95 protein-coding genes, 7 tRNA genes, 1 rRNA gene and 1 other RNA gene (1 of these 104 running past the window's edge) are annotated in these 115,343 nt (G+C 68.4%); 74 read left to right on the top strand and 30 right to left on the bottom strand.

All coding sequences use genetic code 11. The annotated features are described in order from the left end of the window. Positions 1–172: 172 nt before the first annotated feature. Together rrf and G448_RS0103065 are read left to right on the top strand one after the other, a co-directional pair. Positions 173–289 (top strand): 5S ribosomal RNA (gene rrf, locus G448_RS0103060). Between the two features lie 180 nt (positions 290–469). Continuing rightward, a complete protein-coding gene (locus tag G448_RS0103065; protein ID WP_211227953.1) occupies positions 470–1,777 on the top strand; it encodes a threonine/serine exporter family protein in 1,308 nt (435 codons plus the stop codon). Positions 1,778–1,856: 79 nt separating this feature from the next. Here the strand turns inward: G448_RS0103065 and G448_RS0103070 are convergent, their stop codons facing one another. Both G448_RS0103070 and G448_RS0103075 read right to left on the bottom strand, forming a co-directional pair. Continuing rightward, a complete protein-coding gene (locus G448_RS0103070; RefSeq protein WP_026406793.1) occupies positions 1,857–2,489 on the bottom strand; it encodes a macro domain-containing protein in 633 nt (210 codons plus the stop codon). Between the two features lie 4 nt (positions 2,490–2,493). Further along, a complete protein-coding gene (locus G448_RS0103075) occupies positions 2,494–4,107 on the bottom strand; it encodes an aspartate:alanine exchanger family transporter (protein ID WP_026406794.1) in 1,614 nt (537 codons plus the stop codon). Between the two features lie 275 nt (positions 4,108–4,382). Here G448_RS0103075 and G448_RS0103080 point away from each other — a divergent pair, with 275 nt between their 5' ends. From G448_RS0103080 to G448_RS14895, 11 genes are all read left to right on the top strand, one after another. Continuing rightward, the gene (locus G448_RS0103080) at positions 4,383–6,176 is read left to right on the top strand and encodes an acetolactate synthase large subunit (protein ID WP_026406795.1); all 1,794 of its coding nucleotides are present in this window, start codon (positions 4,383–4,385) and stop codon (positions 6,174–6,176) included. Between the two features lie 5 nt (positions 6,177–6,181). Then, entirely contained in the window at positions 6,182–6,694 is a 513-nt protein-coding gene (ilvN, locus tag G448_RS0103085; protein WP_026406796.1) for an acetolactate synthase small subunit, read from the top strand. Positions 6,695–6,703: 9 nt separating this feature from the next. Continuing rightward, positions 6,704–7,735, top strand: a complete 1,032-nt coding sequence (ilvC, locus tag G448_RS0103090) for a ketol-acid reductoisomerase (RefSeq protein ID WP_026406797.1) — start codon at positions 6,704–6,706, stop codon at positions 7,733–7,735. 159 nt (positions 7,736–7,894) lie between these two features. Beyond that, positions 7,895–8,209 (top strand): AAA family ATPase, encoded by a 315-nt coding sequence (locus G448_RS19150; RefSeq protein ID WP_156910903.1) that lies wholly within the window; start codon positions 7,895–7,897, stop codon positions 8,207–8,209. Positions 8,210–8,423: 214 nt separating this feature from the next. Further along, on the top strand, positions 8,424–8,651 hold the full coding sequence (locus G448_RS0103100; protein ID WP_026406799.1) for a hypothetical protein: 228 nt from the start codon (positions 8,424–8,426) through the stop codon (positions 8,649–8,651). 124 nt (positions 8,652–8,775) lie between these two features. Continuing rightward, complete coding sequence (locus G448_RS0103105; protein WP_026406800.1) at positions 8,776–9,852, top strand: 3-isopropylmalate dehydrogenase; 1,077 nt, start codon at positions 8,776–8,778, stop codon at positions 9,850–9,852. Between the two features lie 161 nt (positions 9,853–10,013). Continuing rightward, the gene (locus G448_RS0103110) at positions 10,014–11,183 is read left to right on the top strand and encodes a branched-chain amino acid aminotransferase (protein WP_026406801.1); all 1,170 of its coding nucleotides are present in this window, start codon (positions 10,014–10,016) and stop codon (positions 11,181–11,183) included. Between the two features lie 133 nt (positions 11,184–11,316). After that, a complete protein-coding gene (locus G448_RS0103115) occupies positions 11,317–12,438 on the top strand; it encodes an LCP family protein (RefSeq protein ID WP_026406802.1) in 1,122 nt (373 codons plus the stop codon). A gap of 299 nt (positions 12,439–12,737) precedes the next feature. Continuing rightward, positions 12,738–13,829, top strand: coding sequence for a polysaccharide pyruvyl transferase family protein (locus G448_RS0103120; protein WP_026406803.1), 1,092 nt, complete (start codon positions 12,738–12,740; stop codon positions 13,827–13,829). Positions 13,830–14,288: 459 nt separating this feature from the next. Beyond that, positions 14,289–15,260 carry a nitroreductase family protein gene (locus G448_RS16950; RefSeq protein ID WP_051268581.1) on the top strand — a complete coding sequence of 324 codons (972 nt, stop codon included), beginning with the start codon at positions 14,289–14,291 and terminating at the stop codon, positions 15,258–15,260. 3 nt (positions 15,261–15,263) lie between these two features. Continuing rightward, positions 15,264–16,520 (top strand): lipopolysaccharide biosynthesis protein, encoded by a 1,257-nt coding sequence (locus G448_RS14895; protein ID WP_156910905.1) that lies wholly within the window; start codon positions 15,264–15,266, stop codon positions 16,518–16,520. Between the two features lie 14 nt (positions 16,521–16,534). Here the strand turns inward: G448_RS14895 and G448_RS0103135 are convergent, their stop codons facing one another. The 3 genes from G448_RS0103135 to G448_RS14900 form a co-directional block, all read right to left on the bottom strand. Further along, positions 16,535–18,004, bottom strand: coding sequence for a sugar transferase (locus G448_RS0103135; RefSeq protein ID WP_026406805.1), 1,470 nt, complete (start codon positions 18,002–18,004; stop codon positions 16,535–16,537). A 99-nt stretch (positions 18,005–18,103) separates the two neighbouring features. After that, the gene (locus G448_RS19155) at positions 18,104–18,706 is read right to left on the bottom strand and encodes an arsenate reductase/protein-tyrosine-phosphatase family protein (RefSeq protein ID WP_084436284.1); all 603 of its coding nucleotides are present in this window, start codon (positions 18,704–18,706) and stop codon (positions 18,104–18,106) included. Positions 18,707–18,770: 64 nt separating this feature from the next. Further along, complete coding sequence (locus G448_RS14900; protein WP_051268585.1) at positions 18,771–20,414, bottom strand: tyrosine-protein kinase domain-containing protein; 1,644 nt, start codon at positions 20,412–20,414, stop codon at positions 18,771–18,773. A gap of 538 nt (positions 20,415–20,952) precedes the next feature. Between G448_RS14900 and G448_RS16955 the strand changes: the two genes are divergently transcribed. Continuing rightward, positions 20,953–24,021, top strand: a complete 3,069-nt coding sequence (locus G448_RS16955; RefSeq protein WP_156910906.1) for a CDP-glycerol glycerophosphotransferase family protein — start codon at positions 20,953–20,955, stop codon at positions 24,019–24,021. A gap of 37 nt (positions 24,022–24,058) precedes the next feature. Here G448_RS16955 and G448_RS0103155 read toward each other — a convergent pair whose 3' ends face one another. The 7 genes from G448_RS0103155 to G448_RS0103185 form a co-directional block, all read right to left on the bottom strand. Then, on the bottom strand, positions 24,059–25,876 hold the full coding sequence (locus tag G448_RS0103155) for a polysaccharide biosynthesis protein (RefSeq protein ID WP_245572164.1): 1,818 nt from the start codon (positions 25,874–25,876) through the stop codon (positions 24,059–24,061). Positions 25,877–26,359: 483 nt separating this feature from the next. Beyond that, positions 26,360–26,653 carry an antibiotic biosynthesis monooxygenase family protein gene (locus G448_RS0103160; protein ID WP_026406807.1) on the bottom strand — a complete coding sequence of 98 codons (294 nt, stop codon included), beginning with the start codon at positions 26,651–26,653 and terminating at the stop codon, positions 26,360–26,362. Between the two features lie 147 nt (positions 26,654–26,800). Beyond that, positions 26,801–27,655, bottom strand: a complete 855-nt coding sequence (locus G448_RS0103165) for a polysaccharide deacetylase family protein (protein WP_026406808.1) — start codon at positions 27,653–27,655, stop codon at positions 26,801–26,803. A 306-nt stretch (positions 27,656–27,961) separates the two neighbouring features. After that, positions 27,962–28,726, bottom strand: coding sequence for a hypothetical protein (locus G448_RS14910; protein ID WP_034494268.1), 765 nt, complete (start codon positions 28,724–28,726; stop codon positions 27,962–27,964). Positions 28,727–29,134: 408 nt separating this feature from the next. Then, positions 29,135–29,207, bottom strand: a tRNA-His gene (locus tag G448_RS0103175). A gap of 111 nt (positions 29,208–29,318) precedes the next feature. Then, positions 29,319–29,948, bottom strand: coding sequence for an oligoribonuclease (gene orn / locus G448_RS0103180; RefSeq protein WP_026406809.1), 630 nt, complete (start codon positions 29,946–29,948; stop codon positions 29,319–29,321). Positions 29,949–30,083: 135 nt separating this feature from the next. Further along, a tRNA-Arg gene (locus G448_RS0103185) sits at positions 30,084–30,156 on the bottom strand. 189 nt (positions 30,157–30,345) lie between these two features. Between G448_RS0103185 and G448_RS0103190 the strand changes: the two genes are divergently transcribed. The 4 genes from G448_RS0103190 (at position 30,346) to G448_RS0103205 (ending at position 37,151) form a co-directional block, all read left to right on the top strand. Beyond that, positions 30,346–33,093 carry an ATP-binding cassette domain-containing protein gene (locus G448_RS0103190; protein ID WP_026406810.1) on the top strand — a complete coding sequence of 916 codons (2,748 nt, stop codon included), beginning with the start codon at positions 30,346–30,348 and terminating at the stop codon, positions 33,091–33,093. A 135-nt stretch (positions 33,094–33,228) separates the two neighbouring features. After that, positions 33,229–34,842: a GTPase domain-containing protein gene (locus G448_RS0103195; RefSeq protein ID WP_026406811.1), complete on the top strand. Its 1,614-nt coding sequence runs from the start codon at positions 33,229–33,231 to the stop codon at positions 34,840–34,842. Continuing rightward, on the top strand, positions 34,839–36,332 hold the full coding sequence (locus G448_RS0103200; RefSeq protein WP_026406812.1) for a GTPase: 1,494 nt from the start codon (positions 34,839–34,841) through the stop codon (positions 36,330–36,332). The genes G448_RS0103195 and G448_RS0103200 overlap by 4 nt, the downstream gene beginning before the upstream one ends. A 231-nt stretch (positions 36,333–36,563) precedes the next feature. After that, positions 36,564–37,151 carry a single-stranded DNA-binding protein gene (locus G448_RS0103205; protein ID WP_026406813.1) on the top strand — a complete coding sequence of 196 codons (588 nt, stop codon included), beginning with the start codon at positions 36,564–36,566 and terminating at the stop codon, positions 37,149–37,151. Positions 37,152–37,237: 86 nt separating this feature from the next. On the opposite strand, the gene G448_RS0103210 is transcribed toward G448_RS0103205, so the two are convergent. Next, on the bottom strand, positions 37,238–37,750 hold the full coding sequence (locus G448_RS0103210) for a hypothetical protein (RefSeq protein ID WP_026406814.1): 513 nt from the start codon (positions 37,748–37,750) through the stop codon (positions 37,238–37,240). Positions 37,751–37,880: 130 nt separating this feature from the next. On the opposite strand from G448_RS0103210, the gene ftsE reads away from it, so the two are divergent. The 4 genes from ftsE to smpB all read left to right on the top strand — a co-directional run bounded on the left by ftsE (position 37,881) and on the right by smpB (position 41,547). Further along, positions 37,881–38,570, top strand: coding sequence for a cell division ATP-binding protein FtsE (gene ftsE, locus G448_RS0103215; RefSeq protein ID WP_026406815.1), 690 nt, complete (start codon positions 37,881–37,883; stop codon positions 38,568–38,570). Positions 38,571–38,581: 11 nt separating this feature from the next. Continuing rightward, on the top strand, positions 38,582–39,499 hold the full coding sequence (ftsX, locus tag G448_RS0103220; RefSeq protein ID WP_026406816.1) for a permease-like cell division protein FtsX: 918 nt from the start codon (positions 38,582–38,584) through the stop codon (positions 39,497–39,499). Positions 39,500–39,660: 161 nt separating this feature from the next. Further along, positions 39,661–40,887 carry a peptidoglycan DD-metalloendopeptidase family protein gene (locus G448_RS0103225; protein ID WP_315559091.1) on the top strand — a complete coding sequence of 409 codons (1,227 nt, stop codon included), beginning with the start codon at positions 39,661–39,663 and terminating at the stop codon, positions 40,885–40,887. A gap of 114 nt (positions 40,888–41,001) precedes the next feature. Continuing rightward, positions 41,002–41,547 carry an SsrA-binding protein SmpB gene (gene smpB, locus G448_RS0103230; RefSeq protein ID WP_026406818.1) on the top strand — a complete coding sequence of 182 codons (546 nt, stop codon included), beginning with the start codon at positions 41,002–41,004 and terminating at the stop codon, positions 41,545–41,547. Between the two features lie 141 nt (positions 41,548–41,688). Here smpB and G448_RS0103235 read toward each other — a convergent pair whose 3' ends face one another. Beyond that, positions 41,689–42,666 carry an aldo/keto reductase gene (locus G448_RS0103235; protein WP_026406819.1) on the bottom strand — a complete coding sequence of 326 codons (978 nt, stop codon included), beginning with the start codon at positions 42,664–42,666 and terminating at the stop codon, positions 41,689–41,691. 329 nt (positions 42,667–42,995) lie between these two features. Between G448_RS0103235 and ssrA the strand changes: the two genes are divergently transcribed. The 7 genes from ssrA (at position 42,996) to G448_RS0103270 (ending at position 50,569) form a co-directional block, all read left to right on the top strand. After that, positions 42,996–43,366: a transfer-messenger RNA gene (gene ssrA, locus G448_RS17325) on the top strand. Between the two features lie 1,017 nt (positions 43,367–44,383). Further along, positions 44,384–44,665 carry an HU family DNA-binding protein gene (locus G448_RS0103245; protein WP_008732858.1) on the top strand — a complete coding sequence of 94 codons (282 nt, stop codon included), beginning with the start codon at positions 44,384–44,386 and terminating at the stop codon, positions 44,663–44,665. Between the two features lie 171 nt (positions 44,666–44,836). Beyond that, positions 44,837–45,634 (top strand): ABC transporter ATP-binding protein, encoded by a 798-nt coding sequence (locus tag G448_RS0103250; RefSeq protein ID WP_051268589.1) that lies wholly within the window; start codon positions 44,837–44,839, stop codon positions 45,632–45,634. A 23-nt stretch (positions 45,635–45,657) separates the two neighbouring features. Continuing rightward, a complete protein-coding gene (locus G448_RS0103255) occupies positions 45,658–47,376 on the top strand; it encodes a transporter (RefSeq protein WP_245572165.1) in 1,719 nt (572 codons plus the stop codon). 180 nt (positions 47,377–47,556) lie between these two features. Beyond that, a complete protein-coding gene (gene nagB, locus G448_RS0103260; RefSeq protein WP_026406822.1) occupies positions 47,557–48,303 on the top strand; it encodes a glucosamine-6-phosphate deaminase in 747 nt (248 codons plus the stop codon). A gap of 110 nt (positions 48,304–48,413) precedes the next feature. Continuing rightward, complete coding sequence (locus G448_RS0103265) at positions 48,414–48,761, top strand: DUF3039 domain-containing protein (protein WP_026406823.1); 348 nt, start codon at positions 48,414–48,416, stop codon at positions 48,759–48,761. Beyond that, positions 48,758–50,569 (top strand): DEAD/DEAH box helicase, encoded by a 1,812-nt coding sequence (locus G448_RS0103270; protein ID WP_026406824.1) that lies wholly within the window; start codon positions 48,758–48,760, stop codon positions 50,567–50,569. Before G448_RS0103265 ends, G448_RS0103270 begins: the two co-directional genes overlap by 4 nt. A gap of 51 nt (positions 50,570–50,620) precedes the next feature. Here the strand turns inward: G448_RS0103270 and G448_RS0103275 are convergent, their stop codons facing one another. Then, positions 50,621–52,015 carry a nicotinate phosphoribosyltransferase gene (locus G448_RS0103275; protein ID WP_026406825.1) on the bottom strand — a complete coding sequence of 465 codons (1,395 nt, stop codon included), beginning with the start codon at positions 52,013–52,015 and terminating at the stop codon, positions 50,621–50,623. 83 nt (positions 52,016–52,098) lie between these two features. Between G448_RS0103275 and clpS the strand changes: the two genes are divergently transcribed. From clpS to G448_RS14920, 5 genes are read left to right on the top strand one after another with little or no spacing between them, the layout of a single operon-like run. Further along, positions 52,099–52,419, top strand: a complete 321-nt coding sequence (gene clpS / locus G448_RS0103280; protein ID WP_034494213.1) for an ATP-dependent Clp protease adapter ClpS — start codon at positions 52,099–52,101, stop codon at positions 52,417–52,419. Then, positions 52,419–53,105, top strand: a complete 687-nt coding sequence (locus tag G448_RS0103285) for a DUF2017 family protein (RefSeq protein WP_026406827.1) — start codon at positions 52,419–52,421, stop codon at positions 53,103–53,105. Before clpS ends, G448_RS0103285 begins: the two co-directional genes overlap by 1 nt. Positions 53,106–53,148: 43 nt before the next feature. Beyond that, a complete protein-coding gene (gene murI, locus G448_RS14915) occupies positions 53,149–54,051 on the top strand; it encodes a glutamate racemase (RefSeq protein ID WP_034494215.1) in 903 nt (300 codons plus the stop codon). Then, the gene (locus G448_RS0103295; protein WP_026406828.1) at positions 54,048–54,863 is read left to right on the top strand and encodes an MBL fold metallo-hydrolase; all 816 of its coding nucleotides are present in this window, start codon (positions 54,048–54,050) and stop codon (positions 54,861–54,863) included. The genes murI and G448_RS0103295 overlap by 4 nt, the downstream gene beginning before the upstream one ends. Before the next feature lie 55 nt (positions 54,864–54,918). Then, positions 54,919–55,437: a DUF3054 family protein gene (locus G448_RS14920; RefSeq protein ID WP_034494217.1), complete on the top strand. Its 519-nt coding sequence runs from the start codon at positions 54,919–54,921 to the stop codon at positions 55,435–55,437. Between the two features lie 509 nt (positions 55,438–55,946). On the opposite strand, the gene rdgB is transcribed toward G448_RS14920, so the two are convergent. Beyond that, positions 55,947–56,645, bottom strand: a complete 699-nt coding sequence (gene rdgB / locus G448_RS14925; RefSeq protein ID WP_051268591.1) for an RdgB/HAM1 family non-canonical purine NTP pyrophosphatase — start codon at positions 56,643–56,645, stop codon at positions 55,947–55,949. A 23-nt stretch (positions 56,646–56,668) separates the two neighbouring features. Further along, positions 56,669–57,475, bottom strand: coding sequence for a ribonuclease PH (gene rph / locus G448_RS0103310; protein WP_026406829.1), 807 nt, complete (start codon positions 57,473–57,475; stop codon positions 56,669–56,671). Between the two features lie 248 nt (positions 57,476–57,723). On the opposite strand from rph, the gene G448_RS18665 reads away from it, so the two are divergent. Further along, positions 57,724–58,458 (top strand): excalibur calcium-binding domain-containing protein, encoded by a 735-nt coding sequence (locus G448_RS18665; RefSeq protein ID WP_051268593.1) that lies wholly within the window; start codon positions 57,724–57,726, stop codon positions 58,456–58,458. A gap of 58 nt (positions 58,459–58,516) precedes the next feature. Here the strand turns inward: G448_RS18665 and G448_RS0103320 are convergent. Further along, positions 58,517–58,598 (bottom strand) — tRNA-Leu (locus G448_RS0103320). Between the two features lie 34 nt (positions 58,599–58,632). On the opposite strand from G448_RS0103320, the gene G448_RS18965 reads away from it, so the two are divergent. Next, positions 58,633–58,755: a hypothetical protein gene (locus tag G448_RS18965; protein ID WP_276780704.1), complete on the top strand. Its 123-nt coding sequence runs from the start codon at positions 58,633–58,635 to the stop codon at positions 58,753–58,755. Positions 58,756–58,839: 84 nt separating this feature from the next. Here the strand turns inward: G448_RS18965 and G448_RS18345 are convergent, their stop codons facing one another. The 3 genes from G448_RS18345 to pip all read right to left on the bottom strand — a co-directional run bounded on the left by G448_RS18345 (position 58,840) and on the right by pip (position 60,720). Then, the gene (locus tag G448_RS18345; RefSeq protein ID WP_169720816.1) at positions 58,840–59,013 is read right to left on the bottom strand and encodes a hypothetical protein; all 174 of its coding nucleotides are present in this window, start codon (positions 59,011–59,013) and stop codon (positions 58,840–58,842) included. A 466-nt stretch (positions 59,014–59,479) separates the two neighbouring features. Beyond that, positions 59,480–59,553, bottom strand: a tRNA-Lys gene (locus tag G448_RS0103340). Between the two features lie 129 nt (positions 59,554–59,682). After that, on the bottom strand, positions 59,683–60,720 hold the full coding sequence (gene pip, locus G448_RS0103345) for a prolyl aminopeptidase (protein WP_084436289.1): 1,038 nt from the start codon (positions 60,718–60,720) through the stop codon (positions 59,683–59,685). A gap of 159 nt (positions 60,721–60,879) precedes the next feature. Here pip and G448_RS0103350 point away from each other — a divergent pair, with 159 nt between their 5' ends. From G448_RS0103350 to G448_RS0103370, 5 genes are all read left to right on the top strand, one after another. Then, complete coding sequence (locus G448_RS0103350; RefSeq protein ID WP_026406832.1) at positions 60,880–61,800, top strand: ATP-grasp domain-containing protein; 921 nt, start codon at positions 60,880–60,882, stop codon at positions 61,798–61,800. A 143-nt stretch (positions 61,801–61,943) separates the two neighbouring features. After that, positions 61,944–62,327, top strand: coding sequence for a YccF domain-containing protein (locus G448_RS0103355; RefSeq protein ID WP_026406833.1), 384 nt, complete (start codon positions 61,944–61,946; stop codon positions 62,325–62,327). 504 nt (positions 62,328–62,831) lie between these two features. Next, positions 62,832–63,809, top strand: coding sequence for a homocysteine S-methyltransferase (mmuM, locus tag G448_RS0103360; protein ID WP_034494219.1), 978 nt, complete (start codon positions 62,832–62,834; stop codon positions 63,807–63,809). Between the two features lie 62 nt (positions 63,810–63,871). Continuing rightward, positions 63,872–64,444 (top strand): PadR family transcriptional regulator, encoded by a 573-nt coding sequence (locus G448_RS14930; RefSeq protein ID WP_084436291.1) that lies wholly within the window; start codon positions 63,872–63,874, stop codon positions 64,442–64,444. Positions 64,445–64,452: 8 nt separating this feature from the next. Further along, entirely contained in the window at positions 64,453–65,070 is a 618-nt protein-coding gene (locus tag G448_RS0103370) for a GyrI-like domain-containing protein (RefSeq protein WP_026406835.1), read from the top strand. A gap of 117 nt (positions 65,071–65,187) precedes the next feature. Here G448_RS0103370 and G448_RS0103375 read toward each other — a convergent pair whose 3' ends face one another. Further along, complete coding sequence (locus tag G448_RS0103375; RefSeq protein WP_026406836.1) at positions 65,188–67,929, bottom strand: DEAD/DEAH box helicase; 2,742 nt, start codon at positions 67,927–67,929, stop codon at positions 65,188–65,190. Between the two features lie 294 nt (positions 67,930–68,223). Between G448_RS0103375 and G448_RS0103380 the strand changes: the two genes are divergently transcribed. The 6 genes from G448_RS0103380 to G448_RS0103405 all read left to right on the top strand — a co-directional run bounded on the left by G448_RS0103380 (position 68,224) and on the right by G448_RS0103405 (position 77,301). Further along, on the top strand, positions 68,224–70,011 hold the full coding sequence (locus tag G448_RS0103380; RefSeq protein ID WP_026406837.1) for an oleate hydratase: 1,788 nt from the start codon (positions 68,224–68,226) through the stop codon (positions 70,009–70,011). Between the two features lie 132 nt (positions 70,012–70,143). Next, entirely contained in the window at positions 70,144–71,676 is a 1,533-nt protein-coding gene (locus G448_RS14935; RefSeq protein ID WP_084436293.1) for an alanine/glycine:cation symporter family protein, read from the top strand. A 102-nt stretch (positions 71,677–71,778) separates the two neighbouring features. Further along, positions 71,779–73,305, top strand: coding sequence for an alanine/glycine:cation symporter family protein (locus G448_RS0103390; protein WP_026406838.1), 1,527 nt, complete (start codon positions 71,779–71,781; stop codon positions 73,303–73,305). Between the two features lie 3 nt (positions 73,306–73,308). Next, a complete protein-coding gene (locus G448_RS0103395; protein ID WP_026406839.1) occupies positions 73,309–74,775 on the top strand; it encodes an alanine/glycine:cation symporter family protein in 1,467 nt (488 codons plus the stop codon). 124 nt (positions 74,776–74,899) lie between these two features. Beyond that, complete coding sequence (locus tag G448_RS14940) at positions 74,900–76,459, top strand: alanine/glycine:cation symporter family protein (protein WP_051268594.1); 1,560 nt, start codon at positions 74,900–74,902, stop codon at positions 76,457–76,459. A 35-nt stretch (positions 76,460–76,494) separates the two neighbouring features. Next, on the top strand, positions 76,495–77,301 hold the full coding sequence (locus G448_RS0103405) for a fumarylacetoacetate hydrolase family protein (RefSeq protein WP_026406840.1): 807 nt from the start codon (positions 76,495–76,497) through the stop codon (positions 77,299–77,301). 18 nt (positions 77,302–77,319) lie between these two features. Here the strand turns inward: G448_RS0103405 and G448_RS0103410 are convergent, their stop codons facing one another. Beyond that, positions 77,320–78,555 carry a MalY/PatB family protein gene (locus tag G448_RS0103410; protein WP_026406841.1) on the bottom strand — a complete coding sequence of 412 codons (1,236 nt, stop codon included), beginning with the start codon at positions 78,553–78,555 and terminating at the stop codon, positions 77,320–77,322. 103 nt (positions 78,556–78,658) lie between these two features. Here G448_RS0103410 and gltX point away from each other — a divergent pair, with 103 nt between their 5' ends. Continuing rightward, positions 78,659–80,263, top strand: coding sequence for a glutamate--tRNA ligase (gene gltX, locus G448_RS0103415; RefSeq protein WP_034494221.1), 1,605 nt, complete (start codon positions 78,659–78,661; stop codon positions 80,261–80,263). A 108-nt stretch (positions 80,264–80,371) separates the two neighbouring features. Here the strand turns inward: gltX and G448_RS0103420 are convergent, their stop codons facing one another. Continuing rightward, positions 80,372–81,148 (bottom strand): hypothetical protein, encoded by a 777-nt coding sequence (locus G448_RS0103420; protein WP_026406843.1) that lies wholly within the window; start codon positions 81,146–81,148, stop codon positions 80,372–80,374. Positions 81,149–81,403: 255 nt separating this feature from the next. Here G448_RS0103420 and G448_RS0103425 point away from each other — a divergent pair. From G448_RS0103425 to G448_RS0103450, 6 genes are all read left to right on the top strand, one after another. Continuing rightward, positions 81,404–81,475: transfer RNA gene (locus G448_RS0103425), tRNA-Gln, on the top strand. Between the two features lie 88 nt (positions 81,476–81,563). Continuing rightward, positions 81,564–81,636, top strand: a tRNA-Glu gene (locus G448_RS0103430). 33 nt (positions 81,637–81,669) lie between these two features. Further along, positions 81,670–81,742 (top strand) — tRNA-Glu (locus tag G448_RS0103435). A 182-nt stretch (positions 81,743–81,924) separates the two neighbouring features. Further along, positions 81,925–83,559, top strand: a complete 1,635-nt coding sequence (locus G448_RS0103440; protein ID WP_084436295.1) for a ribonuclease J — start codon at positions 81,925–81,927, stop codon at positions 83,557–83,559. Positions 83,560–83,593: 34 nt separating this feature from the next. Then, a complete protein-coding gene (locus G448_RS0103445) occupies positions 83,594–84,523 on the top strand; it encodes a PfkB family carbohydrate kinase (protein ID WP_026406845.1) in 930 nt (309 codons plus the stop codon). An 87-nt stretch (positions 84,524–84,610) separates the two neighbouring features. Continuing rightward, positions 84,611–87,409 carry an FtsK/SpoIIIE family DNA translocase gene (locus tag G448_RS0103450; RefSeq protein ID WP_051268608.1) on the top strand — a complete coding sequence of 933 codons (2,799 nt, stop codon included), beginning with the start codon at positions 84,611–84,613 and terminating at the stop codon, positions 87,407–87,409. A 31-nt stretch (positions 87,410–87,440) separates the two neighbouring features. Here the strand turns inward: G448_RS0103450 and G448_RS0103455 are convergent, their stop codons facing one another. Further along, positions 87,441–88,820 (bottom strand): CapA family protein, encoded by a 1,380-nt coding sequence (locus G448_RS0103455; protein ID WP_245572166.1) that lies wholly within the window; start codon positions 88,818–88,820, stop codon positions 87,441–87,443. Positions 88,821–89,012: 192 nt separating this feature from the next. On the opposite strand from G448_RS0103455, the gene pgsA reads away from it, so the two are divergent. From pgsA to G448_RS0103485, 6 genes are all read left to right on the top strand, one after another. Next, on the top strand, positions 89,013–89,696 hold the full coding sequence (gene pgsA / locus G448_RS0103460) for a CDP-diacylglycerol--glycerol-3-phosphate 3-phosphatidyltransferase (RefSeq protein ID WP_026406848.1): 684 nt from the start codon (positions 89,013–89,015) through the stop codon (positions 89,694–89,696). Further along, the gene (locus tag G448_RS0103465; protein WP_026406849.1) at positions 89,693–90,214 is read left to right on the top strand and encodes a CinA family protein; all 522 of its coding nucleotides are present in this window, start codon (positions 89,693–89,695) and stop codon (positions 90,212–90,214) included. Before pgsA ends, G448_RS0103465 begins: the two co-directional genes overlap by 4 nt. A 144-nt stretch (positions 90,215–90,358) precedes the next feature. After that, positions 90,359–90,781, top strand: a complete 423-nt coding sequence (locus G448_RS0103470; protein WP_026406850.1) for a helix-turn-helix domain-containing protein — start codon at positions 90,359–90,361, stop codon at positions 90,779–90,781. A 182-nt stretch (positions 90,782–90,963) separates the two neighbouring features. Continuing rightward, complete coding sequence (locus G448_RS0103475) at positions 90,964–91,197, top strand: DUF3046 domain-containing protein (protein WP_026406851.1); 234 nt, start codon at positions 90,964–90,966, stop codon at positions 91,195–91,197. A 221-nt stretch (positions 91,198–91,418) separates the two neighbouring features. Beyond that, entirely contained in the window at positions 91,419–92,621 is a 1,203-nt protein-coding gene (recA, locus tag G448_RS0103480) for a recombinase RecA (protein WP_026406852.1), read from the top strand. Then, complete coding sequence (locus G448_RS0103485) at positions 92,621–93,118, top strand: regulatory protein RecX (RefSeq protein ID WP_026406853.1); 498 nt, start codon at positions 92,621–92,623, stop codon at positions 93,116–93,118. Before recA ends, G448_RS0103485 begins: the two co-directional genes overlap by 1 nt. Before the next feature lie 53 nt (positions 93,119–93,171). Here the strand turns inward: G448_RS0103485 and G448_RS0103490 are convergent, their stop codons facing one another. Next, complete coding sequence (locus G448_RS0103490) at positions 93,172–95,046, bottom strand: phosphoenolpyruvate carboxykinase (GTP) (protein ID WP_026406854.1); 1,875 nt, start codon at positions 95,044–95,046, stop codon at positions 93,172–93,174. A gap of 344 nt (positions 95,047–95,390) precedes the next feature. On the opposite strand from G448_RS0103490, the gene G448_RS0103495 reads away from it, so the two are divergent. After that, positions 95,391–97,145, top strand: coding sequence for a formate--tetrahydrofolate ligase (locus G448_RS0103495; protein ID WP_026406855.1), 1,755 nt, complete (start codon positions 95,391–95,393; stop codon positions 97,143–97,145). A gap of 67 nt (positions 97,146–97,212) precedes the next feature. Here the strand turns inward: G448_RS0103495 and G448_RS14945 are convergent, their stop codons facing one another. Beyond that, entirely contained in the window at positions 97,213–98,115 is a 903-nt protein-coding gene (locus tag G448_RS14945) for an aminomethyltransferase family protein (protein WP_084436297.1), read from the bottom strand. Positions 98,116–98,441: 326 nt separating this feature from the next. On the opposite strand from G448_RS14945, the gene miaB reads away from it, so the two are divergent. Continuing rightward, positions 98,442–100,109, top strand: a complete 1,668-nt coding sequence (gene miaB / locus G448_RS0103505) for a tRNA (N6-isopentenyl adenosine(37)-C2)-methylthiotransferase MiaB (protein ID WP_026406856.1) — start codon at positions 98,442–98,444, stop codon at positions 100,107–100,109. Positions 100,110–100,181: 72 nt separating this feature from the next. On the opposite strand, the gene G448_RS0103510 is transcribed toward miaB, so the two are convergent. Both G448_RS0103510 and G448_RS16960 read right to left on the bottom strand, forming a co-directional pair. Continuing rightward, positions 100,182–100,592 carry a GntR family transcriptional regulator gene (locus tag G448_RS0103510; protein ID WP_026406857.1) on the bottom strand — a complete coding sequence of 137 codons (411 nt, stop codon included), beginning with the start codon at positions 100,590–100,592 and terminating at the stop codon, positions 100,182–100,184. Next, the gene (locus tag G448_RS16960) at positions 100,589–101,566 is read right to left on the bottom strand and encodes a hypothetical protein (RefSeq protein ID WP_026406858.1); all 978 of its coding nucleotides are present in this window, start codon (positions 101,564–101,566) and stop codon (positions 100,589–100,591) included. The genes G448_RS0103510 and G448_RS16960 overlap by 4 nt, the downstream gene beginning before the upstream one ends. 248 nt (positions 101,567–101,814) lie before the next feature. On the opposite strand from G448_RS16960, the gene G448_RS14955 reads away from it, so the two are divergent. Both G448_RS14955 and gap read left to right on the top strand, forming a co-directional pair. Then, entirely contained in the window at positions 101,815–102,516 is a 702-nt protein-coding gene (locus tag G448_RS14955; RefSeq protein ID WP_034494285.1) for a TetR/AcrR family transcriptional regulator, read from the top strand. Then, positions 102,513–103,517, top strand: coding sequence for a type I glyceraldehyde-3-phosphate dehydrogenase (gap, locus tag G448_RS0103525; RefSeq protein WP_026406859.1), 1,005 nt, complete (start codon positions 102,513–102,515; stop codon positions 103,515–103,517). Before G448_RS14955 ends, gap begins: the two co-directional genes overlap by 4 nt. A 236-nt stretch (positions 103,518–103,753) precedes the next feature. On the opposite strand, the gene G448_RS0103530 is transcribed toward gap, so the two are convergent. After that, a complete protein-coding gene (locus tag G448_RS0103530; protein ID WP_026406860.1) occupies positions 103,754–104,728 on the bottom strand; it encodes an FAD:protein FMN transferase in 975 nt (324 codons plus the stop codon). A 102-nt stretch (positions 104,729–104,830) separates the two neighbouring features. Between G448_RS0103530 and G448_RS0103535 the strand changes: the two genes are divergently transcribed. The 10 genes from G448_RS0103535 to G448_RS0103580 all read left to right on the top strand — a co-directional run. Further along, entirely contained in the window at positions 104,831–106,819 is a 1,989-nt protein-coding gene (locus G448_RS0103535) for an FTR1 family iron permease (RefSeq protein ID WP_245572167.1), read from the top strand. Positions 106,820–106,945: 126 nt separating this feature from the next. Further along, entirely contained in the window at positions 106,946–107,563 is a 618-nt protein-coding gene (locus tag G448_RS0103540; protein WP_026406862.1) for an iron transporter, read from the top strand. A 244-nt stretch (positions 107,564–107,807) separates the two neighbouring features. After that, positions 107,808–109,076 (top strand): DUF2318 domain-containing protein, encoded by a 1,269-nt coding sequence (locus G448_RS0103545; protein WP_026406863.1) that lies wholly within the window; start codon positions 107,808–107,810, stop codon positions 109,074–109,076. 34 nt (positions 109,077–109,110) lie between these two features. Beyond that, positions 109,111–110,400 (top strand): ABC transporter permease, encoded by a 1,290-nt coding sequence (locus tag G448_RS0103550; RefSeq protein ID WP_026406864.1) that lies wholly within the window; start codon positions 109,111–109,113, stop codon positions 110,398–110,400. Positions 110,401–110,405: 5 nt separating this feature from the next. Further along, positions 110,406–111,773, top strand: coding sequence for an ABC transporter permease (locus tag G448_RS0103555; RefSeq protein WP_245572168.1), 1,368 nt, complete (start codon positions 110,406–110,408; stop codon positions 111,771–111,773). A 1-nt stretch (position 111,774) separates the two neighbouring features. Beyond that, complete coding sequence (locus G448_RS14960; RefSeq protein ID WP_034494226.1) at positions 111,775–112,605, top strand: ABC transporter ATP-binding protein; 831 nt, start codon at positions 111,775–111,777, stop codon at positions 112,603–112,605. Beyond that, on the top strand, positions 112,602–113,150 hold the full coding sequence (locus tag G448_RS0103565; protein ID WP_026406866.1) for a hypothetical protein: 549 nt from the start codon (positions 112,602–112,604) through the stop codon (positions 113,148–113,150). The genes G448_RS14960 and G448_RS0103565 overlap by 4 nt, the downstream gene beginning before the upstream one ends. Before the next feature lie 73 nt (positions 113,151–113,223). Then, positions 113,224–114,285 carry a CobW family GTP-binding protein gene (locus G448_RS0103570; RefSeq protein WP_026406867.1) on the top strand — a complete coding sequence of 354 codons (1,062 nt, stop codon included), beginning with the start codon at positions 113,224–113,226 and terminating at the stop codon, positions 114,283–114,285. 135 nt (positions 114,286–114,420) lie between these two features. Then, positions 114,421–114,900, top strand: a complete 480-nt coding sequence (locus G448_RS0103575; protein WP_026406868.1) for a YbjN domain-containing protein — start codon at positions 114,421–114,423, stop codon at positions 114,898–114,900. Continuing rightward, on the top strand, positions 114,897–115,343 hold the 5' portion of the coding sequence (locus G448_RS0103580) for a type III secretion system chaperone family protein (protein ID WP_026406869.1). Its footprint extends 240 nt past the window's final position; the window shows 447 of its 687 coding nt (coding positions 1–447); its start codon is at positions 114,897–114,899; its stop codon lies beyond the right edge, outside the window. Before G448_RS0103575 ends, G448_RS0103580 begins: the two co-directional genes overlap by 4 nt.

Below are 115,343 nucleotides of genomic sequence, written 5' to 3' on the forward strand. Positions count from 1 at the left end.
CACACCCCCCCCACACCGGGGGGACCCGCACCGAGCACGAACCCGCGTCCACTATGCAGACCACCACCAACCCACCCCCACCCCCGAACAAACGGCGGCGGCGGGGGCCGGAGGACCACAACCACCCACAACACCACAGAGCAGCACGCGCACCACACACCCCACCACACGTCTCGGTGGTCATAGCGGGGAGGCAACGCCCGGACCCATCCCGAACCCGGAAGCTAAGACCCCCAGCGCCAATGGTACTGCGCCCGCCAGGACGCGGAAGAGCAGGACACCACCGAGCACACACCACCCCCCCCACCACCCACAAAAACGGCGGCAAACGGGGGAAACAAACAACAACCAGACGTGCTCCCTAGGTCTTCCGACCGTGCCTACGTCCGTTTGCATGGGCCACCATTATTACGTGAATATCCCATACGACCCCAATCATCCAGAGCCGGAGCTCGAAGCCGATCGGCTCATGCTGCAATCGGCAGTCGTGCTTCGCCTCGGTAGGCTCATGCTGGCCTCGGGAGCTGGCTCCTATCGTGTGAAGTCGTCAATGGCGAGGGCGGCCTCGGCAGTCGGGTTGGATCGTCATGAGGCCACCGTGACCATGACGGAACTCGTGACCTCGTCTTTTGTTGGCGAACGTTTCCGTACGGAGACCTGCGAAGTGCGCCGCGTTGGTGTCAATGTGGACCGCCTCGAGGCTCTACGGCGAATCGTGCACGACCTACGTGCCCATGAGACGGTCGAGCACCTTAACCGGAAGCTCGACGAGATCGAGGGGATGCATGCCCTGTACGGCGGCTTCGCCAACGCTGCGGCGTCCGGCGTGGCATGCGCGGGGTTCTGCTTCCTCAACCAAGGAGGGTGGGTCGAGTGCCTGTCCGTTCTCGCTGCGGCTTTCATCGGTCAGTTCGTGCGGCGACAGATGCTCGGGCGCCAGTATCAGCACTTCTTCACCTGGATGGTGTGCGGCGTCGTCGCCTCCGGGGTCTATATGAGCATCGTGAGCCTGCTCCACGTCACGGGTGCCGTCACCGGTGATCATCAAGGTGGAATCATCTCCGCGATCCTGTTCCTCATCCCCGGGTTTCCCATGGTGACCTCCATGCTCGACCTGGCGCGTCAGGATTTCTCCAGCGCCTTGTCCCGTGCCGCTTACGTACTCGTCGTTATGGCGTCGGCGGGCGTAGCCGTGTGGACGGTGACCTTCCTCTTCCACTGGGAGGTGGGGGCGACCGATGTCGCCGTCCCCAGTGGTTTCCTGTTGCATGCACTGCGGTGCTTCTGCTCCTTCATCGCGGCTTACGGTTTCGCCATGCTCTTCAATGCGGGGGCCAAGGCCTCGTTGCTGGCGGCCGTCGTCGGCGCGTTGGCGAATACGGGACGCCTTGTACTGATTGACGAGTTTCATGTGCCGTGGCAGTTGGCCGTGGGCCTCGCCGCCGTGACCATCGGTCTGCTCGCGCAGCTCTTCGTCTCGCGCGCCTCCCTGTCGCGTGTCGCCCTCTCCGTGCCTGCGGTCGTCATCATGATCCCGGGTGTGCCCTTCTACCGGGCGATCTCCGCGCTCAATAATCAGACCGTTGAGGCGAACGTCGCCGTTGGGCAGGCCGCGGGCAACCTGGCCGAGGTTTTCTTCGTCATCACTGCGATCGGAGTCGGTCTGGCTGTCGCACGAATCCTTACCGACCACAACTGGCGTCATGACGTCGCCACGTCCGAGCATGTCATCCTGCCCGAATCACACGGAAGTGCTATGGAACGGGGCCGCGGCTGAGAAGGGGACTGCGGGCCATGAACCTCGGCGTCGGAGCGGGACGTGAGCGCTGGGCGTGTTACGGCGTTGCGTGCAGAAGTTATTCTGACCGACGGAAATCGATTTCCGTCTCGAAGACATCCAGAAGACGTTGATTGAACAGGACGAAGCGGATGAGGTCCACGGTCGTGCCGGCGGACGGCTCGACCGTCGCTCCGTCTTCCTCGTCCGATGGCGATGGCGCGTCCGTCGGCTCGCAGGTCCTGTCGCTTGTCCTGAGATCGGTCTCGTCCTTGGAGATGGTGAAGGCGTGTGCAGCGGCAATACCGATTCGGGCGACGTCGCGCGCCTCCCAGCCGTAGACCCCGGCTGAGACCGCGGGGAGGGAGACGCTCGTGCAGCCGAGCTCGTTCGCGAGCCTCAGCGAGTTCACGAAGGCGGCGCGCAGGAGTGCGGGATCAGTCTGCCCCGCGTGGCGGTTCGGCCCGACCGTGTGAATGACCCACCGACAGGGCAGGTTGAAGGCGCGCGTGGCCACAGCCTCGCCAACGGGGAGCCCCTTCGGCAACGCGGTCCGCCGCAGTTCTTGACAGGCGCGGAGCAGGCGCGGGCCCGCGGCCCGGTGGATGGCGCCGTCGACGCCTCCTCCGCCGAGCAGGCTGGAGTTGGCCGCGTTGACGATCGCGTCGGTGCTCTCGCGCGTGATGTCACCGAGGACTGCTTCAATGGTCATAGCGTCACAGGCCGCCGAGTACTTGGGCGATGAAGATCTTCACGATCATGGCTACCGGGTAGACCATGGCGTACCCCAGGGCCACACGCGGGTCGGCGCCGGTACGCTCATTGGCGAAGGCGAGGACGGCGGGCTGGGTCTGCGCCCCGCCCAGGAGGCCGGACAGACGCGTGCCGCCCATCTTCACGACCCATCTCATCGAGATGTACAGGCCCAGACCCACGATCGTGGTGATGATGAAGCCAGTGAGGAGGATCTTCTGCCAGTCACCGCCAGTGAAGGCATTGGTGATCTGGCCGCCGGCCTTCGTGCCGGCCTGGGCCAGAAAGATGAGCAGCCCGAACTCGCTGAGCACCGCTGTGGCGGTGAAGGGCATAGCGGTCACGAAGTTCCTGATGCGGCCGATCTTGCCGAAGATCAGCCCGACGATGAGCGTGCCCGCTGCCGATCCAATGGAGAACGTCGCCCCGGTAGGGGTCAGGAACTTCCACTCGCCGATGATGATGCCCACGGCCATGCCCAGGCCCAACGCGACCGGGTTGATCGACGACAGGCCGCGGGAGGAGTCGCCGAAGAAGTTCGAGATCTCCGCCATGCGTCCTGTGGGTGCGACCACGCGGACCCGGTCGCCTTGCTGGAGCACCAGGTCGGGGGTGCCCACCATATCGGTGTCACCGCGGCGAACACGGGAGACGGTGGCTCCGAACTTGTGGTCGATGTCCAGCTCGGCGACCGTGTGGCCGGCGAGCTTGGGGTCCGAGACCGTGATGCGCCGGAAATCGAGGTACCTGCGGTCCTCGATCAAGGAGTGGGAGGAGCCGTGCCCGAGAGCCGTGATCACCTGGTTGGTGGCGTCCTGGGATCCGACGACGGTGACCAGGTCATCCTTGAAGAGCTTGTCCTCCCGGGCCGGACGCGTGATCGGGCCCTGCTCGCCGCGGCGCAGACGGGAGAACTTCAGCTCCCCGGAGATCGTCTCGGCGATGTCGCCGATCATGGGGCCGTCGGAGCGTTCCACTCGGATGGTGCGGTTGACCAGAGGGGACGGTGTGTCCTTGTCGCTGCGGCGGTAGCGCAGGGCCAGCAGGCAGAAGAAGAGCATGCCGACGACGCCGTAGAGGTAGGCGACCGCGTAGCCCACGGTGGCGATTGCGGTGCCATTCGGGTTGCCCGCGAGGACGGCCGCATTACCCGCCGCGGCCAGGGCGGGGGTATTGGTGATCGCACCGGCGTAGGTGCCCGCGATCATGGGGGCGCTCATACCCAGGGCGCGTCCAATGCCGAGGCCCGCGATCGCCGCGATGATGAAGGCCGCGAGCATGAGCGCCAGCGGTCCGAGGGCGGTGCGGATGACGTGGAAGAAGTTGGGGCCGGACTGGACGCCGATGGCGAAGGTGAAGACCGCCAGGCCCAGCGTGCCCAGGGGCGCGGGGATCTCGACGGCGACGCCCTCGGAGACGCCCAGCGCCGCCAGGGCGATGCCTGCGAACAGCACTGCGGCAGCACCCAGACTCACGCTCTTGACCTTGATATGTCCGACGAGCATACCCAGCCCGACAAGCAGGAACAGGACGAGAACGGAGTTCTCGGACAGGTGGTGAAGCAGACCGATGACCACGGGTGAAGGAGCCTTCCGACGCCGCTGCTCGTCGGTGCGCAGCGGGAGTTGACGTACGAAGGACCAGTCTAACTCCCGTGCTCATAGGTCTGCGCCGCCTCGGATAGCCGGGCATCGGCGATCCTGTGGGCAGGTGCGCACCATATTCGTGATTCCACGATGCGAGATCGCCCCTCCGGCCGTTCGACTCGCATCATGAGACCTTCTACGGTTGGGGGCGGTCGGCCGTGAGGCCGGTCCCGATCGCGTGGATCGCACAGAGAGGAGGGCGGAGGATGGCACGCGGCAACGCTCCCTCGGCCCAGCAACCGCAGGACCACCAGTTGATGACGGGCGCCCAGGCGCTCGTGCGCGTGCTGGAGAGGGTCGGCGTCACCGACATCTTCGGCATGCCCGGTGGAGCCATCCTGCCCTTCTACGACCCGTTGCTCGCCAGCGATACGATCCGTCACGTGCTCGTGCGTCATGAGCAGGGCGCGGGGCACGCCGCCCAGGGATACGCCATGGTCACCGGTAAGCCGGGTGTCTGCGTGGTCACCTCCGGGCCGGGCGCCACCAATCTGGTCACCGCCATCGCCGATGCCCATATGGACTCCGTGCCGCTGGTGGTGATCACCGGTCAGGTCGGCACCAGGGCGATCGGCACCGATGCCTTCCAGGAGGCCGATATCGTCGGTGCGACGATGCCTTTCGTCAAGCATTCCTTCCTCGTGACCACGCCCGAGGAGATCCCCGCGCGCGTCACCGAGGCCTTCCACATCGCCTCCACCGGTCGCCCGGGGCCCGTCCTCATCGACGTCACCAAGAACGCTCAGGAGGGCATGACCGAGTTCCAGTGGCCGACCGGGCTCGACCTGCGCGGATACGCGCTTCCGGGCAGACCGAACCAGCGCCGCCTGGCTCAGGCCGCCGAGGTCATCGGTGCTGCTGAGCGACCCGTGCTCTACCTCGGCGGTGGTCTGAACCGGGCGGGTGTGGCGGTCGAGCAGCTCACGGAGTTGATCGAACTCATCGGAGCCCCCTTCACAACGACGCTCACGGCGCTCGACGTCATGCCCACGGATCACCCTCTCAACCTGGGAATGCCCGGGATGCACGGGACCGTGGCCGCCGTCGGAGCCCTTCAGCGAGCCGATGTCGTTGTCAGCCTCGGCGCCCGCTTCGATGATCGTGTCACGGGCAGGCCCGACACCTTCGCACGTCGTGCGGCGATCATCCACATCGACGTCGACCCCGCCGAGATCTCCAAGATCCGCACCGCGGACGTGCCGATCGTCGGCGACCTGGTCGACGTCGTCCCGGCTCTCATCGCGGCTTGTCGTGCGCAGTTCGCCGAGGAGCCGCGCGCCGAGATCGACCAGTGGCTCACCGAGGTCGCACACATTCGTGTCACCTATCCCACTGATTGGACCGATACTGACGACGGTCTTCTCCAGCCCCAGGAGGTCATCACTCACCTGGACAGGGCCGCCGGTGAGGACACCATCTGGGTCACCGGGGTCGGTCAGCACCAGATGTGGGCGGCCCACTACCTGCACTTCTCCCGACCGCGTTCCTGGCTGACCAGCGCTGGGGCCGGCACGATGGGCTACGGGGTGCCTGCGGCCATGGGCGCCAAGAAGGCTGCCCCGGATCGCCCGGTCTGGCTCATCGATGGTGATGGCTGCTTCCAGATGACCAATCAGGAGCTGGCCACCTGCACGCTCAATGATATTCCGATCAAGGTGGCTATCATCAACAACTCGTCGCTCGGCATGGTGCGCCAGTGGCAGACGTTGTTCTACGGGCAGCGATACTCCAACACCGATCTGCACACCGGGGCCGGTACCAGGCGCATTCCCGACTTCGTCAAGATGGCCGACGCCTACGGAGCCGTCGCCATGCGCTGTGAACGGCTCGAGGACCTCGATGACGTCATCGCCCGGGCCAATGTCATCAATGATCGGCCCGTCGTCATCGACTTCATCGTCTCCGCGGACGCTCAGGTGTGGCCGATGGTGGCCGCCGGGGTGTCCAACGACGAGATCCAGCACGCCCGCGGCATGAGCCCGGTGTGGGAAGAGGAGTGAGCGCCGTGAGCGAGAAGCACACATTGTCCGTTCTGGTGGAGAACAAACCCGGCGTACTCACACGCGTCTCGGCACTGTTCACACGACGCGGCTTCAACATCCACTCCTTGGCCGTGGGCCCCACCGAGCACGAGGACGTCTCGCGCATCACGGTGATCGCCGATGCCGAGGGGCCGGCCATGGAACAGGTCACCAAACAGCTCAACAAGCTGGTCAATGTCCTCAAGATCGTCGAGCTCGACCCTGCCGTCTCCGTTGGTCGCGAGCTCTTCCTCATCAAGGTGCGCGCCGATGACTCCAATCGCACTGCGGTGCTGCAGATCGTCGATCTCTTCCGAGCTCACGTCGTCGACGTGTCCCCGACCTCGGTGGTCATCGAGACGGTCGGCTCGGAATCGAAGGTCAGGGCACTGCTGGAGTCCTTGAGCCCCTACGGGGTCAAGGAGATCGTCCAGTCCGGTGCCGTCGCCATTACGCGCGGGCCGCGATCCATCACAGATCAACTCAAGGAGAAATGAGAATCCATCATGGCAGCTGAGAAGTTCTACGACGACGATGCCGACCTGTCCGTCATCCAGTCCAGGAAGGTCGCCGTCATCGGCTACGGTTCCCAGGGGCACGCTCACGCTCTGAACCTGCGCGACTCCGGCGTGGAGGTCGTCGTCGGCCTGCGCGATGGCTCGTCCTCGGTGGCCAAGGCCGAGGAGGCGGGTCTGCCCGTCAAGTCCATCGCCGAGGCGGTCGCATGGGCCGACGTCGTCACCGTGCTGGCTCCCGATCAGGTTCAGGCCGAGCTCTACAGGACTGAGATCGAGCCGAACCTCAAGGATGGCGCCGCGTTGCTCTTCGCCCATGGCTTCAATGTTCACTTCGGCTACATCGAGCCGTCGAAGGACATCGACGTCATCATGGTCGCGCCCAAGGGGCCCGGGCACACCGTACGCCGTGAGTTCGAGGCCGGTCGGGGTGTGCCCGTGCTCGTGTGCGTGGAGCAGGACGCCTCCGGGAGCGCCTGGCCGCTTGTCCTCTCCTACGCCAAGGCCATCGGCGGCACCCGCGCCGGTGCTATCAGGACCACCTTCCGCGAGGAGACCGAGACCGACCTCTTCGGCGAGCAGGACGTTCTGTGCGGTGGCTTGTCCAAGCTCATCCAGTACGGCTACGAGGTGCTGGTTGAGGCCGGCTATCAGCCCGAGATGGCCTATTTCGAGGTCTGCCATGAGATGAAACTCATCGTCGACCTCATCAACGAGGGCGGCATCTCCAAGCAGCGCTGGTCCTGCTCCGACACCGCCGAGTACGGCGACTACGTCTCCGGCCCGCGCGTCATTACCCCCGATGTCAAGGAGCACATGAAGGAGGTCCTGGCCGACATCCAGAACGGATCCTTCGCGAAGCGCTTCATGGACGACCAGGCGGCCGGCGCGCCGGAGTTCAAGAAGCTCCGGGCCGAGGGCGAGGCCCACCCGATCGAGAAGACCGGCCGAGAGGTCCGTGCCATGTTCGCCTGGCGCTCCGATATCGACGAGGACTACACCGAGGGCTCCGTCGCCCGCTGAGTCGTGCGACGGCGATCACGGGAAGGACGACAGACGTCGACGGGCGGGTTCGCGGTCTGCTTCGGCGGGCCGCGAACCCGCCCGGAAGTCACTCGACTCTGCGTGCGGTCGACCGGATGGGCTGGAGGCGCCGGTGCGCGAGAAATGAGGGGGATGCGTATGCTCACGCGCTTCGAGGTCTCGGGCTTCAAGAGCCTGAGGGACGTCGCCGTCGATTTCGGACCCTTCACCTGTATCGCCGGGCCGAACGGCGTGGGGAAATCGAACCTCTTCGACGCGACCCGTCTGCTCTCCGCCTTTTCTCGCGCGTCGTTCTCAGAGGCTTTCAGTGAGATCCGTGCGGGTGACGGTCAGCGCGGGACTGTCCGCTCCATGCTTCCCTCGAGGTGCTGTCCGGCAAGGGTGATCTGCGGTTGGCGGCGGAGCTCATCGTTCCTACGACGACGAGAATCGCGGGCCGCGATATTCGCCTGAATAATGCGTTCCTGCGCTATGAGATCGAAATCTCCGCCAACGATGCGGATGGAGTCGCTCCGCACCTCGGTGTTGTCCGCGAGTCCCTTGCGCCTCTGAGAATCGAGTCCCTGCTCGACCCCATGCGGCCGCTCTGCGCCGGCTACGTGGTTGAGGTGCGTCGGAGATGGCCTCGTGGTGATTCTTGTCCTTCGAGCCAAGCGCCATACGGGCCATGGACGGCGTCGACGAGGTCGGTTCGATCTCCACCACCGGTGCGCGCATGCCCGCTTGTCTCCATCAGCGGCAGCAGCGCGACGGGGAGGCGGCCTATGACGAGGTCCACCGGGCCGCGGTCGTCCTCGTCCCGGGCGATGTCCGTTCTGTCCGACTTCCAGGCGAAGCGGCTGTGAACCGCACCGATCTCGGTGATCTCGGTGCGGAACTGGACCGATCTCGATGAGAAGGAGTCGCTCGCAGCGTTTGCGCTACGGCTCCGCAACCAGGGGCGATGATCCGCTCCGCCCAACGGCCCGCCATTCGGAACCCTCGTCTCGGATGAGGGGTGCACGGCATAGGGTCGGCTCATGATCCAGGTGCAGAAGCAGACCGTCAGGCTGGCAGTGATCCCCGGGGACGGCATTGGAAGAGAGGTCGTTCCCGAGGGACTCAAAGTTCTGGCTGCCGTCCTGGATGGTACCGGTGTCGAGCTCGCCGCCACCGACTTCGACCTTGGAGCCGAACGCTGGCGCCGCACCGGCGAGACGCTCACAGACGCGGATCTCGATGCCATCAAGGATCATGACGTCATCCTCCTCGGCGCCGTCGGCGATCCCTCTGTCCCCTCCGGCGTCCTCGAACGCGGGCTGCTGCTGCGCCTGCGCTTCGCCCTGGACCATTACGTGAATCTGCGCCCCTCCACGTACTACCCGGGTGTGCCCACTCCGCTGGCGAACCCCGGCGATATTGACTTCGTAGTCGTCCGCGAGGGCACCGAGGGGCTGTACTGCGGCAACGGGGGAGCGGTCCGTGTGGGAACTGCTCACGAGATCGCCACGGAGGTGAGCGTCAACACCGCCTACGGGGTGGAGCGAGTCGTGCGCTATGCCTTCCAGCAGGCGCAGGCGCGTCCGGCCAAGCACCTGACCCTGGTCCACAAGCACAACGTGCTGGTCAATGCGGGTCACCTGTGGCTCCGCACCGTCGAGGATGTCGGTACCGAGTACCCTCAGGTGGCGGTCGATTACTGCCATGTGGATGCCGCCACCATCCACCTGGTCGCCGACCCCGGCCGCTTCGACGTCATTGTCACCGACAACCTCTTCGGCGACATTCTCACCGACGAGGCAGGCGCCGTCACCGGCGGTATCGGTCTGTCCGCCTCGGGGAATATCAACCCCGACCGAGCCTTCCCGTCCATGTTCGAACCCGTCCACGGATCCGCCCCCGACATCGCGGGACGGGGCGAGGCCGATCCGACCGCCACGATCAGCGCCGTCGCCATGCTGCTCGAGCACATCGGGCAGCCCGGACCCGCGGCGCGCGTGCGCATCGCAGTTGACGCCGATATGGCCGCGCGGGCGGTTGCCAACGCCGCCGGCAGGCCCCTCGTCCGCTCCACGAGCGAGATCGGCGATGCGATTGTCGCGGAGCTCCGGGCATGATCCGGCCCTGAGGCGGGACTGGCCGCCGGCGGGCTCTCAGGAGGTTGCTGTGCTGGCGTGCTGGGCTCGACCGTCGGTTCTCGATGAGACGACGATTCGGAACCGGTCAGCATGCGAGAAGAACCGATTGGGGTGGTGAGTGCGGCGGTACGCTGACCGGCATGTCTGAGAACTCGGCCGATGCTCCCACGCCCAGCTCCCTCGAGACGCCCCTGGCGCGCTCCGCCGCCGTTGCCGTTCCCGGAGCCGATGCCCTCGCCGGTCGCTTCCCTCTGACTCCCGGAGCCGATGCCGTTGACGAGGCCGAGCGTGCGCGGATCCTGGCCGATCTCCATTTCGGCAGCGTTTTCACCGATCACATGGCGCACGCCCGCTGGACGCGGGGCGTGGGGTGGACCAACCACGAGGTCATGGCATACGGGGAGATCGCCCTGTCTCCGGCCGCTGCTGTTCTGCACTACGGTCAGGAGGTCTTCGAGGGGATCAAGGCCTACCGTCACGCCGACGGCAGCATATGGACGTTCCGGCCGCGTTATAACGCGGCTCGGTTCAACGTCTCCGCCCGTCGTCTGGCGCTGCCCGAGCTGCCTGAGGAGGATTTCGTCGCCTCGCTGGTGGACCTCGTGCGCGCCGACGCCCAGTGGGTCCCCTCGGGTGACGGCGAGTCCCTCTATCTGCGTCCCTTCGCCTTCGCCTCGGAGGCCTTCCTGGGCGTGCACGCCGCCAACGTCGTGGATTACTACGTCATCGCCTCCCCCTCGGGCGCCTACTTCACCGGTGGTCTGAAGCCCATCAGCATCTGGGTCACTCAGAACTACCACCGTGCGGGGCGCGGAGGCACTGGGTTCGCCAAGACAGGCGGCAACTACGCGTCCTCGCTCCTGCCCCAGGAGGAGGCGGATGCCAAGGGCTGTGATCAGGTCTGCTTCCTCGACGACGTCACCGAGCGCAACCTCGAGGAGCTCGGCGGCATGAACATCATGATCGTCGATGACGACGGAACGGTGCGCACTCCTCATCTGACGGGCACGATCCTGGAGGGCAGCACCCGTTCAGCGATCATCCGTCTGCTCACCGACGCCGGTCGGCGGGTCGTGGAGGATACCGTCAGTCTTGAGGGACTGTTGAGCGACATCCGCTCCGGGAAGGTGCGTGAAGTCTTCGCCTGCGGGACAGCAGCCGTCGTTGTGCCATTGGGGCGTCTCAAGGGCGAGGGGTTCGACGTGACGATCGACGGCAGCGAGGTCACCAGTCAGGTCCACGACCGCCTCACCGGCATCCAGTACGGCACCTATGAGGATCCGCACAATTGGATGTACCGACTCGCGTGACTTCTACGAGTCGGACGGGAGCTCCTCCGACGGAGAGCTACGGGGCGGCAGTGACCAACACGTAACCTGATTGATGCGATTCGGCGTGCGAGGCTGGTTCCTGGGCGCCGCGAACAGGTGATTGCATAGGGCCATGACTGACACCACCCCGCGTCATCCCTCCCCATCGGCCGCCACGCCTCTGGAGCCCGCCGATCCTCCCGTACCGGTCACCGACGGTGCCACCGTCCCCCGTCGGTTCGGTCGCGGCTGGAGACTCGTTCTGTTCTCCGTACTGGGAGTGGTCCTGGTTCTCGTCGTGGGGACCGCCGCCGCCGGCCTTTGGGTCAGGCATGCACTGGGCAACAACGTGGAGACCTTCGCCGATCCCTTCGCGGGGCTAGCCACACGTGCGCCGCAGCAGGCGGTTCAGAAGGGGCAGAAGCCTGCTACGAACTTCCTCGTGCTCGGATCGGACTCGCGTATCAGCGCGGGCGACCCCTCTCAGTGGGAAATCGGCGCCCAGCGCACCGATGCGATCATGATCGTGCAGGTCAGCGGAGACCGGAAGAGGGTGTCGGTGATGTCCATTCCGCGTGACTCCTGGGTGGATGTCCCCGGCCATGGGCAGGCCAAGATCAATGCTGCCTACGCTTATGGCGGGCCTTCTTTGACGATTCAGACCGTTGAGCAGCTCACCGGTATCCACATTGATCACTTCGTCATCGCGGATTTCGAATCATTCAAGAATCTGACCGATGAGATCGGCGGTGTGACGATCAATCTGAAGACTCCGCAGACTCTCGCGGGAACTGAGTTCAATGCCGGGGCCCAGTTGCTCGACGGTGAGCAGGCTCTTGCTTATACGCGGGAGCGCAAGACGCTGCCGAACGGGGACTTCGACAGGGTCAATCGGCAGCAGGCGTGGATGCGGGCCATCGTGGCGCAGGCTCTGAGCAACAGCACCCTGTCGAGTCCGTCGAAGCTGTACTCCTTCCTGCACGCGGTCACAGGCACCATGGCGGTGGATGAGGGATTCACGATTGATGACATGCAGAGCCTGGCCCTGGAGATGCGGAGCCTGCGTTCCAAGGACATCAGCTTTATGACCGCGCCGACTGCGGGGACCGGCATGTCCAATGATGGGCAATCAATTGTCAACCTCGATCCGGATGCGGATGCGGCGCTCTTCGAGGCTTTCGCCGGCGACACCGTCGAGGAGTATCTGGGTGCTAATCCTGAGGCCGTCAAGCTGCTTCCGGCCACAGTGAACTGAACGAGATCGATGACCATTTTCCTTGCGGCGCCGAGGCTCCGATCATCGGTTGCCGGGTGTCTATTTTTTGTATAAGCGTCCAGGAGTATTCGACGGCGCGGTCAATTGTTATACCCCTGCAACGCCCCGGGCCCCGCCTCCGATCGCCGCTCCCATGTCCGACCTATACTCTGGATATCATCAAGAATCAGGCGTGCGACTGTGCCCATCCCATGACTACAAGACTCTGCGAGGGACGAGAAATGGCTGAAAGCGACCGGAGGCGCGCGGTTGGGACGAGAAAAAGTCCGAACGTGGCTATGCTCACCCTGCACAACGTCAGGAACTATGGGTCGGTACTGCAGGCATTCGCCACCCAGAGGCTGATCGAGAATGCCGGTGCGCAGTGCACGGTGATCGATTTTCGACGCCAGGGGATAGGGGATGACGCTGCGAGCTACCTTTCGGGAAGCCGATATTCTCGCATTCCGTTGGCTCCGCGGATATACGCCGCGGTGCGGGGGCGTGATGCCCGGAGACGATCACTGGTGTTTCGCGACTTTATTGCGAGAAGGGTGCACTTGACCTCCGAGCACTATGGTTGCTTCGAGGATCTCGATCGAATTCCGTTTCAGGAATACGAGGCCTATTGTGTGGGTTCCGATCAAGTGTGGAATATCGATTACAATCGTGATAACCGCCCGTTCTACTTGTCCTTCCTTCCCGACGGCGCCCGTCGTTTCTCCTTCTCCTCGTCCATCGGGATGGTTGCATTCCCGAAAAGCGAGGAGGGGCGTGCGAAGGAAGCCCTCTCGCTCTTCAGCGGATTGTCGGTGAGGGAGGCGCGGGCGTATGAATATCTTACGTCGCTCGGTCTCCAGGCCGAACAGCACGTGGATCCGACCCTGGCTCTTCCCGATGATTACTGGAATAGGATCGCATCCGCACCCATCGTGGACAGGCCATACATCGCGGTCTATCAACTCAATCGTAATCCTCTGCTCGTGGACGCAGCAACTCGCATGGCAAGAAGAACCGGATTGCCCATGGTGAGGATCGATTACTGGCCGACTATGCGCATGCCCAGCGTCAGGAGTTATGTGACGCCTCCTGTGGAAGACTTCCTCAGCCTGCTCAAGAACGCCGAGTTCGTGATGACGGACTCTTTCCACGGCATTGCTTTCTCCCACATATTCGAGACGCAGTTCGCCGCCGTGCCTCCTTCCCGGTACGGTGGTCGTATCCTATCGCTTCTTAACCTTCTGGGAACCGATGGGAATCTTATAAAATCGGTCGGTCAGATTGATGATATCGCTCTTCAATGGGGAAGTCTCTCTTTTGATCGTCAGCGCCTCGATCACGAGCGCCAGCGTGCCTCGGAATATCTGCACTCACAGGTCTCGCGCCAGTGAGCGAAACGTCCTATCGGCCCGCTTCGCCTTCTCCGCATGCGCCGTCGGCGGAGACGGGCCCCGTCCTCGGGGCGCTGGGGCACCGCGTGGGGCGGCACGACTCGGTCATCAACCCGTGCCGATCCTGAAGCGGACATGGGGATGAGCCTGTGAACCTGAGGGTGCACGGCAGGCGCGGTGCGGGCGACGGCCTCCTTCGGGCCGTTGCCGAGCGTGACGCGGGTGAGCCGGATGGTGGATCCGGGAACGCCAGGAGTGGCACGATAGGGCAGTGGGCGGCGCCCGCCGGCTGATGCATCGGATTCCGCAATGAACTCCTTCCTGCTGGCCGGCCCTTCGTGTGTCATCCGCTGATACATCCTCGGATCCCGCCTCCTCCGACGATCACTCGTCACCGGACAGCACAGGCCCGGTGAAAGAGTCTAGAAGTTCCCTGCATGCATGAATGGAGTGATAGGAATGGTGGTGCTGAAATCGTGGGTGAAGGCTCACAGCCCGGCGCTCGCGGCGCGACTGTACAGGAGGTTCGCCACTGTACGGGAGTATCTGCGGGACTTTCGCGACTACGCCCGGTCCACGGACTGGGAGGCTGGAAGCACGGGACGTCGACGCCGCCCTGAGATCGATCAGGTGGAGTGCGCCTCATCGAGGCTGATCATCGCTTCTCACGGATTGGAGAAGGGGGCGGCGCTGCCGCGGGTGCGCCGCCCCTTCGGCATTGCGCGGCGGCAGGAGATCGAGGGCGTCCTCGGGTCGCCTGCGCAGATCAAGCTGCTGCCGACTTGGTTGGTCGAGGCTTCCCGATCCGCGCTCCGGCAGCATGCCGAGTTCAACGCCACGGGTGCGGTCGGCGACGACCTGACTCCGGTGGGACCGACGCGTACGATTGCGTATTCCGCGGAGCAGGTCGAGGAGTTCGTGTCGGCCAGGCATTCGGTGCGGAACTTCGACACCGCTCGCCCTGTTGCCCGCGATCTGCTTGTCGAGGCGGTGCGCATCGCTGGGCGCACCCCGTCGGTATGCAATCGTCGATCGTATCGTGCCCACCTCGTCGATGAGCGCGGGGCCATTGACCGGGCGCTTGAGCTTCAGAACGGCAATGCGGGTTTCCGGGGCAGTATTCCCGCCCTCTTCATCGTCACCGAACGGCGCTCGGCGTTCGTGGGAGCCGGTGAGCGGAATCAGCGCTGGATCGACGGCGGGCTGTTCGCGATGACCCTGGTATGGGTTCTCCACGGGCTGGGGCTGGAGACTTGCTTCCTCAATTGGTCTCAGCGCAATGCCGTTTCCGACGAGTTGCGCAGACGTATGGGAATCAGCGCCTGTGAGGACATCATCGTCATGATCGCGGTGGGCCATGCTGCATCGGGATATCGTGTCGCGCGTTCATTGACCCGTCCTCTGGACGACATACTCGAGATTCACGGCTGACCGGTGGTTGTGGTGCGCGCGGCGTTCAAAGGAGAGCGGATCGGACGAGCACTGGTCATGCTCGGAACCTTCATGGGCCCGCTGTCGCAGTGGTTCGTGTTCTGGCTGCTCGCCAGATCGGGGGGGCCGCGAGCACCGGGGGAGTTCGCCACCATCATGGCCTATGCCACGCCGGTCTTCGTCGCATCCGGATGGGGGCTGCGAAGCACGTGCATCACCCTCCGGGAAGAACATCCGTTCCCGGCGTTCCTGAAGTTGCGGATTCTGGGGCTCGGGGTCGGCCTCGGGCTGATCGTCGGCATTGGTGTCCTCTTGGGACTGCATCCCATTCTCGTCGGGGCGGTTGCGGTCATGAAGATCGCCGATGGGGTTCTCGACCTGCTGTACGCACCACTGCAGAAGAATGAGGATCTCCTGTCCTTCGGGATGCTCATGGTGCTCAATGGAATCGTCACCGCGTTCGGGGCCCTGGTGCTCGCCATGTGCAGCAGCTCGCCAGGAGTCATCGTGCTGGGCTCATCACTGGGATCCGTCGTCACCATGGTCGTGTCGATACCGGTTGTCCGCGCTCGTACTGGACGGGGCGGCGGAAAGACGCCGGAGGGGCGCAGCGGAGAGCTCGCGCATCTGATCGCAGTATCGTCTCCTGTGGCTGTTTGGCAGGTGCTGGCGGTACTCGGGGCGAATCTGCCGACGTGGATCGTGTCGTTGATGGGGACGTCGGCGGATGTCGGAAGGTTCTCCGGAGCCGCCTACATCCTGACAGTCGGGTCGTTGCTGGGAGCCTCGCTCAACTCGATGTATATCGGGAAGTACCGGACCGTGGTAGCGCGTTCGGGGTCCGCGGAGCTTGTTCCCATCGCCGCCGATGCTGTGAAAAGAATTGTTCTCGGTGGAGTCGCCGCATCAGTCGTCGTGTTCGTCGCGGGAGTCGATGCGTTATCGATGGTGTACGGAAGCGGTTTCGAGTTCTCCCGGTCGTTCCTGGTCTGTCTCACTGCATCGGCGGTGCTGACCGCGGGGGCGCAGATCACGAATGCCGCGCTCCTGGCCTTGAATATGTATGGAGATCAGATGCTGGTCGCCATCTGCTCATTGGTGCTGAGTCTGGTTGTTATTCTTCCATTCTGGATCAGCGGGACCGGAGGCGGTATGTGGGCCGGTGCAGCCTGCGCGGCGGTGGGGAGCGTGACTAAGATCGGCTTGTCGTGGTGGTACGTCCGAAATTCTAGGAGGCTTTTCTCGCGCAGGATCGTGTAAAAACGAGGACCTGCTCAGGCGGAGCCTTCCCGGGCGATCACCACTCGTAGTGTTCTGAACAGTACTCGAATATCCATGGACAACGTCCAGTTCTCCACGTAGAACAAGTCGAACCGAAGCGCCTCCTCCCAGGTGAGGGACGAGCGGCCGTTGACCTGCCACAGGCCGGTCATGCCCGGCTTGGTCAGAAGACGGCGGGAGGCGGTGTCGTCGTATAGTTCTACCTCCGCGGGCACTTGGGGCCTGGGGCCGACCAGGCTCATCGTCCCTTCGAGAACGTTGAGAAGCTGCGGAATCTCGTCCAAGGATGTGCGCCTCAGGAGCTGGCCCACCCGCGTGATCCTCGGATCGTCGGCGACCTTGAATAGGGGCTTGTCAGATTTCCCCTGCTGAGCGAGGAGCGCGGCGAGCTCGGCGTCGGCGTTCACATGCATTGTTCGGAATTTCCATATACGGAATTCACGACCGTTCAGACCCACTCGTGTCTGACGGAAGAATACCGGTCCGCGGTCCTCCACCCAGACGAGCGCTGGGATTATCAGCCACATCGGCGCGAGTGCGACGATGAGTGCGGCGGATAGCAGGACGTCGAATAGTCGTTTCAGGAAGAGCCTGGCGCCGTCGAAGCGCGGAACCTGAATCTCGATCAGGGCGATTCCATCGACCGGGCGCAGATGAATGCGAGGACCAGCGACATCGAGCATGGACGGGACCATGACGAGTCGGCTCGTTGTGCCCAGCACCCAGCTGAGTCTGCGTATCTCCGACGGATTCAAGCCGGAGCCCCGTGCGATGACGACTGTGATCCCGTCGGCTCCTTCGACGGTCTCGAGTAGATAAGAGGCGTCACCGATCACGGGCGCTGCGAACTGCTCGTCGTCGGAGGGTGTCGTATTGACGTCGGATAAGAAGATACCTGAAATTGTCAGTCCCAGCTCGGGACGACGAGCGACCTCCCTGATCACGGCCGGCACCGACTCCGAGGAGCCGACGACGAACGTGGGATGGGTGAATGCCCCTTTTTTGCGTGCGTTCACAAAACCCCGGCGCGCCAGCCAGCGCCAGACGAGAAGGGAGGCCAGTCCGGTCGGCAGGGCGACTAGGAAGTAGCCGCGAGACAGCTCGACTCCGGCGAGATAGGAAACCAGGGCAAGGCCGCCGAATTCGGTGATCGTTGCCTGGAGGACACGATGGTACTCGTCGGGACCGTAGCCGAGGAGATGTTCTCTGTACGACTTCATGGCCGCCAGGAGAAACCACCAGGTGAGGGCGATTCCGGCCCCGAGCGGCATGTAGCTGGACAGTACGCCGTGGTGGATCGTGACGATGGAGGCGTCACCCGGACCGAAACGCGCGAGGTGGCTGCCGAGAATGTCAAGTGAGATGATGACGAGGTCACCGATTCTCAGAGCGCTTTGAAAGAACCTGGTCGTGGTGACGATCGTGCTTTCACGTGCCCGACGGTCGGGAGGCGACTGGTTCATGATTCGTTGATCAGCGCTATCGGTACGGGGGTCTGGAAGACTGGAGGATGAGGGACGTGGAAGCCGATGAGTCGCGGTGATGGGGGTACGGGTGTGCATCTATCTGTTCCTCCAGGAAACCCTGCTGGTGAGAAGGTCAAGGTTCTCCGTGATGACTCGCGCGGTTCTACGGGCTGCTTGTCGGCCACGTCCGTACGGGTCGCTTATCCAGTCGCTCGGCTGTGCGAGCGGGCGACGCTCCATGACGGTCTCCGTCAATGTCCACCATGGGATGATGAGATGATTCGGAAAGTAGGATAGGACCGCCCCCGTCTGCCCGAGCGCGAGTACCCGGTCAGCCGACTCGGGATAGTTCGCGAAGATCCAGTCGTGATGTTCCGGGGCGAAGACGATGAGAATGTCGGCCTTTTTTAGGATTCTCCCGTTGAGCTGTCGGGCTCGGTGACCACGAGCATCGAGTCCTAGATCCGCAGCGAGCCCTGAGAAGGAAGCATCAATCGCGTGTCCGACCACGGCCATGGTGCCCGCTGATACGACATCGACTTCCCTCGTCGCGGGACTGGCGCCGAAGTAGCACGCGGCGAACGCCGATCGGCAGATGTTGCCCGTGCAGACGAATACAACGTGAGGCCGGTGGGGCGGATTTCCGCGAGGCGCCTGGTTATGGGTACCGATCTTGAGCCAGGGAGGTGGTTGCGTCACTGTGCTCTACAGTCCTTCGCGGAGGGGCCCGGAAAAATTGTAGAAGGTCTTCCCCGGAACATCGTCACCGTGCCCTGGTCTTGAGTGCCGTGGACGTCGTTCTGCGGTTGTCGGTGCGAGCCCGCCATGTCTGGGCGTCCGCAGACGCCCACCTGCTGGCGGTCGAACGTCGCTCCCTCAGCATGGCGACGAACTCCTCCATGGACGCCGCCTCCGCGGTGCCGCCGACTTGCTCGGCATCGGCGTGCCTGACACCAGGATGGGATTGGGACGGGACGGCGGACGGAGTCGTCGCGTTTTCGGAACTCGTTCTGGAAGAAGTCGCGGGATGTGAGGATGGAATGCGGTCGGCGGCGGCGTACCCGTATACCGTTTCACCATAACGCAGCCGGTCGAAGGCGGACGATGGAACCTGGTTCAGGGCTATGCCGAGGACGGTTCCCCCTCCCTGACGGATGCTGGCGGCCGCCTGTCGCAATTGGTCCTCAGTGGTACTACCGGAACGGATCACGAGGAGGACCCCGTCGGTGTGCTCGGCGAGCGCGACTGCATCGGTGACCGGTAGCACAGGAGGCGCATCGACGATGACGACATGATCGCTGGCGAGATACGACAAGAGGTCGGACATGCGCGTGGAGCTCAGGAGCTCCGACGGATTGGGCGGAATATCGCCGGCTGGAATGATCTGCAGCCCGGGCACGGGCGAGGTGACGAGCACACTCTCGAGCGAGGCCGCTCCGACAAGAAGATGAGAGAGCCCGGGATGGTGCGGATCGATATGGAACGTGCTGTTCATGGTCGGTCGCCTCAGGTCGCCCTCCACGAGGATGACGTCCAGTCCCGACAGCGCCATGACTCGTGCGAGGTTCGCTGATACCGTTGACTTTCCGTCCCCCTGCATGGCGGACGATACGATAAAACTGCGAAGCCCCTTGTCGATATTCGTGTATCGAAGATTGGTGCGCAATTTGCGGAGTGCTTCCTCGACCTTATGATCCGGGGTCTCGGTGTAGCGGCTCCTTGAGATCTCTGCGGAGCGCGGGATGATGGCCAGAACCGGTTCGTCGACGACGGAGCCGACATCCGACTGGGACCTCACGCGTTTATCGAGGGCGTTGAGGATGAAGGCCGCGGAGTAGCCGATAAGGACACCTGCCGCGACGCCCGCCCCGATGTACTTGGGAGGGGACGGGGAACGGGTGGCTCCGGACAGCCTCGACGGAGACATGAGCGCGACGCCGACGGGTGAGTCCTCGCCGTCGAGACGCTTGATCTGCGCATCCGCCTGGCGGATCGTCTCATCGGCTATCGCCTGGGCGTCCTCGGCGGAGGCGGCGCTCGCCGAGACATCGATCGTCAGGGCGTTCTTCTCGTTCTTGGCTGATATGGAGTGAGACAGTCTCACCGGAGTCGTTCGCAGGTCCAGTGCGTCTATGACTCCCTGTGCCACGGACTCGGAGGTGAAGACCGGGACGAACGCCTTGACCTTCTGGGAGGCGAGTTGCGACGCGGCGTAGTAGGAGTCGGTCTGCCTCTGATCCCCTCCGTCAGAGGGGACCGAGACGCGCACATAGGCCACGGCCGATGCGGTGTAGGTGACGGGGGTCAGCCATAGGACGATGAATGAGAGGACGATACCGAGGAGAAGACCGGCGAGAATGGTGCTGAGTCGCCGCCGCGTGATCGTGAGAAGGTCTTCGAATGTCATACGATTATCACCGACCGGGATGTAAGCGCATGTGGGTCTTCTCACCTGTGGGAGGGGACGAGGAGGGGCGGGGAGTGCGGATCACATTTGGAGCGTACAACGATGTCCTCCGCCTCACCGCCATGCAACGGGATTTTGTGGCTGACTCGTTATCCTCGATGTTCGAAAGTCTCAGTTCCGCATAGATCCGGTCGCCGGGGCCATTTGCGGGGATACGGGTAATTCTTTCGGCGCTAAAGTGCGATCGCACGGGCGCCTTTGCGCCAGGACCCTCCACCGTGCTGATCGGCGTCGGCGCCCGTGCCGCCCCCGAAGGGCATGAAGGAGGCTTGAAGGGCCGCGAGGGACCTCGAGGAACGAGGGCACCGGAGGGCCAAGAAGGATGTGAGGACTCTGGAGGCCGAGGTATGCCGACACTCATCAATGCGCGTGCCCTGGTCCACGCCGGTCTGCTCGTGACTGCCGTACTGGATCAGGCTCCGGGATCGTTCCAGAGGGCGTCGGGCGAGCCGGGGCGCAAGGCGCTGCGGGCACGTCCATGAGTCGTCCGGGAAGGGCCCTGGGGCGTCTGCACCGTCCTGTGCTCACCGTCGTCATCCCGCTCGACGGCGATGTGCCGGACACGGGCAGTGGCCTCGAGGGCATTGCGGATGCCGTATCCCTCACCGCCTCCGCTCCTCGTGAGGCCGGGGTCGCCGCGCCCGCCCCTACCTCGGATGGCGTCGAACCGACGATCCGGTCGGTTCTCGGCCAATCACTGGGGGATCTCGAAGTGCTCGCGGTCGCCGGAGCGCCCGGGGCGGGGGGAAGGGTTTCGCCCGCCGTGTCCGCAGCACGGCACCTGGCCGAGCAGGACCGCCGTGTACGAGTCATGCCCGAGGCGGGGATCGCCGCTGCCATGCGCAGCGCGCGAGCGTCCGTGCTCACCGTCCTGAGCCCTCACGAGATCGTCGCTGACGGGTCCTATGAAGCCATGATCTCGCAGCTGGCCGCCTCCGGGTCCCAGGCCGTCATCGGCGCGGTGCGGCCTCCGGGCAGCGCTGACGCGCCCGGCGGCCTGCCGACTCGGAGCCGCGCTCAGCTGGTCGACGTGCTCGACGCCGTTGAGGAGCCTCTACCGGGCCGTATCCTGGCGCGTACGAGGCTGTGGCGCCTGGTCTCTCCGGATGACCTCTCTGTCGAGGCGACGACGGTCAGAGTGCTGATATCGGCCCCTGCGATCGACGTTCTCGACCGTTGCGTCCTGGTGCGCCCCGTGCCCCGGGGCGTCGACGACCTGAGGTGGGATCGCAGCGTGGCGCGTGCCAGGGCCCTTGCGGAGGCGACGGAGGGCGCCCCTGCTCTCCGCAGTCGTCTGCTGGGGGCGTGGATGCGCGATGAGGTGGTCGATATGGCGGTGCGCGCAGTCGGCCGTTCCTCCGAGTACCTACAGCGTTTGCGCACCGACGCGGGCAGTGTGCTGCCGGGCGCTTCCGATGCCGCCTGGGAGCTGCTGCCCCTGCTCGACCGCGCACTGGTATGGGTGCTGGCTCATGGCACGCGCGCGGACCTGGAGGAACTGGTGGGTTCGCGCATCGAGGACACCACCTCCTGCCCGATCCAGCTGACCGGAGATCCGCACTCGCCGTTGCACGCGATTCCGCCTGTGCTGGATCGCATCGCCGCCCTGCCCGTCGACTTGCTCGTCGTCCGGTCATCGGACATGCGGTTGATCGTCGCGGCGTCCTCGTGGTGGAGGACGCCGTACTGCCTGGAGATCAACGGCCTGGCGTATGTGCGCGGCCTGTCCGCCGAGGATGCGGGGAGCCTGTTCATCGAGGCGTTCGATGATGACGGCGTCCTCATCGCCAAGGGACGCGCCATGCGGAGGCGCGCTCCGGAGGCCGACATCGATGCCGATGATCCGTGGCACAGCCACGTGGAGGAGGGCTTCACCGCTGCTCTTTGGCTGGCGGAGGAGAGGTGCGATGGAAAGCGGGTGCGACTGCGAGCGGCACTGACGGTGGCGGGCCAGGTCACCGCCTCCTGGCTGCCCGATGCACCGAGAGCGGGCGGAGAGTCCTCCGGCCAGCCGCACGCAGCCGGTACCGCCGCAATGTCGAGAACCGACTCCACGCGGTCGGAGGACCTCACCGTCGACTCCGCCTGCATCGAGGACGGCCTTCTCACCCTTGAGGGGCGTGCGCCCCGGACGCCGGGACGCATCTTCATCGCGGCGCATTCCCGGCAGGGGGACTATGAGCTGGTCAACGGCCGTTGCCGGCCCGGGACCTGGCGGGCCACCGTGGATCTGTACGACGCGTCCCTGGCATCCGGCGATCATGCGTTGATCTGGAGTGCGGGCCCGGGGCGCTCCGGCGCGTGCCTCGCGGGAGCCTTCCTCAGCGCCACCCCTGTGGAGCTGACCGGGCAGGCGCGCTCCGTCCGCCTTCGCGCCGGCGCCGACCGCCATCTGGTCCTGACCGTCATGGCTCCCCTGACGACTTTCGAACGGTCGCGCTACGGACGCGCTCAACTCGTCTCCCGCGACCCGGGACCGTTGAGGAAGGGCATCGTCTTCGAGTCCTTCGGCGGGCGCTCCGTCGGCGACAATCCGGCCGCCATTCTGGCGGACCTGCGCGTTCACGGCCCGAAGGTGCCGATGTGGTGGACTGTCATGGATGGTGCGATGAGCGCGCCCCCGGGGTCCACGCCGGTGGTCCGCGGCTCACGGGCATGGTTCCAAGCGCTTCGCACCGCTCGGGTCATCGTCACCAACGACCACTTGCCCGACTGGTTCTACAAGAGACCCGGTCAGCGCATTGTCCAGACATGGCACGGCACGCCGATCAGAAGGATCCTCTTGGACGCCCCGCCGCAGACGGTCAGCCTGCCCTACCGGCGGCTCATGGCGCGCCAGGCGCCCCAGTGGGACCTCCTGCTGGCCCAAAGTGATGCCGCTGCTCACGACCTGCGCTCCTCCACGGCGTACACCGGCCGGATCCTGGTCGGGGAGCAGCCTCGCAATGTCGCCCTGCTCGCCGACGAGGAGGAACGTCACCGGATCGGCGACGAGCTCGGGATCAGCCCCGGCAGCCGGGTCGTGCTGTACGCCCCGGCCTGGGACGGGCCGCTGCTCGACGGCGGCGCGGTCCCACAGCAGGCAAGCCCGTTGGACCCGACGGTGCTCGCCGCGCACACGGATGCGACCGTCCTTGTGCGCGACCATTGCGCGAAGCGTGGGAGCTGGGCGGGGACGCGTCGCGCGACCGTCATCGATGTCGACGATTATCCGAGTGCGGAGAGCCTCATGCTGATCTCGGATGTACTGGTGTCGGACTACTCGAGCATCATCTTCGACTATGCCCTGACTGGCCGCCCGACCGTCCTGTACACGCCTGATCTGGATCGTGATCGCGGCGTCGAGCGGGGGGTGTACCGGGGCTGGCCCGAGAACTCCGGTTTGCCGGTCGCGCTCACGCAGGCCGATCTCATCGAGCGAGTGCGCGAGGCGCTGTGCGACGTGCGGGACGGGGAGCCGGACCGCCTGATCGACCCCGCGCCGATTCTGCGGACGCTGGAACGGGTGCGCACCTGGATCTTCGAGGCCCTGGCCGACGAGATCTGAGCGCACCGGCCCGACGGCGCCCCGCTCCGGGCTCGCCTCAGGCGGCCGAGGGCATGCCGCGCGGCGTCAGTGCGGGCGCCGTCTCGGCGACGCCCGATCTGGCAGTGGACTCCATCCAGCGGCTCGTCATGGCGCCGTGCAGGTCCTGGTGCGCGCTCTCGCACAGGACGTCGATCGCGCCCAGGGCCGACATGGGAACGGGAGGGACTGCGACTCGCGAGATCAACGGATGCCGGGTCCGCGCGCGGATCTCCTCAGCGTCGAGGAGCCGCTCGGTCATCCTCTCTCCCGGCCTGATCCTGGTGCAGACCACATGCGCATCGGGGCAGCCGTGGACAAGGGCGAAGCGCCGCGCAATCTCCTCGAGATCGTGCGGTTCCCCCATGTCGAGGACCAGTGCATCACCGCTGCGGCCCATCACGGCCGCTTGCATGACCAGCCGGCACGCCTGGTCAGTGCTGATGGCGAAGTGTCGCACTCGTGGATCCGCGATCGTCATCGGCAGTCCCTGGTTCAACTGGGAGGCGAGCGCCTGCAGCATCGGGCCGTCCGGGTCCAACACGTCGCCGAAGCGTACCGAGACGAAGCGGTGACGCTCGTCCAGGCGTCGTCCGAGTGCTGAGGTCAGGCGCTCCGCCACACGCTTGGAGCAGCCCAGCACGCTCATGGGATCAGCGGCCTCATCGGTGGACATATTGATGAAACAGCGAATCTTGTACGCCGAGGCCGCCAGCAGCAGATCCCGCGTGGCCACGACGTTGGTCAGGAACGCCTCATCGGGAAAGCGCTCGGCGAGAGCGGGACGACTCAGGCCCGCCGCATGGAAGACGATCGTCGGGCGGATCTCTTCGAAGAGGGCGTCGATGAAGCCGGGACTGCGCAGATCCCCCAGAATCAGGTCGGGGGAGTCGAGCATCGGCTCTCCGTCCAGGGACAGCTGCACATGGTGGAGAGCCGTCTCGTCGCGGTCCACCATGACGAGTCGCTCGGGCTCGTAGCGAGCTATCTCATGGCACAGCCGGGAGCCGATGGCACCGCCGGCACCGGTGACCAGGACCCTTTCACCTGTCAGGTGGGCGGCGATCGCATCGACATCGACGTCGATCGTGCGCTGCTCCAGCAGGTCGGTCAGCTCCAGCGGGCGGAATACTCTGGTACTGCGGGCGATCGAGGCTCCGGGGCGTCGTGAGGGCATCCTGCTCGTGACTTCGGTGGGCGAAGGCATGACTCGAACCTCCATTCCCAGCGCGTCCGCCCGCCGTACTGCATGGTCGATGCTCCTCGGGGAGGCCGGCCAGGTCAGAAGCACCGCGTCCGCCCTGGTCCTCCGGGCGGTTCGGTTCAAGGCGCTCCATGGGCCCATGACCTTCACGCCGCGAATGCTCCGGTCGTGCGTGGCGGGGTCGTCATCGAGGACGGCGACCGGTTGGAAGACGGAGCCGTTCTCCTCGAGCATGAGGCCGATCGCCTGGATGCCGCCGTATCCAGCGCCCAGGACGATGACTCGGCGCGGGCGTCGTGCACCGGGGCGGGGGCGCGATCCGATCATTCGCAGGAGGGCCCACCGCGTCATCAGATGAAGCATGAGCGCCAGCGCGCTCGCTGCCGCAACGGTCCTCACGGGCATGAGGCGATCGCCGAGGAGGAGCGGAGCGGTCATGAGAACGGCGGAGATCAGCGCATCGGCGAGCAGCAGCCGAGGGATCGCGTCGATCGCGATGAGACGGGAACGATCCGCCGGTAAGATGACGCGGGCGACCCTGTGCAGGCCGACCGCCAGGACCAGGGTCGATCCCGCGGCGAGCCCTCCGCCTCCACGCCCGTCGTCGACGTCGAGACACGCGACTGCAGCCACGCTGATCGCCCACACGGCTGCGTCCATAGCCGGTGCGGCACCGCGCGGGAGCCGCGCGCGGGAGCCCTCAGTGATCGGTGATGTCCGGCTCGAATGCGAGGCCGCACTCATTGAGACTCCGTTCCTCGCGTTGAAGAGGCGCGGGCGAACTCGTTCCTCCAACGGCCGTTCATGGGTCGCCGCAATGCTCCCGAGCATCGAGTCTCCTGCAACACGAAAGCGGGAGGCGATGCAGAGCACCGCCGATAAGGACCGGAATACGGTAGCGCGGCCCCGCGTCCCGATCGCCGTCGTCCCCGTTTCGTTGCTCAGTCGTAACTACGCGGTGGATCGGCGGAGGGCGCCGTCGGGAGACCGTCGCAGGAGGGCGGTCGATCCGCCGTGGACAGGCGCGGAGCCGCGGTCGTCCGTCGGCAGACCGACCGCTTCCCGTGGGGGGCGGGTCCGTCAGGGGCAACCCCGGCGGCCATGGGCCCTCGGCGGTCAGCCGTCGTGCTGGACGACGTCGAAGCCCATCAGCTCGACGCTCATGCCACGGCGCTCATCATCGGCATGCTTACCGGTCGGACGGGCGGCCGCCCACGCCTCGTAGTGCTCGCGGGAGTCCCAGCGAGTCATGACGAAGTACCGATCCTCGCCGCTCACGGGACGCAGGAGCTCGAACTCCAGGAAACCCTCGGCCGTGTCCACCATTCTCGCCCGGGCCGCGAAACGGCGTTCGATCTCGGGACCGGCGTCCTTCGGGAAGGTCAGCGCGGTGATATTGACGTAGGTCATCGAGGACTCCTCACGTGATGAACCGGCAGGGGCAGGACCCCTCCGAGACTAGCCGCCAACGGACCGGTGGCAACCGTCGTCGCCCATTGGCGAAGAGCGTCAGCCGCCGACCGCTCCCGCGGGGTTGATTCTTCCAGGAGGGCGCCGTCACACATGCCGGTTGTGACCGGGGCCGAAGTAGACGTCGTCGAGTGTGGCCGTCAGCAGGTTGCGCTCCCTCAGGATGTCGATGATCTGTCCGTACAGGTGTGTGACTGTGGGGAAGTTGGCGTGCCCGATGACGATGTGCTGGGCCAGCAGCCACTTCTGTGCCTCGCCGAGCAGGACGTCCTCGGTCAGCAGCCCGGAGTCGCCGAAGGAGCCGTACCACATGGTCGAGGTCGTGTATCCCAGCTTGGCGCACACCGAGTCCGTCAATCCGTCGCGGTAGCCGTAGGGCGGCCGGATGAAGGGCGTGCCGGTGACGCCGTAGGTGCTGTTCAGGAACTCCTCGCACTGGGAGACCTCCGAGATGATCCCCGACTCGTCCAGCGATGTCAGTCCCGCGTGCGTCACCGTGTGGTTACCCAACTGCACCTGCCCGGACTCCACCAGTGGCGTCATCTTGTCCTTGCAGTCCGTCCAGCCGGGGTAGGAGGAGGTGACGAAGAAGGTCAGTCGGACGCCCGAGTCCCTGGCGAAGTCGAGATAGGCGTCCACCACCGAGGAATCTGCTCCGTCGTCAACAGTGATCGCCACCGTGTCACCCGCATTCTCGGGCAGAGCCGTGATGATGGAGTCGAGCTCGGTCGGCTCCGGCAGCGGAGGCGGGCCGTCCTGAAGCCATAGGGGACTGCGCGACGGGGTGGGGGAGGGCGTCGGGCTCGGCTCGGGCGACGGCGAATCCTCCGGAGTGGTCGTCGCCGGTGAGGGGGAGCCTGCCCTGTCGTGCGCAGTCGAGCAGGAGGCGAGGGCCGCGGCCGTGCCGGCGGCGAGCATGAGCATGAAATCGCGTCGCTGCACGATGGATATCACCTTTCGTTGACGTAGGCAGGGGACCCAGGCACGCGAAGCATGACACGTACGAGCGCAATCCTCGTCCTCCTCGCGGAGGAGTCGAGCACGAGACGTTGCGCGAGAACGGAAATGGCGGAGCAGCCGCTGCGCTCCGCCGGGCCGGCGGCCTTGGTGGGGCGATCGCCGCAGCGGGAGCGCTCAGGGCCGGATCCCCGCGGCCCGCTGGTGACTTGGGCGCGATACCGCTTGGGCGGCCGCCTCCGTGCCGGTGCGCTGGGTGCGCTACCGGGCCCGAGGCCGCCCGATGGTCGTCTAGTCGGCGAGGCGATGTCCGGGCTTCGTGAGCTCCAGACTCGCCAGGTGTTTTTGCAGCCTTTTCGACATTGGAAGGAAGGTGCTGAGAGTCAGCCCGCCGGACAAGAGCGCCCCGATTACCGGAATTGCCTTCGCGGCTCCGTTTGCAAATGCTTTTTTTGTCAGGCTTGCGCCGAGGTATCCTGCTACCTTCTTCACCGTCGGATAGAGGATTCCTTTGGTGAGTGCCTTCTGTGGGAGCTTCTTCGCAACATTTGCGGCGATCATCGTGGCGACCTTGGTGATGCCCTCTTGAGCGATCACGACGCCGAACATGACGCCGATGAAGAGTGTGAGAACGCCCTCGGCCGCTTCATCGAGTTCTTCGTCCTTGCTGTCAAATAGGTCGGGCCAGCCGTAGATGTATGCCAGTTTCTGGGCTATGCGCAGCATGTGGCCCATATATTGAGCGACGTCGGCGGGGATCGTGCCAATCATTGCCAATCCACCGGGGATGCCCGCCGCGGTGGATATCATGGTGACATTCCTTGTCTCATGAGTCACGGAGGTGTTGGCCGCGTCGGTAATGACCGTCAGTGGAATGCCCGCAGCGGCGGGGTTCTCGGCGACGGCGCGGTCGATCTGCTCCTCCGTGCAGTGCCGCTTCAATGCAGTACGCAGGTAGGACTCTCGATCGATGCGGACGCCGGGCAGCTTTGCGGCGACATTCAGAATATCGGAGACCCGTGATTCCGGTTTCACAATTTTTTTGCTTCGCGTCATGCGCCCCATGCTAGGAGTGATCTCCGACGACTCGTTAGGACGTTTGTCGCACCTTCCCGGTGCTCAGATCCGATCTTTGGTCCTTTGGGAAGTTGTTGCCGTGCCCGCGTTCATTGATCCAGGTGTTGATGATAATGATGCATCTGAGGTATTACGGGAGTCGCTGCACGCGACTCCGGGCTTGATGAGGCCCTATTATTCACTACAATCCATGCGAACAAGGACAATGACGTTCCTGTCGGCTACCGCGGCCCACTTGATGACTGTCCGATCCGAACCTCCACGCCGGCTCCCTCGCCCGGGCGCCTCGGGCCAAGGCTCAGGGGGCCGGGGGCAGTACTAAGGACGGACCCCAGCGCCTTCATGGGCAACTCCCCCTTGGCGGCGGCCCGAACCCGACCCGCCCGGGGTGGCTGACGGGGTTTGAACCCGCGACCTCCTGGACCACAACCAGGCGCTCTGCCTACTGAGCTACAGCCACCATTTGCGAGCGAGTCGCAACGAGTCGGTACTTTATCGGCTCACCCGCACCCGTACCAACCCGCTTCCCGTGCACTGCATCACGTGCGCGGGATGAGTGGTCGGTCGGGCGTCACGGTCGTCGCAGCAACGCCGACGTCGGGTGCGCCGAGACATCCTCCGCGACGGCCCTGCACTCCTCGCTCGTGGGACCCTCTCCCGCGGGGAAGAGGACCTTGCGGTAATAGCGCAGCTCGTCGATCGACTCCAGGATGTCCGCCAGGGCGCGGTGCCCGCCGCGCTTCTCGGGGGAGTGGAAGAAGGTGCGCGGGTACCAGCGCTTGGCGAGTTCCTTGATCGAGGACACGTCCACGACCCGGTAGTGCAGGTAGTCGATGAGCTGGGGCATGTCGCGCGTGAGGAAGGCCTTGTCAGTGCCCACGGAGTTGCCCGCCAGCTGAGCCGTGCGGGGCTGAGGCACCAGCGATCTCACGTACTCCAGCACTGTGCGTCGGGCCTCGGCCGTGGTCAGCCCCTCCTCGAGCTCGTCGAGCAGGCCGGATGAGGTGTGCATCTCGCGTACGAAGTCGCCCATCTGCTCCAGCGCGGCCGCGGGTGGCCTGATGAGCACGTCGATCCCCTTCTCAAGAGGCTTGAGGTCGTAGTCGGTGACGATGACCGCCACCTCGATGAGCGCGTCGACGCCCAGGTCGAGGCCGGTCATCTCGCAGTCGATCCACACCAACGGGTCAGCAGTCGTCATCTGTCGGCTCACGCCGGCCGAGTCTAGTCCCGGGTCGCGTCCCCGGCCGCCGTCGATGCGGTCGCCCGGCCGGATTCCGGGTGGCGAAACCCAACTGCCCCGGGATCGTTTCCAGTGCGATCCCGGGGAGATCCGTGCCCCCGACAGGACTCGAACCTGCAACCATCGGATTAGAAGGCCGGTGCTCTATCCATTGAGCTACGGAGGCGAACGGCCCCAGCGTACGGCATGCAGGGCACTCGTCCCCATCAACGGCGCGGCGCTGAAGTCCCACCGGAGTCCTCGACGCCGGTATCGTGGTAGATGCTCGGACGCCTTCGCGTCCGCTTCTCACATGTCCGCATGCTGTCCGCATGTCGTGTCCAAGCCTCCCCAACATCGTCCTGAAAGGACTCCCGTGCCCCCCACCGCGTTAGCCGTGCGACTGTCCGCAGCGCCCGCCTACGTCCAGCCGCAGATCTTCACCACGCCTTTCGTCGTGGGGCGTCTGCCCGAGTGCGACGTCGTCATCGCCAACTCCTCGATCGTCTCGCGTCGCCACCTGCGCGTCTCGCCGACACCTCAGGGGTGGCTCGTCGAGTGCCTGTCCGAGAACGGGATGGTGGTCGGCGGGCGGAAGATCCCGCAGGTGCTCGTCACCTCTGCGATCCGCATTCACCTCGCCGACGGGTCGGGTCCCGGCCTGGATCTTGTCCCGACCCAGGCCCCGGCCGGAGGAGTCCCGTCCTCCGCGCCGATGACGTCCGCCTCGACCTCCGGCGCGCATGCCGCTCCGGCCTCCGGAGCGGCACCGGGAGGCCCCGCGAACGCGGTGACCGCCGTTCCGCCCGCCTCGCCCGCGGGCGGTGCCGCTCCCGGGGGTCCCCGTGTCCAGCAGCCAACGGGCTACGGGGCTCAGGCGCATGGAGCGCCCGGTTACGGAGTCGGACCCGCCGCGCCCTCGACGGCGGGGCGCGGCCCGGGCGTCGGCTACGGATCGGCGCCGTCGGCCTCCTCCGGTGCGGCGGAGCAGACCCTGGCGGTCGGTCACGGCTCCGGCGGCCCGGTCGGCGGATCCGTGCCGCCGGGCCTGGCCGTCGGCCAGCCTCCCCGGGCCGCACGCGTCACGATCAGCGGATCGGGGACGATCGGCCGTCGGCCCGACAACACCTTCACCATCAACGACCCCACCATGTCCGGGCGTCACGCGCGCGTCGACGTGACCCCGCAGGGCGCTGTCGTCACGGATCTCGGCTCGCGCAACGGCATTCTGCTGGGGCATCAGCGCGTCCAGAGCTACACCGTCACCAAGCCGACGACCTTCGGCATGGGCTCGTCCTTCGTCGAGATCAGTCCCGACGGCACGTGCTCGCTGAAGGTCGGCGGCGGCGGCGAGCTGGTCGGCAAGGATCTGACGTTCAGCGTCAATGACGGCAAGCTGCGCCTGCTGGACGGGATCTCGTTCAAACTGCCGGGCAATGAGCTGCTGGCGGTGGTGGGGCCCTCGGGGGCGGGCAAGTCGACGCTGCTCAAGGCGCTGACCGGTGAGCAGAAAGCGCAGGCCGGGCAGGTGCTGTTCGATGGCCTGGATGTGTACGAGCACTATCCGGTGATGCGCAACAAGATCGGTGTGGTGCCGCAGAACGACGTGATCCATTCTGCCCTGACGGTTCGACAGACCCTGGAGTACGCCGCTGAGCTGCGATTCGCCAAGGACGTGACGAAGGCCGAGCGGCGCCGGCGCATCGACGAGGTGCTGGAGGACCTGGACCTGACCGAGCACGTGGGCAAGCGGGTCAAGAAGCTCTCCGGCGGTCAGCGCAAGCGGGTGTCCACTGCGATCGAGCTGCTGACACGGCCCTCGCTGCTGTTCCTGGATGAGCCGACCTCGGGTCTGGATCCTCAGCTGGATCGCGACGTGATGGAACTGCTGGCCACTCTGGCGCATGGAACGCGCCCGGGGGACACGGGGCGCACCGTGATGGTGGTGACTCACAATGAGAACCACATCGATCGGGCGGACAAGGTCCTGATCCTGGCGGCCGGCGGCAAGCCGGTGTACTTCGGGTCGCCGCGTCAGGTCATTCCCTACTTCCGGGAGCGTTTGGCCGAGCTGCGCTCCCAGGGGCAACTGGTGGTCTCCGCGCCCCGGGGAGGCTTCCCCGACCCGGGCGAGATCGAGGGGTTCGCGGATGTGTACGCCCTCATCCGCAATCACACCCCGGTGCTGCGCGCTCACCTGGAGGCGGTCGAGCCCTCGACTCGACGCGGAGACGGACGGCGGATCCCCACTGCGATGTCGGCGTCCCAGTCCAAGGCGCCCCAGCAGTCGGGCGTACGGCAGGTCTCGACCCTGGTGCGCCGGCACATGCGCATCGTCGCGGCCGATCCGTCCTACCTGGCCTTCATGCTCGCCCTGCCCATCATCATGGGCCTGCTCACCAAGGTCATCTCGGGGGAGAACGGCTTCGCGGTGCCGGTCCTACCCGCCCCCACCCCGGAGAACCCCTGCGTCGTGTACTCCACGCAGGCCCTCGAACTCCTTGTGATCCTCATCACGGGTGCGGCGTTCGCCGGCATGGCGGCGACGATTCGCGAGCTGGTGGGGGAGCGGGACGTGTTCCTTCGGGAGAAGGCGGTGGGACTGCGCGCGAGTGCCTATATGGTGTCCAAGGCGATCGCGCTGGCACTGATCGTCACGGTGCAGACGGCGATCATGATGGGGATCGCCCTGGCGCTGAATGAGCATCCGTCCGAGGCGGTGCTGCTGGGCAACCCGGGGTTGGAACTGGCGGTGTGCTGCTGGGCGGTGGCATTCGCCTCGGGACTGCTGGGACTTGCGATCTCGGCATTCGTCTCCTCCTCCGAGCAGGTCATGCCGGTGCTTGTGGTCTCGATCATGGGGCAGCTGGTCCTGGCCGGGGGCGTGGTACCGGTCGCCGGACGTGCCGTGTTCGAGCAGCTGGCCTGGTTCATGCCCGCGCGCTGGGGATACGCCATGGCCGCCTCCACCATCGACATGAACACGATCGTGCCCCATCGTGAGGATGAGCTGTGGGCGCACACCACCGACCAGTGGCTGACCGACTACGGCATCCTGTCGGTCATCGGACTGACCTGTTTGATTGTCTGCTACATCGGCCTGGCGCGTCGAGGACGTCGCTGACCTCCGCCCGTCGCTGCCGGTACGACGCTGCCGGGGCGGACCCGGGCCGTGGGTCCGGCCCGGGTCTGGCGGCCACTCGGGCCGGTCTCACAACAATGTCGCACGACGCCCTCCTACGGCCCTAAGGTTGGTCCTATGGCCGCACCCACGCCCCTACTCCCCTCCGGGCAGGATGTTCCTGTCTCGGCGCTCAGTCGCGCCCAGCTTATCGATGTCCTGACTGACACCGTGGGGGACCTGGAGCGGCTCGAGCTCACGCTGGACGCGCGCGGTGTCGTCGAGGCCCGCAGGCTGCGGACCAGTCTCGTCGGCCAGGTCCGTGATCACGTGCTGCCTCGCCTGGCCGATGCCGACCTGCCCGCCGTCGTCGTCGTGGGCGGGTCCACTGGTGCGGGCAAGTCGACGCTGGTCAACTCCGTCCTGGGCGCCGAGGTCTCCGAGGCCGGGGTCCTGCGCCCTACGACGCGCACTCCTGTACTGGTTATGAACCCCGAGGATAGCAAGGCCTTCGCCGATCACCCCCTGGCCCAGGTCTGCCGCAGCGTCTTCTCCGAGACCGTACCCGCGGGGCTGGCCCTCGTGGACGCCTCCGATCTCGACTCCGTGCACGAGGCCAATCGGGCTCTGGCGCTGCGTCTCCTGGAGGCCGCGGATCTGTGGCTGTTCATCACGACCGCCGCTCGCTACGGCGACCACACTCCCTGGTCGTCCCTGGAGGATGCCGCGGGGCGGCGCACTCCCATCGGTGTTGTGCTCAACCGGGTCCCGGCCCGGATCCTCCCGGAGGTGCGCCGTGACCTGGTCACGCGGCTCGAGGGCCTGGGCCTGGCCGAGTCCCCCTTCTTCGTCGTTCCCGACGCCGGCCCCCACGAGGGTCTGCTGCCCGAGGGGTCCGTCGCGCCGCTGCGCGACTGGTTGAGTCTGCTGGCCGGCCGTCACCGTGCCGCCGGTCTAGTGCGTCGCACCGGGCACAGCACGTGGACGAGTCTGCGGGAGGACCTCATTCGCCTGGCTGATGATGTCGACGCCCAGGATGACGCCGCCACTCAACTCGAGACCGCCACTCAGGCCCTTCTCACCGCGCCTGTGGCGGGCATGCGGACCGAGATCGATGCGGGTGCCTGGGGCCAGGGGGCGCCCGCCACTCGCTGGCTCGCCCTGGCCTCCACCGGTGGTCCGCTGGCCTCGATGGCTGCGCTCGAGCCGGGTCGTCGCCTGCGCGCCGGCCTCTTCGGGCGCCGTGCTAAGGCCCGCGCCCAGGCCCTGGGGGATCTGGCCGCTGACGCCGTCGAGGTCGTCACCGACCGACTCGAAGCGGCTCTGGTCTCCCTGTCGGGTCGGGCCCGTGAGCTGTGGGCTGGCGCGGGGGTGCCGGAGGCCGTCATGCGGCAGCGGCTCGGGACCGTCCAGAAGAAGGACCTCATGACGCAATGGGCGCATGATCATGTCCGCGAGAGACTCGTGCCCACCAATCCGCCCAGAGGCATGAACGCCGACGGTGTCGGCCACCTGCTCGTCGCCGCGGCCGTCGGGGTCGACGGTGCGGTCGAGGCCGCCCGCAAACTGGACCTGGCCGAGGCCGCCGGTCAGGCGCGCGGCGCGCTGGTCCAGATCATGGCCGCCGAGCTCGCCGCTATCGTGCCCGCGGGCGCCGCTCGCGCGCTCGCCCCCGCCCCCTCCTTGGCCGCGGCCCTGCGCCTGCGTGCCGGTGAGCTCACCCCCTTCACCCGCCCCGGAGCCTCCACATGACCCAGGAACCGTTCATCTCGCATACCGAGCCTCTCGACGCCGTTCATCTCGAGGCCCGACTGAATCGCCTGCGCGCCGCTCTCGACGCATGCCCCGCGGAGGTGCCCGCTTCCTTGGCCATCCCCGCCAGGGAGGCGCTCGATGAGGTCGGCGAGCGACTCGCGCTGGGCGTGGATCACACCGTCGTGGCCCTGTTCGGCGGCACGGGTTCGGGCAAGTCGTCCCTTTTCAACGCTCTGACCCAGTTGCAGTTCGCCGATGTCGGCGCGCGTCGGCCCACCACGTCGCAGGCGGCCGCCTGCTCCTGGGGCGACGACGCGAGCGCCCTGCTGGACTTCCTGGGTGTGGGCGGTGAGCGCCGTATCCGCCGTGAGTCCCTCCTGGACGCCTCGGACCAGGACGAGCTCGCCGGGCTGGTCCTGCTCGATGTGCCCGACTACGACTCGGTGACGACCGCCCACGCCCTGCAGGTCGACCGCCTCGTGCCGCTGGCCGACATCCTGGTGTGGGTCGTCGATCCTCAGAAGTACGCCGACGCCGCGCTCCATGAGGGTTACCTGCGCGGTTTGGGCGCTCGCCAGGAGGACATGCTGGTTCTGGTCAATCAGGTCGATACCCTGCCCGCGGGGGGCGCCTCGACGCTTCTGAAGGATGTGCACGACTTGCTCGTCGCGGACGGCCTCCATGACGTCAAGGTCCTGCCCGTCTCGGCCGTGCGCGGGGACAACTTGAGCAAGGTTCGTGAGATCCTGTGCGATCGAGTGGCGCACGAGTCGAACGCGGCTCGTACAGCCTCGGCGGAGCTCGATGCCATCACCGTCAGACTGCGTCCGACTGCGGCTCACCGGGAGATCGGGCTCGACCCGGAGGGCGCCCGGAGCGCCGCCGCCTCCCTCATCCGGGCATCGGGGGCGCAGGCCGTCGAGGACTCCGTGCGCACGGGGCTGGCTCGGGCCCTGCCCCGCGCGCTGGCGCGCCCCGAGCCTCCGTCCAGGACGGCGGTCGCCGCGACTCGTACCACGTGGTTGCAGCAGGTGACCGAGGGGCTGCCGCCGGTGTGGCTGCGCAGTGTTGAGAACGCCGTGGCCACACCCGAGGCTCTGGCCGCTCAGACCGCTGAGGCGGTCGGCTCGGTCTCGCTGCCCGGTCATCGCACCCCTGTTATCGAACTGGCCTGGTGGGGCGGGCTCCTGCTCATACTCGTCGGGCTGATCTGGGGCATCACCGTGGTGGTCGGCGGCGATCGCGTGATCCTGCCCGTCGCGCTGCTCGTCCTCGGCGCGATCGTTGCTGCGGTGGCGATGGCCGCGCGCCGTTCACGTGCGCACAAGGAGGCCGCGCACTACGGCGACCAGGTGCGCGCACGCGTGTCCTCCGTGGTCGCCCGTGCTCTGACCGTCCCGGCCGACGGAGTGCTGAGCCGTCATCGCCAGCTTCAGGAGGCGCTCGGACTCGAGACTCCCTCCACGTCCAGTCCCGGGACGAGGTGAGGCGCGCCGCCGCATCCGCCCGCAGGGTCGATGCGGTCCGGGCGCTCATAGGAGGGCGCGGTCGGCTCTGACGTGCTTTGAACCGGTGAGTCTGTGCGGGGCTCCACAGGGGCGGGTCCGCAGGGGGCATCCACAGGGTTCGACGAGGCTGGTGGCGCGAGCCGGCCCATAAGCGCGACCGTGGAGGAGAGCCAGCGCAGTGCTGGCCTTCGTCCTCGCTAGGAGCACATCATGAGCCGTCAGCTCGATCTCATCGTCCAGGGTTCCCTGGGCACCAACCCTGTTGTCTCGCGCACATCCTCCGGGCGTCTCTTCTGCTATTTCCGCGTGGCCACCGCCCCGTCCTTCCGCATCGAGGACGTCTGGCGGGAGGGGCCGACCATCTGGTTCACCGCGAAGGCCTGGGGCTACCTCGCTGAGAACCTTGCGCGCAGCCTGCACAAGGGCGATCCCGTCGTGCTGGTCGGCCGCTTCTCTCAGGACCTATGGGAGAATGACCGGGGGCAGCAGCTGACCAACGTCCTGACCGTCTCCTGCGGAGGACCGGACCTGACCTGGGGCGAGTCGCGCTTCATGCGGGTCTCCCGCACGGCGCGGACCGTCGACGCCGAGAGCACGACGACCTCGGCCGGATCCGCGCCCTCGAGTCCTTCGGCGGATACCGCCTCCGAGTCGGAGAGCGTCGCTGCGGCCGTCGGACTGCAGAAGACTGCCCTGAGTGACGCCCACTGGGAGGCATCGCCGGACGAGCTCTCTGATCGGCCGGAGCCGTCCAGCGACCCGCTGGCCTACACGGTGCGCGAGGAGGCACTCGTGTGAAGGACGGCACTGGGGACGGGGTGGACGGCGCGATCCGTGATGGCCCGTGAACCATGGCGCGGGGCGGCATAGCGCCACTGCTCGTCTCAGCTCCGCTCGGTGATCACCCAGTCCAGATCCGCTGGATGGGCGACGCGCAGTACCTCGATGAGCACTCGGGTCACCGCCTCAGCCGCCGTCCTCCCCCTCTGCGCGTTGCGCGTGAATGCGTCCCCGCATCGCGTCCACCCCAGGATTGTCAGCTGAGCGCACGCATCGTCTCCCAGTAGCACCCGTCCTGCGGCATCGAGCACCGGCAGCGCCACCTCCACCTCATCGCCCTTGCCGGTCAGCACGACTCCGGGGGTCTCCGATGATGGGACGCGCGGTGGACGTCTGCGCCATGGCAGCCGCAGGCGTCCGTGCGCGGCCGGATCACGATCGGTGACCACGGGTGCCGGGGCCGTCAGCCGCACCGTCATCCCCTCTTCGAGACCACCGGGAAGTCGATGGAGCCGCACCTGCTCATCGATGAAGGCGGCCAGGGACGGCGAGAACCTCGTCCACGAGCCGATGTCGACGACGTCGCCGAGGGCGGGCGAGGGCTGCATGTCGGGCATGGCTCACACGCTAGCGGGTCGCGACATGGCCACGGTCCGCGTGTCACGCCGAGGATTTCCGGCCCGCACTGGATACGGTGGCCATGAACGGGCGTGACCACGCCCTCGCACGCCAGGAAGCAGCCACTCGATGATCCGATTCGACCATGTCTCCAAGGTCTACAACAGGGGCGCTCGCCCCGCGCTCGATGACGTCTCGATCAAGGTCAAGAAGGATGAGTTCGTCTTTCTCGTGGGCGCCTCGGGATCCGGGAAGTCGACCTTCCTGCGGCTGACCCTGCGTGAGGAGCGGCCCACCTCGGGGTCCATCCACGTGCTGGGGCGCGATCTGTCCCAGATCTCCAGCTGGAAGGTCCCCAAGCTGCGCCAGGAGATCGGCTTCGTCTTCCAGGACTTCCGTCTCCTGGAGAACAAAACGGTCTTCGAGAACGTCGCCATCGCCTCGCAGGTGATCGGCAAGCCGCGCCACTACATCCTGTCGGCGGTGCCGGAGGCCCTGGATCTTGTCGGTCTGGCGGACAAGGAACGGCGACTCCCGCACGAGTTGTCCGGCGGTGAGCAGCAGCGCGTCGCCATCGCCCGTGCCATGGTCAACCGCCCCAAGCTGCTCATGGCCGATGAGCCCACCGGCAACCTCGACCCTTCCACCTCCGTGGGCATCATGCGCCTCCTCGATCGCATCAACCGGCAGGGCACCACCGTGGTCATGGCCACCCATGACGATGAGATCGTCGACCAGATGCGCAAGCGCGTCATCGAGCTCAAGGCGGGCGAGATCGTGCGCGACCAGGCGCGCGGTGTCTACGGCTCGGACCACTGAGAGAGGCCCCCATGCGCATCCGCTTCATCCTGTCCGAGACCTTCAAGGGCCTGAGCCGCAACCTCGCCATGACCGTCTCGGTCATCCTGGTCGCCTTCGTCTCCCTGCTGTTCGTGGGCGCCTCCGCCCTGCTGCAGGAGCAGATCTCCACGATGAAGGGCGATTGGTACGACAAGGTCGAGGTCAGCGTCTACATGTGCCCGGCCTCCTCCGGGGCCTCCTGCCCCAATGGCGAGGCCACCCAGGAGCAGATCGACGCCGTCGAGGGCCTGCTCAACTCCGACGCGCTCAAGCCCTACGTCAAGAGCTACACCTTCGAGTCCAAGGCGGAGGCCTACGCCAAATTCAAGGAGATCTACGGCAACCGACCCATTGGCCGGAACGCCACGGAGGACATGATGCCGGTGTCCTTCCGTATCAAGTTGAACGACGCCGAGAAGTACCAGGTCGTTGCGGAGCAGCTCACCGGTCGTGACGGCGTCGAGCGCGTGCGCAACCAGCGCGAGGCACTCGAGTCCTTCTTCCTCGTCATGAACCGCGCCACATGGATCACCGGGGGCTTGGCCGCGGTCATGGCGGTGGCCGCCGTGCTGCTGATCACCACCACCATTCGCTTGTCGGCCATGAGCCGGTCCAAGGAGACCGAGATCATGCGTCTGGTCGGCGCCTCCAAGTTCTTCATCCAGCTTCCCTTCGTGCTGGAGGGAGCCATCGCTGCGCTCATCGGGGCCGTCGCCGCCGTCGGCGCGCTATGGGCCGGAGTGCGTCTCATCGTGGACGAGTGGCTGGGCGAATCGCCGACATTCATCAACACGGCCTTCATCTCCACCGGGAACGTCCTGCTCCTGGCGCCCTGGATCCTCCTGGCCGCCATCGTCCTGGCAGTCGTCTCCTCCTCATTCTCCCTGTCGAAGTACACGAGGGTCTGATCATGATGTTGTTCCGTCTTCCCGGCTCTCTCAGAAGGGCTCCCGCCTCGTCCGCGGGAGCGACCGGGCGCTCCGGACCCCGGCGGCATCGCGCCCTCATCGGCGGCCACCGTCTGATCGGGGTGCTCACAGTGGTCGCACTGGTGGTGGTCCCCCTGGGGATGACAGCCCGAGCGGATGACCGTTCCGATGCCGTTGATCAGCAGAATCAGGCCGAGCAGCGGAAGGCCGAGCTCGCCTCCTCCCTCGAGGGCGTCTCCGCCGAACTCGGTCAGGCCTATCTCGACTTGCAGAGCGCTGAGACCTCGCTGACCACCGCGCAGGACGAGTTGACGACGGCCGAGGCGACGTTGGCCGAGAAGGAGCGCGAGCAGCAGCTCGCCTCCGACCGCCTCGATGTCGCCGAAGCGGACCTCGCCACGGTGACCGAGGAGGCCACGGCCTCGGAGTCCACCGCCTCGGAGAGCACCGTCTCGGTGGCCGACCTGGTCGTCTCCGCCTATCAGGGAGACAGCTCCGTGAACTCGTGGTCCTACGTACTGTCCTCCTCCGATACGGTCGATGATCTGACTCAGCGCGCGTCCACCATGGAGATCGCCGCCTCCATCCAGGAAACGGTCCTCGCCTCCGCCGAGACCGAGCGCGCTCAGGACGCCAACCGCAAGGCCCGTCAGGATGCCACGACTGATCGCGTCTCCACGTTGAAGGACGAGGCCGACGTCGCTGAGACGGATGCCAGAACCGCTCGCGATGACGCTGTCACCAAGCGTGACGAGGTCTCGAACCTGAAGACCGAGAAGGAGACGGCGGCGTCCAATCTCGAGACCCAGAAGGAGGGGCTGGAGGAGCAGCAGACGCAGGCCGCCGCCGACGCGGAGGCCGCCGCCAAGCGCATAGCGGAGATTGACGCCGCCAACCGAGCCGCCTACGAGGACGGGCAGACGGGGGTCTCCTCCGAGTCGATCGGGGCGGACTCGCTCGGCGATGGCTACATCGGCCATCCCATTACCGGGGCCCTGACCGTCACGTCCCCCTTCGGCTACCGCGTCCACCCCGTGACCGGTGTCGGCACGGGCCACCAGGGCACTGATTTCGCCGCGGCCGAGGGCACGCCTCAGTACGCCGCGGCCTCGGGGGTCGCCACGTACTGGGAATCCGCCTCGTGCGGCATCGGGGTCGACATCAATGCGGGTTACATCGATGGCCATTCCTACGTCATCACGCTGTGCCACCTGTCGGGGCGAGCCATAGCCGACGGCCAGTACGTCAACCGCGGGGACACCGTCGGGTTCACCGGCTCGACCGGTTATGCGACCGGGCCTCACGTCCACTTCCAGGTGGCTCAGGACGGCGTGTACATCGACCCGATGACCCTGCCCGGCTTCTGATCGGCGCCGGCCGACCGCGACGACGGGTTGACGACGCCGATCGGCCGCGTAGGCTGGGGCACCGCGCCCGCCGGCCCGGTGATGCGCTCGGCACCGACTGGGAAGGGGACTCTCATGGCGAAGCGGCTCAACGCCAAGAAGCCCGACGCGCGCAGGAAACCTACGCCGGGCGAGCGCGCGAAGGCCGCCTCCGATGCCCATAAGACGATCGCTCGCAACAAGAAGGCCACCCACGACTACTTCATCGAGGATCGCTATGAGGCCGGACTCGTTCTGACCGGTACCGAGGTCAAGGCTCTGCGTATGGGGCGCGCCTCCCTGACCGAGGCATGGATCGAGATCGATCGCCATGGGGAGGCCTGGCTTCAGGGGGCGCATATCCCCGAGTACCTCCAGGGCACGTGGAACAACCACGCCCCGCGTCGTAAGCGCAAGCTGCTGCTCCATCGCGCTCAGCTCGAACGGCTCGCTCAGAAGGTTCGGGCCAAGGGCTACACGATCGTGCCGCTGGAGCTGTACTTCATCGGCGGGCGGGCGAAGGTCGCCATCGCCCTGGCCCGGGGCAAGCAGGACTGGGACAAGCGTCAGGCCCTGCGCGAGGCCCAGGACAGGCGCGACGCCGCGCGCGCCATGGCGGCCGTCAACCGGCGTCGGAGCTGACACGGACATGGACCGGCCCCTGCGGACGTGGAGGGCGTGAGGCCCGCGCCGTGCGGGCGCGCGTCGGCCGATCCCGCCGGGTCTCATTCTTCACTGCGATCCGCTCGCTCCCGTCGGCCTCCGTCGCCCCGGTCGGCGGCCTCACCAGTGGTCGTGCGCATGGACCCGGATGAGCCGGTCGTAGATGTCCGTCACGGCGGCGTGCACGTCCTCGTTCAGCGGTGGTAGCGCGGCCGCCTGCGCATTGAGTCGTACCTGGTGGGGGTTGCGACTCTCGGGCAGGACGCAGGTGATCCCCTTCTGGTCCAGGAGCCAGCGCAGCGCGACCTGGACCGGGTGAACGTGCTCGGCAACGAGCTCGCGACATACTCGTGCGAACTCGCGCGCGGCCTGGGCGCCCACGTCCTCGGGAACCACCGAGAAGATCCAGCCGGCGTCGAGAGCCGCGACCGAGTCGGGGAGAACCGCCTCGGCGTCCCGGCGATGATTGCGGGAGAGTATGCCCTCGGGCAGGGGAACCCTGGCGATCACGGCCGTGTCGGTCTCCTGGGCGGCGGGCAGGACCTCCTCCAACGGCTTGTGCCGGAACACGTTGACAATGAGCTGCACGCTCCCGCAGCCGGGGTGGCGAATCGCCTCGAGCGCCTGCTCGCAGGTCTCTGCGCTCACGCCGTAGGAGCGGATCCTTCCCCGGGCGACCAAGTCGTCGAGCTGCTCCCAGACGCGCGAAGCCTCGATGACCTCGCTCGGCGGGCTGTGCAGCTGAACGAGGTCGATCGTCTCGACGCCGAGATTCTGCCGAGAGCGGTCGTTCCAGGACAGGAAGTTGTCACGACTCCAGGTGAGGGCCTTCAGGGGGAGCCCGCGCCCCATCTTCGTGGCCACCGTGAGTCCGGCGTTCGGATGGGCGGCGAGGAATCGGCCGACGAAGCGCTCCGAGCGACCGTCCCCGTAGACGTCAGCGGTGTCGATGAAGGTGACACCGGTCTCGCACGCGGCCTGCAGGGTTCTGGTCGCCTCGTCTGGATCGATCTCGTACCGGTCGATGCCGAGCTCCCACGTACCAGTGCCTATGACGGAGATCTCGCGCCCCAGGGCGCTGAACGGACGATTCTCCATAACGTCCTCCTCGAGAAGCTCGGGCATCGGGCCCGCCCCGACGATTCTACTGGCCGTGCACCGGGAGCCTCCTCGTCTTGTCGTCGGGTCTTGTCGTCGGGCGCCAGCCACTCCATGGGGGCGCTCCCATGGGGACTCGCCGCAGGTGCGCCCCCGGGCCATGCAGCACCGTCGGTATCGCCCGTGCGCTCCTCGGCGCTGAGGATCGAGGTCGGAGCGCGAGCGTGACGCAGACGACCGATGACGACTCGCCGTCGTCCTGGTAGAGTCGCATTCTGCTCCTAGGAGCATGGCTTGGCGAGCCTTGTACTGCCGATGACAATTTCACAGGGGATGATCGGTTTCGACGACGGTCGTGGGTTCAGGAGAAGCGGGTCGAGGATGCACAGTCATCTCGTCAACGCTCTGTGCGAACCAATAGGTGCCGATAACACTCGCACCGACTTCGCCCTCGCCGCCTGAGCGAGCTCCGAAGTCCGTCAGCCCGGGGACTGCTTCCGCCCCGGTTCCTGGCGTCATCCAGGGAGCCACTGCTGAGACCTCTCGTCATCGGGGGCCTCAGGACTTCTAGGTGACTGAGCCCGTCGGCGTCCTTGTTCGCGTGAGACGCCGGGGCTGAGAAAATCATCAGCGAACTGCGCCCGGAGAAGTCCTGTTGCACCACCGTCGGACCGGGGTTCGATTCCCCGCATCTCCACTAATGCCCGTGATTTCAGCGGAACGCCTCACCGCAGGGTCGCTGGGGGCGTGCATCATGGTCCGGTCGGCCGAGTTGAGCGACCGACCTGAGCGGAATTCAATCGGGCTGATGCATGGTCCGGCGGGGACGTGTCCTCACTGGTGCGTACCAGACATCCGAGTCGTCGGCGCGGGCCGCTTCGAGCGCGGCGCGGCGCGCCTGGTGGTTCCCGTGCAGGTGCGTCATCGGCCCCGAGCGTGAGCGCGATGCGGCAGGGCGGGTGCCTCCACCGGTTCCGCTGGGACATCGAGATCCGAGTCTGCGAGTCCTCTTCGCCCATCACGTCCATGGCGTAACCCCGACGACGTCGAGCGCACCCGGCGCACGGATGAGCGAGTGGAGCATGGCGGGCTCATCGCACAGTCGCTACTCGGCGGATGGAGGGCAGCCGGAGCGCGAGCGCTTCTGGAGAATGCGGTTCTTGGCGGCATCGATCGTGGCCGTGACCCCTCGTCATTCGGGTTCCTTCGTGTTTCTGCGCGGTCCTGCATGGGGGTCTGAGCGTGTCGTTTTCGCTTCGTTTCCGTGGCCGCCATTGCGGCCGCGACTCCATCACCGGCCTCGGCCGCCCCGAGGTCCGCCGGCCTCGTCCTGCCCGCACCGAAAGGCTTCGTGGCGCGAAAGAGTCGATGGTGCGCTCGATCGTCCTCTGACCCGCGATGGATGGGCGGCCCGGGTCGCAGGGCGGAGAGCCTTTCGCAGCCGTCACCAGCGCGGCCAATGGGCGTCCGTCCCGCACCTATTATGTCATAGGGTGTTGTGACGATCAGAACTCGCTGGGTATTCGCTGATAATCCGAACGACACCCTGAGGTCGTGGTAAGTGTGACTCGTGTGACGAACGAGGCGGCAGAAGATCACAAAGTGGCACGCCACGCCGAGAAAACACCGTCATATCTGACAAAGCGGCCCGTTTATGCATAGCGTTGCCGTCAGCGGCACCGTTCCTGGTGCCCACCAACGACCGAGAGGCAGATATATGTCCGTCAACCGCACTGAGCTCATCGCCGCCATCGCTGAGGAGGCCGATCTCACCAAGGTCCAGGCCGATGCCTTCCTTGCTGCTTTCCAGAAGGTCCTGGTCGACAATGTCGCCAAGGGTGAGGCCGTCAAGATCACCGGCCTCATGGGTGTGGAGCGCGTCGAGCGCGCCGCTCGTACTGGCCGCAACCCCCGTACCGGTGAGGAGATCCAGATCCCCGCCGGCTACGGTGTCAAGCTGACGGTGGGCTCCGCTTTGAAGAAGGCCGTCGCCAAGTGATCTCAGCGTGAGCACCCGGTGCCGCTAAGCGCAGCCGGACCGTGGACGTCAAGGCGCGTCACCCCTGGCGGGTGCCGCGCCTTCGTCACGCAGCGCTCGTGGGGAACGGCTCCTCGAGGCTCCTCCTCGGGAAGGAGGCCCGCAGGGGCTCGTCCGCATAGCCTCGCCCCCATGGACTCACCACCTGCCGTCCGAGTTGCGCAGGCAGCGGCTCCTGCACTGTCGCTGGACGGGCTGTGCAAGGCCTTCGGTCAGAAAGTCGCCGTCAACGCGCTTTCCCTGGACGTCCCGACCGGCTCCATCTACGGCATGGTGGGTCCTAACGGAGCGGGCAAGACCACGACCCTGTCCATGGCCACGGGCCTGCTCGTACCCGATGCCGGCCGCGCCGTCGTCCACGGTTTCGACGTATGGGACCAGCAGGCCGCCGCCAAGGCGCAGCTCGGCGTCCTGCCCGACGGCCTGCGCACCTTCGATCGACTCACCGGGATGGAGCTGATCACCTATGCCGGGCTGCTCCGCGGTCTGGGGCGCGATGTCGTCATTCCTCGTGCGACCCAGCTCCTTGACGTCCTGGATCTCGACGGCGCCGGCCGCACACTCGTCGCCGACTACTCCGCTGGCATGCGCAAGAAGATCAACCTCGCTTGCGCGCTCATCCACTCGCCCGGCGTCCTCGTTCTGGACGAGCCCTTCGAGGGGGTGGATCCGGTGTCCGCCCGGACCATCCAGGCGATCCTGGCCGACTTCGCCGCCGATGGCGGTACCGTCATCATCTCCAGCCACGTCATGGCGACCGTCCAGCGCTTCTGCACTCACGTGGCCATCGTCGTCGCCGGGCGGGTCGCGGCCGCGGGCACCACTGCGCAGGTCGCCGCCGGCATGGATCTGGAGGACCGCTTCACCCAGCTGGTCGGGGCGCGTGAGACGAGAGGGGACCTGTCGTGGTTGCGACCCTCGTCCGACTGAGGTGGAGGCTCACTCTCAACGCCTTGGGACGCAGCGTCTGGATCCTCCTGGCCTCCCTGCTCGGAGCCGCTTGGGCGATCGGCACCATCATCTCGGCGACCGCCGGCGCCGCGGCGCTCGGCCTCGGTGCTCCGACCTCGACCGCGGCGGGCGTCATCGGCGCCCTGGGGGCGTTGATCACTCTCGGCTGGATTCTGGTGCCGCTCCTGCTCACGGGCGTCGACTCGACGCTCGATCCCCGAGCGCTCGCGCCGTGGATAGCGCCTTCGCGCTCTTTGGCCGGAGGGCTCGCCGTGGCCGGTGCGACGGGGATTCCCGGCATCGCCACGGCCGTCTGCCTCGCCCTTCCCGCGCTGACGTGGGCGATGGGCGGCCATTGGGGCGCGGCCGGGCTCGCTCTGCTCCTTGCCCCGGTTGCCCTGGCGACCTGCGTGCTCGCCTCGCGCGTCGTCGTGATCGGGACCGGCGTGTCGACCACGCGCCGGGGACGGGACATCATCGGCGCCATCGGGGGAGTGGCCGTCATCGGGGCCGCCGTCGTGCCCAGTCTGTTCAATGCCGTCGCCATGCGCTCGGAAGGCCTTGACGACTCGCTGTTGATGGCGATCGCCCGGGTGCTCTCCCTGAGCCCGTTCGGCTGGGCTCTCGCCGCTCCCGGTTATCTGGCGCAGGGACGGGCCGGTGCCGCGCTGAGCCTGGCGGTCGGCGCCCTGGCGCTCCCGAGCGCGCTGGCGCCTTTGTGGGGCGGGGTGGTGCGGCGCGTCATGTCCGGGGACAGGGCATCCGGGCGGCGCAGACGTTCTGAGGGCGACGCCGACGTCCCGGCGCCCGCCGATGCCGTGCGAACCGTGCAGCCCACGCTCAGCGGTGCCACGACGAGTGCGCCCCTGGTGTGGCAGCGCCGACTGGAACGGGTCATCCCCCCGCCGGCCGCCGCCATCGCGGCGCGCTGTCTGCGCTACTGGCGCACTGATCCACGCTACCTGGCGCTGGGCGCCTCCGCCGTGTTCGTCGCGCTCGCCGTGGGCGTCGTGATGGTGCTGAACACCCAACAGGGCTTCGGAGGCGCCGAGGGGGACTCATCCCTCGCGTCGGCGCCGGTCAGCGCAGCGTCCGGCGGAGCTCCGCCGGCGCTGCTCGGTGTGCCGGCCGTCATCGCTCTCATGTCCGGATGGGCCCTGCACGACGACCTGGGATACGACTCCACCGCCCTGTGGATGCACCTGAGCGCCGGGGTGCGCGGTCGCGACGACAGGATGGGACGCATGGTTGCCGCCGCCCTGTGGACCCTGCCCGTCCTGGCGATCATCACCATCGCCCTCGGCATATGGACCGCGCGCTGGGACATCGTTCCCGCGGTTGTCGGGGTGCAGCTCGGCCTGTACGGCGCCGCTGCGGCCTGGTCGGGGGTCATGAGCGCAGTTCTGCCCTACGAGGTCAATGCGCCGGGGGAGAGCCCGCTGAAGTCGCGGACCTCGGGCATGGCTCTGGCCGCCTCGCTGGTGCAGATGGTCGGCCTGGGCGTGGTCGTCGTGCTCGCGCTACCGGTCGTCATCGGCATCTGCATCCTCGTGATGACCAGTGCCTGGCAGTGGGGCTGGGCACTCCTCGCAGGCGGGGCGTTCTGGGGAACGGGGCTCGCCTGGGCCGGTGCCGTCATTGGAGGGCGGGCTCTCGATCGGCGCTGGGTATCGGTGCTGACCACCGTGCGCTCCTGGCCGGGGCATGCCGAGACACGCTGAGCGCATTCCGCGCGGAGATGGCCCGCGGAGCTCGAGAGGGCCGGTGGCGCGGCACCGGAAGATGACAAGCGGCGATCCGCTGTCCTAGGGTTCTCTGGCCGGTGCGCATGGCCGCGCTTCCCGGTTCGAGGGTCCGTTCGGGCCCGGACATCCCCGTCATCGCTGAAGAGGAGCAAACCTATGGAGCTCGTCATCCTGGACAACGCCGAGGCCATCGCTCAACGTGCCGCCGATGCGGTCGAGGACCTTCTGACCGCCGAGCCCGCCGCTGTTCTGGGAACCGCCACGGGGTCGAGCCCGCTTCCCCTCTACGACGAGCTCGCTCGCCGCTGCGAGGCCGGACGCCTCTCGTTCAAGGAGGTCACCGGCTTCATGCTCGATGAGTACGTCGGCCTGCCCGAGGGGCACCCCGAGCGCTACGCGACGTTCATGGAGCGGAATCTGCGCTCTCGCGTGGACATGCGGCCGGGCGCCCTGCACGGTCCCGATGCCCTGAGGGAGGACCTCCAAGCCGCCTGCGATGCCTACGAGGCCTCCATGGCGGCCGCCGGTTACTGCGATCTGCAGATCCTGGGCATCGGCTCCGACGGCCACATCGGCTTCAACGAGCCGGGCGGTCCGCTCGACTCCTCGACCCATGTCGATGAGCTCACCGAGCAGACCCGCAGGGACAATGCCCACTTCTTCGACGACGATATCGACGCGGTCCCCACTCGCTGCATCACTCAGGGGCTGGGCACGATTATGAAGGCGCGCAAGCTCGTTCTCATCGCCACGGGTGAGAACAAGGCCGAGGCCATCGCCCACCTCGTCGAGGGTGAGGTCGATCCCCGGTGGCCCGCCACCGTGATGCAGAACCACGCCGACGCCCTCGTGCTCGTCGACCCCGCCGCCGCGAGTCTGCTCGGGAACAAGGAGCAGCACTGAGCGTTCCGCGATCCGTCATGCGTTCAACCGGCCGGTCGTGGCGCGGTCCTCACCGCGTCACGCTGCGCCGGGGGGATGAAGGCCCGCGGCGCCCGGCCTACACTGGGGCCATGAGCGAGTCCTCTGCCCCCACGACCGGAGTCTCCGGTGATCCGGACGCCCGGCCGAGCCAGTCCGCGGGCACGGCCGTCCTGGAGCGCGAGGAGCTCCAGTCCACCGACGACGGCGACGCCGACCGCTTCGCCCACTACGTGCGCAAGGACAAGATCGCCGCGGCCTCTGCCACGGGGCGTCCGGTCGTCGCCCTGTGCGGCAAGGTGTGGACCCCCGGGCGGGACCCGTCGAAGTACCCGGTGTGCCCCACCTGCAAGCAGATCTACGAGGCGATGAGGCCCGGCGGCGGCAAGGGCGATGGCCCGCGCTTTCCGCGCTCCCCCTTCTCGCGAGGCGGTCGGTGAGCTCCGCGCGAGGTCCCCGGGCGCAGCACAATCCGACTCAGCCGTCCATCTTCGCTGCCGAGAACCTGTCTCCGGCCTATCCGCGGCGCGCCGCCTGGGGCACATCACGGCCGCTGCGCGCCTGGCAGGCGGCTGCGCTGAAGAAGTACATGGACAGCACGCCCGAGGACTTCCTCGCGGTGGCCACGCCGGGTGCGGGCAAGACCACCTTCGCCCTGCGCGTCGCCACCGAGCTGCTCGCCTCCGGCGAGGTTCACAGGGTCACCGTCGTGTGCCCCACCGAGCACCTGAAGTACCAGTGGGCCGAGGCGGCTGCTCGCGTCGGCATCCGTCTGGACCCCTCGTACACGAACTCCCAGGGCGCGCTGGGCTCGCGCTTCGACGGCGTGGCCCTGACCTATGCCCAGGTCGCCGCCAATGCCAATCTCCACCGCGCCCGCACCGATTCGATTCGTACCCTGGTGGTTCTCGACGAGATCCACCACGGCGGGGACGCGCTGAGCTGGGGCGATGCCATCCGTGAGGCCTTCACCCCGGCGCGTCGCAGGCTCGCTCTGACCGGTACGCCCTTCCGCTCCGACGAGTCGGCCATTCCCTTCGTGCGCTACGTCGAGGAGACCGGGGGAGCCAAGCGGTCCCGAGCCGACTACTCCTACGACTACGCCGACGCCTTGCGCGACGGAGTTGTGCGCCCGGTCATGTTCATGACCTACTCCGGCGAGATGCGCTGGCGCACCAGGGCGGGGGACGAGGTCGCCGCGCGCCTGGGCGAGCCGCTGACCAAGGATCTGGAGTCCCAGGCCTGGCGCACGGCCCTCGACCCGTCGGGGGAGTGGATCCCCGCGGTTCTGGCGGCCGCCGACCAGCGGCTGAGCGAGGTTCGCCGCCAGGTGCCCGACGCCGGTGGACTCGTCATCGCCTCGGACCAGAGGTCGGCCCGTGCCTACGCGGGGCGTCTCCGCGTCATCACAGGCGAGTCCCCCACGGTGGTTCTGTCCGATGACGCCGGTGCCTCCAGCCGCATTGAGACCTTCGCCGCGAGCGACGACCGCTGGATGATTGCGGTACGCATGGTCTCCGAGGGTGTGGATGTGCCCCGCCTGGCGGTCGGCGTCTACGCGACCTCCACCGCCACCCCGCTGTTCTTCGCCCAGGCCGTTGGACGCTTCGTCCGCTCGCGCGCCAGGGGCGAGACCGCCTCGGTGTTCCTTCCCACCGTCACCCCCCTGCTGGGGCTCGCCAACGAGATCGAGGTCGCCCGCGATCACGTCCTGGGCAGCGGCGGGTCCGCCGACGAGGATTCGCTCGTCGCCCCCGAGGATCGGCTCGTGGCTGAGGCCAACAAGGCCGAGAAGGCCTCGGACGACCTGCTGGGCTCTTTCGAGGCCATGGACTCCACCGCCGAGTTCGACCGGGTCCTGTTCGACGGCGGTGAGTTCGGTACCGGTGCCATGGTCGGCAGTGTGGAGGAGCAGGAGTACCTCGGCCTACCCGGCCTGCTTGAGCCCGAGCAGGTGACGGCCCTGCTCCGCCAGCGTCAGGACAAGCAGATTCGTACTCAGAAGAAGCAGGCGGCTGCGCAGCGCCGAGCCGATTCGGGTGCCGACGATGCCAGGCGCCGAGCCGCCGCCCGCAAGGAGTTGAGCCAGCTCGTCGCCGCCTGGGCGCGTCGTTCCGGGCAGCCCCATGGCGTCGTTCACAATGAATTGCGTCGCGTGTGCGGCGGTCCCGAGGTGGCGCAGGCCTCCACCGAGGAGATCACCAGGCGCGTGGAGACCCTGCGCCGCTGGTTCGTCGGGAAGCGGTGAGCCGGCTCGCCCGCGGCTGTGCGCGTGCGCCGTGCCCGCCCCGGCCGCGCGTCAGCCGACCAGGGGCCTGCGGCCGTCGAGGTCGAGATGGCGTGTGGGCACCGCCGGCTCCCCCTCGCTCAGGCGCCAGGCGTCGTAGGGCAGTTCCGCGCGTGAGACCCGGTGCCGCTCCGCCGCAGCGGCCAGTGCTCGCGGGCCGCGGTGCTCCTCGACGACGACGCCATCGCGTACCAGCTCGACTTGCAGCGGGCGGGCTCCGGCCTCGGCCAGGGCCGCCAGTGCCTCATCCTGGTTCAGGGCCGACACAACGAGTTCTTCGGCGGCGGAGCCAGTGGCGTCCATCGCACGACCCGCCCACTTGCGCCCGCCGACGGTCGCCTTGCCCCCTTCGGAGAACTTGGCGACCTGGTGCATCTCGCCGTCGGATCCGGCCCGCTCGACGAGCTTGTACACCAGGGCGGCCGTCGGGCGCCCCGAACCGGTGACCAGCTTGGTGCCCACGCCGTAGGAGTCCACCGGCGCGGCCCCCAGGCCGGCGATCGCGTACTCGTCCAGGTCGTTGGTGACCGTGATCCTCGTCGTCGTCGCTCCCAGGGCGTCGAGCTGTGCCCGCACCTTGAAGGCCTCGGCGACCAGGTCGCCGGAGTCCAGACGCACTGCCCCGAGCTCGCCGCCGGCATCGCGCGCCGCCTTGACGGCGCGCTCCACGCCGCGGGCGATGTCATAGGTGTCGACCAGGATCGTGGTGCTCGGGCCGAGGCTGGCCACCTGAGCCGCAAACGCGTCCTCCTCCGAGTCGTGCAGCAGAGTGAAGGAGTGCGCCGAGGTCCCGACCGTGGGAATTCCGTAACGCATGCCGGCCTCGAGATCGCTGGTTCCGACGAAGCCGCCGACGACGGATGCGCGGGCCGCCGCCACGGCCGCCCGCTCGTGGGCCCGCCTGGCCCCGAAGTCGACACAGGGACGACCGTGCGCAGCGATGATCATGCGAGAGGCCGCCGAGGCGACGGCGCAGTCGTAGTTGTAGATCGACAGGGCCAGGGTCTCCAGGATGCAGGCCTCGGCGAACGTGCCCTCGACCGTGAGCAGTGGCGAACCGGCGAAATAGCACTCGCCCTCGGCGTAGCCGCGGATCGTGCCGGAGAAGCGGTAGCCACGCAGGTAGTCCAGCGTGGTGTCGTCCACGACGCCGGCGGCGTGGAGGAAGTCGATCTGGGCATCGGTGAACGTGAAGTCCTCGACGGCGTCCAGAAGGCGGCCCGTTCCGGCCACCACGCCGAAGCGGCGTGAGGAGGGCAGTCGCCGCCCGAACAGTTCGAAGACGCTCGCCCGTTCGGCGGTGCCCGAGCGAAGAGCGCCCTGAAGCATGGTGAGCTCATACATGTCCGTGAACAGAGAGGTGGTGGGAGTGGTGGGACCGAGTGCGTCGCGCTGCGTGGCTGCCATAGGGCACAACCTACTCCCGGACCTCGAACCCGGGTCCAGCGCGTCCGCCCTCGAGCACAGTCGCAGCCGCTAGGCTGTTGCTCATGTCCAGCGCACCGCATGTCGCCGAGCCCGACGTCGAGGAGCGCGTGCGGAGCGCCGCTCGATCCCGGTGGCGCACAGTCGTCCACGACGACCCGGTCAATACCATGGACTACGTCACCTGGGTCTTCCACTCCTATTTCGGCTTCCCGCTGCCGCTGGCACGTCGTCGGATGCTGGAGGTCCACACCACCGGGCGCGCCGCCGTGTCCACCGGCACGCGCGAGCGCATGGAGATCGATGTCGTCGCCATGCACTCCTACGGCTTGCGCGCCACCCTCGAATCGATCGGGGACGGCGACGACTATCAGGACGGTTCCTGATGCACGGTTTCGCCGAGGCGCCCGGTGGCTGGGAGAGCAGGCTGGAGACATGGGAGCGGGAGTATCTCGCGGGTCTGCTCGAGCAGGTCGCCATGCTGCTGGCCGCCGACGGCTCCGGCTCCCCGAACGGGCTCCAGGACGCGCACGGGGCAGGGGACTCGCGCTCGGAGCCGCGCCTGGGGGAGAGCGCCCAGGACCGTGCCGTTCTCGCCGCCCTGGACTTCGACCCGCCTGGTCCCGGGCGTTCCGCATCATCGTCTCTGACCGCCGCCCCGCCCGCGCTCGCGCCGGTGATCGATGCGCTCCTGCCCGACGCCTCCGAGGATCCCGAGGTGGCGCTCGAGATGGCGGGCCTGACCCGGTCTCCCCTGCGCGCTTTGAAGCAGGAGCGCCTTGAGGCCGTTATGGCCGAGTTGCTGGAGCCCACGGGCGTCGGCGGCGCTGTCCGTATCGCCCGGGGGCACGAGCAGAAGTGGCTCGGCGCGCTCAATGACGTGCGTCTTGTGCTGGCGAAGCGGCTCGACATCGATGGGCCGGAGGCCGCTGAGGAGGCCCACGCCATCGCCTGGGAGGAAGCGCCCGAGGATGAGGACGAGGACGCCCTCTGGCGTCGCGGCATCGCCCTGTCCTACGACATGCTCACCTGGTGGCAGGAATCACTGGTAACCGTGCTGCTTTACGGCTGAGCCCCCGCCTAGTCTCGGACGCGTGAATGACGCGCCGATCGGGATGTTCGACTCCGGGGTCGGGGGCCTGACAGTCGCGAGAGCCGTGCTCAACCAGTTGCCCGGCGAGCAGATCCTCTACATCGGGGACACGGCCCACGCTCCCTACGGTCCCAAGGCCATCGATGAGGTCCGCTCCCTGGCGCTGGGCGTCATGGACGAGCTCGTCGAGGCCGGCGTCAAGATGCTGGTCATCGCCTGCAACACCGCCTCCGCGGCCGTCCTGCACGACGCGCGCCGCCGCTATACCAAGGACAAGGGCGTCCCCGTCGTCGAGGTCGTCCACCCTGCCGCGCGTGCCGCCGCCCGTGTCACTCGCAATGGCCGCATCGGCCTGATCGCCACTCAGGGCACTGTCGAGTCGCGCGCGTATGCCGATGCTCTGGAGGCCGTGCCCGGTGTCGCGCTGTTCTCCGAGGCCTGCCCGCGCTTCGTTGAATTGGCCGAGCGCGGTGTGACCACCGGTCCCGAGGTGCTCGCCACCGCCGAGCAGTACCTCGACCCGGTCAAGGCGGAAGGCGTGGACACCCTTATTCTGGGTTGCACCCACTACCCGCTGCTCATCGGCCCGATCTCCTACGTCATGGGGGAGGACGTCACCCTGGTGACCTCGAGTGAGGAGACTGCCAAGGATGTCTATCGCGAGCTGGCCCGACGCGACTTGCTGCGCGCTCCCGAGGCCGCCGCACCGCACCACGAATTCCGCTCCACCGGGGACCCCGAGTCCTTCGTCGTCCTGGCGCGGCGCTTCCTGGGTCCCGAGGTCAGCCATGTCTCGCAGGCGAGCTCGGCTCCCGGGATCGAAATCACGGCCCCTCCATCAGGTCTCCCCATGTCGGCCCTCAGCGCCGCCGACGATCACGTTCCCCCCTCGAAACCCGCAGAATTGAGCAAGGAACCCGCATGAAGCTCACGATCATCGGCTGCACCGGAAGCATGTCCGGCCCCGACTCCGCTGCCTCCTCCTATTTGGTGCAGGCCGATGGGGCGGACCCCGATGGCGAGGTGCGGACGTGGTCGGTGGTTCTGGACCTGGGGCCAGGGGCGATGGGTCAGATGCTTCGCTACCTCGACCCGATCGATCTGGATGCGATCCTCATCTCGCACTGTCACGCCGATCACATAGTGGATCTCGTGGGCATGCACGTCTTCCGCCGCTGGAATCCCACCGGAGCCCTGGGACCCGTCCTGACTCTGGGACCCGGCGAGCTGCGCGGACGCCTCAACGGCGTGGACGGCACATCGCCGGAGGAGACGTACGCGTCGGAGTTCTCATTCCGCACCGCCGTCGTCGGCCAGGCGGTGCAGGTCGGTCCGTTGAAGATCATGCCGTATGAAGCGCTTCATCCGGTCGAGGCCTACGGCTATCGCATCGAGGCGCCCGGACAGGACGGTCGGGGGAGCGTCAGCCTTGCCTTCACCGGGGACACGGACTTGTGCGACGGCGTGGAGGCCATGGCGGACGGCGTCGACTTGCTGCTGTCGGAGGCCGCCTTCCTGGAAGGGCGTGATACCTATCGCGGAATGCACCTGACCGGCAGACGCGCCGGCGAGCTCGCCGCAGGCACCAGCGGAGAGGGCGGGCGAAGGCCCGCGGGGAGTCTCGTTCTGACCCATATCCAGCCGTGGACCGATCCCGCCGATACCCTCAAAGAGGCCGCCGAGGTCTACTCCGGTCCGCTCGAGGCCGCCACCGCGGGCGCGAGCTGGGAGATCTGAGGGCGCTCGTGACGATAGGCGCGGTGCCCCGACGGGGCGGCGTTGGGCTGGAGCGATGAGGGCGGATCACGGGGCGGATGGGACGAGGCTGGTCTATGTCCCGTCGGTGCCCGATGGCCCGGACCGCCCCTGGACCCGGGGACGCCTGACCCGGTGGTGGCTCGTCGTACCGGCCGACCTGGTGGCCGCGGTGCTCGTGGCCTTCTTCGTGGCTGCCGCGTCGCATGACCTCTCCCAGGCCTTCGGGCTCATCATGCAGTCGGCAGGCGCCACCGCACTCGCATGGGCGGTGGCGCGGGGCGTACGGCGCAAACGCCACCACCTTGAGGTCCTGTGGCCCGAGGGGAGTATCGTCGTCGGCGTCACCTGGGGCGCGTGCGTCATAGCGCGCGGCTCGACCGGTGCGGGAGGACTCGTCTCCTTCTCGATGATGCTGCTCGCTTTCCTGCTGGCATTCCAGACGGGGTGGCGCTGCCTGTACGGATTCGCCAAGGCCCATGACTCTCTCGTGCCCAGGCCGGTGCAACGCAGGCTCGACGCCCAGGCGCAGGGGGCATCCGACGACCCCGACTGATTCATCGATTCGCCGAGATCGGTCGAGTTCTGCACCGAGTTCGGTTCGCGCTGGGCCGAGTCTCTTGGCGTGGTGGCAGTTCTCGCGGGGCTTGCGGGAAGAGAGACGGTGTGTTCCGGCCTGCGGGAGTCGACTTCCGGCGGGGCGCATGAGGTGTTCCCGTGGTCCTCCCCGTGCTCTCGGTCTCGGTGGGGACGCGGCGGATCGCGGGGGCTCGGTGGGCGGCTTGGCCCGGAGCGCGGCAGCAGGGCGGTGCGTGCGACCCGACTCGGGTGGGACGGGATCGGGATCGGTCGCGGGGCTGCCCCGGACCGCCTTCCCGCCCACGGCCTCCTGCTCGTGCCGCCGGAGCAGTCCCAGCGCGGGGCCGAACCGGTCTCGAGCCGGAACTGAACCGATCTCGGTGCGGAACTGAACCGATCTCGTGACGGGAGCAGGGGATCGGGGCTCGACGGTTGCGCGGCGACCGCTTCCGTCCCTTCAGTGCAGTAACCCCGCGGCCGTCAACGTCACCGTGCGGTGCTGCCCGAGCCCATTGCGGAGGGCGTCAGATGCGCTGCGAGTACTGGAGCGAGAGCGCGGAAGGCCTGACCGCGGTGGGAGATCGCGTTCTTCTCCGCCGGGCTCATCTGCGCCGTTGTGCGTCCGCCGCCGCCCGGTGCGTCCTCCTGCACGGGGACGAAGACGGGGTCGTATCCGAAGCCTCCCTCGCCTCGGGGCTCGGTCAGCAGACGCCCTTCCATGGAGCGCTCGATCTTCGCGACTGTCGTGGGACGCTCCGGATCCCCGTTCACGTTCGGCTCGACCAGCACCGCGGCGCAGATGAAGCGCGCTGTACGGTGCGGATCAGCGACATCGCCGATCTGGTCCAGCAGGAGGCGCAGGTTGGCCGCATCATCACCGTGACGGCCGGACCAGCGGGCGGAGAAGATACCGGGCGCACCGCCGAGCACGTCCACGCACAGGCCCGAGTCATCCGCGACAGCAGGCAGGCCGGTGGCCCGCGACAGAGCGCGAGCCTTGAGCTCGGCGTTGGCCGTGAAGGTGAGCCCGTCCTCCACCGGGTCGGGCACTCCCAGTCGGGCGGTCGAGATGATCGACTCGGGATCCAGGCCGGGGGCGAGCGGAGCGAGGATCTCCCGCAGCTCGGCCAGCTTACCGGGATTGCGGGTGGCCAGGACCAGCCTCGCCCCCTCGGGGGTGACCATGGCCGACGACGGCGCCCGCGTCCTCACGAGGAGATGCCGTCGTCGCGGGTTGAGACCGTGAACGGCCCCTGCGCAGGACCGGCCAGCGCCCGGTCCTGCAACGTCGCCAGCGCGGTATTGCCCTTGGTCGCCAGGTCCAGCAGGGCGCACAGCTCATCGCGGTTGAAGGGGGCGTGCTCGGCCGTGCCCTGCACCTCGATGAAGTGCCCGTCACCGGTCTGGACGACGTTCATGTCGGTCTGGGCGCGGACGTCCTCCTCGTAGGGCAGGTCCAGGCAGGGAGTGCCATCGACGATACCGACGCTGATCGCGGACAGGGAGTCGGATAGGACTCGTCCGCCGGCTCGCGGTCTGATGTGCCCCTCGGCGGTGCCCCAGGCGACGGCGTCGGCCAGCGCCACGTAGGCACCGGTGATGGCGGCGGTGCGGGTGCCGCCGTCGGCCTGGAGGACGTCGCAGTCCAGGGCGATGGTGTTCTCGCCCAGTGCGGTGACGTCGATGACACCGCGCAGGGATCGGCCGATGAGGCGGGAGATCTCATGGGTGCGGCCGCCGATCCTGCCGCGCACCGACTCCCGGCCGCTGCGCTCGGAACCTGCGCGGGGGAGCATGGCGTATTCGGCGGTCACCCAGCCCTCGCCGCTGCCCTTGCGCCAGCGCGGCACGCCCTCGGTGAAGGAAGCCACGCACAGCACGCGTGTGCGGCCGAACTCGATGAGCACCGAGCCCTCTCCATGGTCCAGCCAGTTGCGTGTCATGGCGACGGGGCGCAGCTCGTCGGCCGCGCGCCCGTCCTTGCGGGTCGTCTGAAGGGGCTCGGTGTCGCTCACGAGGTCAGGTTACCCGCAGGGTCGGTGCGCGGGGCGTCCACCTGCCAGGCGAGGCCGGCTCGATCCGCGACCGGGACCGTGCCGGGGCGGAGCACGTGGGGTCGTACACGCGGCGGCGGGCGTGATCGGGCGTGAGGAGTCTCAGTTGGTCACTGTAGGGTCACGAACGGGAACTCGGACTTGATTCCGCGAGATGCAGGGGTATACCTGAGATCACCCCATACTCCCTACAACTTAAGGATCCCGTCGTGCCGACCGTTCCCCAGATCGTCTCGCGTCGCCCGAGCAGCAGGTTGCTGCTCGCCGGCAGCTGGCTCATCACCCTCGTCATCGTCGTTCCAGTGCTCGCCGGATGCGGCGGGTCCCCCGCGCAGGGAGCGCCGCCGACGGCGACGGCCTCTACGACCCAGGTCCTGATCACGGTTCCGGACGTCATCGGCATGAAGGGCGACGTCGCAGCCGAGACCCTCAAGGAGGCGGGGCTCACCCAGAAGCCGAACTACACGGATGCCGATGGCGAGGAGTCCGTGATGAAGGCGAGCAACTGGTCCGTGACCGCTCAGGATCCGGCAGCGGGAGAACAGGTTCGGGCGGATCGGGCGATCACTCTCACGGTCAATCATGATTCGGCGGACGCCGCTGCTTCTGCCTCGGCATCGGCCTCTGCTGCGGCCGCTGCGGAGGCATCGGCTTCCGCAGCGGCCGCTGCGGAGGCATCGGCTTCAGCCGCAGCCGCGGAGGCCGAGCCGCCCGAACCCGCCGTCCAGAAGGAGGAGCCGGCTCCGGTTGAGGAGCCGGCCCAAGAGCCGGCCCAGGCGCCCCGGCAATCCGGGCAGAACCCCGACTCGGAAGGGGCAGCCGGCGCGTACTACGCGAACTGCACGGAGGCGAAGGCCGCGGGCGCGGCTCCGCTGTACCGGGGCGAGCCCGGCTATCGCGAGAAGCTGGACCGTGACAAGGACGGGATCGCCTGCGAGAAATGAGCCATCCGACGGACCGCAGCTGCCGTGCTCGGCGCGTTGTCCGCGTCGAGCACGGCCGTGCGCAAGAAGGGACTCGAACCCTCACGCCCGAAGGCACCAGAACCTAAATCTGGAGCGTCTACCAATTCCGCCACTCGCGCTACGCGACTCACCCTACCGTCTCGGAGCCCGGGCATGGTCGAGAAGTCGGCCGACATAGCCGGTTGCCCCGACGCCGTTGCGGGCCAGTTGCGCCGTGCCGTCGGGGCGACCGCGATGGAGATCTCGTCGCCTCCTCAGGGAGCGGTGACGGAGTGAGCGGGACCGCCCGGCGCCAGGAGCGGCGCGAGGCGGTCCCGCTCGTTGCCGTGATCCGGGACCGGACTACGATTGTGACTCGTCTCAGGCGGCCGGCGCCAGTACCTCCTGTGCCGCCTGAACCCGTTCGAGGGCGCGTTCGAAGCGCGAGGGCGACACGGCGGCGCTCAACGAGCTCAACTCGGTACGAGCGGCCGTGAGCTCGCGTTCGGCATCCTCACGGCGGAGCCCGGTGGTATTGAAGTTCTTCTTCGTCATCTGCTTTCCTTCCTCTCCTTCTCCTCATGGCCCCTGCGCGGGCCCTTCATCGCCGGGCGGAGTGCAGGTGGATCCTGCGACCCGGTGGCTGCCGATGGGGCGCCCGTCGTACGAGTGAGACGACGGAGCGCCCGGTTGGTCGGAGAACCGCGGAGAAGTACTGCGGCTCCCGCGAGGGCGCAAGAACGAAACCTCTGAACAACGGAGCGTATTTCCGCATAGCTCACAACCGGGTGGCGTGCCCAACGACCCAACGCATGCGCGATGCTCTGCATTCGCCCGTTCGGAGGAATACAGAATTATCAGGCGTCTCCCGCGACTGGTTCGCGGCCCGTCCGTGCGTGGTACCCCCTCAGGGACTCGAACCCTGGACACCCTGATTAAGAGTCAGGTGCTCTAACCAACTGAGCTAAGGGGGAATGGTCTGAATTGTCGCCGCTGAGCCCGGAAGCGGAGTCCGCGACGGTACCCCCTCAGGGACTCGAACCCTGGACACCCTGATTAAGAGTCAGGTGCTCTAACCAACTGAGCTAAGGAGGCGCTGCGCCCGGTCGTACGTGCCCGGCGACGGAGGATGAGTTTACTTCCCGACGGTGGAGGTGTCCAATCCGGAAGGCGCGAAATCTCCTCATTGTGCGGGAAGTCTCAGGAGACTGTGCGTTGCGCGTTCTATTGGAGTTCGGTGGCGAGGCGGTCCGTGGCGGTGATGAGCGAGGAGAGGGTCTCCGGCTCGGTGAAGGAGTGCCCCGAGGCCGGCGAGATGCGCAGCTCGGCCTCCGGCCAGGCGCGGTGCAGGGCCCAGGCCGTTCCCATGGGGCAGCACATGTCGTAGCGACCCTGGACGATGACGCCGGGGATGCCGTGCTCGGCGAGTATCCGGGCGCCGTTGAGGAGCTGACCGTCCTCCATCCACCCGCGGTGGGCGAAGAAGTGGTTCTCGATGCGGGCGAAGGCGACGGCGAAAGCCGGGTCCTGGGCCTCGTCGATGTGGGCCTGGTCGCGCAGGAGCGTGGAGGTCGCGGCCTCCCAGGTCGTCCAGGCGATGCCCGCCGGACCGTGAACGGCGGGGTCGGGATCCGCCAGCAGCTCGCGGTAGCGCTCGATGTAGCCCCCCGGGCCCACGCCCCGGCCCGCCGCGGCGACGTAGTGCTCCCACTCGTCGGGCCAGACCATGTCGGCCCCGCCGGCCTCGTAGTACCAGTCGAGCTCGCGTCTGCGCAGGGTGAAGACGCCGCGCAGCACCAGAGCGAGGACCCGCTGCGGGTGGCTCTGGGCGTAGGCGAGTCCCAAGGTGGATCCCCACGACCCGCCGAAGACGAGCCAGCGCTCCACGCCCAGGTGCTCGCGCAGTGCCTCCATATCCGCGACCAGGTGCCAGGTGGTGTTCATCGACAGATCCGCCCGCGGCTCCCAGGCGTGGGGCAGGGAGCGTCCGCACCCGCGCTGGTCGAACAGAACAATGCGGTAGCGCTCGGGGTCGAAGACCCGGCGATGGTCCGCCGAGCAGCCTCCGCCCGGCCCCCCGTGGACGAATACCGCCGGGATTCCCTCCGGGTTGCCGCACGTCTCCCAGTACACCATCTGGCCGTCACCGACATCGAGCAGACCTGAGGCCGTCGGCTCGATCGGCGGGTGGAGTCCCCGCCGCGTCGGCTCGGGCTCGGGTCGGGCGGTCGGCGTCGTGGAGGAATCGGGAGAGGCGCTCATGGGCGCATTGTGGCACCGGGTGGCGCGGCCTTCGGACAGGAGCCGGCCAAGGGCCTGTCAAGGGTGCGGCTCCGGGGCGGTTCCGGCTCTGCCCCGCCTCGACCGGCCTCACAGCGTGGTCATCTGCGCCGGTGGGATCGGTCGCGGTACGGTGGGGCCGTGACCAGCCCCATTGTGACGCTCGCAACCTGCGCCGACTACTCCACGCTCGACGACGACGACCAGGGGCTGCCCGACGCCCTGCGGGAGCGGGGCATCGAGCCTCGGGTGGCCGTGTGGAACGACCCGTCGGTCAACTGGGAGGATGCCGGCGTCGTCGTCCTGCGCTCAGTGCGCGACTACGCCAAGAAGCGCAACTACGCCGACTTCCTGTCCTGGTCCCGGTCGATGCCGCGCGTGGCCAACCATCCCGACGTCGTGGAGTGGAACTCCGACAAGCACTACCTCTCCCGCCTGGTCGAGCTCGGGGTCCCCATGATCCCGACCACCTGGCTCGAGCCCAGCTCCGGCTACTCCAAGCACCAGGTCCACACGCGCTTCCCGGCGTACGGCGACTTCGTCGTCAAGCCCGCCGTCTCCTCCGGGGGTCGCGGGACCGGCCGCTACACCGCCATGGACGCCCGGTCGCGCGCCGACGCGATCAATGACACCATGCATCACCTCGGACGGGGCAGGTCGGTCATGGTGCAGCGCTACCTGGAGGAGGTTGACCGCAGGGGCGAGCTGTCCCTGGTTTATTTCAATGGCGTCCTGTCCCACGCGGTGGAGAAGGCGCCCATGCTCCACCCCTCCTTCCGCTCCGTGGATGAGGTTCATGAGGAGATCGTCACGGCCCGTGAACCCAGTGAGCAGGAATGGCTGTGGGGAGAGAGGGTTCGCAAGGCCATCCACGCTCTGATCAAGGAGCGCTCGGGCCGGGATATCCAGCTCCTGTTCAACCGGGTCGACGTCGTCGCCGACGGGCGGGGCGGCTTCTACCTCATGGAGGTCTCCCTCATCGACGCGGGCCTCTACCTCGGCTCGACGCCGGACGCCCTGGACAACTTCGCCGACGCCATCGCTCAGCGCGTCTTCTGGTGAGCCGCTCGGTGCGGGGGGGCGTCCGACTCGCGGGTCCGGCGATGCGACGGCCCGGCTGGAGCTCCTGGGCCCCGGCCCGAACCGAGTATCCTCCTGACGGGTCGCCGCCCCGGGCGACCGGTGGTCGACGACGGGAGGCAGCCGTGCGCACACTGCTCAATATCATCTGGGTGATCTTCGGCGGGTTCTGGCTCTGGCTGGAGTACATGTTCTTCGGCATCATCGCCTGCGTCCTCATCGTGACGATCCCGGCGGGGATCGCCTCCTTCCGCATCGCCGGCTATGCCCTGTGGCCCTTCGGGCGCACCGTCGTCGCCAGGCCTGACGCCGGCGCCATGAGCGGACTCGGCAACCTCATCTGGTTCCTCGTCGCCGGCGTCTGGTTGGCGATCGGCCATCTGACGACGGCCGTCGCTCAGGCCGTCACCATCGTCGGGATTCCTCTGGCGATCGCCAACGTCAAGATGATCCCCGTGACCTGCTTCCCGTTCGGCAAGGAGATCGCGCCCGGCGGCGACTTCGTCTGACGCTCTCCGAGGCGTGCGGCGCGGGAGAGGAGCGTCGCCCGCGGTGAGAGCCTCGGGCGCGGATCACCGTCTCATGCGGCACGCCCGCGTCGTCGAGCGCTCCGCTCGCCGGGATCGCGCCCCGCGGGCGCCTCCCGCTCCTCTTGCTCGGGTCATCGACTCCGCTCGCCCGCGCGCATCGGGCGGGATCCGTCCTCGGGCCGAGATGCGCCCCCGCCGGATCCGGTGCGGGGCGTGACGGGCCGCGACGAGGCCCGCCGTCATCCACAAGGGCCGGGCGCTGCGCGGAGTCGAAGGTGATGAGCGCGCAGGACGCCCCCGAGGTCGCCACAGCGCTGGTCGCCAGAGCCGCCAGCCCGTCGTCGTCGGGGCGGGCGATTCCGAACCGGGGGAGGGGCTCGCAGGATCCGGGGAGGCGGCCGGTGAGGTGGAGCCATCAGGAGTGCCGGCCGCGTGCGGAAGGCTATATCGATCGGCCGTGCGGGCTTCGATTAGCGTGTCGCCATGCGAACCCATCCGGCTTCCCCGGTCCCGCTCGGGTCGCCGCTCCACCGGCCCGGCCTGCCCGAGCTGATGGAGCGCGGCCCCGTGGTCCTGGACGGCGCCATGGGCACTGAGCTCGACGCCAGGGGGGTCGACACGGCGCATGAGCTGTGGTCCGCCCGTGCCCTGACCGAGGCTCCCGAGACCGTCACCGCCATCCACGCGGACTACCTCGATGCCGGTGCTCGCGTCATCTGCGCGAACTCGTATCAGGCCACCCTTCCCGCTCTCGCACGAACCGGGCTCGCCGAGGAGGAGGCCCGTGCCGTTATCGCCGCCTCCGCGCGACTGGCCCTCGACGCCCGCGACCGGCACGTGGGTCCGCGCCCTCGGGACGCCGTTCTGGTAGCGGGAAGCATCGGCCCCTACGGCGCGTACCTGGCGGATGGGTCGGAGTACACCGGTGCCTACACCACCGGTGCGGACGACTTCGAGGAGGTCCATCTCCCGCGCCTCGGGATCCTGGCGGAGGAGGGGCTGCGGCTCTTCGCGATCGAGACCCAGCCGCACTTGGGAGAGACCCGCTGGCTCGTCGAGCGGCTTCGGCGCATCGCCATCGATGCCGAGTGCTGGGTGTCGTTCCAGGTCCGCCCCGACGGCGCGCAGCTGGCCGACGGAACTCCGCTCACCGAGGCCGCCGCCTGGGCGGATACCGAGGACGCCATCGTCGCCGTCGGTGTGAACTGCGTGGCTCCTGCGGTCGTGGACCGCGCCCTGCCCATGCTGCGCGCGGTGACGGGCAAACCCCTCGTCGCCTATCCCAACTCCGGGGACGCCTACGATCCGATCACCAAGACCTGGTGCAGAGCTCGCGGGAGGGAGCGGTTCGCGGACGCGGTCCCCGCGTGGCTGGATGCCGGCGTGCGGCTCATCGGCGGTTGCTGCGGCACCGCCCCGATGGATACGGCCGCGCTGCACAGCCTCGTCACTCGTCGGTGAGGACGGGACTTCCGCTACTCCGGCACTGGAGTATTGGTTACTCTAGCGCTAGAGTAACGGACATGACCTCCGACTCCGACGTCGTCCTCCTCTCCCTGCTGGCCGAGCAGCCGCGCCACGGCTACGACCTCGACCGGATCATCGAGCAGCGCGGATACCGGCAGTGGACCTCCCTGGCGTCCTCGTCCGTGTACTACGTTCTGGGCCGCCTCGCCGACCGCGGGCTCATCGAACCGGTCGGTGGGACCGAGGGCAGGCGCACCGTCTTCCGCGTGACGCGGACCGGACGCCGTGAGCTCGGCGAGGCCGCCGGCCGGCGTCTCGCCGTTCCGACCAGTTCCCACGCGGGCGCTCTTCCGGCGCTCGGCGCCTACGCACGGCTGGATGACCCCGAGTTGCTCGCGGTACTCGCGCGCAGGGCCGTGGCGCTCGAGGAGCGGATCGAGGCCCTGCGCCGTATGCGACAGAGCGACCGGGAGGAGCACGCCCGTGCCATCGCCGCCCACGAGCTCCTGCGTCATGAGGCGGATCTGGTGTGGACGCGCTCCCTCCTGGAGGGGTCGATCGACGATGCGACCCGGGCGGACGTCGCGGTGCGCGACAACCGCGAGAACTCAAGAAACGAGAGGACATAGAAGACATCATGAGGATTGATCTCAAGAAGGATCGCAAGGACCTGTACCAACCGGGAACGAAGGACTTCACCGAGGTCGACGTCCCGGAGATGCTCTATCTGGCCATCGACGGGCACGGCGACCCCAACACGTCGGCCGCCTACGCGACGGCCATTCAGGCCCTGTACGCGGGCGCCTACGCGATCCGCGCGGCTCTCGGAGCGCGCACCGGTGACGACTTCGTCGTCGGCCCTCTCGAAGGGCTGTGGACGAGCCCCGACAACTCCGTCTTCGCCGCTCGGGACAAGGACGCCTGGGACTGGACCATGATGATCCCGCTGCCCGACGCCGTCTCCTCCCAGGACGTCGCGGACGGCCTTGAGAGGGGAGCTCGCAAGAAGCCCGGTCTGCCCATCTCGACCCTCAGAGCCCTCCCGCTCGTCGAGGGCCGGTCGCTGCAGATCCTCCACGTCGGCACCTACGACGACGAGGCCGCCACCCTGGCGCGTCTCCATGACGAGGTCATGCCCGAGCGCGGGCTGACCTTCAACGGGCCTCACCACGAGATCTATCTCAGCGACCCGAGGCGGGTGGCTCCGGAGAGGATGAGAACTGTTCTGCGTCAGCCGGTCAGGCCCGTGGGCTGAGCCGCTCTGGTCCGAGTCGTGCGCGATGCTCGGAGCCGCAGGAGGGGCGGGTCTCTTTCCCGTGCTCAGCGGCGGCGTCGGGTGCCCGGCCCGACGCCACGGGAGGCTCCATCCGACTCAGCCCTGCGGGCCCGCGGACAGCATGTGCACCACGGCCTCGTTCTCCCGGTCGCACTCGGCCAGATCCACCAGAGCCGTCAGCCGCCAGTCGTGATCCCCGTCGGGGTCGTCGAGGACCTGAGTGGCGAGCCAGACCCGTCGCCCGGAGGCCTCCAGGGCCTCGCGCAGCCGCTCGGAGACGCCGGCTGCCGCCAGCGCGATGTCATCCGGGGCCTCGTCCAGAGGCGCCAGGGCCACTGCCCGGGCGGCGGTGTCGGTGCCGATCCAGTCGTGCTCGTCCCAGTATCGGGCGAGCACGTCGTCCCAGCGCGCCTCGCCCCAGCCGGAGGAGCCGTCCAGTCGCCCCAGGCCCTCGACGTCGTCGCGGGCCATGAGCTCGACGCGCCGGAACATGTCACGGCGAACCGCGACCCGGAAGGCGTGGAGATTTCGGGTGAAGGCGACCCCTCCGTCGGCGTCGGCCCCGAATGCGCGCTCGACGCCCGCCGGGCCCCCTGAGCCCATCGAGTCGTCCGCCTCCAGGCGGTTGCCCGCCATCAGGTCGGCGGCCTCCTCGGTCCGACCGGACTGCGCTGCTCCCAGGGCCTCCCACTCGTCCAGCAGCGAGGAGTCGACGGCGCGCACCAGGGCGCCGAGCCAGTCGATGAGCTCGTCGACCTCGGACGTGCGGTGCTCCTCGGGGACGACTTGGCGCAGAGCCCTGTAGGCGTCGGTGAGATACCGCAGCACGACGCCCTCGGATCGGCCCAGTTCGTAGCGGGAGATGAGGTCGGAGAAGGTCATGGCGTTCTCCACCATGTCCCGCACCACTGACTTCGGACTCAGTTCGTACTCCGCGATCCACGGGTTCGCTTGCTTGTAGGTTTCTAACGCCGGTGTCAGCAGCTCGCCCAGAGGTTGCGGCCAGGTGATCTCCTCCAGGGCCTCCATGCGCTCGTCGTAGTCGAGCCCCTCGGCCTTCATGGCTGCGATGGCCTCTCCGCGAGCGGCTCGCTGCTGGGCGTACAGCAGGGGACGCGGGTCATCGAGCGTGGCCTCCACCACGGAGACGACGTCGAGCGTGTGCTCTGGGGACTCCACGTTCAGCAGGTCCATGGCCGCCAGGGCGAAGGGGGCCAGCGGTTGATTGAGGGCGAAGTCGCCGGGCAGGTCGATGGCCAGGCGCAGGCGCGGACGCCCGTCCGCAGCGGCCCGGGCGCTCGAGACGTGCTCGAGGACCCCGGCGGTGCGCAGCGACTGATAGATTTTGACGGCGCGCCGCACATGCCTGCGCCGCTCGGCCTCGCTGTCGTGGACGCGGGAGAGCAGCTCGGCCATGGCGGCCACCGGGTCGCCGTCGCGCTCCATGAGATTCAGGACCATGGTCGTGCTGACTCGGAACTGGCTGGTGAGGGTCTCCGGGGTGGCGTCGCGCAGCCGCTCGAATGTCCTGTCCGTCCAGTTGACACGGCCTTCGGGGGCCTTCTTGCGCACGATCCGGCGGCGCTTGCGCTCATCATCGCCCGCCCTGGCCAGGGCCTTGGCATTCTCGATGACGTGCTCGGGGGCCTGGACGACGACGTAGCCGCGCGTGTCGAAGCCGGCCCGCCCGGCCCTGCCGGCGATCTGATGGAACTCGCGGGCGGTGAGATGGCGCTCCTTGGTGCCGTCGAACTTGACCAGGCTGGTGAGCACCACTGAGCGTATCGGAACATTGATGCCCACCCCGAGGGTGTCGGTGCCGCAGATCACCGATAGGAGGCCGAGCCGCGCCAGCCTCTCGACGAGCCTGCGGTAGCGGGGCAGCATACCGGCGTGATGGACGCCGACGCCGCCTCGCAGCAGTCGCGACAGGGTGGCCCCGAAGCCTCCGCCGAAGCGGAAGCCGCCGATCGCCGCGGTGAGCTCGGCCTTGCGCGCCCTGGCGCCGAGATCAACGCTCAGCAGCGAGGTCGCGCGCTCGATCGCCTCCTTCTGGGAGAAATGGACGACGTAGACCGGCGCCCTGCCCTGCTGCACGAGGCGCTGGAGGAGCTCGCCGATGGGCTCGACGGCGTACTCCATCTCCAGGGGGACGGGGCGCACGGCGTCGTCGACGACGGCGACATCGCGACCAGTGCGCGCCTTCATATCGGCGGCGAGGAAGGACACATCGCCCAGGGTCGCCGACATGAGCACCATCTGCGCCTGGGGGAGTTCCAGGAGGGGCACTTGCCAGGCCCAGCCCCGCTGCGGGTCGGCGTAGTAGTGGAACTCGTCCATGACGACGCTGTCCACATCCATCGCCTCGCCCTCGCGCAGCGACTGGTTGGCCAGGATCTCGGCGGTGCAGCAGACGACGGGCGCGGAGGCGTTGATGGAGGTGTCCCCGGTGACCATGCCGACGTTGTCCGCGCCGAACAGACGCACCAGTTCGAAGAACTTCTCGCTGACCAGGGCCTTGAGCGGGGCGGTGTAGTAGGAACGGCCGCCACGAGCGAGGCTCGCCGTATGGGCCGCGAGCGCGATCATGGACTTGCCCGAGCCCGTGGGTGTGGCGGCGATGACGTGGCGGTCGGAGAGGATCTCGCCGAGGGCCTCATCCTGGTGGGGGTAGAGGGGGCGGCCGGTGGACTCGGCCCACTCGGAGAAGGCGAGGTAGACCTCTTCGGGCTCGGGCACGCGCCCGGGGTCCTCAGCGGGTATGAGGGAGTCCAGGAGCGCGTTGAGCGCGGGTGTCGGTCGGGAGGCGACTGCTCCCGAGGGCGCGGCGGAGGACATGCCCGCATGGTCTCACGCCCGACCGCCTTCCCACCGGTCGGGCGGACGCGCCTGTCCGAACCTCTCTCCGCGCCGGGCCGAACCGATCTGGACACGGAGCTCGACCGAACTCGCTGCGGAACTGAACCGATCTCGGCGGTGCGACGGGTGGGACGCCCACGGGTTCCCAGAGAGTACCGGCCCGCGGGCCTACAGTGGTGGCGCCCGCACCGGCCGACCGTCGCCGCGCCGGCGTTCACGGACGCAGTCGATCCAGCCGCTTCTTCCAGTACCCGGCTGCTCCAGGAGGAGACCATGACCAGCACCGAACGCAACCGCCAGCGGACCCGCCCCGTCTCGCCCGACGGCAACCCCTTCGTCCACAACGACCTCGGCCTGTACACCCACAACCACCCCACCCCACCGGCCGATGTCGATGAGCGCAGGGCCTACCTCGTCGGCTCGGGCATCGGCGCCCTGCTCGCCGCCGCCTTCCTCATCCGAGATGGGCGCATGCCCGGGGGCAACATCACCATCCTCGAGCAACTCGCGGTCCCCGGTGGCTCCTTCGACGGCGCCGGGGACACCGAACGGGGCTTCGTCGCCCGCGGCGGACGGGAGATGGGCCAGCACTTCGAGTGCTTCTGGGACATCATGCGCGAGATCCCCGCTCTGGAGATGCCGTCGCCCTACACCGTGCTCGACGAGTTCCGCACCGTCAACGAGAACGACCCCAATATCGATCCCTGTCGCGTCATCCACCATCGCGGGCGGCGGCGGGACACCTACAAGATGGGCCTCAACAACAAGGGGCGGCGCGCCGTTCTCAAGCTCCTCATGGCCAAGGAGGAGGCTACGTACGGGCTCGCCATCGAGGACTGGTTCGACGCCGACTTCCTCGCCTCGAACTTCTACACGCTGTTCAAGACGATGTTCGCCTTCCAGCAGTACGAGTCGCTGACCGAGATGAAGCGCTACATGCACCGCTTCCTCCAGTACTTCCCCGGCTTCTCCGACCTGTCCTGCCTGCGCTTCTCCCGCTACAACCAGTTCGAGTCGTTCATCGTGCCGTTGACCGACTGGCTGAGGGAGCGCGGTGTCGTCTTCCGCTACGACACGTGCGTGGACGACCTGGAGATGCTCATCACCTCCGGGCGCAAGGTCGTCACCGCCATCCGCCTCCACCGCGGAGACGGCCAGGAGGAGCGGATCGACGTCGGCGAACGGGACCTGGTCCTGGCCACCATCGGCTCGTGCACCGAGTCCACCGGTTACGGGGACATGGACACCGTCCCGCCCTTCCACACCGACCGGCCCGGCGGCGCCTGGACCCTGTGGCGCAACCTCGCCAGGAAGTCCGCCGTCTTCGGCCGCCCCGATGTCTTCTGCTCCGATCCGCGCAAGACCGTGTGGGAATCCGCCTCCTTCAGCTTCATCGGCGCCGATCACCCCTTCCTGGGCAGGATCCGCGAGCTGACCGGCAACGACCCCCTGTCCGGGCGCACGGTCACCGGCGGGATCATTACCGCTGAGGACTCCGGCTGGTGCCTGTCGCTGACCATGAACCGCCAGCCCCAGTTCCGCGCCCAACCGGCCGACTGGGGCGTGGCCTGGGCCTACGGCCTGTACCCGCACGCCCCGGGCGACTGCGTGCGCAAGCCCATGATCGAGTGCACCGGTGAGGAGGTTCTCAAGGAGTACTGCTACCATTTCGGTCTCATCGACCAGTTCGAGCGGATCAAGGAGCGCACCAAGGTCCGGCTGGCCACCATGCCCTACATCACCTCCTTCTTCATGCCGCGACGCGCCGGCGACCGCCCCGAGGTCATCCCCGACGGATGCGTCAACCTCGGCCTGATCGGCCAGTTCGTCGAAACGCCCGACGACTGCGTGTTCACCACCGAGGGCTCGGCGCGCACCGCCATGATGGCCGTCTACGGGCTGCTCGACCTGGATCGCGACGTCCCCCCGATCTGGCCCGCCCAGTACGACGTGCGCGCCCTGCTGGCGGCCGCCAAGACCATGAACGACGGGCGCCTTCCCGGGGAGAAGATGCTGACCCGCTTCCTGCGGGGCACCTACTACGAGGACATCCTGCCCTGACCGCGGCGGTGGTCGTCGGGACGGGACCACCGGGGAGGGCGTTCTGACATGAGGTCTCTTCAGGAGGGGCGGGCGCCAAGTATGAGACGATTCCGCGCGTTCGCATCGTCTTGAGCGCAAAGGTCCCCTTCAATGGACGCCCTCGCGGATTCCCTCCAGGCCACCGCCGACTGGATCACGGCTCACATCACCATGTGGGTCCTCATCGCTGCCGGCTCGTTCCTCACCGTCGTCTCCCGCGGTGTCCAGGTGCGCCACCTGCCCGATATGGTCCGGCAGATCGGCGGTGCGAGAGGCGGGGCCAGGGGCGGTATCTCCTCCTTCCAGGCCTTCGCCATCTCGTTGGCCGCCCGCGTGGGGGTCGGCAACGTCTTCGGCGTCGCCGCTGCTCTGCTCATGGGCGGTCCCGGCGCCATCTTCTGGATGTGGGTGGTCGCCTGCGTCGGCATGGCCACCGCCTTCTTCGAGGCGACTCTGGCTCAGGTCTTCAAGGTCCGTGCCGCCGACGGCTCCTTCCGCGGCGGCCCCGCCTTCTACATGGCCCACGGTATGGGGAATCGTGTTCTCGCGAGCGTCTTCGCGGCCATCACCCTGGTCACCTGCGGATTCGTCATCACCTCGGTGCAGTCCAACGCCGTGGCCGGGACACTGGTGGCGGCCCTGGGCGGCGGGGAGGAGTCCGCTCTGCCCGGATTCGGCGGCCTCACCGCCGCCCAGCTGGTGGTGGCGGGCCTTGTCTTCGTGCTCACCGCCGTCGTCGTCTTCGGCGGCATCCGCGCCGTGGCCCGCGTCACCGAGTGGATGGCGCCGATCATGGCGCTGTTCTACATCGTCCTGGTCCTCATCATCTGCCTGACGAACATCGGCGACTTCTTCGCCGTCATCGGTCAGATCCTCTCCTCGGCCTTCGCCCCCGAGCCGCTGATGGGAGGTTTGGGCGGCGGCATCCTCGCCGCCGTCATCAACGGCACCAAGCGCGGCCTGTTCTCCAACGAGGCCGGCCAGGGCACCGCTCCCAATGCCGCCGCCACCGCGACCGTGGCCCATCCCGTTCAGCAGGGCTTCATCCAGTCCCTCGGCGTCTTCGTCGACACGATCGTCGTGTGCACCGCCACCGCCTTCGTCATTCTCATCGCCGGGCCCGACACCTGGACCGCTGAGGGCGTCAATCCCTCCACGCTCACCACCCTGGCCATCTCCCATGAGCTGGGGGGCTGGACGATTCTGCCCATGGCGATTCTCATCTTCGTCCTCGCCTACTCCTCGATCATCGCGGCCTACGTCTACACGGACGTCAATATGGACTACCTCACCGGCGGCAAGCACTGGGCGTCCTGGACGGTCCGCGTCATCTCGGTCGTCTCCGCCACCGCCGGCGCGGTCCTCTCCCTCGACGTCGTGTGGAACGCCGTCGATATCGCCATGGCGGTCATGACCCTGACCAACCTGCTCGCCCTGCTGCGACTGTTCCGGTGGGGACTGGGCGCGCTGCGGGACTACGAGTCCCAGCGCGCCGCCGGTGTCGGCGAGCCGGTCTTCCACGGTCGCGGCAATCCGTACCTGCCGGCGGATGTGCCCGGCGACGTCTGGCTCGAGGACGTTCCCATGCGCATCCGACTCATGACCGGCTCGCAACCGTCCCGCACGACAGTGCGCTCCCAGTAAGGAGAATCCCATGCCGATCCTCATGATGACGAGGCTCCCGCGGACCGCCCGATCCGCCGCCCCGACAGGAGCCGAACCAGGAATCGAATCAGGAGTCGAACGATGAGCGCCGCTGCACTCGCCGCGCCCCGAGCGCTGTCCGTGAAGGACATCGAGGACGCCCTGATCACCATCGACGACCGTTTCTACACCTATGCTCTCTCCGCCCTGCTCGTGGTGGTCGGGCTGTACTTCACCGTGCGCACCCGTGGTGTCCAGGTGCGCCGATTCGGCACCATGATGCGCACCATCACGGGCTCCCGCTCCGGCGCGGAGGGCGGCATCTCCTCCTTCCAGGCCTTCGCCGTCGGACTCGCCGCTCGCGTCGGCATCGGCAACGTCGCCGGAGTGGCGCTGGCCGTCGTCGCCGGCGGGCCGGGCGCCCTGTTCTGGATGTGGGTGGTCGCCGTCATCGGCATGGCCACCGCCTTCGCGGAGTCCACCCTCGCCCAGCTCTTCAAGGAGCGCGGCAGAGACTTCACGTTCCAGGGCGGTCCCGCGTACTACATCAAGAACGGTCTGGGCTCCAGGACCTGGGGGGCCGTGTTCGCCGGTATGTGCATCATCAGCGTCGGGGTGACGGTCGTCATGGTGCAGACCAACTCCCTGGCCGACGTCATCAGCGCCACCGTGCCCGAGGTCTCCCCGTGGATGGTCGGTGTCGCGCTCGTGCTCCTGACCGCGCCGATCGTGCTGGGCGGTCTGAAGTCCGTGGCCCGCGTCACCGAGGTCATGGCGCCGCTCATGGCCCTGGCCTACGTGCTCGTCGCTCTGGTCATCCTCCTGCTCAACCTCGGCGAACTCCCGCGCGTTCTCTCGGAGATCGTACGAGGCGCCCTCGGCGCCGACCAGGCTCTGTTCGGCGTCGCCGGCGGGGTCATGGCGGCCGTCCTCAACGGAGTGCGCCGCGGCCTGTTCTCCAACGAGGCGGGCCTGGGCACCGTCCCCAACGCCGCGGGGACCGCGACCGTGGCCCACCCCGTGAGGCAGGGCCTCATCCAGTCCTTCGGGGTCTTCGTGGACACGATCCTCGTGTGCACCGCCACCGGACTCATCATCCTGCTGACCACCGATGCCTATCGTCCCGGCGACGAGGGCCTCGCAGGCGCGGTGCTGACCCAGCAGGCGGTCGTGGAGCATCTCGGGACGTGGACGACCTGGCCCATGGTCGTCCTCATCTTCGTTCTCGTCCTCTCCACGGTGCTGGGCTGCTACTCGTACTCCCAGGTCAATGTGAACTTCCTGGGGGGCGAGCGCCGCGCCGAGCAGCTCTTCGGAGTGGTGCTGACCGCGGCCGCCTTCGCGGGCACCGTTCTGACGCTCCCGATCGTGTGGGCGCTGACCGACATCGCTCTGGGCCTGCTCGGTGTGCTCAACCTCGTCGTGATCGTGCGCCTGGCCCCGTGGGTCCTGGGCGCCCTGCGCGACTTCGAGGCGCAGGCCGCTGCGGGCGGGGAGCCGGTCTTCGTCGGACACGCCAACCCGCACCTGCCCGGCGACGTCCTGGATGGTGTCTGGGAGGCCTCTCGAGCCGAGGGCGACGACGGCGGTGGCGCGGACGTCTCGACGCCGACCGCGTGGGAGCGGTGAGCCGTGGAGGCGGTCAACTCGATCCTGTCGTCCCTGTCGGACCTGCTGTTCGGCACCGTCCTCGTATGGGTCCTGCTCGGCGCCGGCATCTGGTTCACACTGGGCACGCGCGCCGTCCAGCTGCGGCACATGGGCTCGATCGCGCGGGCCGTCGCGGGCTCGCGGGGCGGCGCCGAGGGCGGTATCTCCTCCTTCCAGGCCTTCGCCGTGGGGCTGGCCTGCCGGGTGGGCACCGGCAACATCGTCGGCGTCGCCCTCGCCCTGGTCCTGGGCGGGCCGGGCGCCGTGCTCTGGATGTGGCTCGTGGCCCTGCTGGGCACCGCCACCGCCTTCACCGAGGCGACGGCCGGCCAGCTGTTCAAGGTGGGCCGCGGTGACGGAACCTACCGCGGCGGGCCGGCCTACTACATCGCCCGTGGTCTGCGCCTGCCGGTGGTCGGGGGCGTTTTCGCGGTTCTGTTCATGGTCGCCAACGGCCTGGCCATGCCGATGGTGCAGGCCAACGCGATGACGGCGGCCCTGGGCGCCGCCGCCGGTCTGAACCCGTGGTGGGGAGCCGTGATCGTCCTGGTGCTGGTCTCCCCGGTGCTGCTCGGCGGGCTGCGGTCCATCGCTCGCGTCACCGAGTGGATGGCGCCGGCCATGGCCGTCATCTACCTTCTCCTCGTCGCGGTGGTCATCGGCCTGCACCCCGTGCAGGCCGCCCACGCCATGGGAGACATCCTCGAGGGCGCCTTCGCGGTACGGGCCGGCTTGGCCGGCACCGCCGGAGGCATTGTGGCCGCCGTGCTCAACGGTGTGCGGCGAGGCCTGTTCTCCAACGAGGCGGGGCTGGGCGGTGCCGCCTGCGCGGCCGGTTCCGCCACCGTCGCGCACCCGGCGCAGCAGGGCTTCATCCAGGCGTTCGGCGTCCTGGTCGACACCATTCTCGTGTGCACGGCCACGGCCCTGGCCATCCTCATCGCCGGACGGATCGATGGCTCGGTGTACATGCCGGGCACGACCGGGATCGATGACCCCGACGTCTCGGGAACCCTGACGCAGAGCGCCATCGCCTCCGTCCTGGGGCAATGGACCGCCTGGCCCATGACCATCCTCATCATGGTACTGGCCTACTCCACGATCCTGGGCGCCTTCTCCTATGCGGAGGTCTGCCTGGACTACCTCATCCGGGCCCCGGCGGCGACACTGGCGCTGCGCGTCGCCGCCGCGGCGTGCGCCTTCATCGGAGGGGGAGCGGCGCTGACCACCGTGTGGACCCTTGCCGATGTCCTGCTCGGGGCGGGGGCCCTGATCAATCTGGTCGCTCTGGTCATGCTGGGCCGATGGGTGCGCGGCGCCCTGCGCGACTGGGAGGCGCAGCGCGCCGAGGTGGCGGCAGGCACTCGGGCCGCGGACTCCATTCGTTTCGTCGCCACGGGCAATCCGTATCTCCCGGGCGAGTTGCCCGGCGGCGTCTGGATGCGCTGACGCGAGTACGGGCCGGACGACGACACCTCTCTGTAACGCGGGCGGCCTATGGTGGGCGCCCACCTTCCGTTCGCGGCCCCTCGCCCCGCGCGCGGCATGAGCCCTCGTCAGCCCGGAGGCCCCGATGCTCACCTCAGCGCTCACATTGATCACGAATTTCTTCCAGTTCGCGACCGAGGGGCTCGGTACGATCTCGGACCATCTGTACGGCGGGCTCCTGGCCTGGCTGCTCATCGCCGCCGGAATCTGGTTCACAGTCCGCACACGCGGTCTGCAGTTCCGCCTGTTCGGTCAGATGCTGCGGGCCATCGCAGGCTCGCGGGACGATGACGGGGGGATCTCCTCCTTCCAGGCCTTCACCATCGGACTGGCCTCGCGCGTGGGCACCGGCAACATCGTCGGCGTCGCCCTCGCCATCACCCTGGGCGGGCCGGGTGCCGTGTTCTGGATGTGGGTCGTCGCGCTCGTGGGCATGGCCACCGGCTTCATCGAGGCGACTCTGGCCCAGTTGTACAAGATCCGTCATCCGGAGGGCACCTTCCGCGGTGGGCCCGCCTACTACATCAGCCGGGGGCTGGGCTCGAAGCGGTGGGCGAGCGTCTTCGCAGTCGTCATCACCTTCGTCTTCGGCTTCGCCTACGAGGCCACCCAGGCCAACGCCATCTCCAAAGTCATGGAGGGCACCTTCGGCGTGCCGACCTGGGGGACCGCGGTTGCTCTGGTGCTCCTCACGATGCCCGTCGTCTTCGGGGGCATCTCGATCGTGGCGAGGATCGCCGAGTGGATGGCTCCACTCATGGCCGGCCTCTACGCCCTCCTGGCGGTCGCCGTGCTCGTGCTCAATGCGGACGCCATCCCCGCGGCGATGGCGAGCATCGTCCAGGGCGCCTTCGGAGTCGACCAGGCCTTCGCCGGCATTGCGGGCGGCTTCGCCGCAGCGGCCCTCAACGGCATCAAGCGGGGCCTGTTCTCCAACGAGGCGGGCGAGGGATCGGTTCCCAACGCCGCGGCGACCGCTACCGTGGCGCATCCGGTTCAACAGGGCTTCGTGCAGTCCCTGGGCGTGTTCGTCGACACCATCGTCGTGTGCACGGCCACCGCACTCATCGTTCTGCTCTCCGGGGTCTACACCCCGGAGGGCGCCAGGGCGCAGGCTGCGGTGGATCCGCAGGTCGCCAAGGACGCCGCATCGACCCTGACCTCCTCCTCGATCGGCGCGGTCCTGGGGGGATGGACCGAGTACCTCATGGCGTTCGTCATCTTCGTCTTCGCCTACTCCTCGCTGCTGGGCAACTACACCTACGCCCAGATCAACATGGACTTCCTGCGGGGCGTGGGGCACAGGCACTACGCCCTGCGAGCCATGATCGTGGTGGCCACGGGGATCGGGGCGATGGCCTCGTTGACCTTCGTGTGGAACCTGTCCGACGTCGCCATGGGCCTCATGGCGATCATCAACATCGTGTCGATCGTTCTGCTGGGTAACTGGGCCTTCGGTGCCCTGGCCGACTGGGAGAGCCAGAAGCGGCGTCTGGACGCCGGGGAGATCAGCGAGATCCGCTTCGTGGTCGAGGACAACCCCCACCTGCCGGGTAGTCTGCCCGGGCAGGTGTGGAGCGGGGCCGATGCCGGGCGGATCACGCCGCTGACGGATCAGGAGCGGGATCCTCATCGCGTCTCGTGATCGGCCGTCCCGCCGGCGTCCTCTACGCTGCCCTCATGAAGATCGCGCGTTTCTCCACCGGCGACGAGTTCCGCTACGGGATCGTCGAGGGCCTGCCGGCCGACGATCCGGCGCCCTCCGGAGAGTCCGAGGGACATCTCATCGTCCTCAGGGGTGATCCCCTCTACACCCTGCCCGAGGCCACCGGCGAGGTGGTGCCCCTGCTCGAGGCCCGCCTCGTCTCTCCCGTCATCCCGCGCTCCAAGGTTGTGGGCATCAGCGGGAGCTGCACCGCTCCCGCCTCGCAGCCGGGGGCCGAGCCGACCGTCTTCCTCAAGCCCAACACCGCCGTCGTCGGCCCCGACTCCCCGATCGTTCTGCCCCACTGGTCCCATGAGGTCCATTACGAGGCCGAGCTGGCCGTCGTCATCAAATCGGTTGCCAAGGACCTCGCTCCTCGGGACGTGCCCCGCGTCGTCCTGGGGTACACGGTCGCCAACGATGTCTCGGCCCGAGACCGTCAGCGCGGCGACGATACCTGGACGCGCGCCAAGGCCTTCGACACCTCCTGCCCGCTCGGCCCGTGGATCGAGGTTCCCGGGCCCGAGACCGGCTTCGACCCGGATGACGCGGTGGTGCGCGTCCGCGTGGACGGTGATCTCGTCCAGGAGGGCGCGACGAGCGACATGATCCGGTCGGTGGCCGAGCTCGTCTCCTACGCGTCGGGGATCTTCACGCTCCTGCCCGGCGACGTCGTGCTCACCGGGACGTCCGCGGGCACGGGCGAGATCCGGGCCGGTCAGCGCGTCGAGGTCGAGGTCGAGGGCATCGGTTCCTTCTCCAACCCCGTCGTGCGCCGTTGACCGACCGCCTCGGCCCTTTCAGGCCCGAGGCACCCGGATCGCCTCGACCAGGCGCTGCGCGATCCGGGCGGCGATGCCACGGCCCGTCGCCAGGTTGAGGCGGCAGAAGCGCTCGTATCCCCGCCCGAAGGCGGCGCCCGGATTCATGGCCACGCCGGGCTCGCGGCGGAAGAATCGCGCGGGGGCCATGTCGCCCAGGTCCAGACCCGAGCAGTCCAACCACGCCAGATAGGTGCCCGCGGGCGCGGTCATCTCCACGGCCTCGACCTCGTCCAGGGCCTCGGCCACGAGGTCGCGGTTGCCCCGGATGTAGTCGCGCACCATCCGGTTCCAGGCCAGACCCTCGGCCGAGAGGGCGGCGACGGCCGCCCGCGCCCCCAGCGCCGCCGCCTCGTCGGCCAGGTGAGCGCTGAGGGCGGACGCCTCCCACGACGCCCTGGCCCCGCCCGAGGCGATGAGCTGAGAGCACATGAGACCCGGGATGTTCCAGCCCTTGGAGACGGCGGTCGCCGTGAAGGTCAGGTCGTCCTCGGCCGCGGGGCGGGAGCCGTACGGCGTGTGGGCCGCAGTGGGGTCCAGCACGAGGGAGGAGTGGATCTCGTCGGCGAAGACCGGCACCCGGTGGCGCGACGACAGGGCGGCCACGGCGTCGAGCTCGATCGGCGTCAGGATCCGCCCCACCGGGTTCCAGGGGTTGCATAGGACGAGGAGCCCCGCGCCTCCCGCCATGGCCGCCTCGATGCCGTCCAGGTCGAGCGCCCAGGTGGGACGCCCGGCGGCATCGTGCCCGTGGAGCGCCGGGATCTGGATGCACTCGCGGCCGTACCTGCCCGGTATCGACAGGAACGGCATGTAGGCCGGTGTCGGAACGATCACCGCGGAGCCCGGGCTCGTGTGGCGCTCGATAATAGCGCCCAGCGCTGACAGGACGTTGGGCAGCAGGCTCACATCCCGGACGGGAATCCTCCAGCCGAAGGCCCGCTCGTGGAATGCGGCCACCGCCTCCCGGGTCGCCTCGCGCACGTCCATCGGCATGTAGCCCAGGGAGCCGTCCTCGATGGCGCGTCGCAGGACCGCCGTGACGGCGGGCGCGGTGCCGAGGTCCATCTCGGCCACCCACGCGCCGATGACGTCGCCGTCGTGCATGACCCATTTCAATGAGCCCCGGTCGCGCATGATCTCGGGCGTCAGGGCGTCGAATGCGAGGACGGGATCGCCCTGGGGGGCTGAGAAGGCGGAGACGGCGTCGGTCATGGCGTCACCCTATGGGAGCATTGCGGAGTGGAGACAGTCCGGCCCGCGACACCTGGGCCCGCGGCGCGGGGAGGGGAGGGGGCGGCGCTAGGCTTGCGCCACTATGACTGAGAACGCCCCTCGCACGCCTGACACGGACGTGCCGTCCGCCTCGCCGGCGCACGGCTCCGGCCCGGTCCGCGTCCGCTTCTGCCCCTCGCCCACGGGCATCCCGCACGTGGGCATGGTGCGCACCTGCCTGTTCAACTGGGCCTACGCCCGTCATACCGGTGGCACCTTCGTCTTCCGCATCGAGGACACCGACGCCGCCCGGGACTCCGAGGAGTCCTTCGAGGCCATCCTCGACTCCCTGACCTGGCTCGGCCTGGACTGGGACGAGGGCGTGGGCAGGGGCGGACCTCACGAGCCCTACCGCCAGTCCCAGCGGATGGACCTGTACCGGGAGGTGGCCGCCGAGCTGCTGGAGGCGGGCTACCTGTACGAGTCCTACTCCACTCCCGGGGAGGTCGAGACCCGTCATCGCGAGCGCGGCGAGGACCCCAAGCTCGGCTACGACGGCTTCGACCGCGACCTGACCCAGGAGCAGAGGGACGCCTTCCGCGCCGAGGGACGCCTCCCCGTCCTGCGGATGCGGATACCGGATGAGGACATCACCTTCACCGACCTGGTCCGCGGACCCATCACCTTCAAGGCGGGCAGCATACCGGACTACGTCGTCGTGCGCGCGGGCGGGGAGCCTCTCTACACGCTGGTCAACCCCGTCGATGACGCAGCCATGGGCATCACCCATGTCCTTCGCGGCGAGGACCTGCTGTCCTCCACCCCGCGGCAGGTTGTGCTCTATCAGGCCCTCATGGAGATCGGTCGGGCCGAGGTCATGCCCGAGTTCGGGCACCTGCCCTACGTCATGGGGGAGGGCAACCGGAAGCTGTCCAAGCGCGATCCTCAGTCGAACCTCCTCATCCACCGCTACCGCGGCATGATCCCCGAGGGACTCCTCAACTACCTGGCCCTGCTGGGCTGGTCGCTGAGCGCCGACCGCGACGTCTTCTCCGCAGCCGAGATGATTGAGGCCTTCGACGTCCATGACGTGGGCCCCAACCCGGCCCGCTTCGATCCCAAGAAGTGCGAGGCCATCAACGCCGAGCAGGTGCGAGCACTGGGCGAGGAGGACTTCCGCGACCGGTTGGTGCCCTACCTCGCCGACATCTACCCCGATCCGACCGATGAGACCGCGCAGGCGCCGCTGGTCTCGGCGGCTTCCTTCGACGGGCTCTCGGCGCGGGAGCAGGAGATCCTGACTGCGGCGGCGCCCCTCATCCAGACCCGGATCCAGCTGCTGCGCGAGTGCCGGGACATGCTCGGCTTCCTCTTCGTGGATGACGCCGACCTCGTCATTGACGGCAGAGCCCGGGACAGGCTCAGGGACTCCGCCGCGGACGTCCTGGACGCGGGCATCCGTGCCCTGGAGGGGCTCGCCGAGGATCAGTGGACGAAGGACGGGCTGGAGGATGCGCTGCGGTGCGCCATCGTCGATGGTCGGGGAATGCCCGGCGGCGAGGGGATCAAGCCCCGCCTCGCCTTCGGCCCGCTGCGCGTGGCCGTGACCGGCCGCCAGGTCTCGCCGCCCCTGTTCGAGTCGATGGAGATCCTGGGCGCCTCCTCGTCGCTCGCCCGGCTGCGCGCGTTGCGGGACCGGCTCGGCTGACGTCCGGGGCACGCGGTCCCGAGCGGGAGCGACTCCCGCTCGGGACCTGGCCCCCTTCGCCTCGCCGTCGTTCCGGGCCCCGTGGTGACAGCAAGGAGATCACGGAGCCTACTTCATAGTGCCCGCGCTCAGGCCCTCGATCCGGACACCGCCCAGAATGGTGTTCCACTGGTCGCTCGAGAGACCCGAGCCCTTGCGGCACATGGCCATGACGGAGAAGTTGAGCCCGGCATCACCGACGGCGCGGGCGAACTTGTAGCCCTCAACCTCCTGCGCCTCGGCGCCCGCAGCGGTGTAGGTTCCCGTCCATGCGATGGTGTAGCCCTGCATGGTGCCGCCGTCATCGCGGATGAGGCTGACGGTGTCGCGGCCGGTCTCATTAACGTCGGTGATGCTGCTCTCCTTGACATCGACCAGGGCCGAGCTCATGGCATCGTCCGACAGAGGGTTGTTGTGGATCACCTCGGAGATATCGCGCTTCTCAAGCCCGAGGCAGTTGCCGTCATAGGTGCGGAAGCCCTCGATGTTCCCCTGGTCGGTGACGGCGTCGGAGTTGACCACCGAGTCGTCCTGATACCACACCGAGTAGTCCTCGTTGTAGAACTTCAGCGATGGCGCGGTCCAGGGGGTCGAGGAGGGCCCGATCGTGGGGGCCTCCGCCGTGTGTCTGGTGCCGTTGCCGTCCGCCCCGGGCGTCGGGGTGCCGACGGGATCGATCGTGGGAGCCTCCGCCGTGGCCCTGGGAGTGCCCTCCTCCGATGGTCCGGGATCGGCTGAGTTGCTGGAGCCGGAGCAGGCGCTCAGCGCGAGGCCGGCCAGGCACAGGACCGCGCTGAGGGCCCGCGCGACACGGTGTCGGGTGCGGGAACGGGACGTGAAGGTCATCTGGACCTCTGCGATGTCGAAGGAATGGACGGGCGGGGCGGATGAAGCGGTCTCCAGTCTACGGTCCCGGGACGCCGACGGGGGAGTTCCGGGCAGCGGTCTTCGGAGAGGACTATCCATGGTCCGCCCATGGCCCGCGTCGAGCGATGGTTGATGTGGTCGCACTCACGTTATTCGGGTTTGTCGGCAAGAGGGTCTGCGTGTAAATTGTCTCCCGCTGCTCGGGACGCCTCGCGTTTCGCAGCGCACCAGCAGTGGGGTATGGTGTAATTGGCAACACAGGTGATTCTGGTTCATCCATTCTAGGTTCGAGTCCTGGTACCCCAGCGGAGAACTCGAGAGGTCCGGATGCGTCCTCGGGGACATGGTCCGCTGCGATCCCTCTCGGTTCCATCTGCGACAAGTGCATAATCCCGCCCCGTTCGTCTAGCGGCCCAGGACACCGCCCTCTCACGGCGGCAGCACCGGTTCAAATCCGGTACGGGGTACGAGTCGGGAGAGCATCCGGTTCTCCCGCGCGGGCCCCGTTCGTCTAGCGGCCCAGGACACCGCCCTCTCACGGCGGCAGCACCGGTTCAAATCCGGTACGGGGTACTCCTTTCGTCGCGTTTCTCATGCCCGGCCCCTTCGGTGGCCGGGCATCCGTCGTATTCGGGGCGCTTCCCGCCGCGGCGCCGATGCGGTGGCGCACCACGCCCTGGTTCCACTCATCTAGACTGCGTGGCGTGACGAACTTCCCAACGCTCAAGGCCCCCGGTCCGATTCCCGATGGCGCGATGCGCATCGTGCCCCTGGGGGGCCTCGGCGAGGTCGGCCGCAACATGACCGTCTTCGAGGTTGACGGCAAACTGCTCATCGTCGACTGCGGTGTCCTCTTCCCCGAGGAGGACCAGCCGGGCGTCGATCTCATCCTGCCCGACTTCGACTACATCGAGGACCGACTCGACGACATCGTCGCCCTGGTGCTCACCCACGGTCACGAGGATCACATCGGCGGCGTTCCCTACCTGCTGCGCCTGCGCGACGACATCCCGCTGGTGGGCAGCGAACTCACCCTCGCCTTCGTCGACGCCAAACTCAAGGAGCACCGCATCCGCCCCGTGCTGCGTGTGATCGCGGAGCACGAGACGGCCTCCTACGGGCCCTTCGGACTCGAGTTCGTCGCCGTCAACCACTCCATCCCCGACGCCATGGCGACCATGATCCGCACCGGTGCCGGCAATGTGCTGGTCACCGGTGACTTCAAGATCGACTCCCTGCCGATCGACGGGCGCATCACCGACCTGCGGTCCTTCGCGCGATTCGGCGACGAGGGCGTGGACCTGTTCTGCGTGGACTCCACGAATGCCGAGGTGCCCGGGATGATCGGTCACGAGAACCAGATCGGCCCCGTGCTCGACAACGTCTTCGCCGAGTCGGACCAGCAGATCATCGTGGCCTCCTTCTCCAGTCACGTCCACCGCGTTCAGCAGGTTCTCGACGCCGCTGCGCTCCACGGGCGTCGTGTGGCCCTCGTGGGGCGCTCCATGGTGCGCAACATGGGTATTGCGGCCGAGCGCGGCTACCTCCGGGTCCCCGACGGCGTGCTCGTCGACGCCAGGGACGTCGCCTCTCTTCCACCGGATGAGCGCGTCCTCATGGCGACCGGCTCCCAGGGCGAGCCCATGGCGGCCCTGTCGCGCATGGCCCACGGCGAGCATCGCAGCATCACCCTGGAGCCCGGCGATACCGTCATCTTCGCCTCCTCCCTCATCCCGGGCAACGAGAACTCCGTCAACCGCGTCATCAACCAGCTCATGCGGCTCGGTGCGCGCGTCATCCATCAGGGCAACGCCAAGGTCCACGTCTCCGGCCACGCCTCGAGCGAGGAGCTGCTGCACGTCTACAACATCGTGGGGCCCCGCAATGTCATGCCGATCCACGGGGAGGTGCGTCATCTCGTGGCCAACGGCGCACTGGCAGTCAAGACCGGAGTCGCTCCGGGCAACGTCATCCTGGCCGAGGACGGCGTGGTGGTCGACCTGCTCGACGGGCGCGCCCGTATCGCCGGCGCGGTGCCCTGCGGCTACGTGTACGTCGATGGATCCTCCATCGGCGAGATCGACGAGACCGAGCTCAAGGATCGCCGCATCCTGGCGGAGGAGGGCTTCGTGTCCGTCTACGCCGTCGTCGAGACCAGGAGCGGAACCATTCTCGCCGGCCCGGATATCCAGGCCCGGGGCGTGGCCGAGGACGGCTCCGTCTTCGACGAGATCCTGCCCGACGTCACCACCGCTCTCCAGGAGGCCCTCGACAAGGGCAACGCCGATGCGCACTCCCTCCAGCAGGCGATGCGCCGCACGCTGGGGCGGTGGATCGGGCGCCGTCTGCGTCGTCGGCCCATGATCGTGCCCGTCGTCATCGAGGCCTGATGAGGATGGTTGAGGGTATATGAGCCCGCCGAGCATGCGCCGCCCGCCCTGCTTCATCTCCACCGGGAGCGTCCTGATCGACCTTCCGCTCCACGTCGGTCGGGTGCCCGCGCCCGGCGGCGCCGTCACGGCGACGTCCTCCGGACCCGCCGTCGGCGGGGGCTACACGGTCGTGTCCGCCGTCGCCCGTCAGGGGCAGCCGGCTGCTCTGGCCGCCACGTTGGGCACCGGCCCGAACTCCGCCCAGGTGCGCGAGACCATGATGACCGACGGAGTCGAGCTCGTCGTCGAGGAGCTCGTCGGCGACATCGGCACCTGCACCACCTTGATCGAGCCCTCCGGACGGCGCACCTTCATCACCACCGAGGGAGTGGAGGCCGAGCCCCAGCGGGAGGATCTCGACCGCCTCGAGCTCATAGAGGGCGACTGGGTCTACACCACCGGCTACGACCTGGCTCATCCCACGTCCAGGGACGTCCTCGCCGAGTGGCTCCTCGCCCTGCCCGCCCACGTCGGGCTCGCGGCCGATCTGGGGCCCGTCGAGCCCGATATCCCGAGCTCCATCATCAACCCGCTCCTGCGTCGCGTCGATCTGCTGACGGGCAACCACCTGGAGATCACGCAGCTCTCGGCGCGTCTCGGCAGCCCGGCGGCCATGCGGGAAGCGGCCCCCGAAGCCCTCATCGTGAGGCGCACCGGGGTGCACGGCTGCGTTCTGTGGCCGGCCCATGGCGACATGGTCGAGGTGCCCGGCTTCGCTCGCGATGTTCTGGACACCACTGGCGCCGGGGACACGCACACCGCGGTCCTGGTCGCGGGCCTCATGGATGGGCTCGGCGTCGTCGCCGCCGCCCGGCGCGCCAACGCCGCCGCGGCCGAGGCCGTCAGCCGTCTGGGGCCGGCGCGCTCGCCGCGGCGCGATGAGATCGATGCCCTGCTGGCCCGCCAGGCTCGCGACGCCTGATCCGTCCCGGACGTGACGCACGCATGACGGATTCAGCGGCGTGGCTGGCTGCCGAAACACGACCGGTTCGATAACGTCTTGAACATCATGGCCACTTCTCCCTCATCCTCCGCCCGCTCCGGCGCGCGGGGCTCCCGCGGGCGCGCCTCGAAGCAGCAGCCCACGCAGCCGATCGAGCCGCCCCGGTCGGGAAGCCGCTATCGTCGCACCGGATGGGCGTTCGTCGTTCTCGCCATGGCGGTCGTCACCGGTCTGCGCGAGTGGTTCGGCGTGTCCGGCGTCGCCGGGGGGCTGCTGCACCATCTGGCAGCCGGGCCCGTTGGCGTTCTGGGCATCGTCGTCCCACTCCTCCTCGGAGCACTGGGCGTGGCCATGCTGCGGGTCCGCCGCCTGGGTACGGTGCACGCGCGCATCAGCGTCGGCATGCTCGGCGTGCTGGCGGGCGTGACGGGCATTATCCAGGTGGTCTCCGGCAACCCCTCCTTGTCGCAGGGCGTGGCGCCGCTGGAGGAGGCCGGGGGGATGCTCGGCTGGGTCGTCGGCTACCCCCTGGCAGTGCTCTTCTCCTCCGTGGCGGCCGTCATCCTGTTCGTCCTGCTCATCGCGTTCTCCGTCCTGGTGATCTCCGGTCGTACCATCGCGGACCTGCGCGAGCAGCTCGCGGAGCGCCGCGCCGTCGCCGACCAGGAGGAGAGGGAGGCCGGGGACAATCTGGCCACGCGCGTCCTGGGGGCGATGCGCCGCACCGGCGGCCGCAAGGACGGGGACGACGAGACCGCGACTCGTGCTCTCGACTCCTACGACGGCGATGAGCCCTTCCGCTCCTCGTTGGAGACCGAGAAGCGCCCTCGGGGCAGCGGCCGTCGTAAGCGCACTCGCTCGTCCGCCGCTGGCACGGCGGACGCGGCGGACACGGCCGATGCGGCGGGCTCGTCGGTGGCCCGGACTGATCCCGATGACGCCCGCGACGCGACGGCGACCTCCGTGCTGTCCGAGATGCTGTCGGCCCCGCCTGTCGACGTGCCCCTGGACGATGAGCCCGTTCCGCCTCCGGTCGTGCGTCCGGGACGGTCCTCGGCGGAGCACCCTCGGGGATCGCGCGCCGCTCCTCCCGCCGAGCCCGATGCCCCCACCGAGGAGACTCCGGCGTTCGAGCAGCCCGACCTCGCCGACGAGCTCGGCATGGCGGGAACATCCGGGATGGCGCTTCCCGATGGCACGACCTATTCCCTGCCGAGCGAGAGCCTTCTGGAGCCGGGGGCGGGCCACGCCACGCGCACCGAGGCCAATGACGCGATCGTTGAGAGGCTCCAGGACGTCTTCACCGAGTTCAAGGTCGATGCCAGGGTCACCGGATACACCCGCGGCCCCCAGGTCACCCGATACGAGGTCCACCTGGGGCGGGGCGTCAATGTCTCTCGCGTGACGGGTCAGGAGAAGAACATCGCCTACGCAGTGGGATCGGACGAGATCCGCCTGCTGACCCCCATCCCGGGCAAGAGCGCCATCGGAGTCGAGATCCCCAATTCCGACCGCGAGATGGTCAAGCTCGGCGACGTCCTGCGCTCGGGAGCCGCCAAGAAGCAGCCGCACCCGTTGGTGGTGGGTCTGGGCAAGGATGTTGAAGGCGACTACGTGGTGACCAACCTCGCCAAGACGCCGCACATGCTCGTGGCCGGTCAGACCGGCTCCGGCAAGTCCTCCTTCGTCAATTCCATGATCACCTCGATCATGATGCGCGCCACTCCCGAGGACGTCCGCATGGTGCTGGTCGATCCCAAGCGCGTGGAGCTGACGATCTACGAGGGCATCCCGCATCTGATCACGCCGATCATCACCAGTCCCAAGAAGGCGGCCGAGGCGCTGGAGTGGGTCGTGCGCGAGATGGACGCCCGCTACGACGATCTGGCGTCCTTCGGTTTCAAGCACATCGATGATTTCAACAGGGCGGTGCGCGCCGGAGATGTTCAGCCCCTGCCCGGCTCCCAGCGCGAACTCAGCCCGTACCCCTACCTGCTGGTGGTCGTCGATGAGCTCGCCGATCTCATGATGACCGCGCCCAAGGACGTCGAGGCATCCATCCAGCGCATCACCCAGTTGGCTCGTGCCGCCGGCATCCACCTGGTCCTGGCCACGCAGCGCCCCGTCGCCCAGGTGGTGACTGGGCTGATCAAGTCCAACGTGCCCTCGCGCCTGGCCTTCGCCACCGCCTCCCAGCTGGACTCACGCGTCATCCTGGACCAGAACGGCGCCGAGACCCTCACCGGTCAGGGCGACGCCCTCTACCTGGGGCCCGGCACCTCCGCTCCCGTGCGCGTCCAGGGCTCGTGGGTCGATGAGTCCGAGATCCGCAGCGTCGTCGAGCACGTCAAGCGCCAGCTCGAGCCGGAGTACCGCGACGACGTGACCGTCCCGGAGGTCAAGAAGCAGATCGACGAGGAGATCGGCGATGACATGGATCTGCTGCTCCAGGCCGCCGAGCTCATCATCTCCAGCCAGTTCGGCTCGACCTCCATGCTCCAGCGCAAGCTGCGCGTCGGGTTCGCCAAGGCGGGCCGTCTCATGGACCTGCTGGAGTCCCGCGAGGTCGTCGGCCCATCCGAGGGCTCCAAGGCCCGCGATGTGCTGGTGCAGCCCGAGCAGCTTCAGGAGACGCTGGCCTGGATCAAGGGGGAGGGCGGCGCACCCGGGAGCGGGTCCGGGACGGAATCCGCGGAGGGCGCCGGTGCGGGCGACCACCAGCCGACGGCCACCCCGCCGGCCGCCTCCACCGCCGAGCCCGGGGCCGACTCCGGTCCGCCGGCCGCGGAGTCGTGGAACGACGACTCCTCGGGGGAGGATTCGGAGGACGCCTGGAGCCTGACCGGTCGCGGCGCCTCCTGGTGAACGCCGTCGCAGTCATCGGGAAGGCGCGGGGTCAGCCGCGCGGAACGACCGTCGGCTCGGGCCCGGTCATCGTGGGCGGGGTCTCGGAGTAGGTCTCCATGTTGAGCGTGCTCGTGACCGCCTCCCACCGACTGGTGATCTCCTGGGGGCTCAGCGTGCAGCCCTCGGGGATGTCGCCCGCCTGAGCCGCGGCCAGGTCGATCATGCGATGGCCGCCGTCGTTGTCCACGGTGAAGGGGTGCCAGTGAAGGGCGTCCACATGCGCGTCGCGCGCGCCGTCGGCGGACTGGCGAACGGTGACGTCGATCCATACGAAGGTGCCGACGCCGGCCAGGACAGTGCCCTGGGCGATCGACTGGTTGGAGATGAAGTTGCCGGCCGAGTACGACACCCACATGCCCTCGCCGTTCGGACCCCCGCTGAGGAGCTCGTTGGTCTGGGGCACATGCGGGTGCGCGCTGAACAGGACGTCGATCTCGCCGGTGGCCGCGATGGCCCGGGCGTACTCGGTCTGGGCGGTGACCGGATCGGGGGTGTACTCCTCGCCGATCTGGGAGTGCAGGACGACGATGTCGGCACCCGCCTCGCGGGCCGCCCGCGCCTGCCGGGCGATCCAGTCGACGTCGTTGACGTTGACCGACCAGGACGGGTCGGCGGTGAAGCCGTTGAGGCCGTAGGTGGTGGACAGCTGGGCGACTGCGACCGTGCTTCCCTCGCGCTGGAGTTCGTAGATCTGATAGGGCGCATCCGCCTCCGCCTGCGTGCGGTTGGTCCCGCTCCACCCCAGACCCGCCGCCTGAAGGGTGTCGGCGGTGGCGGTCACGCCGCCCACGCCCTGGTCCCAGGCATGGTTGGAGGCGGTCGCGCACCCGTCCCAGCCCGAGTTCGCCAGGGCCGTGACCACGCCCGGCAGGGTGCCGAAGGCCGGGTAGCCCGTGGCGACGCCGGTCGGTGAGATGGGGACCTCCATGCCGCACAGGGCCAGGTCGGCCCCGCTGGTCCATGGCCGGGCGGCCGTGGTGAGCGGGGCGATGTCCCCCTGGCCGCCCTCGGTGTCCTCCATGACGGGCATGTGCATGAGTACGTCACCGCCGTAACCGATGGTCAGGCGCGCGTCGGGCGACGACGTGGGCGGAGGGTCGGTGCCCGGAGACTCCGCGGGTTCGCCGCCCGGATCGCTGGTCGGCGCCGTCGAGGCGGTCGGGGAATCGCCCCGGCTGCCCAGGACGAGCGCGCCGCCCGCGCCCGCCAGTGCGAGGGCGACTACGACGAGACCCACCAGCAGACCGATGCGCCGTCGTCGCCTGGAGCGGTGAAGGGCTCGGGCCCGGGCACGGGAGGGGCTGCGGGGTGCGGAGGGCTCAGGGGGCATGGAGGACTCAGACGGCTCGGGCATGCGGTCGGAGGGCATGCTCCCCAGGCTAGGGGCTCATGGGCGCCATCGGAAGACTCGTCGGCGAGCAGTTGTGCTCTGTCCCACACGGTCGTGCCGCGCTTCGCGTCGACGGGGCGCGGGACCGCGCACGGGTACGCGGCTGGCGCAGCATCACCGGTGTGCCGCGCCTGTCCTGAAGGAGCCGCCCGCACCGCTAGGCTGGTCCCGATGAACCCCACTCCGACGCACCCTGATCGTGAGGACTGCGAGAATCGCGACATCGGCCCCGTTTCGAACCCGATCCCGCAGGGCTCGCCGGCGCCGGCTCAGGCCCCCCTGGTCAATATCGCCAATGCCTTGACCGTGCTCCGCCTCATCCTCGTGCCGGTCTTCATCTGGCTCATGCTGCGGCAGGGCGGGGTCATGAGGCTGGCTGCGACTGTCGTCTTCATCGTCGCCGCCTTCACGGACCGCCTCGACGGGCAGCTGGCCCGCTCATGGAATCTGGTGACCAGCTTCGGCAAGATCGCCGACCCGATCGCGGACAAGGCCCTGACCCTGTCCGCCTTCGTCCTGCTCTCCGTCGCGGGCCGCCTGTGGTGGTGGATCACCCTCGTCATCATCGTGCGCGAGCTGGGCATCACGCTGCTGCGCCTCGTCATGCTGCGTCGTGCCGTCATGGCGGCCTCCCGCGGCGGGAAGCTCAAGACCGTGCTGCAGATTCTCGGTATCGTCGGCCTGCTGACGCCCTGGACCATGATTCTGCCCGCCGGTGCGGCCGGCGCGGTCACCGTCCTCGCCTACCTGATCGTCGCCGGTGCGCTGGTCGTCACCGTGGTCACCGGTGTCGATTACATCGTTCAGGCCTTGCGCATCGCGCGGCGGAACGCCGTGGATGGCGGTGCGGCATGACGACGAGCCCGGTCGATGACGCCGCTCGGAGCTTCACGCTCGTCGAGGCCGCCCGCTACCTCCTGTCCAGTGCCGAGAGCCGTGGTCTGACCGTGGCCGTCGCCGAGTCCCTCACGGGAGGGGACGTCGTCTCGGCTCTTGTGAGTGTGCCGGGGGCCTCGACCGTCGTCGTCGGTGGTGTCGTCGCCTACGCCACTCGGATCAAGGCCCAGGTGCTGGGGGTCGATGAGCGCCGTCTGGAGCGAACCGGCCCGGTGGATGGCGAGGTCGCCGAGCAGATGGCGAGCGGCGTGGCCGCGCTCATGGAGACGGATCTGGGGCTGGCGACAACGGGTGTGGCGGGCCCCGGTCCCGCCGATGGCCACCGTGCGGGAACGGTGCATGTGGCGGTCGCCTCCCCGTGGGGCACGGTCTCGCGCGAGCTCCATCTGGACGGGGACCGCACGCAGGTGCGGGATGGAGCGACCACGGCCGTTCTCGCGCTCGCCGTGGCGCTGCTCGATGCGGCTGAGGAGTGATCCTCGTGGTTCTTCAGCGGGGGGGGAGCCGACTGGATACTCAGGTTTTTTCCAGGAATCTCGGCTTTGATGAACCTGCCACCAATGAGGGACAGCCTCTTGGCGGCGGGAATGAAACTCCGCAGTGAATGGTTGCCACACACGATGAACAATGCGACTCACCCCCGCACAGCCCGACCCGCTCGACCGGTCGGACGCGCATCAACGCGCCCGGCTTCCACGGCTGGGCGCGGTGCGGCTGCGGACACCACTGTCAGCAAGCACGAGAACGTCCTTCTGCGCCGTGAGATCGGCGAGGTTCTGCGCCTGGTGCGCCAGCACCAGGGACGTACTCTTCGCGAGGTCTCCGGTCAGGCCCGGGTCTCGCTCGGATACCTCTCGGAGGTCGAACGCGGTCAGAAGGAGGCCTCCTCCGAGTTGCTCGCCTCCATCTGCCAGGCACTGGACGCCCCGCTCTCCGTGGTTCTGCGCGAAGTCTCCGATCGCATCGCCGTGACCGAGGGCGTGACCATCCCGGACACGGTTCCGGATGAGCTGGTGCGCCAGCAAGGGCTCTCCCTGCACTGAGACCGCGTTAGGAGCGCACTGGGACAGGCGGTCGGTGACGCCCCCATCCGCTCCCGCCTCCGGTGCCGCCCGTTCGGCGCCGAGGACGAGCTCTCGCCCGGTCCTCGCCCTGCGCCCCGCCGAAGGATTGGCCCCGTCCCGTCCTGCGTGCGCAAGGATCTCTATCTCTGCAAGGACTCTCGATGAAGCACTCCGAGTTCTGGAAGGCCGTGGAGACCGTGCACGGCTCGGCCTACGGGCGTTCCCTCGCTCAGGATCTCGTGGTGCCGGGATTGGGGGCGACCTGCGTCGAGGCGCTCGCGGCGGGAGTGGCTCCCCGCGAGGTCTGGCATGCGTTGTGCGACGAGATGCAGGTGAGCGACGCGGATCGCTGGGTCTTCCGCGACGACGTCAGGCGGCGTCCGGCCCGACGGTGACCGACACGCCGAGTCCCCGGCTGCGATTCGAACACGTGTTCGGCTAGAGTGTTCCACAGACGGCGTTCGCGCGCCTCGTGTCCACAGGGCTCGGTAACGCGTGGTGAAACGTGTCGGTGGTCCGGCATAACGTCGTTCGTGAGCCCCGGAGAGGGGATCTCACCACAGGACCAGCCATGACCGCCGCGGCGTCGAGCCGCCTGAGAACCCGAGGTAGATCCATGCCCGCTGCCACACAGACCAAGGACAGGTCCAAGGCCCTGGCCACCGCACTCGCTCAGATCGACAAGTCCTTCGGCAAGGGCTCGGTCATGCGCCTGGGGGATGAGATCCGCCCTCCGGTGGCCGTCATTCCCACCGGCTCCACCGCGCTCGACGTCGCCCTGGGGATCGGCGGTCTTCCGCGAGGCCGCATTGTGGAGATCTACGGACCGGAGTCCTCCGGCAAGACCACTGTCGCGCTGCACGCCGTCGCCAGCGCTCAGAAGGGAGGGGGCAACGCGGCCTTCATCGACGCCGAGCACGCCCTCGACCCGGTCTACGCCAAGGCCCTGGGCGTCGATACCGACAACCTCCTCGTCTCCCAGCCGGACACCGGTGAGCAGGCCCTTGAGATCACCGACATGCTCATCCGATCCGGCGGCCTGGACATCATTGTCGTGGATTCCGTCGCCGCCCTCGTTCCCAAGGCGGAGATCGAGGGAGAGATGGGGGACTCCCACGTGGGTCTGCAGGCCCGCCTCATGAGCCAGGCGCTGCGCAAGATCACCGGGGCGCTCTCGTCCACCGGCACCACTGCCATCTTCATCAACCAGCTGCGCGAGAAGATCGGTGTCTTCTTCGGCAATCCGGAGACCACCACCGGGGGCAAGGCCCTGAAGTTCTACGCCTCGGTGCGTATTGACGTGCGTCGCGCCCAGACCCTCAAGGACGGGGATCAGCCCGTGGGCAACCGCACCAAGGCCAAGGTGGTCAAGAACAAGATGGCTCCGCCCTTCAAGCAGGCGGAGTTCGACATCCTGTACGGTCAGGGGATCTCCCGGGAGGGCGGGCTGCTGGATCTCGGCGTCGATCATGGCGTCATCCGCAAGTCGGGGGCCTGGTACACCTACGGGAGCGATCAGCTCGGTCAGGGCAAGGAGAATGCTCGGACCTTCCTCAAGGACAACCCCGAGCTCGCCGACGAGATCGAGGGCAAGATCCTGGCCGCTCTCGGCGTGGGCGAGGCCGGGCGCAGGGCCGAGCAGGAGGCCGCTGCGGCGGAAGCGGAGGCCGTAGCAGCAGGGGCGACCGGGACGAAGGCCAAGGAGGTCAAGGACGCTGCTGCGAAGGGAGCCGTCAAGACCGCCAAGAAGCGCACCAGGAAGAACGCCGCCGAGCTGGACATCGACTCCGCCTTCGGCGAGGACGCCGGCGGCTTCTGATGCCGTGGCTGACTCCCGACGGGCACCAGGAGGAGGTCGAGGCGGCGCGGGACATCGCCCTGCGGCGCCTCGACCGCTCGCTCGTCCCGCGTGCGGCGCTCAACGACCTCTTGAAGCGCAAAGAGGTCGCCTCGCCCATCGCCGAGGAGGTCCTCGACCGTCTCGAGTCCGCCGGGCTCGTTGATGATGCCGCTTATGCGGCCGCCTTGGCGCGCACCCGTTTCGCGGAGAAGGGCGCCGCGCGCAGAGCCATCGCCGAGGAGCTGAGACGCAAGGGCTTGGGGGAGGAGGACATCTCGGCGGCCTTGACTCAGATCGGCGCCGATGACGAGGAGGCCACGGCGCTGACCCTGGCGCGCAAGAAGCTCGCGGCGACCCGGGGGCTCGAACCCGTGGTGCGCCGGCGTCGGACTCTGGCGCTGCTGGGTCGCAAGGGCTATTCCCAGGAGGTCGCCATGCGCGCTGTCGAGCGGGCCCTGATGGATCGGCAGGACTGATCGCGACGACCGGGCTGGTCGGTGCGGGGACCCGTGGACCGACGGCGCGCGAGTCACGGCTGGCGGGCGGGATCCCGCGCCTCCTCGAGGGCAGTGCGCACGCGCCGGTGCGCCTCCCAGATCTCCTCGGGCAGGCCGTCGAACCGGGCGAGGTGCTCCTCGCGCAGCGCCATCTCCTGGCGCCAGCGGTCGATGTCGATCGTCAGCACGCGGTTCAAGTCCTCCGGATCGCCCTCGAAGCCGTTCAGGTCGAGTTCTTCGGCGCGTGGGACGAGGCCCACCGGGGTGCGCACGCCCTCGGCCCGCCCCTCCTTCACGTCCAGGAGCCACAGCAGGGCGCGCAGGTTCTCCCCGTAGCCGGGCCACAGGAAGCGGCCGTCCTCGGGGTCGCGCTGGAACCAGTTGACATGGGCGAAGATCGGCCTGTGCTCGGCGGCGCCCAGCACGTCGAGCCAATGGCGGGCGTAGGCGCCTTCGGGGAAGGACATGAAGGGGCGCATCGACATGGGGTCGTAGCGCAGGCGCCCTTCGGTGCCCTCCGCGGCGAAGGTCGCCTCGGCGCCCAGCGTCAGGCCATCGTAGACGCCCTCGGCCAGGTCCGTGATGGCGCGGATGAGGGGCTCGCGGTCGCGGCAGCGGCCGCCGAAGATGATCGCGTCGATCGGCACGCCCTCGGGGCGCTCGTAGTCATCGGCGATGTTCGGCACGACGGACAGGCGGGCGGTGAAGCGCGAGTTCTTCTGCGACCACAGGTCGGTGTCGGCCCCCGAGCGCTGGTGGTCGGCGGGGCGGTCGGAGACGAGCTCGTTCCGCCAATCGCGCCAGCCGGTCACGTCCTGCGGGTAGTAGGGGGTCTTGCCCTCCCACCACAGTTCCTTCGTCGTCTCGTGGTGGGCGACGTTGACGAAGATCGTGCCGGTGCCCTCGGCGACCGCCCTCATGGCGTTGGGGTTGGACTCCCAGTTGGTGTCCTTGGCCACTCCGAAGGTTCCGTACTCGGGATTCATGCCGTAGACGCGTCCATCGCGCTCGTCCACGCGCAGCCACACGATGTCGTCGCCGTAGAACTCGACCTCGTAGCGCTCCCCGAGCGCCGCGGGCGGCAGCATCATGGCCAGATTGGTCTTCCCCGAGGCCGAGGGCATGCCGCCGCAGATGTGGTAGGTACGATTGGTGGCCCTGTCGCGGATGCCGATGAGCATGAACTGCTCGCCCATGAAGCGGCCGGAGGCCCAGCCGTCGTAGGAGCCCTGGCGCAACCCGTGGGCGATCTTGCCCAGCAGGGCGTTGCCGCCGTAGGCGGAGCCGAAATGGAGGATCGTGCGATCGTCGGCGATGGTGGCGAAGAGTCGCTCGTCGCTGTCGGTGCCCTGCCCCAGGGCGTCGAGGTCCCCGGTGGCGTGAACGGCGCGCACGAAGAATCCGGGATCCTTCAGATCGTTGAGGTGGGTTGCGCCCACGCGCGCCATGCGCAGCATTTGCAGGACGACGACGCGGTTGTCGGAGAGCTGGACACCGACGGCCCAGCGGGCCAGGGGTGAACCGGGAGGCGCCATGAGGTAGGGCACGACGTACATGGTCCTGCCGGCCATGGCGCCGGCCATGCGCTCGATCTGCTGGGCGCGGACCTCGTCGGCATCCCGCCAGTTGTTGTAGACGCCTCGGTCGGCGCTGTCGTGGGTGGCCACGACCGTGCGCTCCTCGGATCGGGCGGTGTCCTTGGGGTGGGAGTGGGCGAGGTAGCGGCCGTGGCCCGCCTCGATGATCTCCCCGGCCTCCAGGGCCTCGGCGAGAAGGCGCTCGTCGGCGCCGGCGTCGACGACCTCGATGCGATCGGGTTCGAGGATACGGGCCCACCCGTCGACGAACTCGTGGACGGACGGATTGGAGATCCCCGCCCTGGTGAGGATCTCGGTGGGATGTGTCATGGCAACTCCAATCGTTGAGCGGGTCCGCCGGGCGTCGTCGCCCGGACGCCCGGTCGGCCCTACAGCCGAGGGTAGGGCAATATTCGGTTGTGCGAAACCCTGGAAAATAACTGAGAATATACTGATTCTCCGTGTCGACGTGTGGGCACGGGCGGGGGAGTCGGTGCCGAGAGGGCTGAGAGGGGCAGCGCGTCGCCGTTCCAGTGCGGCGCGCCTGCGTCGATGCGGACCGGCGCGGACGAGCCCGGACGGACGCGCATGGTGGATCATTCGCAGCAGGTGCGGGAGGCCGGGAGCTGGACTGCGCCGCCGGGTTCCCGCCGGCCTCCCCTTAGGCTTGATCCATGAGCGAATCTTGCCCGGACGGTGCCCGGACGGCGCCAGACCTCCGCGATCTGGCCGCTGGAGCCGGTATCGGGGCTGAGCGCGTCATCCCCTACGGTCGCGATGTCGCCAAGATCGATCCGGACGCCCTGCGGTCCGGTGAGCCGGCGGCGTCATCGGAGGCGGGTCGCTACGTCGTCGTCACCGGTATGACGCCCACGCCCTTCGGGGAGGGCAAGACGACCGTCGCCATCGGCCTGACCCAGGCCCTGGTCCGCCGCGGCGAGCGCTCGACGCTCACCCTGCGTCAGTCGGCGATGGGCCCGACCTTTGGCATCAAGGGCGGGGCGGGCGGCTCCGGGAAGGCGTGCATTCAGCCCGCTGAACGCATGAACCTGCATCTGACCGGGGACTTCCACGCCGTCACCGCCGCCCACAACCTTCTGGCCGCGGTCATCGACAACCACCTCCATCACGGCAATGAGTTGCGCATCGATGAGCGGACGATCATCTGGCCGCGCGTCCTGGACGTCAATGATCGCGCCCTGCGCCACGTCGTGGTCGGCCTGGGCGCACGCGCCGACGGAGTCACCCGGCAGTCATCCTTCGACATCACTCCGGCCAGTGAGGTCATGGTCATCATGTCCCTGGCGACGTCCCTGGCCGATCTGCGCGATCGGCTCGGACGCATCGTCGTCGCCCGCGACGCCGATGGTCGGTGGGTGACCGCCGAGGACCTCCGCGCGTCGGGCGCCATGGCCGCGATCCTGCGCGACGCTCTGGCCCCCAACCTCCTGCGCACCAGCGAGGGCGCGCCCGCTCTGGTCCACACCGGGCCCTTCGGGAATATCGCCACAGGCTGCTCGTCGGTTCTGGCCGATCTCGTTGCGGCTCACGGCGCCGCTGGACGTCCCTCGGAGCCGGGGCGAGAGCGCCGCCGTCCCGGATACGTCCTCACCGAGGCCGGTTTCGGCGCCGACATGGGTCTGGAGCGCTTCATCGACCTCAAGTGCGCAGTGTCCGGCATGCGACCCGATGCCGCTGTCCTCGTCGTCACCGTACGCGCCCTCAAGTCCCACTCGGGTCGCTACCGCCCGACGGGCGGCAAGGACCTGCCGGCCGAGATGCTCCGCGAGAGCGTCGATGACGTGCGAGCGGGAGCACCGAACCTGCTGCACCATATGGGGATCGTGCGCGGCTTCGGTCTGGAGCCGATCGTCGCCGTCAACGTCTTCCCCGACGACCACGTTGCCGAGGTCGATGAGGCTCTGGCAATCGCCCGCGAGGCCGGTGCCCGTGCCGCCGTTGCGCGTCCCGTGACCGACGGCGGCGCCGGTTGCCTCGAGCTCGCCGACGCCGTGGTCGAGACCTGCGAGCGATCCGGCACGGGCGAGGCGCCGCGGGGCGGAGCGTTGTACGGTCCCCAGGACGATCTGCGCGCCAAGATCGGCAGTATCGCCGCCATGTACGGCGCGGACGGCGTCGACTACGCTCCCGCCGCCGAGCGATTCCTCGATGACTGCGAGCGCGACGGCTTCGGTCGTCTCGCGGTCGTGGTGGCCAAGACCCCGCTCTCGTTGTCTCACGACTCGGCTCGTAAGGGCGCGCCCACGGGCTGGCGACTGCCGGTGCGCGAGGTTCGGCTCGCCGCCGGTGCGGGATACGTCTACGCCCTGTGCGGCACGATCTCCACCATGCCCGGGTTGCCGAGTCACCCTGCGGCCCAGCGCATCGATGTCGAGCCCGGGACCGGGGAGATCCTGGGGCTCCGTTGAGGCCGGGGCCGGTCGGTGCCCGTACGGCGGTCCGCACCCCTTCAAGGACCGGGGAAGGACGGCTCGATCATCTCGTGTCCGTGCAGTGCACGCCCGCCTCCGGGCGCAGCGAGTCGCGCGCCGCCAGGCCGCAGGGGGTGAGCGCGGGGAGAGGCTCCCCGCCGGAGTCGCCGGTCCCGGGGCGCAGGGTCTTGGCGTACTCGGTGATGACGGTCCACAGATCGACGACATCCTCAGCGCCGCAGAACAGCTCGAAGCAGTCGTCACCCGTGCGGGCCAGCAGGACCGCATGCCCGGCGGCGGTGGCCCGCACCGCGGCGTCGTTGCGCAAGCGTCGCAGGATCGTCGGCCCGCACAGCACATCGGGTCCGCATCCCCCGTCATCGGCGGGTGATCCCTCCTCCTCGGGACGCAGCGCCGTGGGGATGCCGGCGCCGGACTCGACCACGCCGGCGAGGATCTCCTCCGCGCGCGGGCCCTGAACCGCGATCAGCGTCATTGTCAGCGAGATATCGACGATCTCGCAGGAGACATCGGCGCCGCGCACCGTCAGAGCGGCGGCGACGCGCTCCCGGTTGCCCGCGCTGGGGATGACGAGGTACTCCTGATCGCCCACGTGGTGGACGATGAGATCGTCGATGACCTCGCCGTCCTCGGCCACGATCGTCGTGTGAAGGGCCCGGCCGAGCTCCACGTCCGAGATCCGTCCCGCCAGGGCGCGGTCGAGCGCCGTGGCGGCATCGGGTCCGGACACCTTGATCTCACCCATGTGGGACAGGTCGAAGATGCCGGCGGAGCGGCGCACCGCGTGATGCTCGGCGAGGTCGGGGGCGTAGCGCAACGGCATCCGCCAGCCGCCGACATCGGTGAAGAGAGCCCCCGCGTCAACGTGCACGGAGTGCAGGGGCGTGGTGCGCACCATTGCGGATCGCCGGACCTCCTTCCGGTCGTGCTGGTCGTGCTCGGTCATCGCTCCTCCTCAAGCGGTCGGGCCGTCGCCGGTCGTGTCAGGTCGCTCATGGGCGTCTGGAGGCCGAGGTCGCGCAGGCCCGGGGACGCCGAGCTCGAGAACCAGCGGTCGCCCGGGGCCCGATGCGGTCCGGGACGCAGAGGGCGGGGGAGCGGCGCATCGTCGAGCCATGAGGACCTCCGATCGGAGCATGAACCGGTTCGCATCCTAGGGGACGGGCCCGGGTCCTCGTGAGCGAACCAGCGGGCGGCGTCCGGCCTCCGCCGCTCCCGGGGGCGGCAGTCCGTGGCAGGAGTCCCCTACTGGCTCCTCTACACTGCACGACGATGACCACTCATGATGCCACCGTTCCCGGGCTCGATGCTCGCGGCGTCCTGCCGCGCACCTACCATGTGCGCACTCTCGGCTGTCAGATGAACGTTCACGATTCCGAGCACATGGCCGGCCTGCTCGAAGATGCCGGCTACCGGCGGGTCGAGGACGTGCCCGAGGCCGCCGCGCGCGCCACCGAGGCCGGCGACGGCGGGGCCGACGTCGTCATCATCAACACCTGCTCAGTGCGCGAGAACGCCGTCACTCGCCTGTTCGGGAATCTCGGCCAGCTCGCCGCCGTCAAGCGGGAGCGTCCCGGCATGCAGATCGCGGTGGCCGGGTGCCTGGCCCAGCAGATGGGGCAGGGCATCGTGACCAGGGCCCCGTGGGTCGACGTCGTCTTCGGCACCCATAACATCGACGTCCTGCCGGCCCTGCTGGAGCGCGCCCGGCACAACGCCGAGGCCGCCGTCGAACTGGAGGAGTCCCTCAAGGTCTTCCCCTCCACCCTGCCGACCCGCCGCGACTCCGCCTACGCCGCCTGGGTGTCCATCGCCGTGGGCTGCAACAACACCTGCACCTTCTGCATCGTGCCCTCGCTGCGAGGCAGACAGCGCGACCGTCGTCCCGGAGAGGTCCTGGCCGAAATCGAGGCGGTGGCCGCCGATGGAGTCACTGAGATCACCCTGTTGGGACAGAATGTCAACTCCTACGGAGTGGGCTTCGGGGACCGGGGTGCCTTCGCCAAGCTGCTGCGAGCGGCCGGGGCGGTCGAGGGCATTGAGCGCGTGCGCTTCACCAGTCCGCACCCGGCGGCCTTCACCAGCGACGTCATCGACGCCATGGCCGCCACCCCGCAGGTCATGCCCAGCCTGCACATGCCGCTCCAGTCGGGGTCGGACCGGATCCTGCGGGCCATGCGCCGCTCCTACCGGAGCGCGAAGTTCCTGCGAATTCTGGATGAGGTGCGCGTCAAACTGCCTGAGGCGGCGATCACCACCGACATCATCGTCGGCTTCCCCGGCGAGACCGAGGACGACTTCCAGGCCACCCTCGAGGCGGTCGAGGAGGCCCGCTTCGCCTCCGCCTTCACCTTCGAGTACTCGCCCCGGCCCGGCACCCCCGCCGCGGACCGCGAGGACCGGGTTCCGGTCGAGGTCGTCAAGGATCGGTACCGCCGGCTGGACGAGCTGGTCCGCAGGATCACCCACGAGGAGAACGCCAAGCAGGAGGGGCGGGTCGTCGAGGTGCTCGTCGCCGAGGGCGAGGGACGTCGCAGCGCCGCGACCGCCCGTGTCTCCGGGCGGGCGGCGGACAACCGGCTCGTGCACGCGGCGCTTCCGGCGGGGCTCGCGGCCGGCGCCTACGACGCGGGCGCTCCGCGCCCCGGGGACATGGTGACGGCGCGGGTCACCCATGGAGCGCCGCACAACCTCATCGCCGACTCCGCCCGCTGCGGGGGATCGCTCAGCGCGGGGGAGCGGGCCGCCAACGACGCCCTGGGCGCGGGGGACCGCGTCTGGTACGACGAGGGGCCTGCCCTGTTCGAGGTTCGCCGCACGCGCGCCGGGGACGCCTGGGAGCGACGCAGGGTGGAGGCGCGCGCCGAACCCGAGCCCGACTCCGCGCCCGTGAGCCTGGGCATGCCGCGTCTGCGCGTCGGGGCGCCCGCCGCCCCCTGACCCCGCCGCCGAGATCGGTCCGAGCGGGCGATGTCGGCGTGGGGCGACGGCCGGCCGCGGTCGGGGGCGGGGTCAGGTGCGCGGAGACCGTCGAGACTCCGAGGGACGGGGCCTCGCGAGGGCCCGGTCGACAGCACGTGCGATGTCGGCATCGGAGAATCCCAGGGCGCGAGCACGTGACAGCGCATCCTCCACCGCGTCTCGGAGCAGGTCCGCGCGCTCGCGGATCGGCATCGTGCTCCTCGGGGCGACCCGAGTCCCGGCGCCGCGCCGCGACACGAGCAGACCGGTCTCCTCCATCTCCTTGTAGGCGCGTGCCACGGTTCCCGGAGCGACGCGCAGATCTCCCGCCAGTTGCCTGACGGAGGGGAGCCGTTCGCCGTCGACGAGCGTCCCCGTCTCGATGAGTCCGGTGATCTGGACCCTGATCTGTTCGAAGGGCGGTACGGGAGAGGCGGAGTCGATGGAGACGGAGACGCTCATGCGCGATCCTCCGATGGGAGGTCCGCTCCCGCGGGCGCGGGATCGTGTCGACGGGGGCCGACGACCACCGAGGTGCGTCGGATGAGGAGACCGACTCCGGCCGCCATGCATCCGACGGCGACGAGGATGCCCAGCCCCCCGACCGTGCCGCGCAGGTAGTCCCACTCGGCCACCCGCCAGGTCGCGGCCTCCACCATCGAGTGGCCGAACAGCGGCAGGGGAAGGGCGAGGGCGACGAGAAGGAAGCCGACGATCCCCTCCGAGGAGCGGCGGCGCAGAACGGTATCGAGGCCGTCATCGCGTGAGGTGCTCACCTGCTCGCGGGCGGCGACCGTGCGCAGTCCAACGGCGGCGAGCGCGAGCTGCGCGACGAGCGTGAGCATGATCGGGGCCAGGAAATGGGCTCCCGGCCAGGGGCAGAAGATCGATGCGAGGGTGTCGCCGTTCGAGTCGGTCGATGTGCCGCTGAGGTAGGAGCCGGCGGGAAGGACGGTGCTGTGCTCCGGTGGCGGGGTCGCACCGGGGCTGCTCGATGCTGTCGGGACGCCGAGGGCGAAGAAGGCGAGAACCGTCATGACACCGATCGGGACGAGCGCGGCCGGTCGTGGCAGGTAGTCGCGGACTCGGCGCGGCGCCAGGACGGCGGTGCGCGTCGCCGTCGTGACGACGGGACTGCGGCGCTCCCCGAGCAGGAGCACGGTAAGTCCCACCAGCCCGAACGCGCCGGGCGCCGTCCGCGGGCTCGCGAGACCGACGACGATCGCGGTCGCGACGGCGGCGAGAACCGCCGTCGAGCGCGTCCAGCGCGAGTGCCGGTCCGCGTTGCGCAGGGGAACGGCCAGGTTCTCGGGCAACGACGCGAGATCGATGCCGTCCACGCCACCCCTGTCGGAGAGCCGAATGGCTCCGACGGGCAGGGCGAGGACGAGCGTGGCGAAGACCGAGAAGAGCGCGAGAGCGGGCAGGGGGGACATCGGAACCTCACTTGTACTGAGTGTATGGTACAAGAATCTCCTTGAAAGACTTTTGTGTCAAGTAGCTGATACAAGTGAGTGCGAGTCGGCTCGGGGTCGGCCGAGGGGCCGCCGCTGCCGCGTCGTCCTCCCCGTGCCTCTGCGTCCGGAGGCTCGATGCGCGACGATCGGAGCGATTCTGAGATGGAGGACACAGACTTGTGTACCTTGAGGTAGGTACACTCGATGCCGCCGGGTACACTCGGCACATGGGTTCCAGGGAGAGGCTGGTGGAGGCGATGGCCGAGCTGATGTGGGAGCGCGGTTACAGCGCCACGAGTCCGCGAGAGGTTCGCGAGCTCTCCGGCGTCGGCCAGGGGAGCATGTACCACTACTTCCCGACCAAACGGGATCTCGGTCTCGCGGCTCTGAACCACAACTGCCAGGTCCAGTTCAGCTCCTGGAGGACCGCGCTCGCGGATGTCGAGGACCCACTCGAGGTCCTCAGCGCCTACCTCACCCTTCCTCGTGATCCGCTCAAGGGCTGCCGAGTCGGTCGAATGGCCCAGGACAAGGCGGTGATGGCGGACGACGGTCTTCGCAAGCCGATCGCCGAGGCTTTCGCGCAACTGCATCAGATGCTGGTCGCCGTCATCGACGCGGCGGCATCGGAGGGGCGGTTGCCCGGTGGTCTCGACTCGGGGGATTTGGCTCGTACCATCGTCGCCGTCGTCCAGGGCGGTTACGTCCTGGCCATGGCCCAGCAGGACAGGGCCCCGTATGACGCGGCCCGCCGGGGCGCCCTCGAACTGCTCCGCGCAGCCGCGAGGGCCGCTCCGGCCGGGCCCGCCGGCCCGCCCGATCCGGCCGCCCGGGTCGCAAGCCTCTCGGAACCCGAAGAACTCTCGAGCCCGGTTCCGGTGGACCTCGGGACCGGTCGCCATGCCCTATCCGAAGGAGAGACATCATGACCATTCGCATCGGCATCAACGGATTCGGCCGCATCGGGCGCACCTACATGCGCGCCGCCCTGGCCGGCGGGGCGGACGTCGAGGTCGTCGCCGTCAACGACCTCACCGACGCGCGCACACTCGCCACCCTCCTGGAGTGGGACTCGGTGAGCGGGCATCTCGACGGCGTCGCCGGCCATGGCGATGAGCTGCGAGTCGCCGACCGGACCATCACGGTCTTCTCCGAGTCGGACCCGGCCCGGATCCCCTGGGGCGAGGTCGGGGCCGATGTCGTGATCGAGTCGACGGGCTTCTTCACCACCCGGGACGAGGCGGCCCTGCACCTGAAGGGCGGGGCGAAGAAGGTCATCGTCTCCGCGCCCGCGAAGGGGGATGTGCCCACCTTCGTCCTGGGTGTGAATGATGATCGGCTGGACGTGGATGCGGCCGACGTGTTCTCCAACGGCTCGTGCACGACGAACTCGTTGGCGCCGCTGGCCAAGGTCCTCAATGACACCGTCGGGATCGAGACCGGCCTCATGACGACGGTCCACGCCTACACCGGCGACCAGCGCCTTCACGACGCGCCTCACCGGGACCTGCGTCGAGCGCGCGCCGCAGCCTCCTCCATCATTCCGACCTCATCCGGGGCGGCCCGGGCCATCGGCCTGGTCATCCCCGAGCTCGATGGGCGTCTGACCGGTGCGGCCCTGCGAGTGCCGGTCCCGGTCGGCTCGGTCACCGATCTCACGGTGGTCACCTCCCGCAGGGCGACGGCGGACGAGGTCAACGCCGCTTTTCGCGCGGCGGCGGAATCCGGCTCGCTGGCGGGCTACCTGCAGTACTCCGAGGCGCCGATCGTCTCCCACGACATCGTCGGCAACCCGCACTCCTCGATCTTCGACGCGCCTCTCACCGAGGTCATGGGCGACCAGGTCAAGGTCTTCGGCTGGTACGACAACGAGTGGGGCTTCTCCAACCGCCTGGTCGAGTTCTCCCAGAAGGTCGGCGCGCGACTCTGACGCGGCTCGGAACGGCGTCGCAGTCCTGCGCGGCACCGGACCGATCCGCACGCGGTCGCGCGGCTCCGGCCTGGTCGGGATTCGGCTGACATCGCGTCTGACCGGCAGTGCTCCGAAGGCGTCGTCCTCGTCGGAGATCGTCACCGAGACGGCGCCGAACCCGGTCGGATCGATTCCGGCGGCGCGGGACGTAAGCGCTCGGCCCCGTGCCGCGAGCGGGAAGGCGCCGGCCGGGCTCATGCCGTGAAGAGCTCGCCGGGAATGTCGGCGAAGTCCGGGGAGACCACCGCCGAGCCGTCGGCCCTCATGAGGGTGAAGTCGTAGTGGAAGCCCGCCCGGGCCAGTACCTCCGGCGCGGTCACGAACAGGGCCGTGGCCAGGCCGTCCGCCTCCGCGCAGGTCCGCGCCACCGCCCAGGTGGCGAGCACGCCCTGGACCGGCAGGCCGGTGCGGGCGTCGAGGAGGTGGTGCAGCCCGTGGCCCCAGGACCGGCGGCTGACGGCGGAGGCGCAGATCGCCGCCTCGGCGAGCACGACCACTCCGATGACCCGTCCCTGGGAGCGCGGGTCCTCCAGGCCGATACGCACCGGTTCGGGCGATGAGACCAGCAGGTCGCCCGAACCGTCGACGGCGAAGGCGCCGATTCCGGCCTCGTGCAGCTCGCGCGCCACGAGGTCCACGAGGAAGCCCTTGCCGGCCGCGCCGATGTCGATGAGCGCGGGGCGGGTCAGCCGCAGCCGGTCGCCGTCGTGCCGAGCCGTCTCCGCCCAGGTGGCGCGTCCGCGGATCGCCCCGACGCGGAAGACGGCGCCGTCGTGGACGGTGAAGGAGTAGCCGGGGTCGTAGCCGAGCTCGACCAGATCGGCGCCCACCAGCGGGTCGATCCGGCCGTCGGTGGCGCGGTGCAGGCGGTCGTAGAGGTCCAGCAGGACGGACGAGCCCGGCGGCAGGTCGAGAGTGAGGGGCCCGACGTCCGGCCCGCTCTCGGCGGCCCGGCGCACCACCGAGTCGTGACGGAACCGGGACCACACGCCCTCGAAGGCATCGACGAGAGAGACGATGCGATCCCGCAGCGCGGGAGGAAGGGGCGCTGCGGACAGGACCTGCCAGCACGTTCCGGTCGCCTCGAAGCGCCAGCGCTGCGCCAGGGCTCCGGGCTCGCGCACCGGGCACGGCCCGCGCATGCCCGGACGCGCGGATGGAAGTGACACGACGTGCGCCTCCCCATGGCGACGATTTGTCTTCGACTGACAGCAAAACCTAACCTAATGCACGAATGCCGCGGCGCCGGTCCCGGTGCCCATCCGTGTCGTGTGAAAGCCGCATTGATGTCCTACAGCCGTTCCCCCCTTTCCCGTCCGGCCCACTCGGCCTCGGACGACTCCGCGTATCGTTCGGGAGCGCCTGTCGCCCTGGCGGCGGTCCTTCTGCTGCTTCTCGGCATCCTCTCCCCGTTGGGATCCGCCGGCGGCGCCCGTGCCGATGAGTCGGCGCCGGCGACCCCGAGCGCCGGCGCCTCCCAGAGCTCCTCCAACACCGATTACGACACCTGGAGCGCTGTGGCCACGGCGGTCTCCTCCGACCTCGACGAGGCGCTGACGCAGTACCAGTCCGGCAACACCGCAGGTGCTGCCGCGACGTTCCAGAAGGCGTACTCGATCAGCTACAGCGCCTCCAATATGGGAAACGTGGTTGAGAGCACCATCGGCCAGGACACCGCCACGGCGCAGCAGCAGGCCTTCACGGACCTGCGCACCCAGGCCTACGCGACCGGCAATGATGCCGCGATCGCCGCCGCGGTGGCCTCCCTCAAGACCTCCCTCACCGACTCCGCCACCACGCTCGACGCCACCGGCTCCCTGGCCTCCCCTCGGGACTACGCGGCCGCCCAGGCGGCGACCATCGCCACTGAGCGCGCCGAGATCGAGGCCAACAGGAAAGATGTCAACGAGGGCCGTCAGGGCCGCACCTGGACCGAGGTCGCCGGCGAGATGACCCCGCTGATCGACCAGGCCGTGGACAAGGCGACCGGCGGTGACGGCCGGGCCGGCGCCGACCTGGTCAACAAGGCCTACTACGGGTACTACGAGAAGCTCGGTTTCGAGAAGACCGTCATGGCGGCGATATCCGGCAACCGCGTCTCCCAGGTGGAGAATCAGTTCAAGGTCGTGCGCCAGGCGATGATCAACGGCGCGGACGACTCGGAGGTGACCGCCGACGCCGAGAGCCTCAAGAGCATGCTCACCGAGGACGCGGCCATTCTCGACGGCGGGGCCGCGGCGAGCGTCAACCCGATCAAGGCCTTCCTCACCGGCTCCTTCGGCCAGGCGTTCATCATCCTGCTGCGCGAGGGCCTCGAGGCGATCCTCGTGGTGGCGGCCATCATCGCCTACCTGATCAAGGCGGGAATGAAGGACCGCGTCAAGTTCATCTACGCCGGCATTCTTCTGGGTCTGGCCGGGTCCGGCGTCGTCGCCCTCCTCTTCGCCGTCCTGTACGACTCCGCGGACTCCCACCAGGAGGTCCTGGAGGGCGTCGTCGCACTCGTCGCCATGGCGATGCTGCTGTACATGAGCAACTGGATGCTGTCCAAGTCCTCCACGTCCTCCTGGAACGCCTATATCAAGGGCCGGACCAAGGCGTCGATCTCCACCGGGGGCTTCTGGGCCCTGGCGTCCCTCTCATTCCTCGCGGTCTTCCGCGAGGGCGCGGAGACCGTCCTGTTCTACGAGGCCCTGTTCACCATGAACCCCTCCGGATCGGCAGGCATCTGGCAGGGCTTCGCCGCCGCCGCGGTCTGCCTGGTGGGGATCTTCCTGCTCATCCGCTTCACCAGCGTCAAGATCCCGCTGCGCCCCTTCTTCGCCATCACCAGTGTCATCATGGCGGTCCTCGTCGTCATCTTCGCGGGCGGCGGCGTCCACGCCCTCGTCGAGGGCGATGTCGTGCCCGCCTCCTATGTGCCCGGCTGGCCCACGTACGACTACCTCGGGCTCTACCCGTACAAGCAGACCGTGGTCGCTCAGGTGGTCATGGCCATTGTCGTCATCGCCCTGTTCATCGTCTCCGCGGTGCGCCGGCGCCGTGATGACGGAGTCGGGGCGGTGGCGAAGGAGGACAAGGAGAACGGGGCGTCCGAGGTGGTCGCGTCCGCCCCGTCGGCCGATAGTGCCCCGGCCGCGGATGCGAATGACTCGGATGACTCAGCGGATTCGGAGGGCCCAGGGAGTTCGGAGGGCACGGCGACGTTGCCCGACGATCCCTCCTCGGATTCCTCCTCCTCATCGGGCGAGGAGGACTGAGTGCCATCGAGTGCTCCGGCCGATCGCCGGCGCATCCTTCGAACTTTCCGGTCCGGTCCTGGAACCCGGCCGGGAGACCGACGCCCGTCGCCCGACGTCGCGTCCCACCACCAGCAAGGAACTCTCATGCGTACCAAACTCAAGCTCGTGAGCGCCATCGGTGCCCTCGTCCTCGCCGGGAGCATCGGCCTGGCCGGCTGCAGCTCCAACAAGCCGGCCGACTCGGCCACCGAGCAGGCGGAGGACTCCGGCGCAGGCTTCCAGGAGTACCCCGTCGGCGACGACCAGCCCGCCCCCGGTAACAACGGCGTCAACGAGCTCAATGTCTCCGTCGTCTACTTCCAGCCCGTGGACATGGAGCCCGCCGGCATGGGGCTGAAGGCCGCCGACGCCTCGGTCCATTTGGAGGCCGATATCACCGGTCACGCGGACAACGACCTGGGCTACGGGGTGGGCGACTTCGTCCCCGGCCTGAAGGTGGACTACACCATTGTCAACAAGTCCAGCGGCGAGACCGTCTCCGAGGGCACGTTCATGCAGATGAACGCCTCCGATGGTCCGCACTACGGGGCCAATATCAAGTTGCCCGGCGCCGGTGAGTACACCCTGACCCTGAAGATCCACTCCCCGGCCGAGAATGGCTGGATGCTCCATGTCGACGAGGAGACCGGTGTCAAGGGCCGGTTCTGGACCGAGCCCATCGAGCTGAGCCGGGACTGGGACTACACGGCGGACGAGTGGTGAGTCGCGAGGTCCCGACGCGAGCCGGGGCGCCCGCCACCCGTCGCGAACCTGGCGGTTCGGGTTGACGTGGGGCGAGGCTCCGGGAGGTCTGCGGGCCGGCCGCGCTCCGGCGCGGCCGGCATCCGGGGCCAGCCCGGGGCCGATCCCGCTCGGTCGGCCGCATCCCGCCGTCGAGACGGCTCATAGGCAGTCGGACAAGTGGGCAGCACAGCAGCAGCACAGCACCTGAAGGGATTGATCGGACATGCTGGCACGTTTCGTCTCCGTTGTGGGCGGGATGACACTGCCGTTCCTGCTCTACGCCGCTCTCGCCGTCGTGCTCGGGCCGCCTCGGCCCGAGGGATGGCCGCGTGCGAGCCGCCGCCGCCTGATCGCCTCCGCCACGGGGCTCACCGCCGGGGCGGTCTTCGCGGCGCTGCGCGCCACGGTTGTCATCACCTCTCGCACAGCGGTCAACATCCCGACGCTCGTGGCCTGCGTGATCACCGACGTCGTCATGCTCGCGGTGCTGGTCGCGCTCGTCGTCCGCCCCTCCCGGGGCTGGGAGGGGCGCTTCGCCCCGGTCGCCAACGCGGTCGCCTGCCTCACCCTCGCACTCGCATTCTTCCGCGCCGTGCCGGAGACGATCCTTCAGCTCACGGCCTTCATCGAGCCCGGTGAGGCGATCTTCACCTCGGACATGCTGCTGCGCGTCCTCGGCTTCCTGTGCGCCTGGGCCGCCATCGCCGTCTTCGCCTTCATCTACTACCGGGCCTGCCGGCGCTCGCCCGTCATCCTCACCCGCATCACGGTGGTCGTCTTCGGCCTGCTGTTCGTGGTGGCCCACATCACCGCGCTGGCCTCGCTCCTCCACGCCACGCACCGCGTCCAGTTCCATGGGCGCGCCTTCCGCGTCGTGGTCTGGCTGACCAACAACTCCGAGGGCCTGCTCCTGCTTCTGACGGCGGCGGTCCTCCTCGTCCCCATGCTCGTCGCCTTCGCGGCCACGCTGCGCCGAGTGCCCGAGCAGCCCAACCCCGCCCGCCTGCGTCACGAGGTCGCCGAGCGCCGCCGCTCCCGCCGCTGGGTGCTGGCCTCCGCGCTCGGCTTCGGGGCCCTTGTGGCGACCCGCACCGTCGCGGTCGCCAAGGTCAACGAAGTGCCGACGCTCTCACCGCCCGAGCCCTACGAGATCGCGGACGGCAACGCCGTCGTCGCCCTCGCGGACATCAGCGACGGGCACCTGCACCGCTTCGCCTACGATGCGAGCGGTACGGAGGTCCGCTTCATCACGATCCTCAAGAACGGGGGCGCCTACGGCGTGGGCCTCGACGCCTGCGAGAACTGCGGTCCCGCCGGCTACTTCGAGAAGGACGGCAAGATCATTTGCAAACGCTGCGACGTCGCCATCAACCCGGCCACCATCGGCTTCAAGGGCGGATGCAACCCGATTCCGATCGACTTCACGGTCGACGGCGGGAGCCTGATGGTCCCCACCTCGGCTCTGGACCAGTCGGCGAAGATCTTCGCATGACCCGTCGCCCTGCTCGTCCTCAGGAGGAGTGCTGATGTTCTTCACCCGGCTCCTGTCCCGCTCCTTCACCCGTCAGCCGCGTCGCCGCGGTCTCATCGCGCTCACCGTGGCCCTGTCCACCGCGATCTCGGTGGCGATGCTCGGCGTGGTCCTCGACGTGGGCGACAAGCTCAACGCCGAGCTCACCACGTACGGCTCCAACATCGTCGTCCAGCCCAAGGCCGACGCCGTCGTCTCCGGCCTGTACGAGACCGGCGGCGAGTCCGAGCCGACCTCCTTCCTCAAGGAGGACGAGGTCGGCAACATCAAGACGATCTTCTGGGCGTACAACATCGTCGATTTCGCTCCGTCGCTCACCGCGCGCCTCGATGCGTCCTCCGGCTCGACCGATGGCGGCACGGTGCGCGTCAACGGCACCTGGTTCAACAAGGACCTGTCGCTATCGACCGGCGAGAGCGTGACCGCGGGCGTGACCACCCTGCGCTCCTGGTGGGATCTCAAGGGATCCTGGCCCGCGGACGACGCCGATGAGGCGGTCGTGGGCTCCAAGCTCGCCTCTCAGCTGGGCGTTCACGAGGGGGACACCGTCGCCCTGGCCGGTGCGACCGGCACGAGGGAGCTCACCGTCACCGGCGTCTACACCTCCGGCGACGATGACGACAAGACTCTCTACGCCCCCCTCGCCGTCGTGCAGGACCTCTCCGATCACGCCGGGCAGGTGGCGAAGATCGAGGTCAAGGCCCTGACCACCCCGGAGAACGAGCTGTCCCGCAAGGCCGCCGCGAACCCCAAGCTCCTGTCCCAGGCGGACTGGGAGACCTGGTACTGCACCGCCTACCCGTCCTCGATCGCCTACCAGATCGAGGAGGTCGTCACCGGCTCGGTCGCCAAGCAGGTCCGTCAGGTGGCCGCCGTCGAGGGCAACGTCCTGGAGAAGACTCAGGCGCTCATGATCCTCATGACCGGACTGTCCCTCGTGGCCGCGGCTCTCGCCGTCGCCTCGCTGACGACCGCCTCCCTCGTGGAGCGCACGGGCGAGTTCGCCCTCCTGAAGGCCATCGGCGCCTCCTCGACCTCCGTCATCAGGCTGATCCTGGGGGAGACCGCCGTGATCGGAGTGGTCGGCCTGGCGGTCGGCTCCGCGGTCGGCTCCGGCTTGTCACAGGTGATCGGGAAGATCGTCTTCGGCTCGACGATCACCATGCGGCCGATGGTGTTCGTCCTGGTCACCCTGCTCATCGCCGTCGTCCTCCTGCTGGCGACCGCCTCCTCGATGCGGTCCATCCTGCGCATCCAGCCGGCCACGGCCCTGCACCGGAGGTGAGACGCGTGCCCCGCAAGAACCGTCCCATGACGAACCGACGCATGTTCGTCACCATGCTCCTCGGCTCCATGCTTCGGCGCCGCAGCCGGGTGCTAGTGGCCGTCCTGTCCTCCGCTGTCGGCGCGGCGACGCTGTTCTGCCTCGCCGCGGTCTGCCTGGCCGTGCCCGGGCAGATGAGCGCCCAGATGCGCCAGTTCGGCGCCAATCTCATCGTCGTCCCGGTCTCCGCCGACGGCAGTGCCGCACGGGTCGATCAGGACGCCGTCGACGCCGCCACCGGCGCCATCTCCGCGGCCACCGGCACCGCGGCGGATGAGGTGGCCACCGCCTCGTACCGCTACGAGACGGTCCGCATCAACAAGAGCCCGTACATGGTGGCGGGCATCGACACCGATCGGGTCAGGACCCTCAACGGGCACTGGGAGGTCCGGGGCGACTGGCCGACCCAGGGCGAGGTGCTCGTCGGCCTCGACGTCGCCAATGCCGCCGCCCTGACGGTCGGGTCCCGCGTGAGCGCCGAGTACCTCTCCAGCGACAACCTGCAGCTCGTCGCGGGCGATTCCGGCGCCGCCGGTGGGACGCCCCCGCCCTCCTCCGCGGCCCCCGCCCCGACTCGCGCAGCAGCCTCCGGCGAGACTCCGACCGCGGTTCCCACGGCGATCCCGACCGCCGCCCCGACCGGCTCCAGCGGGGCGACCCCCGGTTCGGGCTCGGACGGTTCGACCGCCGCCAACCAGGTCGAGTGGAGAGTCGCCGGCATCGTGGACACCGGCGGCGATGAGGACGACATCATCTACGCGAACGGGGCGGACGTGGACGCCCTCACGGGCGTCGCGAATGCCGGGTACGACGTCGTCGAGTACTCGGTGGACACCTCCTCGACCCCCATGCCCTCCGTGGTCGAGGCCGTGGACTCCTCCCACGACGGCATCCAGGCGGAGCCGGTCTCCAAGATCACCTCCGGCGACACTCGCATCATCACCATGCTCAACACCCTCTTCTGGGTGGTCTCGCTCGTCGTCCTCGCACTCACCCTCGTCGGCGTGTCCACGACGATGACCGTCATCGTCTCCGAGCGGCGGAACGAGATCGGCCTGCGCAAGGCCCTGGGGGCCTCCGGGCGTGCGATCAGCCTCGAGTTCTACTCCCAGGCGGCCGCTCTCGGAGCCGTCGGCGGCGTCATCGGCACGGCGGTCGGGTACGGCCTGGCCGTGGCCGTGGCCGTCGGCGTCTTCGGGCAGACCATCGGCTTCACCTGGTGGCTGGCGGTGCTCGCGGTCCTCATGACGGCGGTCGTCGCCGTCATCGCCTCGTACTCCCCGGTGCGCCGAGCCTCGCGCATCGACCCCGCGCTCGTCCTGAGAGAGGAATGACATGCTGCTCCAGCTGTCCCACGTCTACAAGATCTACGGCGAGCTCCACGCCGTGGACGACCTCAGTCTCGACGTCGAGCGGGGGGAGTGGCTCGCGGTCGTCGGCTCCTCGGGGTCGGGCAAGACCACCCTGATGAACATCATCGGCTGCATGGACACGCCCACGAAGGGCACGGTCACCCTCGACGGGCGCGAGCTCGGACGCCTCAACGCCTCCCAGCTCACCGATATCCGCAAGAACGTCATCGGACTGGTCTTCCAGCAGTTCCATCTCATCCCGCACCTCACGGCCATCGAGAACGTCATGGTGGCGCAGTACTACCACTCCATGACCGATGAGAAGGAGGCCATGGAGGCGCTGGAGAACGTGGGGCTGGGGGACCGCGCCCGTCACCTGCCGTCCCAGCTCTCCGGGGGCGAGCAACAGCGGGTGTGCATCGCCCGCGCCCTCATCAACCATCCCGAGATCGTCCTCGCGGACGAGCCCACCGGGAATCTCGACGAGGCCAATGAACAGCTCGTCCTCGACATCTTCCATCGTCTTCACGAGCAGGGCACCACTCTCATCGTCGTCACCCATGACGCCCATGTCGCCTCCAACGCCCAGCGCGAGATCCTCCTCAACCACGGTAGGCTCGTGGGGGAGAGGACCAATGGGACCGGGGAGACCCGACGCGAGCGCAGCATGCTCGACTTCAGCGGGGACGCCCCCGCGGAGCGGAGCGACGCGACGGAGGACGGAGCCGAGGACGAGGCGCCCCCCGGGCAACCGGCGTCCTCCCGCCCCGCCGACGAGCGGGATCAGGAGGAGAACCAGGAGGAGCACGAGTGAGCGCGCGCATCGCAGCAGCCCTCATGACGCGCAGATCCGTCGCAGCGGCGGGCGCCGCCCTGGCGGTGGTCGGTCTGGCCGCCTGCGGCGGCCGGGGCGCGACCCCCGGCAGTGACGAGTACGCGGGCAGGGCGCAGACCGCCAACCCGACCCGCTCCGCTGCGCCGGCGAGCGAGGCCGCGGCCGCGGCCGCGAGCCCCACGGGAGGTCCCTACGCCGACGGCACCTACACGCAGTCGGAGTCCTACGGCGTGGTCGACGGCATCATCGAGGAGGACTCGATCGACGTCTCCCTGACGCTGGAGTCCGGATACATCACCGGGGTGAGCATCACCGGGCACCCCTTCGCATCCAGGTCCGACGAGTACATCAACGACTTCTCCCAGGAGATCGATGGCGCCGTCGTCGGCCGCAGCGTGGAGGACGCCCACGTCACCGCGCTCGCGGGCGCCTCCAAGACCTCCGCCGCCTACAACGACGCCGTTGACGCCATCGCCGTCGAAGCCCGTACCGCGGCCGCTACGACCGCGTCCACCCCTCAGTAGCGCACCCAGAGACCCCGGCGGTCCGGGAGCGGTCCGCCCGCGCACCGATCTCCGGAGACAGGAGAGGAACCGAGTGGGCCGTCCCCGTGTCCCAGTCATCGCACTCACCGGTTACCTCGGGGCCGGCAAGACCACGCTCCTCAACCACCTTCTGCGCACCCCGGGGGCCCGCCTGGGGGTCGTCGTCAACGACTTCGGCGACATCAACGTCGACGCCGCCCTTGTGACCGGGGAAGTCGACGAGCCCGCCTCCGTCGCGGGCGGCTGCCTGTGCTGCATGCCCGATGCCGGTGGGCTGGAGACCGCCCTGGAGCGCCTGACGGCGGCCCGTCCCGACCTGGACGCCATCCTCATCGAGGCCTCGGGACTGGCCGAGCCGCCCAACCTGGTCAGGCTCCTGCGCTCGGCGGGGTCGCGTCGCGTGCGCTACGCGGGCCTCATCGACGTCGTCGATGCGGTCAACGACGAGCGCACCGCCGACAGCGCCAGCGGTGCCCCACCGGCGCGCTACCGCGCCGCGACCCTCGTCGTCGTGACCAAGACCGACCTGCTCGGCGCCGACGAGCGTCACCGCGTCCGCGCGCGTGTGACCCGCCGTGTCCGCTCGCGCAATCCGCGGGCGCTCGTCATCGAGGCCGACCGCGGTCGAATCGACCCGCTCCTGGTGATGGACGTGGCCCAGGAGACCGCGCCCCCGGACGAGCTGCCCCTGGCCGAGCTCACCCGGCTGGCGCGCGCCGAGGCGCACGGCGACCGTCACCACGCTCATGCCGACTCCCTCACCGTTGCCGCCCCGCTGCCCGTCTCGCCGGGCCCCCTGGCCGATCTGCTGGAGAGCCCGCCGGCCGACGCCTACCGGCTCAAGGGCGTCCTCGACGTCGCCACCGGCACCGGTTGGTCGCAGGCCCCCCTCGGAGCACGGCGGATGGTCGTCAACGTTGTCGCCGGGCAGGTGCACCTGGAAGCCGGACGGTCGACGCGCGACACCCGACTGGGGCTGGTCGCCATCGGAGCTCACCTCGGCGATGACGTGCGCCCCCGCCTGGAGGATGCGCTGAGGCCCGCCGGGCGACCGCCCGTCCCCGCCCATGCGGCCCGCCTGGATCGCATACGCCGACGCAGCCGAGGCATATGAGCCGCCGTCCGAGCTGATGTACCGTCTCGAGCGCCGATCCATCAGGTCCGATTCCCGGCTCCGCTCGCGGCGAGAGTGGCCCCCACCATGGCCTGCGAACTCCGCGACGCCGGTCAGGACGGTTAGGCTGGATCTATGACCCGCTCCAAGCCCATGAGCGCTGCCGACGCCTCTGCTCCGACCGTTCCCGCGCCGGTGGACGTCGACCGCATCATGGCGTGCGTGCGTGAGCTGGGTCTGCGCTTCTTCCTCGACGACGAGGGCGACATCGGCATCCCCTGGCGCTATGTCACCGTCCACGCCATCTTCCAGGACACCCGTGCCCTGCAGCTGCGCGGCGTGTGGCACCGAATCGCCGACACCGAGCACCTCACCGCCCTGCGCAAGCTGGTTGAGGAGTGGAATGCCACTCGCATCGGCCCCAAGGCCTACCTGACCATCGCCGACGGCGGCGTCGTCCGTCTTCACGGCGAGGTCACCTATCCCCTTGAGGCCGGGATGACCGACGCCCAGCTGGAGGACTTCGTCCTGACCGGCTGCCGTCTGATCGTCGCGCTCATGCGGGAGGCCGAGGACCTCTTCCCGGACCCGTTGCGCGGCAGGCTTGATCCATGAGCCGCCTGAGCGATCTTCTCGCCAGACTCCTGGGGCAGCCTCAGGGTCCTGCCGCGCCCTCCGGACCCGCCGACGAGGCACCGCGCTCGGCGGATGAGGCGCCGGTCGCCCGCCCGGTGGACCGCGACGACCGAGAACCGCGCACGGTCTCGGACCCTGCGACCGCGCACGCGAAGGATGCTTGCTCCGAGGACGATCCCGAGCCCACCGCCCAGGAGGTCGTCGGGGCCGCTGCCCGCCCCGAGGAGGAGGCCGAGACCACCAGTGAGCTCACGCTGGACCGCATGGAGACGATGATCACGAAGACCATGGGGTACGGGGTGCAGCGCCACGCGGAGTCCGGGCACCCGTGCCTGCTCGGCACGTGGGACTCCTATCCCTTCGTCATCGAGATCCCCGACGGCCACGAGGGCTGGCTCCTGGTCTCCGGGGACTGGGAGGAA

This window comes from Actinomyces gerencseriae DSM 6844, from assembly GCF_000429265.1.
Lineage (GTDB): Bacteria > Actinomycetota > Actinomycetes > Actinomycetales > Actinomycetaceae > Actinomyces > Actinomyces gerencseriae.

Bases quoted from the DNA above. Each gene is read 5' to 3' on its own strand.
- G448_RS0103540 (WP_026406862.1), top strand. From the start codon at position 106,946: ATGCGTACCAAACTCAAGCTCGTGAGCGCCATCGGTGCCCTCGTCCTC.
- G448_RS0103135 (WP_026406805.1), bottom strand. From the start codon at position 18,004: ATGAACCAGTCGCCTCCCGACCGTCGGGCACGTGAAAGCACGATCGTC.
- rdgB (WP_051268591.1), bottom strand. From the start codon at position 56,645: ATGGTCACCCCCGAGGGGGCGAGGCTGGTCCTGGCCACCCGCAATCCC.
- murI (WP_034494215.1), top strand. From the start codon at position 53,149: ATGTTCGACTCCGGGGTCGGGGGCCTGACAGTCGCGAGAGCCGTGCTC.
- ilvC (WP_026406797.1), top strand. From the start codon at position 6,704: ATGGCAGCTGAGAAGTTCTACGACGACGATGCCGACCTGTCCGTCATC.
- G448_RS16955 (WP_156910906.1), top strand. From the start codon at position 20,953: ATGAGTCGTCCGGGAAGGGCCCTGGGGCGTCTGCACCGTCCTGTGCTC.
- smpB (WP_026406818.1), top strand. From the start codon at position 41,002: ATGGCGAAGCGGCTCAACGCCAAGAAGCCCGACGCGCGCAGGAAACCT.
- G448_RS14945 (WP_084436297.1), bottom strand. From the start codon at position 98,115: ATGACCGAGCACGACCAGCACGACCGGAAGGAGGTCCGGCGATCCGCA.
- G448_RS0103380 (WP_026406837.1), top strand. From the start codon at position 68,224: ATGACCAGCACCGAACGCAACCGCCAGCGGACCCGCCCCGTCTCGCCC.
- G448_RS0103235 (WP_026406819.1), bottom strand. From the start codon at position 42,666: ATGGAGAATCGTCCGTTCAGCGCCCTGGGGCGCGAGATCTCCGTCATA.
- G448_RS0103575 (WP_026406868.1), top strand. From the start codon at position 114,421: ATGACCCGCTCCAAGCCCATGAGCGCTGCCGACGCCTCTGCTCCGACC.
- G448_RS0103115 (WP_026406802.1), top strand. From the start codon at position 11,317: ATGACTGACACCACCCCGCGTCATCCCTCCCCATCGGCCGCCACGCCT.
- G448_RS0103445 (WP_026406845.1), top strand. From the start codon at position 83,594: ATGCGCCGCCCGCCCTGCTTCATCTCCACCGGGAGCGTCCTGATCGAC.
- G448_RS14930 (WP_084436291.1), top strand. From the start codon at position 63,872: ATGACCTCCGACTCCGACGTCGTCCTCCTCTCCCTGCTGGCCGAGCAG.
- gap (WP_026406859.1), top strand. From the start codon at position 102,513: ATGACCATTCGCATCGGCATCAACGGATTCGGCCGCATCGGGCGCACC.
- G448_RS0103120 (WP_026406803.1), top strand. From the start codon at position 12,738: ATGCTCACCCTGCACAACGTCAGGAACTATGGGTCGGTACTGCAGGCA.
- G448_RS0103200 (WP_026406812.1), top strand. From the start codon at position 34,839: ATGACCCAGGAACCGTTCATCTCGCATACCGAGCCTCTCGACGCCGTT.
- G448_RS0103390 (WP_026406838.1), top strand. From the start codon at position 71,779: ATGAGCGCCGCTGCACTCGCCGCGCCCCGAGCGCTGTCCGTGAAGGAC.
- gltX (WP_034494221.1), top strand. From the start codon at position 78,659: ATGACTGAGAACGCCCCTCGCACGCCTGACACGGACGTGCCGTCCGCC.
- G448_RS0103495 (WP_026406855.1), top strand. From the start codon at position 95,391: ATGAGCGAATCTTGCCCGGACGGTGCCCGGACGGCGCCAGACCTCCGC.
- G448_RS0103160 (WP_026406807.1), bottom strand. From the start codon at position 26,653: ATGACCTACGTCAATATCACCGCGCTGACCTTCCCGAAGGACGCCGGT.
- G448_RS0103370 (WP_026406835.1), top strand. From the start codon at position 64,453: ATGAGGATTGATCTCAAGAAGGATCGCAAGGACCTGTACCAACCGGGA.
- G448_RS14955 (WP_034494285.1), top strand. From the start codon at position 101,815: ATGGGTTCCAGGGAGAGGCTGGTGGAGGCGATGGCCGAGCTGATGTGG.
- G448_RS14960 (WP_034494226.1), top strand. From the start codon at position 111,775: ATGCTGCTCCAGCTGTCCCACGTCTACAAGATCTACGGCGAGCTCCAC.
- G448_RS18965 (WP_276780704.1), top strand. From the start codon at position 58,633: ATGGTCGAGAAGTCGGCCGACATAGCCGGTTGCCCCGACGCCGTTGCG.
- G448_RS0103250 (WP_051268589.1), top strand. From the start codon at position 44,837: ATGGACTCACCACCTGCCGTCCGAGTTGCGCAGGCAGCGGCTCCTGCA.
- G448_RS0103450 (WP_051268608.1), top strand. From the start codon at position 84,611: ATGGCCACTTCTCCCTCATCCTCCGCCCGCTCCGGCGCGCGGGGCTCC.
- pgsA (WP_026406848.1), top strand. From the start codon at position 89,013: ATGAACCCCACTCCGACGCACCCTGATCGTGAGGACTGCGAGAATCGC.
- G448_RS0103475 (WP_026406851.1), top strand. From the start codon at position 90,964: ATGAAGCACTCCGAGTTCTGGAAGGCCGTGGAGACCGTGCACGGCTCG.
- ftsE (WP_026406815.1), top strand. From the start codon at position 37,881: ATGATCCGATTCGACCATGTCTCCAAGGTCTACAACAGGGGCGCTCGC.
- G448_RS0103410 (WP_026406841.1), bottom strand. From the start codon at position 78,555: ATGACCGACGCCGTCTCCGCCTTCTCAGCCCCCCAGGGCGATCCCGTC.
- G448_RS19150 (WP_156910903.1), top strand. From the start codon at position 7,895: ATGCTCACGCGCTTCGAGGTCTCGGGCTTCAAGAGCCTGAGGGACGTC.
- miaB (WP_026406856.1), top strand. From the start codon at position 98,442: ATGACCACTCATGATGCCACCGTTCCCGGGCTCGATGCTCGCGGCGTC.
- G448_RS0103295 (WP_026406828.1), top strand. From the start codon at position 54,048: ATGAAGCTCACGATCATCGGCTGCACCGGAAGCATGTCCGGCCCCGAC.
- G448_RS0103265 (WP_026406823.1), top strand. From the start codon at position 48,414: ATGAGCGAGTCCTCTGCCCCCACGACCGGAGTCTCCGGTGATCCGGAC.
- G448_RS0103455 (WP_245572166.1), bottom strand. From the start codon at position 88,820: ATGCCCTCCGACCGCATGCCCGAGCCGTCTGAGTCCTCCATGCCCCCT.
- G448_RS0103205 (WP_026406813.1), top strand. From the start codon at position 36,564: ATGAGCCGTCAGCTCGATCTCATCGTCCAGGGTTCCCTGGGCACCAAC.
- ftsX (WP_026406816.1), top strand. From the start codon at position 38,582: ATGCGCATCCGCTTCATCCTGTCCGAGACCTTCAAGGGCCTGAGCCGC.
- orn (WP_026406809.1), bottom strand. From the start codon at position 29,948: ATGACGACTGCTGACCCGTTGGTGTGGATCGACTGCGAGATGACCGGC.
- G448_RS16950 (WP_051268581.1), top strand. From the start codon at position 14,289: ATGGTGGTGCTGAAATCGTGGGTGAAGGCTCACAGCCCGGCGCTCGCG.
- pip (WP_084436289.1), bottom strand. From the start codon at position 60,720: ATGAGCGCCTCTCCCGATTCCTCCACGACGCCGACCGCCCGACCCGAG.
- G448_RS0103375 (WP_026406836.1), bottom strand. From the start codon at position 67,929: ATGTCCTCCGCCGCGCCCTCGGGAGCAGTCGCCTCCCGACCGACACCC.
- G448_RS0103210 (WP_026406814.1), bottom strand. From the start codon at position 37,750: ATGCCCGACATGCAGCCCTCGCCCGCCCTCGGCGACGTCGTCGACATC.
- G448_RS0103110 (WP_026406801.1), top strand. From the start codon at position 10,014: ATGTCTGAGAACTCGGCCGATGCTCCCACGCCCAGCTCCCTCGAGACG.
- G448_RS0103420 (WP_026406843.1), bottom strand. From the start codon at position 81,148: ATGACCTTCACGTCCCGTTCCCGCACCCGACACCGTGTCGCGCGGGCC.
- G448_RS16960 (WP_026406858.1), bottom strand. From the start codon at position 101,566: ATGTCCCCCCTGCCCGCTCTCGCGCTCTTCTCGGTCTTCGCCACGCTC.
- G448_RS0103545 (WP_026406863.1), top strand. From the start codon at position 107,808: ATGCTGGCACGTTTCGTCTCCGTTGTGGGCGGGATGACACTGCCGTTC.
- G448_RS14910 (WP_034494268.1), bottom strand. From the start codon at position 28,726: ATGACGCGAAGCAAAAAAATTGTGAAACCGGAATCACGGGTCTCCGAT.
- G448_RS0103105 (WP_026406800.1), top strand. From the start codon at position 8,776: ATGATCCAGGTGCAGAAGCAGACCGTCAGGCTGGCAGTGATCCCCGGG.
- mmuM (WP_034494219.1), top strand. From the start codon at position 62,832: ATGCGAACCCATCCGGCTTCCCCGGTCCCGCTCGGGTCGCCGCTCCAC.
- G448_RS0103065 (WP_211227953.1), top strand. From the start codon at position 470: ATGCTGCAATCGGCAGTCGTGCTTCGCCTCGGTAGGCTCATGCTGGCC.
- G448_RS0103195 (WP_026406811.1), top strand. From the start codon at position 33,229: ATGGCCGCACCCACGCCCCTACTCCCCTCCGGGCAGGATGTTCCTGTC.
- G448_RS0103465 (WP_026406849.1), top strand. From the start codon at position 89,693: ATGACGACGAGCCCGGTCGATGACGCCGCTCGGAGCTTCACGCTCGTC.
- G448_RS0103485 (WP_026406853.1), top strand. From the start codon at position 92,621: ATGCCGTGGCTGACTCCCGACGGGCACCAGGAGGAGGTCGAGGCGGCG.
- G448_RS14920 (WP_034494217.1), top strand. From the start codon at position 54,919: ATGAGGGCGGATCACGGGGCGGATGGGACGAGGCTGGTCTATGTCCCG.
- recA (WP_026406852.1), top strand. From the start codon at position 91,419: ATGCCCGCTGCCACACAGACCAAGGACAGGTCCAAGGCCCTGGCCACC.
- G448_RS0103100 (WP_026406799.1), top strand. From the start codon at position 8,424: ATGGACGGCGTCGACGAGGTCGGTTCGATCTCCACCACCGGTGCGCGC.
- G448_RS14935 (WP_084436293.1), top strand. From the start codon at position 70,144: ATGGACGCCCTCGCGGATTCCCTCCAGGCCACCGCCGACTGGATCACG.
- G448_RS0103490 (WP_026406854.1), bottom strand. From the start codon at position 95,046: ATGACACATCCCACCGAGATCCTCACCAGGGCGGGGATCTCCAATCCG.
- G448_RS14940 (WP_051268594.1), top strand. From the start codon at position 74,900: ATGCTCACCTCAGCGCTCACATTGATCACGAATTTCTTCCAGTTCGCG.
- G448_RS0103080 (WP_026406795.1), top strand. From the start codon at position 4,383: ATGGCACGCGGCAACGCTCCCTCGGCCCAGCAACCGCAGGACCACCAG.
- G448_RS0103070 (WP_026406793.1), bottom strand. From the start codon at position 2,489: ATGACCATTGAAGCAGTCCTCGGTGACATCACGCGCGAGAGCACCGAC.
- G448_RS14900 (WP_051268585.1), bottom strand. From the start codon at position 20,414: ATGACATTCGAAGACCTTCTCACGATCACGCGGCGGCGACTCAGCACC.
- G448_RS0103440 (WP_084436295.1), top strand. From the start codon at position 81,925: ATGCGCATCGTGCCCCTGGGGGGCCTCGGCGAGGTCGGCCGCAACATG.
- G448_RS0103225 (WP_315559091.1), top strand. From the start codon at position 39,661: ATGACAGCCCGAGCGGATGACCGTTCCGATGCCGTTGATCAGCAGAAT.
- G448_RS0103405 (WP_026406840.1), top strand. From the start codon at position 76,495: ATGAAGATCGCGCGTTTCTCCACCGGCGACGAGTTCCGCTACGGGATC.
- G448_RS0103275 (WP_026406825.1), bottom strand. From the start codon at position 52,015: ATGGCAGCCACGCAGCGCGACGCACTCGGTCCCACCACTCCCACCACC.
- clpS (WP_034494213.1), top strand. From the start codon at position 52,099: ATGTCCAGCGCACCGCATGTCGCCGAGCCCGACGTCGAGGAGCGCGTG.
- G448_RS0103245 (WP_008732858.1), top strand. From the start codon at position 44,384: ATGTCCGTCAACCGCACTGAGCTCATCGCCGCCATCGCTGAGGAGGCC.
- G448_RS18345 (WP_169720816.1), bottom strand. From the start codon at position 59,013: ATGACGAAGAAGAACTTCAATACCACCGGGCTCCGCCGTGAGGATGCC.
- G448_RS0103470 (WP_026406850.1), top strand. From the start codon at position 90,359: ATGAACAATGCGACTCACCCCCGCACAGCCCGACCCGCTCGACCGGTC.
- nagB (WP_026406822.1), top strand. From the start codon at position 47,557: ATGGAGCTCGTCATCCTGGACAACGCCGAGGCCATCGCTCAACGTGCC.
- G448_RS0103285 (WP_026406827.1), top strand. From the start codon at position 52,419: ATGCACGGTTTCGCCGAGGCGCCCGGTGGCTGGGAGAGCAGGCTGGAG.
- G448_RS0103550 (WP_026406864.1), top strand. From the start codon at position 109,111: ATGTTCTTCACCCGGCTCCTGTCCCGCTCCTTCACCCGTCAGCCGCGT.
- G448_RS0103510 (WP_026406857.1), bottom strand. From the start codon at position 100,592: ATGAGCGTCTCCGTCTCCATCGACTCCGCCTCTCCCGTACCGCCCTTC.